This is a genomic window from Pseudomonas azotoformans, assembly GCF_900103345.1.
GTDB lineage: Bacteria > Pseudomonadota > Gammaproteobacteria > Pseudomonadales > Pseudomonadaceae > Aquipseudomonas > Aquipseudomonas azotoformans.
In genome coordinates this window covers 4,211,587-4,325,201 of sequence record NZ_LT629702.1, presented here as the reverse complement: position 1 = coordinate 4,325,201, position 113,615 = coordinate 4,211,587, and the positions used below count along the sequence as shown (strand labels likewise).

The window sequence follows — 113,615 nt, the reverse complement described above, 5'->3', positions numbered from 1 at the left end:
CTGGTACGCAGCAAGCTGAAAGTGGGCGGCATCCTGCACATGGCCACCGACTGGGAGCCGTATGCGGAATACATGCTGGAAGTGATGAACGTCGCCCCTGGCTACCGCAACCTGGCTGAAGATGGCAAATGCGTGCCACGCCCGGCCGAGCGTCCGATCACCAAGTTCGAGCGTCGTGGCGAGCGGCTGGGGCATGGGGTGTGGGATCTGAAGTTCGAGAAGCTGGCGTAACTCGCCATTAGCTTGAAATGCAATTCAATGTGGGAGGGGGCTTGCCCCCGATTGCAGTGGGTCAGCTACAGATAAGCTGACTGATCCACCGCTATCGGGGGCAAGCCCCCTCCCACATTCTGCTTTGTGTTGGGTTTCCGGTCAGCGGCGGTCTGCGATTACGCCGATCAACACCAGTACCACGATCAACACCGGCGCCAGGCTGTAGTTATTGAACTGGCTCAACCCCCGCACAATCCACGGCGTGGCATAAATCAACGCCGCACCGCTGCCGATCATGCACACCAGCGCCATCAACGGCACGCGCAACGCCCCGGCGATGCTGCCCAGTCGCGCTTCGACCCAGCCTTTGATATCGGCGCCAAACAGCACCAGCAGGCAGCCCACCAGGGCCAGGGAGATTTCCGACAGGTTGCTGCGGCTCCAGCGGGATACGGTGGCGAGCAGGTCGAGTACCAAATCCATTCGATTTCCTTAAGAGCGTCAGCTCAAAAACTTCTGCAACAGATCATTGAGAAAGAGTTGCCCGCGGTCGGTCGCCGCCAGGCGTGACGGTTCGACCTGCATTAAGCCACTTTGTTCTGCCTCGCGGCGGCCTTCATCGAGGCTCGCCAGGTCGAGGCCGGTACGTTCGGCGTAGAGCCTGGACTCGACGCCTTCGGTGAGGCGCAGGGCGTTCATCAGGAACTCGAATGGCAGCTCTTCGTTGGTCAGTTCCTTCGCGCCGGCCTGGAAGCTTTTGGCCGGGTTGAGGTAGTCCTTCGGTGCCCGTGTCTTCCAGGTGCGCACGATGCGCCCGTCCGGATGGCTGAGCTTGCCGTGGGCGCCGGCGCCGATGCCGATAAAGTCACCGAAGCTCCAGTAATTGAGGTTATGCCGCGCCGGGCGACCCGGTTGGGCATAGGCGGACACTTCATATTGCGCGTAACCGTGCTCGGCGAGCAGCGCCTGGCCGGCTTCCTGGATATCCCACAGGGTGTCGTCTTCCGGCAGCGCAGGCGGCTGGTTCCAGAATACGGTGTTGGGTTCCAGGGTCAGCTGGTACCAGGACAAGTGCGTCGGCTTCAGCGCGATGGCCTGGCGCAGGTCGCTCAAGGCGTCGTCCAGGGACTGATCGGGCAGCCCGTGCATCAAGTCCAGGTTGAAGTTATCAAAGCCAGCCTGGCGCGCCATGCCGGCGGCGCGTATGGCTTCGTCGCCATTGTGGATACGGCCCAGGGCCTCAAGCTTTGCCTGCTGGAAGCTCTGGATGCCGATGGACAGGCGATTGATCCCCAGCTTGCGATAGGCCACGAACTTTTCTTGCTCGAACGTCCCGGGGTTGGCTTCCAGGGTGATCTCGATATCGCCGGCAAACGGGATGCGTGCTTGCACACCCTTGAGCAAACGGCCCAACGCCGGGGCGCTGAACAGGCTCGGCGTGCCGCCGCCGAAGAAGATCGAACTGAGTTCGCGGCCATACGCGGCGTGCAGGTCCTGATCGAGATCTGCCAGCAGCGCGTCCACATACTCTTCTTCCGGCAGCACTTTACTGGCGGTGTGGGAGTTGAAGTCGCAATAAGGGCATTTGCGCACGCACCACGGGATGTGGATGTACAGCGCCAGGGGCGGCAGCACAGGCAAGGCCGCCCGAGGTGTTTGCGCGCCGCCGTGGATCAGCGGCTGCGCAGAGGTGTTCTGGGTCATTTCAGGCTCAGGCGTTGGCGCAGCAAATCCATTGCGCGAGCACGGTGGCTGATCTGGTTCTTGTCGGCCGGGCTCAGTTCGGCGCTGGAGACATTGCGCTCCGGCACCCAGAACAGCGGGTCATAGCCAAACCCATGCTCGCCGCTGGCGGCATGCAGGATGCGCCCGTGCCACAAGCCTTCGCAGAGGATCGGCAGCGGGTCATCGGCATGGCGTACCAAGGCCAGCACGCAGACGAACTGTGCGCCGCGTTCGGCGTCCGGTACGTCCTTGAGCGCGTCCAGCAGCTTGGCGTTGTTGGCTGCATCGCCTTTGCCGTCGGCGTAGCGTGCCGAATAGATGCCAGGCGCGCCGCCGAGGAAGTCCACCGCCAGCCCCGAGTCATCCGCCAGCGCCGGCAAACCGGAGATACGTGCGGCGTTGCGCGCCTTGAGGATAGCGTTCTCGACGAACGACAGGCCGGTCTCTTCCGGCTCCACCTGGCTGAACTCGCCGATGGAGCGCAACTGCACAGAGTCACCGAGCATGGCTTGCAGTTCTTTGAGTTTGCCGGCGTTATGGCTGGCCAGTACGAGTTGGGTAAGGTTCATTATTCCGCCGGAAACAGTTCCTGGTTGAACTGGAAGCTATGGGCTTTGCCACCGGTTTCAACGTTGATGGTAAACGTCTTGTATTCGCGCTGCGTCACGGAGTAGGGCGCCAGGTAATTGATGCCGCCTTTCTCGTTGATCTGCTTGAAGGTGAGGACTTCGCTCTTGCCGCCCAAGTCCTTGATGGTGCCGGTCACTTGCGCGGCCACCGGGGTCACGCCCTTGATCACGGTTACGTTGATCAGGCCCTTCTCCTTGCTGCGCACCACGCCGACGGCCTGGGCGGTTTCCGGTTGCAGGAAGCTGGAGGTGAAGGTGTTGTAGTGGACGGTGATATCGCCGAAGTCTTTCTTGCGGTTAGCGTCTATAGCGTCCGCGGCCATGGCGTTGGCGCCCAGGCAGGCGGTCAATAGAAAAATAGCCAAACGACTCATGAGCGTCCCTCTTGAAGATGATTAGACGGCAATCTTGTGGTCCGTCAGGCCAGGACTGCTGACCCGGTAGATACCGATTTCGCCCAACAGGTTGGGCCACAGTTTACTCGCCCAGCCGTGGCGATGCTGTTGATCGACGGCAAGACGGTTGATCACCTTGGCTTCACGCTCGCCACACAGGGCTTCGAAGTCTTCGAAAGTGCAGAAGTGGATGTTCGGCGTGTTGTACCAGGTGTACGGCAGGAAGTCCGACACCGGCATGCGGCCCTTGGTGGCCAGGTACCAGCGGCAGCGCCAGTGCCCGAAGTTGGGGAACGTGATGATGCACTGGCGGCCTACACGCAGCATTTCGTCGAGGATGCGGTCCGGGTAGTGCACCGCCTGCAGGGCCTGGGTCATCACCACGATGTCGAAGCTGTTGCTGGCAAAGTTGCCCAGGCCCTTGTCCAGGTCCTGCTCGATCACGTTGATGCCCTTGGCCACGCACTGGGCAATGTTGTCCGGGTCGTTTTCCAGGCCATAGCCGGTGACTTGCTTGTTGTCGCGCAGCCAGCTCAGCAGTTCGCCATCGCCGCAGCCCAGGTCGAGCACGCGGCTGCCGGCGGGGATCCAGTCTTGGATGATTTCCAGGTCGGCTCTCATGGCGTTCTCACACAGTAATCCGGTTCATGTAATTGCCGAACGCCTGCAAGTAACGCGGGATCGGGATCAGGAAGGCGTCGTGGCCTTGCGGTGCATCGATCTCCAGGTAGCAGACGTCTTTGCGTGCCGCCATCAGCGCGTCCACCAGCTCACGGGAGCGGGCCGGCGAGAAGCGCCAGTCGGTGGTGAACGACATCACGCAGAACTTGGCCGTGGCGCCTTCGAAGGTTTTCGCCAGGTCGTCGTCGTGGTTGGCGGCCGGGTCGAAGTAGTCCAGCGCCTTGGTCATCAGCAGGTAGGTGTTGGCGTCGAAACGCCCCGAGAACTCTTCGCCCTGGTAGCGCAGGTAGCTTTCCACCTGGAACTCGACGCTGTGGAAGTCGTAGTTGAGCTTCTCGCTCTTGAGGCCACGGCCGAATTTCTCGCCCATGGAGTCATCGGACAGGTAGGTGATATGCCCGACCATCCGCGCCAGCATCAGGCCGCGCTTGGGGATCACGCCGGCTTCCTGGAACGAACCACCGTGGAACTCCGGGTCGGTGAGGATGGCCTGGCGCGCCACTTCGTTGAAGGCGATGTTCTGCGCCGACAGCTTGGGGGCCGAGGCGATTGCCAGGCAGTGGCGCACGCGGTCCGGGTAGGTGATGGTCCATTGCAGCGCCTGCATGCCGCCCAGGCTGCCGCCGATCACCGCAGCCCACTGGCTGATGCCCAGCAGGTCGGCCAGGCGCGCCTGGCTGTGCACCCAGTCTTCTACGGTGAGCACCGGGAAGTCGGCGCCGAACGGTTTGCCGGTTTCCGGGTTGAGGCTGCTGGGGCCGGTTGAGCCGTTGCAGCCGCCGAGGTTGTTCAGGCTGACCACAAAGAACTTGTTGGTGTCGATGGGCTTGCCGGGGCCGATGCAACTGTCCCACCAGCCGGGCTTGCGCTCGTCGACCGAATGGAAACCGGCCGCGTGATGATGGCCGGACAGGGCGTGGCAGATCAGCACGGCGTTGCTTGCCGTGGCGTTCAGTTGGCCGTAGGTTTCATAGATCAGGTCGTAGGCGGGCAGCGACCGGCCGCAGGCCAGGGCCAGCGGTTCGCTGAAGTGCGCCACTTGGGGCACGACCAGTCCAACAGAATCGGGGGGAAAGGCAGCTGGCATCGACCCTGCTCTCGTTTAAATGAGGCGTAAGTCTAAAGAGCGGGAACCCCAGCGGCAAGCAAAGGCCTGCACGGATTGAATTCAGTGTGCAGTTTGAAAATGTGGGAGCGGGCTTGCTCGCGAAGGCGGTGTGTCAGTCACCTTGTGGATCGACTGAACCACCGCCTTCGCGAGCAAGCCCGCTCCCACATTTGATCCGCGTCAGATCAGCAGACGCAGAATCTCCGGCATCCCGGTCATGGCCGCCAGGTTGTTGATCACCAGCATGTCCAGCAACTTGAGCACCATGAACGCCAGGATCGGCGAAATGTCCAGGCCGCCCAGGTTCGGCAGCAGGCGGCGGAATGGCGCCAGGGCCGGCTCGCAGATCTGGTTCACCAGCTCGGCGCCAGGGTTGTGGCTACCGGGGGCGACCCAGGACAGGATCACACTGATGATCAGGGCGAAGAAGAAAATCTTCAGGAACAGCGCGGTCACGCCGATGATGGCCCAGATCAGCAATTGTACGAAATTGCCGGTGGTGCCGTAGGTCAGCAGCAGGGTCAGCGCCATCAAGGCCAACTGCACCAGGATCGCCAGTACCAGCGACGACATGTCCAGGCCGAACAGGCTCGGGATGATCCGGCGCAACGGCTTGAGCAGCGGCTGGGTGGCCTTGACGATGAACTGGCACAGCGGGTTGTAGAAGTTCGCGCGCACCAGTTGCAGCACGAAGCGCATCAGGACGATCAGCAGGTACAGGCTGCCGAGGGTTTGCAGCACGTAGACGGCTGCGGTGTTCAAACCAATCATGTTGGCTCCTTATTTGCCCAGTTGTTCGGCGAGTTCTGCCGAGCGGTGCGCAGCGGCACCCAATGCTTTTTCCACCAGGGCTTCAAAACCCCCGGCCTGGAACGACTCGATGGCCGCCTGTGTGGTGCCGCCCGGCGAGGTCACGCGGCGGCGCAACTCGGCTGCGTCCACATCGCTGGACACCGCCATGCGCGCGGCGCCCAGGGCGGTCTGCTCGGACAGCTGCTTGGCGATGTCCTGGGGCAGACCCAGCTTCACGCCGGCGGCGGTCATGGCTTCGATCAGCAGGAAGAAATACGCCGGCCCGCTGCCGGATACGGCGGTGACCGCGTCCAGTTGCTGTTCCTGCTCCAGCCACAGGGCGAGGCCCACGGCGGACAGCAGCTCTTGCGCCTGGTCGCGTTGTTCGGCGCTCACTTGGGCGGTGGCGTACAAGCCACTCACGCCCTGACTGACCAGGGCTGGCGTGTTGGGCATGCAGCGCACGATCGGCTGGGCGCCCAGCCAGTTATTCATGCTGGCACAGGTAATGCCGGCCGCAATCGACACCACCAGCTGCTGCGGCTGCAGGCTCGGGCGCAGGCTTTCGCACACCGCCTTCATGGCTTGGGGCTTCACTGCCAGCACGATCACATCAACGCCCTGGATGGCCTCGGCGTTGTCGGCAAAGGTTTCAATGCCGTGCTCGGCGCTGACGCGGGCACGGGTGTCGGCGCCCGGGTCGCTGGCGCGGATCTGCGCGGCGTCCAGGCCCTTGGCCCGCAGGCCACCGATCAGGCTGGCCGCCATGTTACCGGCGCCGATAAAGGCTATACGCGTGTTGCTCATGACAGGTCCTTACTCAGGTGGAAGTCAGCCATTTCATGGCTGGCCGTAGTCGCGGGCGCCGAACAGGGCGGTACCGATCCGCACCCAGGTAGCGCCTTGGGCGATGGCCGACTCAAGGTCGTGGCTCATGCCCATGGAAAGTGTGTCCAGCGTCAGGTTCAGACTGGCTTGCAGCTCGCGCACGGTGGCGAAGGCTGCATCTTGCGCGGCGCGCTCTTCGGTCGGTTCGGGGATTGCCATCAGGCCACGCAGCTTCAGGCGCGGCAGGGCGTTGATGGCGTTGGCCAGGGCTGGCAGGTCGGCGGGTGTACAGCCGGACTTGCTGGCTTCGCCACTGACGTTGACCTGGATGCAGATGTTCAGCGGTGGCAGGTCGGCCGGGCGTTGTTCGGACAGGCGTTGTGCAATTTTGAGGCGGTCCACGGAATGCACCCAGGCGAAGTTCTCGGCGATAGCGCGCGTCTTGTTCGATTGAATGGGGCCGATGAAGTGCCAACTCAAGGGCAGGTCGGTTAATTCGGCCTGTTTGCCCAGGGCTTCCTGCAAATAGTTTTCGCCAAAGTCGTGCATCCCGGCCGCGTAGGCCTCGCGCACGGCTTGCGCGGGTTTGGTCTTGCTCACGGCCAGCAGGTGGATGCTGCTTGCGTCACGTTGCACGGCCTCGGCTGCGGCGCGGATGCGCTGGCTAACCTGGCCGATGTTGTCTGCTATCGTCGACATTCAAGATGCGCCCGTGGATATGGAGTCCGCGGCATTCTACTGGAAATGGAAAGCCCTATGGATATCACTGAATTACTCACGGCCAGCGTGCGCCGTGGCGCCTCCGACCTGCATTTGTCCGCCGGCCTGGCGCCGATGCTGCGGGTGGATGGCGAGGTCTGGCCGCTGGATGGGCCGGTGCTTTCACCCCCGCAAGTGGCGGACTTGTTGAGCCCATTGCTCAATCAGCACCAACAAAAGGATTTCGAAACATCTCTTGAAACGGATTTTGCCTTCGATCTGCCCGGTGTCGCGCGGTTCCGCGCCAATGTGTTCCGGCAGGATCGTGGCATGGGCGCGGTGTTTCGCACCATTCCATCCGAGGTCCAGAGCCTGGAGCGTCTCGGCCTGGGGGAAATATTCCAGCGTATTGCCCTACTGCCGCGCGGACTGGTGCTGGTGACCGGCCCCACCGGCTCGGGCAAGTCCACCACCCTGGCGGCGATGATCGATTTTCTCAATCAGCATCGACGCCAGCACATTCTCACCCTTGAAGACCCCATCGAATTTATCCACAGGCCCAGAACCGCGTTGATCAACCAGCGTCAGGTGCACCGCGACACTCACAGTTTTTCCACCGCCCTGCGCTCGGCGCTGCGAGAAGACCCCGACGTGATCCTGGTGGGCGAACTGCGCGACCTGGAAACCATCCGCCTGGCCCTGACGGCGGCTGAGACCGGGCACCTGGTGTTCGGCACCGTGCACACCTCGTCGGCGGCAAAGACCGTGGATCGGCTGGTGGACGTGTTTCCGGCGGGGGAAAAGGCCATGGTCCGCTCGATGCTGTCGGAGTCGTTGCAGGCGGTGGTGTCCCAGGTGCTGGTGAGGAAGATCGGCGGCGGGCGCGTGGCGGCCCATGAAATCATGCTGGGCACGCCGGCTATTCGCAATCTGATCCGTGAGGACAAGGTGGCGCAGATGGTCTCGGCCATACAGACCGGTGGGGCGTTGGGGATGAAGACGCTGGATATGAGCTTGAGGGCGTTGGTCGGGGAGGGGGTGATCAGTCGGGAAGAGGCGCGGGAGAAGGCGAGGGTGCCGACAGAACTGTAGGAGCGAGCTTGCTCGCGAAAACTCATCGGCACCGCGTTCATTCTGAATGCCCGCGTCATCGTTAACGTTCTTCGCGAGCAAGCTCGCTCCTACAGTGGATCGATTAGCGCTGGACGACCCGCAGGTTGTTCTGCTCTTTAGGCAACACCCGCTTGGCAATCACGTAGTTCTTATCCCAGAACGGCTTTTTCAGCGTGTCGATGCTGACCGCTTTGCCACGGCGCGGTGCGTGGATGAAGCGGTCGTTGCCCAGGTAGATGGCAACGTGGTTCACCTGGCGGCTCTTCAGTTTGAAGAACAGCAGGTCACCCGGTTTCAGGTCCTTGCGATCAACCTTCTGCCCGTGGCCGGCGGCCATGGCGTTGGAAGTGCGCGGCAAATCCACGGCGGCGACGTCGTTGAACGCGTATTTCACCAAACCACTGCAGTCGAACCCTTTACTTGGGCTGCTGCCGCCCCAACGATAAGGAGTACCGAGCACGTTGACGGCGCGGCTGAGCACGGTGCTGCTCTGCTTGGTGTTGACGCCTACCAGGCCGGCCGTTGCCTTACCGTGGGCCTTGCTCAGTTGAGTCGGGCGGTTGACGGTCAGCTTGACCGACTTGGCGGTGCTTGGCGTGCTGTGGACTTTAGGGGTGAAACCGTTAACGTTGGGAAGTCGTTGCTCACGATTGGTGGCGTGGGCGGCCAGTGGCATTAATAGGCAAATGGTTAGCCATGTCTTGAAAAATGGTCGCATTAGGCGTGGCTCTTATGGGTTTGCGCGCAACTTTATAACAGCTTTTTGTGTCGTTCTCAGGCCGTTTGTCGACTGAACCTTGACGTCAAAATCAGGAAAAACGCGACGATTCGCCGCAATTGTCCTACACAAGTCAGGTGGCATAAGGCTTTCAGGGCAGGGAAGATACCATTTGCCGTACGTCGGGCGCCCGTAAAAAAGTCACAAAGAAAATGAAAAAATTTATCTATCGAGGCAAAAGAGGTACGCGATGAACACCTATCAGCAGATTGGCGAGCAACAAGACACCCACAGCAAGGTGATCGGTTACCTGCTGTGGATTTTCGGTTTTACCGGAGCGCATCGCTTCTATTACGGCAAACCGGTGACCGGCACGATCTGGTTTTTCACCTTTGGCTTGCTGGGTATCGGCTGGCTGATCGACCTGTTCCTGATCCCGGCCATGGACCGTGAAGCGGACCTGCGGTTTACCGCCGGGCCTATCGAATACAACGTGGCCTGGATTCTGCTGGCGTTTCTCGGGGTGTTTGGCGTGCACCGCATGTACCAGGGCAAATGGATCACCGGACTGATCTACCTGCTGACCGGCGGTTTGTTCCTGGTGGGGGTGCTGTATGACTTCTGGACGTTGAACACGCAGATATCGATCCGCAATGCGGAGCGCAATGCCGGACGGTAAATGAACTGTAGGAGCGAGCTTGCTCGCGAAGAACGTTAACGATAACGCAGCGCTATCAGGTAGCCCGCGTTGCCTATTCGTTCTTCGCGAGCAAGCTCGCTCCTACAGTTTTGACTGCGTCAGGCTTGGTAGGTGATGCGTCCATCCACCAGGGTGTAACGCACCGTCGCAGGCAGGCTATGGCCGATGAACGGGCAATTTTCACCCTTGGACAGCCAGTGTTCCCCGGCAACCGTGGAGCTGGCCGGGTCGAACAGCACCAGATCCGCCGCCGAACCCACCGCCAACTTGCCCGCCGGCAGACGCAGGGCCTCGGCTGGGCCGCTGCTCAGGCGTGCCAACAATGTCGGCAAGTCCAGCAACCCATCCTCAACCAGCGTCATCGCCAGCGGCAGCAACAGTTCGACACTACTGATGCCCGGCTCTGTCGCACCAAACGGTGCCAGCTTGGCATCCCGTTCATGGGGCTGGTGATGGCTGGAAATCGCCGAGACCACACCGGATTTCACCGCTGCGCGCAAACCGTCGCGGTCAGCCAGGGTGCGCAGGGGCGGTTGCACGTGGTACAGGCTGGAGAAGTCGATCAGCGCTTCGTCCGTCAGGATCAACTGGTACAACGCCACATCCGCCGTCACCGGCAAGCCACGAGCCTGGGCCTGGGCGATCAGGGCCACGCCCCGCGCACTGGTCAACTGGCTGAAGTGCGCGCGCACGCCGCTCTGTTCCACCAGCAGCAGGTCACGGGCCAGAGCCACGGTCTCGGCGGTTTCCGGGATGCCCGGGAGGCCGAGGAAGCTGGCCACGGCGCCTTCATGGGCCAGGCCGCCTTCGGCCAGGTCGCGGTCCTGGGAATGGAAGATCACCGTCAGGTCGAAAGTGGCCGCGTACTCCAGGGCGCGTAACAGCGTGCGGGTGCTGCGAAAGCTTTCCAGGCCATTGCCAAAGGCTACGCAACCGGCGTCGCGCAAGGCGATCAGCTCGGCGAGTTGTTCGCCTTCCAGGCCCTTGCTCAGTGCACCGATAGGGAACACTTTGCAGTTGCCGGCTTCACGGGCGCGGTCGAGGATCAGCTCGGTCACGGCCGAGGTGTCCAGCACCGGCTTGGTGTGCGGTGGGCAGCACAGGCTAGTCACGCCACCAGCGGCGGCGGCGCGGGTTTCGCTGGTGATGTTGCCCTTGCGGCTGTAACCCGGCTCACGCAGGGCGACGTTCAGGTCGACCAGGCCAGGCGCGGCCACCAGGCCTTTGGCGTCGATGGTCTCGCTGGCGTTGAAGCCTGCGGGCGCGGCGCCAATGGCAATGATCTTGCCGGCTTCCAGATGCAGATCGGTAACTTGATCCAGGCCACTGGCCGGATCGATGACGCGGGCGCCGAGGATGCTGAGCTTCACTGGGCGTTCTCCTGCTCGAATTGACGTTGCGCGGTTTGCCCGCTCATGGCCATGGACAGCACGGCCATGCGTACGGCGATGCCGTAGGTCACCTGGTTGAGGATCACCGACTGCGGACCGTCGGCCACCGCCGACTCAATCTCCACGCCACGGTTGATCGGGCCCGGGTGCATCACGATGGCATCCGGCTTGGCGCCGGCCAGGCGTGCGGTGGTCAGGCCGAACAGGCGGAAGAACTCGCCTTCACTCGGCAGCAGGCCACCGTTCATGCGCTCGCGTTGCAGGCGCAGCATGATCACCACGTCCACGTCCTTCAGGCCTGCGGCCATGTCGGTGTAGACCTTCACGCCGTACTGTTCGATACCGATGGGCAGCAGGGTTTTTGGCGCGATCACACGGATGTCCGGGCAACCCAGGGCTTTGAGGGCCAGCATGTTCGAGCGCGCAACCCGCGAATGCAGGATGTCGCCGACGATAGCCACCGAGAGGTTTTCAAAGCTGCCCTTGTGCCGACGGATGGTGAGCATGTCGAGCATGCCCTGGGTCGGGTGGGCGTGGCGGCCGTCGCCGCCGTTGATGATCGCCACCTGCGGGCACACATGCTCGGCGATGAAGTGTGCGGCACCGGAGTCGCCGTGACGTACCACGAACATGTCGGCGGCCATGGCTTCCAGGTTGCGCAGGGTGTCGAGCAGGGTTTCGCCCTTGCTCGCCGACGAGGTGGACACGTTCAGCGTGATCACGTCGGCCGACAGCCGCTGGGCCGCCAGTTCGAAGGTGGTGCGGGTGCGGGTGGAGTTCTCGAAGAACACGTTGCAGATGGTCTTGCCGCGCAACAGCGGGACCTTCTTCACCGCCCGGCCACCGACTTCGAGGAACGAGTCGGCGGTGTCGAGGATTTCGGTGAGCAGTTCGCGGGGCAAACCGTCGAGGGACAAGAAGTGTTGCAACTGGCCCTGAGCATTGAGCTGCAGCGGGCGCTTGGCATCTAGAGGCGTCATCGCGGGGACTCTTTACAAGGCGGTTTAAAGGGCGAGGTCTTGCAGTTCGAGTGCGAGCGGCGTGGGACCGAGCAATTTTACCCGTTGATGGGCTTCAAGCGACAGGGTGGCGCCGACCACATCCGGGCTGATCGGCAGTTCGCCGGCGTCCAGGTCCAGCAGGCACACCAGGGTTACGCTGGCTGGGCGGCCGTAGTCGAACAGTTCGTTCATGGCGGCGCGGATGGTGCGACCGCTCATCAGTACATCGTCAATCAGCACCAGGTGCTGGCCTTCAATCTCGAACGGCAGGGCCGACGGGCGCACTTGCGGGTGCAGGCCGTTCTGGCTGAAGTCGTCGCGGTAGAAGGACACGTCCAGGGTGCCCAGGGGCGAATCGTTGCCCAGTGCTTCCAGCAGCGCCTGGGCCACCCACACACCGCCGGTGCGAATGCCAATGAAGCGTGGCTCGCTGATATTGCGGTGCTGCAGATGGGCCGTGAGGCTTGTCGCCATCTGGCTGATCAGTTCGGTGGGGTTCGGCAGGCTCATGGGGGCTCCTTCTAGGCCTCGCGCAGGCAAGGACCGGGCTCAAACGTAAAAGACACTGTAGGAGCGAGCTTGCTCGCGAAGAACTCACAGGCACCGCGTGCAGTCTGGGTGCGCGCGTAATCGTTGACGTTTTTCGCGAGCAAGCTCGCTCCTACAAAAGCAATGCGGCAAGTCAGGATGTAAATAAAGCGGTGTTTTCATCCAGCCAACCCTGCAACAGCAAAGCGGCGGCGATGGCGTCTACCGGGTTGTCGCGGTAGCTGCCCTTTTGTCCGCCACGGTCACGGCGCTCGCCCTTGGCTTCAAAGGTGGTGAGGCGTTCGTCGTGGGTATAGAAGGGCAGGTTGTAGCGACCATTGAGGCGGCGGGCGAATTTTTCGGCGCGCAGGCACATGTCGCTGGGGGTGCCATCCATGTTCAGGGGCAGCCCGACCACGACCGCGTCGGGCTTCCACTCCTTGATGAGGGCCTCGACCTGGTTCCAGTCCGGCACGCCATTCTGGGCTTTCAAGGTGCACAGCTCGCGGGCCTGGCCGGTGATCACCTGGCCGACCGCTACGCCGATCTGTTTGGTGCCGTAGTCAAAACCGAGGATCAGACGCAAAGCCATCAAGCGTGCCCCGCCTGGCTGGTCAGCAGGTTGAGGTTGATCCCGAGTGTCGCCGCAGCCGCGTCCAGACGCAGTTCGCTGGCGGTGTTGAACAGGATGTCGGCGTCGAACGGGCAGGTCAGCCAGGCATTGCTGGCGAGTTCTGCCTCCAGTTGGCCGGCTTCCCAACCCGCGTAACCGAGGGTGATCACGCTTTGCTCAGGGCCCATGCCGTCGGCGATGGCGAACAACACGTCCTGGGAAGTGGACAACGATACGCCGTCCAGATCGACCGTGGCCTGGAACTTCGGCCCGGTGGGGTGCAGCACGAAGCCGCGATCGGTCTGCACCGGCCCACCAATATAGATCGGCACGCCCTGGCAACGAGCCGGCGGGTCGATCTCGGGGCGCAGTTGCTCAAGGATATCCGCCAGGTTCAGCGCTTGCGGGCGGTTGATGACCAACCCCATGGCACCCTTGGCGGTATGCTCGACGATGTAGGTCAAGGTTTGCGCAAAGTTCGGGTCGGCCATATGGGGCATGGCGATCAGGAAGTGGTGCTTGAGGTAGGTCGGGCTGACATTTTTCATGTCCGCTAGTGTGGCGGGGGAGGGGCGAACTGACAAGCTGGGAGTGATCGCTGTCTGCTTTTCTGTAGGAGCGAGCTTGCTCGCGAAAAACTCCCGGACACCGCTGGCTCCCTGAAGCGCTGCGTTATCGTTGGCAACTTTCGCGAGCAAGCTCGCTCCTACAGAAGATGAGCCGTTAGTTGCTCGACAGCCGATCGCCCTTGGCAAACTTCCAGGTGCGGATGATTTCCAGGCGGTCGACGTCGTTCAAGTCGCCGCTGAACGGTGCAAAGGGCGCGGCCAGGCGCACGATACGCTGGGCGGCCTGGTCCAGCAGTGGCTGGCCGGACGATTCCAGTACCTGCACTTCATACAATGTGCCGTCGCGGTTGATTGACACTAATAGACGCAAATTCCCGTAAATCTGCTGGCGTCGGGCTTCCTCCGGGTAATTGAGGTTGCCGATACGCTCGACCTTCTTGCGCCATTCGTCCTTATACCAGGCGCCTTTGTCACGCATGGTCGAGGCGGCATTCAGCCGGTAGATGCGCGGGCGCTTGGCGTACAGCTGCTGTTCGTTGGCCAGTTCGGCTTCGAGGCTGGAAATTTCGTCGGACAGGGTCGAGCTGTCGAAAGTCGGCGCCGGTTTTACGGGCTCGGGCGTGGGTTCGGTCTTGGTTTTTTCGCGCTGGGCCGGGGCTTTCTGCGGTTTGGGGGCGATGGTGGTCAGGGCGGGCTTGGGGGCGGCCTGCTTGACCTCAGGCTTGGGCGCCGGTGGCGGGGTGACTTTGTTGACCTTGTTGTCCTGGAACGGCGCCACTTCGGTGGTCTTGGGCACGGCTTTCTTGTCGAGGGTGCCGCTGCCCTGCTGGTTGTCCTGGGCGAGAAAGTCGGCCTTTTCGGGCTTCTTTTCGCTCTTGAACGTGGCGAGGGTGATTTCCAGGGTCTGGGTGATTTGCTTGGGTTCGACCATGGTGAAACCCACGCCGAGGATCAGGGCCAAGTGAATCAACGCGGCCAGGAACAGGGTAAATCCGAGCCGATCAGCCGGGCGCACGCCGCTGTGGGAGAGTTCTGGGGGCAGTTCGGACGGGAGTGTCATGACAAAAAAACCAACATCGCGCGTTTCACAGGTGGGGCATGATAGCGCAATGTTGGTGCGTGTCCGGCTGTTCTATATCACTTGGCTTGCAGCTTGCGCTCAATGGCGGCCATCAACATTTCGCCGATGTTCGTGCCAAATGCGTTATCGATCTCGCGAATGCAGGTGGGGCTGGTGACGTTGATTTCGGTGAGGTTCTCACCGATGACGTCCAGTCCCACGAACAGCAGGCCTTTTTCGCGCAGGGTCGGGCCAACCTGGGCGGCAATCCAACGGTCCTTGTCCGACAGAGGGCGGGCTTCGCCCCGACCACCGGCCGCCAGGTTGCCACGGGTCTCGCCGGCGGCCGGGATGCGCGCCAGGCAGTAATCCACCGGCTCGCCGTCGATCATCAGGATGCGCTTGTCGCCGTCCTTGATCGCCGGCAGGTAGGCCTGGCCCATGATCTGCTGGGTGCCCAGGGCGGTCAGGGTCTCCAGGATCACCGACAGGTTCGGGTCGCCGGCGCGGTGACGGAAGATCGAGGTGCCGCCCATGCCGTCCAGCGGCTTGAGGATCACGTCACCGTGCTTGGCAGCGAACTCGCGCAGCACGTCGGCGCGGCGGCTGACCACGGTCGGCGGTGTGCACTGCGGGAAGAGGGTGGCGAACAGCTTTTCATTGCAGTCGCGCAGGCTCTGCGGCTTGTTGACGATCAGCACACCGGCGCGCTCGGCCTGCTCCAGCAGGTAGGTGGAGTAGACGAACTCCATGTCGAACGGCGGGTCCTTGCGCATCAGGATCACGTCCAGGTCGCTCAGCGGGCTGTCGATTTCGTCTTGCAGCTCGAACCACTTCTGCGGGTTGGCAAACACCTGCAGCGGGCGCATGCGTGCGCGGGCCTCGCCGTCACCCTGGTAAAGATCGCGCTGTTCCATATAGAACAACGTCCAGCCGCGGGCCTGGGCGGCCAGGAGCATGGCCAGCGAGCTGTCCTTTTTATAGGAAATGCTGGCGATAGGGTCCATGACAATGCCGACGCGAACGCTCATGGGGGATTTCCTCTAGCAAATTGGGGCGCATAAAAGTGGCGTCAGAGTGGCGCTGTGGCTGTTGTGGGTCAAGGAAAAACCACCCGGCCGGTTGCTCGATAGATTGCGTCCGGAGACTGTGCTAAAAAGACTGCCACGGCGTAGCAGCCCTTGAATTCCAAGGCTTGCGGCGCTCATCCTGTGCAACATCAGGCAGTACACACCGAAAACCGATTCGCTGTGGCGATGGCAGAGCAGATATGGAACAGCATTCCAACGCCTTGAGAGTGATGGTGATCGACGATTCGAAGACGATCCGCCGCACCGCCGAGACCTTGTTGAAGAACACGGGGTGCGATGTCATCACGGCCATCGACGGTTTCGACGCCCTGGCCCGGATCGTGGATCATCACCCGCACATTATTTTTGTCGACATCATGATGCCGCGCCTGGATGGCTATCAGACCTGCGCGCTGGTGAAGAACAACCCGGCGTTCAAGTCGATCCCGGTGATCATGCTGTCGTCCAAGGACGGCTTGTTCGACAAGGCCAAGGGGCGCATCGTGGGTGTCGATCAGTTTTTGACCAAGCCTTTCAGCAAGGAAGAACTGCTGGGCGCAATCAAGGCCTATGTGCCAGGGTTCGCCGCAGTAGAACAAGCACACTGACGCCGCCTCACAAGGGCTGGCGTCCACCTATGTAGTGGGGAAAACCATGGCACGTGTTCTGATCGTCGACGATTCGCCGACCGAAATGTACAAACTGACCGGCATGCTGGAAAAGCATGGTCACCAGGTCCTCAAGGCCGAAAACGGTGCGGACGGCGTGGCCCTGGCCCGCCAGGAAAAGCCCGACGCCGTGCTGATGGACATCGTGATGCCGGGCCTCAACGGCTTCCAGGCCACCCGCCAGCTGTCCAAGGAGCCGGAAACCAACGGTATCCCGATCATCATCATCACCACCAAGGACCAGGAAACCGACAAGATCTGGGGCGCGCGCCAGGGCGCCAAGGACTACCTGACCAAGCCGGTGGATGAAGAAACCCTGATCGCCACCCTGAACAAGGTGCTGGCCGGCTGACGGGTCGCCATCATGACCGAGTCGCAAACCGCCTTTGAGCTGTTGTTGGACATCGACCGACGCTGCCGCCTTCTGGCCGCCGACCTGCCGTCCCAGGAAGCCCGCCTGCAACGCTGGAGCGGGATCGGTTTTCGCCTGGGGCAGCATTGGTATGTGGCGCCCATGGGCGAAGTCGCCGAAGTCCTGCATGAGCCGCGCTGTACTTTAATGCCCGGGGTCAAGGCCTGGGTCAAGGGAGTGGCTAACCTGCGTGGGCGCTTGTTGCCGGTGATGGACCTGGGCGGGTTCCTCGGCCTGGAGCTGTCCAAGGCGCGCAAACAGCGGCGCGTATTGGTGGTGGAATTCAACGATTTGTTTGTCGGGCTGCTGGTGGACGAGGTGGTGGGGATGCAGCATTTCGCACAAGACGCACTGCTGGCGAGTGCCGCTCCCGGTGCGCCGTTTATCCAGGGCCAGTTCGATGGCGACCAGCAATGGCAGGTCTTCAGCCCCTTCGCCCTGGCCCAGGCCCCAGGCTTCATGGATGTTGCCGCATGACCACCGTTACCCCGCCAAAACCCCAGGCCGCGTCGCGCAGCCGTTCCCAGATCGTCGTGCTGTTCATTGCACTGATCGTGTTCATCATGTTGCTGTTCGCCAACTTTGCCTACCTCAACACCCAGTCCACCTATGACAAACAGTACATCGGCCACGCCGGTGAGTTGCGCGTGCTGTCCCAGCGCATTGCCAAGAATGCTACCGAAGCCGCCGCCGGCAAGGCCGCAGCGTTCAAGTTGCTGGGCGATGCACGCAACGACTTCGCCCAGCGTTGGGGCTACCTGAAAAAAGGTGACCCGCAAACTGGCCTGCCGGCTGCGCCCAGTGCAGTACGCGCCGAAATGCGTGCGGTGCAGACCGACTGGGAAGCGCTGCTGAAAAATACCGACGCGATCCTCGCCAGCGAACAGACCGTGCTGTCCTTGCACCAGGTTGCGGCGACCCTGGCCGAAACCGTTCCGCAATTGCAGGTGGAGTCGGAAAAGGTCGTCGACATCCTCCTGCAACGCGGCGCCCCAGCCAGCCAGGTCGCCCTGGCCCAGCGCCAGTCGTTGCTGGCCGAGCGCATCCTGGGGGCGGTGAACACCGTGCTGGCCGGCGACGAAACCGCCGTTCAGGCCGCCGACGCCTTTGGCCGCGATGCCAACCGTTTCGGCCAGGTGCTCAACGGCATGCTCCAGGGCAACCCCGGCCTGCGCATCACCCAGGTTGAAGACCGCGACGCCCGCGCGCGTCTGGCGGAAATCGCCGAGCTGTTCGAGTTTGTCTCGGGCTCGGTCGATGAAATTCTCGAAACCTCGCCGCAACTGTTCCAGGTGCGCGCCTCGGCGAGCAACATCTTCAACCTGTCGCAAACCCTGCTCGATGAAGCTTCGCACCTGGCCACCGGTTTCGAAAACCTGGCCGGCGGGCGCAGCTTCGACACCATCGGCGGCTATGTGCTGGGCCTGCTGGCGCTGACCTCGATCATCCTGATCGGCCTGGTGATGGTGCGCGAGACCAACCGCCAACTGCATGAAACCGCCGAGAAGAACGAGCGCAACCAGAACGCGATCATGCGCCTGCTGGATGAAATCGAAGACTTGGCCGACGGCGACCTCACCGTGACGGCCTCGGTGACCGAAGACTTTACCGGCACCATCGCGGACTCTATCAACTACTCCGTCGACCAGTTGCGCGACCTGGTTGCCACCATCAACCTCACCGCCGGGCAAGTCGCCGGTGCGGTGCAGGACACCCAGGCCACCGCCATGCACCTGGCCCAGGCGTCGGAGCACCAGGCCCAGCAGATCGCCGAGGCGTCAACGGCGATCAATCAGATGGCCCAGTCCATCGACCAGGTATCGGCCAACGCCGCCGAATCGTCGGCGGTGGCGGAGCGCTCGGTGGAAATTGCCAACAAAGGCAACGAGGTGGTGCACAACACCATCCACGGCATGGACAACATCCGCGAACAGATCCAGGACACCGCCAAGCGCATCAAGCGCCTGGGCGAGTCGTCCCAGGAGATTGGCGACATCGTCAGCCTGATCGACGACATTGCCGACCAGACCAACATCCTCGCCCTCAACGCCGCGATCCAGGCGAGCATGGCCGGGGATGCCGGACGCGGCTTTGCAGTGGTGGCCGATGAAGTGCAGCGCCTGGCCGAGCGCTCGTCGGCGGCGACCCGGCAGATTGAAACGCTGGTGCGGGCGATCCAGGCCGACACCAACGAAGCAGTCATTTCCATGGAGCAGACCACCACCGAAGTGGTGCGCGGCGCACGCCTGGCCCAGGATGCCGGGGTGGCGCTGGAAGAGATCGAGGGCGTGTCGAAAACCCTGGCGGCGCTGATCCAGAGCATTTCCAACGCGGCGCAGGAGCAGACGAGTTCGGCGGGGCAGATCTCCCTGACCATGAACGTGATCCAGCAGATCACCACCCAGACCTCGTCGGGCTCCACGGCCACCGCGGAAAGCATCGGCAACCTGGCGAAAATGGCCAGCCAGCTGCGCCGGTCGGTGTCGGGGTTCACCTTGCCGCCGCCAAAGCAGGTCGACGATTGAAATGCAGTACAAATGTGGGAGGGGGCTTGCCCCCGATAGCAGTGGGTCAGTCACCCAATCTTTGACTGATGCACCGCCATCGGGGGCAAGCCCCCTCCCACATTTGATCTCTATTTGTCTTGAGATCTTGCACCACCAGCAACCCATGAATTCTAAGCGGAGCAGTTATGGTTGATCGGCACGACTACGTGGCCCTCGAATGGGTCAAGGGCGACATTGCCGAAACCCTGAAACAGGCCCGTTCGGCGCTCGATGCCTACGTCGAAACCTCCGACGGCGATGCCATCGGCGAGTGCCTGGCGTGTGTCCATCAAGTACACGGCGCCCTGCAAATGGTCGAGTTCTATGGCGCGGCCCTGCTGGCCGAAGAAATCGAAGCACTGGCCCTGTCGCTGCAAGCCGACCGCGTGAGCCAGCGCGACGAAAGCATCCGCCTGCTGCAACAGGCCCTCAACCAATTGCCGCTGTACCTGGACCGTGTGCACAGCGCCCGCCGCGACCTGCCGCTGGTGGTGTTGCCATTGCTCAACGACCTGCGCAGCGCGCGCGGCGAAAGCCTGCTGTCGGAGACCAGCCTGTTCAGCCCGCAGCTGCTGACGATAGCCCCGTTGCCCGACGAAGCCCTGGCCCAACGCGCCGTGCCCGACCTGAAAGAGCAACTGCGCCAGTGGCACCAACTCCTGCAACAGGCCTTGGCCGGGTTGCTGCGCGAAGACCACGGCCCCAGCAACCTGGAAGACATGGCGCGGGTGTTCGCGCGCCTCGAAGCCCTGTGCCAGGGCGCGCCGTTGTTGCCGCTGTGGCAAGTCACCTCGGCGCTGGTCGAAGGCATGCTCACCGGTGTGATCGCCAACAGCCCGGCCCTGCGCAGCCTGCTCAAGGCCAGCGATAAACAGCTCAAGCGTCTGCTGGCCCAGGGCATCGGCGGGATCAACCAGGCGGCGCCGGATGAACTGCTCAAGAGCCTGTTGTTTTACGTGGCCAAGGTCACTAGGCCGACGCCGCGTATGCAGAGCCTCAAGGAACGCTACGGCCTGGATGAAGCCCTGCCCGACAGCGCGCTGGTCGACGCCGAACGCGCGCGCCTGGCCGGGCCGGACCGCAATGCGATGGGGTCGGTACTCGGTGCCTTGTGCGAAGAACTGGTACGGGTCAAGGAGCGCCTCGACTTGTTCGTGCGCAGCGACCGTCAGCACACCAGCGACCTGGATGCACTGCTCGCACCGCTGCGGCAGATCGCCGACACCCTGGCGGTGCTGGGCTTCGGCCAGCCGCGCAAAGTCATCATCGATCAACTCGCGGTGGTACTGAGCCTGGCGCAGGGCCAACGCGAGCCCAACGACGCGGTGCTGATGGATGTCGCCGGCGCCTTGCTCTACGTCGAAGCCACGCTGGCCGGCATGGTCGGCACTGTCGAGCCGGAAAGCCGCGAAGAAAGCCGCTTGCCCACCACCGACCTGACCCAGATTCACCAATTGGTGATTCGCGAGTCCTGCCAGTGCCTCAAGCAAGCCAAGGAACTGGTGATCGACTGCATCGAAGCCGATTGGGACCGTCAGCGCCTGGAGTCCCTGCCCGAGCTGCTGAGCCAGGTGCGCGGTGCCCTGGCGATGATCCCTTTGCCTCGCGCAGCGAGCCTGATGCGCGGGTGCACGGATTACGTCGACGAACAGTTGATGGGCAGCGATGCGCCACCGTCCGAGAGGCAACTGGCGCACTTCGCTGACGTGATCAGCAGCCTGGAGTACTACCTGGAGCGCATGCTGCAGGACCCGGATGCGGCCGGAGAACGTGTGCTGGAGCTGGCGACCCAAGGCCTGGCCGCACTGGGCTACTTGCCTGCCGAGAAACCCTGGCGCCAGGCGTTGGTTGCACCGGATGGCGCACTGCCGGCCGAACTCGCGCCGAGCCAATCCCAGTTCGACGCCCTGGCCAGTCCGACGTCGCGCCTCAACCCGCCGGCCCTGCAACGCCCCGGCAGCCTGTTGCCGCCGCCCGCCGACGAGGAGCCCATCGACGACGAACTGCGCGAAGTCTTCCTCGAAGAAACCGATGAAGTCCTCGAAGTGCTGCACCGCTACCTGCCCAACAGCGCGGACAAAACCGCCCAGGGCGAAATGCGCCGCGCTTTCCACACCCTCAAGGGCAGCGGCCGCATGGTGCGCGCCCTGGTCTTGGCCGAGCTGGCCTGGGCCATGGAAAACCTGCTCAACCGTGTGCTGGAACGCAGCGTAAGCCTGGGCCCCGAGGTGCAGCAGGTATTGGACGAAGCGGTGGCCCTGCTGCCGGAATTGATTGCTGACTTTGCCACCGACGACCAGCGCCAACGCGATGAAGTCGACGCCCTGGCTGCCCGCGCCCACGCCTTGGCCAGTGGCACACCTGCGCCGGCCGCCGAACCCCATGATCCGATGTTGCTGGAGATCTTCCGCAACGAAGCCCAGAGCCACCTGGACAGCCTCAACCACTTCCTGCAGCAGGCCGCCGAGCATGTGCCGCTGCAAGTCAGCGATGAGCTGCAACGCGCCCTGCACACCCTCAAGGGCAGCGCCTACATGGCCGGCGTGCTGCCCATCGCCGAGCTGGCGCGCCCGCTGGACCACCTGACCCGCGAATACAAGGCGCACCGCCTGCCGCTGGATCTGGACGAAGTGGAGTTGCTGCTGGAGGCCGAGGGCCTGTTCCAACGTGGGCTGCGCGACCTGGACAGTGACCCCTTGGCGTCGATCAACGGTGCAGAGGATCTGATCAACCGCACGCGAAGCCTGCTGGATCAGCAGCTTGAAGCGCTGCTCGACGTGCGCATCAAGCGCGATCCGCAGTTGATCGCCAACTTTCTGGCCCAAGGCATGGACATCCTGCTCGACGCCGAAAGCCTGCTGCGCCGCTGGCAACAGCACCCCGGCGAGCGCCAGGAGCTGACTGCACTGCTGGATGAACTGACCACCCTGGGCGAAGGCGCGCATGTCGCGGATCTGCACGCCATCGACGAACTCTGCGAAGCCCTTCTCGACCTCTATGGCGCGGTGGAGGAGAGCAGTCTGGCCGTGAGCGAGCGGTTTTTCCACGAGGCCGAACAGGCCCATGAAGCGTTGATCAGCATGCTCGACCAACTGGCCGCCGGCCAGGAAATCAGCCCGGCGCCGGCCCGTGTCGACGCCTTGCGCGAGCTGCTGGATGAAGCCCTCGACCCATCCGCCACAGGCCTGATCAGAAGCGATGGCAGCCGCACCCTGAGTATTTCCGAACTGGGCGCCGCCACACAGCAGTTGGATCACCAAACGGCGATGGACGACGAGATCGTCGAGATCTTCCTCGAAGAAGCCGTGGACATCCTCGACAGCGCCGGGCAGTCGCTCAAACGTTGGTTGCTGGAGCCCGACAACGCCGCGCCGCTGTCGTCGTTGCAACGTGATTTGCACACCCTCAAGGGCGGTGCGCGCATGGCTGAAATCGAGCCGATTGGCGACCTGGCTCATGAGTTGGAATGCCTGTACGAAGGACTGGTGGACCGCCGCTACAATTATTCCACTGAGCTCTCCCAGGTACTGATGGCCAGCCATGAGCATCTGGCCTTGCAGCTTGAAGAATTGCAGCACCACCGCCCTTTGAGTGACAGCGCCGAGTTGATCGCCAGGGCACGAGCATTGCGCCAAGGCAACGCGCCTGCCGCACCGGCCATGGCGCCGGCGGCATCGGGCGCCGACCCTGAGCTTCTGGATATCTTCCTCGAAGAAGCGGCCGACATTCTCGACAGTTCCAGTGCCGCGCTGTCGCGCTGGCAGGCCGAGCCCGGCAACCGCCAGGAAGTGGAAACCCTGCTGCGCGACCTTCATACCCTCAAGGGCGGCGCGCGCATGGTCGAGATCGCACCTATTGGCGACCTGGCCCACGAACTGGAGTTTCTCTACGAAGGCCTGTCTGCCGGCTTGCTTGCGCCGTCGCCTGAGTTGTTCGCCTTGCTCCAGGGCTGCCACGACCGTTTGGCGCAGATGATCGACGCCGTGGCGGACGGCTTGCCGGTCGGCTCGGTGGACAAGCTCATCGAGCGCATCAAAAGCCTGGTGCACCCAAGCCAAGAGGCAGTGACGCCGGTGGCGTTGCCGGCTGGCAAGGCGGAGGCCGTGGTGGACCCGGCTGCCGACATGGTGAAGATCTCCGCTGAACTGCTCGACGACCTGGTCAACCTGGCCGGTGAAACTTCGATCTTCCGTGGCCGCATCGAGCAGCAAGTCAACGACGCCCGTATCGCCCTGACGGAAGTGGAAACGACGATTGAGCGCATGCGCGACCAACTGCGCCGTCTCGACACCGAAACCCAGGGCCGCATCCTCAGCCGCCAGCAGGCCGAGGCCGAGCGCCTGGGCTACGAAGAGTTCGACCCGCTGGAGATGGACCGCCATTCACAGTTGCAGCAACTGTCCCGTGCGCTGTCCGAATCGGCCTCCGACCTGCTCGACCTCAAGGACACCCTGGAGCGCCGCAACGAGGACGCCCATGGCCTGCTGCAGCAACAGGCGCGCATCAATACCGAGTTGCAGGAAGGCCTGATGCGCACGCGCATGGTGCCGTTCGAGCGCATGCTGCCGCGCCTCAAGCGCATCGTGCGCCAGGTGGCGGGTGAGCTGGGCAAGGACGTGGAATTCATCGTCGGCAACGCCGAAGGCGAGATGGATCGCAACGTGCTGGAGCGCATGGCGGCGCCGCTGGAACACATGTTGCGCAATGCCGTTGACCACGGCCTGGAGTCTCGCGATGCACGGCTGCTGGCCGGTAAGCCTGAGAAAGGCCGCATCACCCTGGACCTGACCCACGAAGGCGGCGACATCGTCTTCGACATGCGCGACGACGGCGCCGGCGTGCCGCTGGAAGCCGTGCGGCGCAAGGCGATCAAGCGTGGCCTGCTCGCACCCAATCAAGAGATGAGCGACCGCGACGTGTTGCAGTTCATCCTGCAGCCGGGCTTCTCCACCGCTGAAAAGATCACGCAGATTTCCGGGCGCGGCGTGGGCATGGACGTGGTGCATGAAGAAGTGCGCCAGCTTGGTGGCTCGATGGTCATTGATTCGACCCCGGGCGAGGGTGTGCATTTCCGCATTCGTTTGCCGTTCACCGTGTCGGTCAACCGGGCGCTGATGGTGCAGTGCGCGGACGACCAATACGCGATCCCGCTCAACACCATCGAAGGCCTGGTGCGGGTACTGCCCCATGAGCTGGCCGGGCATTACCAGCAAGACCCGCCGTGTTATGAATACGCCGGCCAGCGTTACGAACTGTTCTACCTGGGCGACCTGCTGCACACCGTCAGCCGCCCGAAACTGCTGGGCCAGTATCAGCCGGTGCCGGTACTGCTGGTGCAGTGCAATGAGCGGCATGTGGCCATCCATGTGGACGCCATGGCCGGTACGCGGGAGATCGTGGTCAAGGGCCTGGGGCCGCAGTTTGCCGGCGTGCAGGGCTTGTCCGGCGCGACAATCCTGGGCGATGGTCGTGTGGTGTTGATCATCGACTTGCTGGCGCATATCCGTGCGCGGCAGCCGGCATTGCCGGCTCAGTCGGTGGATGCGCCACTGATCCTCAACGACCCGCTGAAAAAACGCCCGTTGCTGGTGCTGGTGGTGGACGACTCAGTCACCGTGCGCAAAGTCACCAGCCGCCTGCTGGAGCGCAACGGCATGAACGTGCTCACCGCCAAGGATGGCATCGACGCCCTCGCGGTGCTTGAAGAACACACCCCGGACCTGATGCTGCTCGACATCGAAATGCCGCGCATGGACGGCTTCGAAGTGGCGACCCAGGTGCGCAACGACCCCCGGCTGATGCGCCTGCCGATCATCATGATCACCTCGCGCACCGGCCAGAAACACCGCGACCGCGCCATGGCCATCGGCGTCAACGACTACCTGGGCAAGCCGTACCAGGAATCGGTGCTGCTCGAAAGCATCGCCTACTGGAGCAAGTCCCATGCTTGACCACCGCACCAGCCAACTCACCGGCCTGCTGCTGCCCCTGGCCGACCGCCACCTGGTGCTGCCCAACGTCGCCATCGCCGAGTTGATCGACTTCCAGCGCGGCGAACCGGCCAGCGATGCACCGCCGTGGTACCTGCGGCAAGTGACCTGGCGCGACCGGCAAATCCCGCTGATCAGCTTTGAAGCTGTCTGCGGCGAAGCGAGTGTGACCGGCGAACGTTCGCGAATCGTGGTGTTGAATGCATTGGGTGGGCGACCGACGTTGAAGTTTATTGCGCTGGTGATCCAGGGCATTCCGCGTTCGTACAAGCTCGACAGTGAGTTGAGCTATGTGGACGTGCCGCTGTGCCCGCTGGAACTGGCGGCGGTGCAGGTGGGCGAGCATGTGGCGAAGGTGCCGGATTTGATGGGGCTGGAAGCACTGCTGGTAGAGTCCGGCCTGGCCTGACAGTGGCCCACTGTAGGAGCGAGCTTGCTCGCGAAAAACGCCAACGATAACGCAGCGCTCCTTTTAACCAGCGGTGCCTGACGGTTCTTCGCGAGCAAGCTCGCTCCTACAGGAACAGGCTCAATCAATCCGCGCAAACCGCTCAATCACCGGCTGCTCCCGATGCTCGGCCTGCCACAAGTCGTAGGCACTCTGCATCGACAGCCATAACTGCCCAGTGCTCACACCTGCCCGCTCAAGCCGCACCGCCAAGTCAGGACTGACAGGCGCACGCCCATGCAAAATCCTCGAAAACGTCTCACGGGCGAATCCCAGGCGCCGGGCCATTTCGGTGATGGTGATGTCCAGGGCAGGGATTACATCTTCAAGCAGGATTTCACCTGGGTGAGGTGGGTTGTGCTGGGGCACATTGCGCTTCGTGCTTGGGCTCATGATGTTCGCTCGTGGTGGATCGGACGAAAATGCTAGAGAGACGGGTTCCGAGCAACAACCTGAAAGCCTTGTCAGGATCGGATGTAATTGCTGTAGGCGACTTCTGCGTTTGGATTTGAAGTCGTGCTGAATCACTCCTTGGGCAACGACACCTCCATCTACGGTGTGCGAGATAGTAGTCATGGCGTTGTGATTGATCGATGCTGCTCGTGGGGCCAGGCGATACTCAATGTGGCGAGCGGGGCAAGCCCGCTCGCCACAGGATGTGCATTGCCTTTAGTGTTGTGGTGAGCGCTAGGATTTTTCCTGCAAGATGTTGGGCTGTGCATGAACTTGTCGGGCGCGGACAGCGCGCCTAGTCTTCGCCCCGTCATCGCAAAAAACGGTGACACGGACGTGCAAGTCCGGTTACATGTCGGCGCACAAACGCCCATAGCCATTCAACGGGCGTTTTTTATGCCTGCTGTACTCGTTATGGCGGCTGTGCGTGGGAGATCCCTCGGGGTCTGCCGGGGTCCGATATGCCCGGTCTTGCACACCTGCGCACAGCTGCCACCTTAATTCGCGTGCAAGCGGAAGAGGGCAGTCTCCATCACATATCGGAGTTGTAGATCATGATCAAACCCACCCCCAATCCGCCCCTCTTCACCGTAAACCCTCACCAAGACACCGAAACCCTGCTGGTCAACGCCAGCGAAACCCTGTCTTCCCTCAACGCACTCACTTGCAACCTCGCCTTCGACCTGGACACCCCCCAGCGCGCAATCATGCTCGGCATCCAGCAAATGGCGGAGTTGGGGCAGTTGCTGGTAGATCGGGCCTTGGAGCAAGTCAGCCCGGCGACTGCCTCTTGAAGCGGTCCCAAATAGGGACTGATCGTTCCCTATTTGGGACCGCTACTTAACAGGCACCCCTGAACACGTGTGGCGAGCGGGGCAAGCCCGCTGGCCACAGAGGCATACCTTGCCGCGCTGCAATTGCTCGCTCCATCGTAAAGATCCTCACCCCACTGCCGATAGCCAAGGGAGTTTTTCGACAGAAGTATCGACGCAATGTGGCTTTTGGATGGGTTTGCCTGGCTGTACGACCTCAACCGTTTTACCGGCACGCTTCTGATGTGGTTTGGGGTGCTGGTGCTCACGGCAGCGGTGACCATGAACGTGCAGTCCAACCGTGGAAAGCTGTGGGGGTTCATGATTACCACCGCAGGCGCGGTGTTTATCCTGGTGTACCTGGAAAGCCTCAAGCTGGTCGGTGCCGATAAGGCTATCAAAGGCGTAGTGAGCAACTTTGTGGTCATGACCCTGGGCGGTCTTGGCTCGGGTCTGCTGGCGGTGGCGATATCCAAAGGGCCGACCCCGGAAGAAGACAAACAGGCCCGAGGGTTTATCCGTGATCGTCTGCTGGATGCGCTTGAATACGCCTTCGTGTACGTCGCGATTTGCGCGTTCACCGTGTTTGCGGTGTGCTTGCCACTCAACCTGCTGGGCTGGCCGCCCGTCGACGAACATGACCTGCTGAGCCTGCTGATGGTGTGCCTGGGTGCACTGCTGGGTTACGCGATAGCCTCCCGCTCCAGTCGCTTGAGAAACTGGGAGCAACTGGGCGGCTGCGCGCTGGTGGCGCTGCTCCTGCTGCTGTTGCCGGTTTACGCACAGGCACTATCAGGCTTGTGGGAGTGGAGTTGGGCGGCTGTGTTGGGGCTGCACGGTTTTGCCGCGTTGGCGTTGTTCAGGACGGTATGGTTCCACCGCACCGAATGGCACCGCACCTGAACGCCCGTGTTCATTCAGCCATCATTAACCCAGGCGTAACAGTCCAACGCCCAGCTTGATTGATGGCCCCCTCAATCACTCCTAAGGTAAGCCCCACGACAGCAAACCCGTGGAGCGACCATGACAACAACAATAACCCCCGACTCACGCTGGACGCGGCGGCGCGACGAGAAGCAGCGGCGGCTCGGGCTGGTCAAACAATACGCAGACGGCGCGGTGCTGCCCAGCGACAGGATCGTCGAGGCGCTTGAGGCGCTGATCCTCCCCGGCGACCGCGTGGTGCTGGAAGGCAACAACCAGAAACAGGCTGATTTCCTCTCGCGCTCCCTGGCCAAGGCCGACCCGGCCAAGCTCCACGATTTGCACATGATCATGCCCAGTGTCGGCCGCTCCGAGCACTTGGACCTGTTTGAAAAAGGCATCGCGCGCAAGCTCGATTTCTCCTTCGCCGGCACCCAATCCCTGCGCATCAGCCAGTTGCTCGAAGACGGCCTGCTGGAAATCGGCGCGATCCACACCTACATCGAACTCTATGCGCGGCTGGTGGTGGACCTGATCCCCAACGTGGTGCTTTCCGCCGGGTTCATGGCCGACCGCGCCGGCAATATCTACACCGGCGCCAGCACCGAAGACACCCCGGCGCTGATCGAGCCCGCCGCGTTCAGCGACGGCATCGTGATCGTGCAGGTCAACCAGTTGGTGGATGACGTGACCGACTTGCCTCGCGTCGACATCCCCGCCAGTTGGGTGGATTTTGTGGTGGTGGCCGACAAGCCGTTCTATATCGAACCACTGTTCACCCGTGACCCGCGCCACATCAAGCCGGTGCATGTGCTGATGGCGATGATGGCGATCCGTGGCATCTACGAAAAACACAACGTGCAGTCCCTCAACCACGGCATCGGCTTCAACACCGCCGCCATCGAGTTGATCCTGCCGACCTACGGCGAATCCCTCGGCCTCAAGGGCAAGATCTGCCGCAACTGGACGCTCAATCCGCACCCCACGCTGATCCCCGCCATCGAAAGCGGCTGGGTGGAAAGCGTGCATTGCTTCGGCACCGAGCTGGGCATGGAGAACTACATCGCTGCACGCCCGGACGTGTTTTTCACCGGGCGCGACGGCTCTATGCGTTCCAACCGCATGTTCTGTCAGCTCGCCGGCCAATACGCGGTGGACTTGTTTATCGGCGCCACCCTGCAGGTCGACGGCGACGGCCATTCCTCCACCGTGACACGCGGTCGCCTCGCCGGATTTGGCGGCGCGCCGAACATGGGCCATGACCCGCGCGGTCGCCGTCACGGTACGCCAGCCTGGCTGGATATGCGCCACGACGATGCCCCGGAAGCGCTGCTGGAACGCGGCAAAAAACTCGTGGTGCAAATGGTCGAGACCTTCCAGGAAGGCGGCAAGCCCACCTTCGTCGACACCCTCGACGCCGTCGAGGTCGCACGCAAAAGCGGCATGGCCCTGGCGCCGATCATGATCTACGGCGATGACGTCACCCACCTGCTCACCGAAGAAGGCATCGCCTACCTGTACAAGGCGCGTTCCCTCGAAGAGCGCCAGGCGATGATCGCCGCCGTCGCAGGCGTCACCGCCATCGGCATGCGCCACAACCCCAAGGACACTGCACGCATGCGCCGCGAAGGCTTGATCGCCTTGCCCGAAGACCTGGGGATTCGCCGCACCGACGCCACCCGTGAGCTGTTGGCCGCCAAGAGCGTGGCCGACCTGGTGGACTGGTCCGGCGGCCTGTACAACCCGCCCGCCAAGTTCAGGAGCTGGTAAATGCGCGCCCTCAAACTGCATGAACTCAGCCTTGCGGATCAACTGGCCGACATGGCCGTCGATGCGCTGATCGATGAAGCCGACCTGTCGCCCAAACCGGCCCTGGTGGACCGGCGCGGCAACGGCGCCCACAGCGATTTACACCTTGGCCTGATGCACGCCTCGGCGCTGTCGCTATGGCCGATGTTCAAGGAAATGGCCGAGGCGGCGATTGAAATCGGTGAAATCGGCTTGCCCCTGCGCGAAGCCCTCGGACGTCTTGGCCGCGAAGGTGAGCACGCGATGCTCATCACCACCAACGGTGTGAACACCCATCGCGGCGCAATCTGGGCCCTCGGCTTGCTCACCGCCGCCGCCGCGCTGGAACCACGTGCCGTGACGCTGACTGCCGCCAAACTGGCCCTGCTCAACGACCGCTTCGCTCCGCAACCCCTGAGCCATGGCGCGCAGGTTGCCCAACGCTACGGCGCACGCGGTGCCCGTGAAGAAGCGCAGCTCGGCTTCCCCTCGGTGGTGCAACGAGGCCTGCCGCAACTGCGCAAAAGCCGCCTGCAGCATGCCGGCGAACAGAACGCCCGCCTGGATGCCTTGCTCGCGATCATGACCGAGCTGGCCGACACCTGCGTGCTCTACCGCGCCGGCACCGAGGGCCTTCAAGCCATGCAGCACGGTGCCCAAGCGGTGCTCGACGCTGGCGGCAGCGCAACCCTGGCCGGTCGTCGCCAACTGCATGAGCTGGACCAGCAACTGCTGGCCCTGAATGCCTCCCCCGGCGGCGCCGCCGACCTGTTGGCCGCCTGCCTGTTTATCGACCGCCTCGACGGAGCGTTGTGATGGAAACCTTATCCTTTGAATTTCCCGCCGGGCAGCCGCCAAAAGGCCGTGCGCTGGTGGGCTGCGTTGGCTCGGGCGACCTGGAAGTGCTGCTGGAACCGGGCACGCCGGGCACCCTGACCATCCAGGTGCAGACCTCGGTGAACGGTGCCGAACAACGCTGGCAGCATCTGTTCGAGCGGATCTTCCAGGAGCAGACCCCGCCGGCGTTGAAGATTGATATCCACGATTTTGGCGCCACCCCCGGCGTGGTGCGCTTGCGCCTGGAGCAGGGTTTCGAGGAGGTCGGCCATGACTGACTTACTCGCCAAACACAGCTTCGTTGAACTGGGCGCTCGTCAGCGCGCCAAGGCCTTGCTGGACGCCGGCTCCTACCGCGAATTGATCGACCCGTTTCAGCGCGTGATGTCGCCGTGGCTGAGCCGCCAGGGCGTGGTGCCCCAGGCCGATGACGGTGTGGTGATCGCCAAGGGCAGCATCGGCGGAAAACCGGTGGTGATTGCCGCCATCGAGGGTAACTTCCAGGGCGGCAGCCTTGGCGAGGTGGGCGGCGCGAAAATCGCCGGCGCTCTGGAGCTGGCGGCCGAAGACAATCGCAAAGGCATTCCCACTCGTGCGGTGTTGCTGCTGGAAACCGGTGGCGTGCGCTTGCAGGAAGCCAACCTGGGCCTGGCGGCCATCGCGGATATCCACGCCGCGATCGTCGACCTGCGCCAGTACCAGCCGGTGATCGGCGTGGTGGCGGGCAGCGTGGGGTGCTTTGGCGGCATGTCCATTGCGGCCGGGTTGTGCAGTTACCTAGTCGTCACCCGCGAAGCCCGCCTTGGCTTGAATGGCCCGCAAGTGATCGAACAAGAAGCGGGGCTTGAAGAGTACGACTCCCGCGACCGGCCCTTCATCTGGAGCCTCACCGGCGGCGAGCAGCGCTTCAACAGCGGCTTGGCCGACCGTTATGTAGCGGACGATGTGGCCGAGATTCAACAGACCGTCAGCGCATTGCTGCAACAGGGCCTGCCCACCCAACAACGCAGCCGCCAATCCGAATACTACCTGGCGCGCCTGGCCGAACTGGATGCTACGCCGCAGATCGACCCGGCGACGGTGCGCGCGCTGTTTCAAGGAGAACGCTCATGAGAGGTTTGCAGTGGTTCAACGCATTGAGCGCCGGCGCGACAGCTGTTGAAGGTTTGCCGAACTCCCTGAAAGTGGCCGACGGCCTGCTGGGCGAGCAAGCCGTACGCTTTATCGCCGTGGTCACCGACGCGCAAAACCGCTTCCCCCGCGCACGCAATGGCGAAGTCGGTTTGCTCGAAGGTTGGGGGTTGGCGAAGGCTGTCGATGAAGCCATCGCCCGTGGCGACAAACGCCCGATCATTGCCATTGTCGACGTGCCCAGCCAAGCCTATGGCCGGCGCGAAGAAGCCCTTGGCATCCACCAGGCGCTGGCTGCCGCCGCCGACAGCTATGCCCGCGCCCGACTGGCCGGGCACCCGGTGATCGCGTTGCTGGTGGGCAAGGCCATGTCCGGTGCGTTCCTCGCCCACGGTTACCAGGCCAACCGCCTGATCGCCCTGCGCGATCCCGGCGTGATGGTGCACGCCATGGGCAAGGCCTCGGCGGCGCGGGTGACCCTGCGCAGCGTCGAGGAGCTGGAAGCCCTGGCCGCCAGCGTGCCGCCGATGGCCTATGACATCGACAGCTATGCCAGCCTCGGCCTGTTGTGGGAGACCTTGACGGTCAGCCAGATCGAACAGCCCACGGCGCAGGACGTTGCGCGGGTCAACGACTGCCTGGTGAGTGCGATCAAGGATGTCGGCACGCCTGATTTGAGCAGCCGCCTCGGTGCGACCAACCGCGCCGCTTCCAGCCATGTGCGCCAGCTGTTGCGGGAGCAATGGTGAACGCCCACGACCTGCTCTGGGGCATGACCCCGGCGCACCTGCCCGCTGACGCGCCGGGGTGGGCGAAGGATGCGGTTGGCACGGTAGTCGTGCGTCGCGCCATCGTCGCGCCGGGCTTTGTCGCGGTGGGTGTGCGTGGGCGTTTGCGCGAGCAGCGGTTTGCCGCGTTGATGCCGATGGCAGCCGTACAGCGGCGGGTCGCGCCGGAAGCGTTGCGCGATGTGGTGTCGACAAGGGATCTACCGGCATTGCAGGCCCTCGATCAACTGCGGCCGGTGCTGGCGCCATTGAGTTGGGGCGTCACCGGCAGCGCTGGTTTTGAGTTGGCCACCGGGATTGAAGCACTGCATGCCCAGAGCGACCTGGACCTGATTCTGCGCACACCCGAGCCGCTGGATCGCAACGATGCACGCGACCTGCTGGCCACCTTGGACAACGCCGCGTGCGCTGTGGATATGCAATTGCAGACACCTTTCGGTGCCGTCGCCTTGCGTGAATGGGCCGGTCCATCACGGCGGGTGCTGTTGAAAACCGCCAACGGTGCGCATTTGGTCATTGATCCCTGGCAGGCCTTGGCATGAGCAGCCTTCTGGTGTTCCCAGGGCAGGGCGCCCAACGCCCCGGCATGCTCCAGGCGTTGCCGGCTGATGTGTTGGAACAGGCCAGCGATGCCTTGGGTGAAGACGTGCGCAACTTGGATTCTGCTGAAGCCCTGGCCAATACCCGCGCTGTACAACTCTGCCTGCTGATCGCAGGCGTCGCCCACGCCCGCCTGCTGCAACACACGCCGGACTACGTCGCAGGCCTGTCCATTGGTGCCTACGCGGCGGCGGTGATTGCCGGCGCGATGGACTTCAGCGATGCAATCAAGCTGGTCAGCCTGCGCGGCGAGCTGATGCAGAACGCTTATCCACAGGGCTACGGCATGACTGCGCTGATAGGCCCACAGTTATCCACCGTCGAAACCTTACTAGCCGAAATCTGCAGCCCTGAAACCCCGGTGTATCTGGCCAATATCAATGCTGATAACCAGACCGTGATCGCCGGCAGCGACCAGGCCATGAAACTGGTCGCCGACCGCATCAAGGGCAACGGCATTGCCAAGCGCCTGGCCGTCAGCGTGCCATCCCATTGCGCATTGTTGGACCAACCGGCCCAGGCCCTGGCCCAAGCCTTCGGTCCGCTCAAGGCGCCGCGCATCACCTACCTGAGCAGCACCCGCGCACGGCCGATTCACAACCCCGCGCAATTGCGCGACGACCTGGCCTTCAACATGTGCCGCGTCGTCGACTGGCGCGGCACCGTGCAAAGCGCCTACGAGCGCGGTGTGCGCCTGCAAATCGAACTGCCACCGGGCGCAGTGCTCACCGGCCTGTCACGGCGGGTGTTTGAGCAAGGCACGGTGATCGCCTGTGAAGGCGCACGCCTGGACACCCTGCAGGCCCTGCTGCAAGAGGAGGACCGCCGCCACCGATAAAGCACTGCCCAAGGCTTTCGAAGCACAAAAACAACAATTTCGATCGAGCACTTTGAGGACAACAACAATGATTATCTACGGTGTGGCGTTTCTGGCGCTTTGCACGTTGGCCGGCCTGTTTGTCGGTGAACTGCTGGGTAAATGGATGGGTATCCCGGCCAACGTCGGTGGCGTGGGGATTGCCATGTTGCTGTTGATCGGCCTGGGCAGTTACCTGGGCAAGCGAGGGCTGTTTACGGGCAAGTCGGAGCAAGGCGTGAGCTTCTGGGCCGCGATCTACATTCCGATTGTGGTGGCCATGGCCGCCCAGCAGAACGTGTATGGCGCCATCAGTGGCGGGCCAATGGCGATTCTCGCCGGGACACTGGCGGTGGTGCTGGGCTTTGCCTTGGTGCCGGTGCTGGTGCGCATCGGCAATCGCGAGCCGAGCGCGGTTGTTCCCACCAAAGAAGCCGGGTGATCGCCATGTACGAATCGATGATGAAAGTGATCACCGGCTACGGCCTGATCAGTGGGTTTGCAGTAATCGGCCTGACCATGTGGGTTTCCTACTGGATCTCCGACACCTTCACCAAGGGTCGCCTGCACGGTTCGGCGATTGCCATCCTGTTGGGGCTGGTACTGTCTTACGTCGGCGGTGCGTTTACCGGTGGTTCGAAAGGCGTGGTGGATATTCCGTTGTTGTCGGGCATCGGCCTGTTGGGCGGGGCGATGCTGCGTGACTTTGCCATTGTCGCGACGGCTTTTGGCGTGAGTGTCGATGAGCTCAAGCGCGCGGGCTATGTCGGGGTACTCGCGTTGTTTGTCGGCGTGGGCTCATCCTTCGTCGCCGGCGTCGGCGTGGCCATGGCCTTCGGCTACACCGATGCGGTGAGCCTCACCACCATTGGTGCGGGGGCCGTGACCTACATTGTCGGTCCGGTCACCGGTGCGGCGATTGGCGCGAGTTCCGAAGTGATGGCGCTGTCCATCGCCGCCGGGTTGATCAAGGCGATCCTGGTGATGGTGATGACCCCCTTCGTGGCGCCCCTGATTGGTCTGAACAACCCGCGCAGCGCGGTGATCTTCGGCGGCTTGATGGGCACCTCCAGCGGCGTGGCCGGCGGGCTGGCGGCCACCGATCCGAAACTGGTGCCGTATGGCTGCCTGACCGCAGCGTTTTATACGGCGTTGGGTTGTTTGCTAGGGCCTTCGCTGCTGTTTCTACTCATGCGCGGCCTGGTCGGCTAGTCGCTGCGGTTTGCGTACATCCGACACTCCGCCAGCAACGCGAGCAGGTTCGGGTCACGCTCTTTGGCCTTTAGGAACACCACCCCAATATGCTGCTGCAACCGATACCTGGGTTGCAGCGGTATGAGCTTCACGCGGTTCTCATACACCGCCGCAATCCGTCCCGGCAGCAGCGCATAACCCACGCCTGAGCTGACCATGCTCAGCAGCGTGAAGATGTCATTGACCTGCATCGCCACCTTCGGCGCGAACCCCGCCTGCTTGAACACACGATTGCCGTCCTGATGCGTGGCGAAGCCTTGGGTGAGGGTGATGAAGGTTGCGTCGCGCACGTCGGCGAGGTCGATTTGCTGTTCGCGGTCGAAGGGCGAGTCGGCCGGGGTGGCGAGGAAGATGTCGTCGGAAAACAGCGCAATCTGCTCGCAGTCCGGGTCGTTGGCGTGCTCGTCGAGGGAGATGAGGATCGCGTCCACTTCCATGTTCTTGAGCTTGTAGAGCAGGTCGAAGTTGGAGCCCAGGATCAGGTCGATATTGAGTTCGCTGCGGCGGATCTTCAGGCCCATGATCAATTGGGGCACGGTCTTCACCGTCAGCGAATACAGCGAGCCGAGCTTGAAGCGTTCGGCGGAGAAGCCGGCGGCTTCGCGGGTCAGGCGTACGCTGTCGACCACGTCGGCCACCAGCTTCTGTGCGCGCTCTTCCAATACGTAGGCGCTTTCCAGAGGGGTGAGGTTGCGCCCCTCGTGTTTGAACAGCGGGCAGCGCAGGGCGTTTTCCAGGGAGTGGATGGCGCGGTGCACGCTGACGTTGCTGGTTTGCAGCTCGGCGGCGGCGCGGGCCAGGTTGCCGGTGCGCATGAACGCCAGGAAGATCTCCAGTTTCTTGAGAGTGAATTCTTCGTCGATCAGCATGGCCGTGGCTCTTGTTCGAATGCCGTCGATTGTGCCCGCAAAAACCTTCGGCGTCGCCGGAACGTCATAAGCCGCTTGCACTCTTATGCGCAAGGCTGGACGCTTGCCAGCCAGTCCTAACGGTTACAGGAGGTCAGCGGCACATGTACCACGGGGAACGATTCAACGCCTGGAGCCATTTGCTCGGTGCTGTCGCGGCGTGTATTGGCGCCGTGTGGATGTTGGTGGTGGCGAGTCTGGACGGCAGCCCCTGGAAGATCGTCAGCGTGGCGATCTATGGTTTTACCTTGATGGTGCTGTACAGCGCGTCCACCGTGTACCACAGCGTGCAGGGGCGCAGAAAAGAGATCATGCAGAAGGTCGATCACTTTTCGATCTACCTGTTGATCGCCGGCAGCTACACGCCGTTTTGCCTGGTGACCCTGCGCGGGCCATGGGGCTGGACGCTGTTCGGGATTGTGTGGGGGTTGGCGGTGATCGGGATTTTGCAGGAGATCAAGCCGCGCTCCGAGGCGCGCATCCTGTCGATCGTGATCTATGCGGTGATGGGCTGGATCGTGCTGGTGGCGGTCAAGCCGTTGCTGGCAGCATTGGGCACGGCCGGGTTTATCTGGCTGGCCTCGGGCGGGGTGTTGTACACCGTCGGCATCATCTTTTTTGCCTTGGAGGATCGCCTGCGGCATTCCCATGGGATCTGGCATTTGTTTGTGATCGGCGGGAGTTTGCTGCACTTCGTCGCGATCATGCGTTACGTTTTATAGACAGCCCTTTCAAGGCCTTTAGGTAGAACAGGCGATAAGTACCCTGTGGCGAGCGGGCTTGTCCCGCGTTGGGCTGCGAAGCAGCCCCAAAACCAGCGTCTGAAGCGTGCCTGACTCACCGCATTGCTCTTTCCAGGGTCGCTTCGCAACCCAACGCGGGACAAGCCCGCTCGCCACAGTTGCAGTGTTAGCCCTTGATGGCGTGGTATCAGCCAGATAGGGTCGGTTTTTTTCAAAGACCTTGAAAGGGCTGCGTTTTATAGACGCCCCAGAAGTTCTCTTGCCTGGTCGCCAAAAATCTGTAGCAGATTGGCCAACATATGCGGCGGCGGTTCGTCGGCGCGGGTCAGGGCGTACAGGGTGATCGGCAGCGGCGGTGTGAGGGGGCGGATGCAGGTGGTGGCCGTTGACGCACCCAGCGCGGTGAACGGATCGATCACCGTCAAACCGGCGCCGGATTCCACCATGGCGCGAGCCAGGGAATAGGTTTGCACCGAGATCGTTACCCTGGGCAGTGGGTCGACGTTTTCCAGGTAGCTGTCGAGTTTCGCCGCCAGCGGGTCGGCGCTGGAGAGGCCGATCAGCGGTGCGCCCGCCAGGTCAGCCAACGGCAAGGGCTTGCTCAGTTCGGCTGGCGGCCAATAGCCTTTGGACGCCAAGGCCACCAACACGCCGTTGGCCAGCACCTGCGTGGTCAACCCCGGATGGCCGGAAAAATTGAGCGTCAGCGCCAGGTCAATCTCACGCATCAACAGCTTCTGCACCAGCTCGCGGCTATGGTCGCTGGACAGCTCGCAGGCTATGTCCGGGTAATCGCGTTTCCACTCCAGAATCGCCGGCGGCAGCAGCGACAGCGCCAGTGCCGGGATCGCGCCGATGCGCACACTCTGGCCCGGTGCGCGGCGCAAGCTCTTGGCCAGGCGCCGCACGCCTTGCAGGCTTTCGGTGACTTTTTCCACTTCGCGTTCCAGCGCCAGGGCTTCCGGCGTGGGTTGCAGTTTGCCGCGCACTCTTAAAAAAAGCGGAAAACCCAGCTGCAATTCGGCGTGCTGCAACACCTTGGTCACCGCTGGTTGCGACACATGCAGCAACTGCGCGGCAGCGCTGACGGAGCCGGTCTGGCGGATGGCCTGGAAGATTTCGATATGACGCAGGCGCATGGCAAGTCCATAACCTTTGTTTATAGGTGGTCCATCTTTATTCATTGTCGGTGCCCTGTCACCTGCCCCTAGGCTTGAGGCCTCTTGATTGAACGGCGGGTGGCGGGGATGGTGTGCATCATCGGCGGTGGGGTGATCGGCTTGGCCAGCGCGTATGCGTTGGTGCGTGCGGGCCATGAAGTGACGGTGATCGAGGCTCGCGACAGCTTGGGCAGCGAAACCAGCTTCGCCAACGGCGGGCAACTGTCCTATCGCTATGTCGCGCCGCTGGCGGATGCCGGAGTGCCGCTGCAAGCCATCGGCTGGTTGCTGCGCGGTGACTCGCCTTTGAAGCTGCGTCCCCGTCTGGACCCCCAGCAATGGCGCTGGATGGCATCGTTTCTCGGCGCCTGCCGTGGCTCGGTGAATAAACGCAATGCCGCGCACTTGTTGCGCCTGGCAACCCTGAGCCAGACCACCTTGCAGCAATGGCGCGAAGACGATCACCTGGACGGTTTCGACTGGCGCCGTAACGGCAAGCTGGTGACCTTTCGCACTCCCGGCTCCTTTGACCAGGCCCGCAGTAAAGTCACCGATATCCTGCAACAGCAGGTGTTGTCGGCCGACGACTGCGCACGCCTGGAACCTGCATTGGCCGGAGGTGGTTTTGTGGGGGGGATCTATACGCCGAACGAGGAAGTCGCCGATTGTCATGCCTTCTGCCAGCGCTTGGCGGCGCGGCTTGAAGCGTCGGGGCGCTGTCGCTTTTTGCTGGGGCGCAAGGTCACCGGCCTTCGCCATGCTGGCGGTGCGGTGCACAGCATCGAGTTGGGTGATGAGGTGATGCCGGTTGATCAATTGGTGCTGGCGGCCGGTTACCGCAGCGCCGAATTGGGCGTGTCGTTGCCGCTGTATCCGCTCAAGGGCTACAGCCTCAGCGTGCCGATTGGCGCGCAGCACCAGGCGCCGAACGTCAGCATCACCGACTACGACCGCAAGATCGTCTACGCGCGGATCGGCGAGCAACTGCGGGTGGCTGCCATGGTGGATATTGTCGGCTTCGATGCCGACCTCGAACCCAAGCGCCTGGCCTTGATGAAGCGCCAGGCGCTGGAGACTTTCCCTATGGCCGGCGACTATGCCCACGCGGTGGAATGGGCGGGCATGCGCCCGGCGACCCCCACCGGCGTGCCGCTGATTGGTACCAGTGTCTATCGCAACCTTTGGTTGAACCTGGGTCACGGCGCCCTGGGTTTTACCCTGGCCTGCGGCAGCGGCCGGTTGCTGGCCGAATTGATCGACCAGCGCCCCCCTTCCATTGATATGCAGGGCCTGACGCCCCGCGCCGCATGAGGATGCACCCATGACTATCACCCGAATCAGCAGCAACGACCGGCTTTCTGGCGCCGCAACCTACAAGGACTTGGTGTTTCTGTCGGGCCAGGTGCCGGGCGACGGCCAGGACGTGGCCACACAAACCCAGGAAGTGCTGGCCAAGATCGATGCGCTGCTGGCCCAGACGGGCAGTGACAAGGACCACCTGCTCAACGCGACGATTTACCTCAAAGACATTGGCGAAGGTTTTGCACCGATGAACGAGGTCTGGTCCGCCTGGCTGTCGCCGGGCATGGCGCCGACACGCACCACCCTGCAAGCGCAATTGGCGCGGCCGAGTGTGCTGGTGGAAATCAGCGTGATTGCTGTACGTAAACAACCTTGAAGACCAACGGAGAATAACAATGAAAAAGATCCTGTTGACCGGCTGTACCCTGGGGCTTTTGTTTAGCGCGCAGACTTACGCAAACGAGGCCCCGCTGAACGGCGCGCTGGCCAAGATCGCCAATGCCAAGTCCATCACGCTGGGTTATCGCGATGCATCGGTGCCGTTTTCCTATGTGGGGGATCACAGCGGCAAACCCATGGGCTATTCGGTGGAGCTGGCCGGCAAGATTGTCGAGCGCATCCAGCAGAAAACCGGGGTGGCCAACCTGAATGTGAAGTACAACCTGGTGACCTCCCAGACCCGCATCCCGCTGGTGCAGAACGGCACAGTCGACCTGGAATGCGGTTCCACCGGGGTGACGGCTGAGCGGCAGAAGCAGGTGGCGTTTTCTTACGGATTTATCTACGTGAAGGGCCAACTGCTGACGGCGAAGGACAGCGGTATCAACGGCTTTGCCGACCTTGCCGGCAAGAATGTGGTGACCACCGCCGGCACCACCAATGAGCGCTTCCTGAAAAGCTATAACGCCGAGCACAAAGCCAGTATGTTCGTGATCAGCGCCAAGGACCACGGCGAGGCGTTCAAGATGCTCGAAACCGGCCGCGCGGCGGCGTTCTACATGGATGATGCGTTGCTTTACGGTGAGCGCGCCAAGGCCAAGGACCCGCACAAGTGGGTGGTGGTCGGTAAGGAGCAATCGCGGGAAATCTACAGCTGCATGCTGCGTAAAGACGACCCGCAGTTTCTGGCAGTGGTCAACGAGACCCTCGGCGAGCTGTACAGCAGCGGCGAGATCAACGGGATTTACCAGCGCTGGTTCGAACAGCCAATCCCGCCCAAGGGCTTGAACCTGGAGTTCCCGATGACCAGCGAGTTGAAGGCGATCATTGCCAAGCCGGTGAGTGATCCGGTGGAATAATGGCTTGGTAACCCAATCCAAATGTGGGAGGGGGCAAGCCCCTCCCACATTTTAGAAATCACCCCACAGTTGTTGAGCGATTGCCAACGCAACGACTGGCGCTGTTTCAGTACGCAACACCCGCGGCCCCAGGCGTGCGGCGTGGTAACCAGCGACCTGGGCTGCCGCGACTTCGCTGTCGGTCAGCCCACCCTCAGGCCCGATCAAAAACGCCAGGCTCGCAGGCTTGGCATGGCTGACCATTGGCTCCGCCACCGGGTGCAGCACCAGCTTCAAATCCGCCTCGGTCTGCTTCAACCAGTCCGCCAGCAACAGCGGTGGGTGGATCACCGGCACCGTCGAACGCCCGCACTGCTCGCAAGCGCTGATCGCCACCTGGCGCCAGTGCAGCAGGCGTTTGTCGGCACGTTCATCTTTGAGGCGCACTTCGCAGCGCTCGCTGAAAATCGGTGTGATGGCGTTGACGCCCAGTTCGGTGGCTTTCTGGATCGCCCAGTCCATGCGCTCACCCCGGGACAGGCCCTGGCCGAGGTGGATATGCAGCGGTGATTCGGCCTGGCCTGCGAAGCACTCGGTCAGTTGCACAGTGACGCGTTTTTTGCCGACCTCCAGCAACGTGCCCAGGAACTCCTGGCCGGAGCCGTCGAACAATTGCACGGCATCGCCTTCGCCCATGCGCAGCACACGACTGATGTAGTGCGCCTGGGCTTCGGGCAATTCGTGATCGCCGATGCTCAGCGGGGTGTCGGTGAAAAAGCGGGACAGTCTCATTTCTGTTCTCTGGAAAAGGTTTCTGTAGGAGCGGGCTTGCTCGCGAAAAATGTACATCCGACGCAGCGACGCGCCTGGAATACCTTCGCGAGCAAGCTCGCTCCTACAAGGATTGCCGTGTTCAACCGGGATCGCGGAAGCCTGGGTGGAAGTCCTTCGGCACGGCCACGCTGACCTTGCTGTTGGTGGCGATATCGATGCCTTCGCTGGCGACTTCAGCGAGGAAGTCGATCTGCTCCGGGGTAATCACATAGGGCGGCAGGAAATACACCACACTGCCCAATGGCCGCAACAGCGCACCGCGTTCCAGCGCGTGCTCGAATACTTTCAAACCTCGGCGCTCCTGCCACGGGTAGGCGGTCTTGGTGGCTTTGTCCTGGACCATCTCGATGGCCAGCACCATGCCGGTCTGGCGCACTTCCGAGACGTGCGGGTGGTCCACCAGGTGTGCAGTGGCGGTGGCCATGCGCTGGGCCAGGGCCTTGTTGTTCTCGATGACGTTGTCTTCTTCAAAGATATCCAGCGTCGCCAGTGCCGCCGCACACGCCAGCGGGTTGCCGGTGTAGCTGTGGGAATGCAGGAAGGCGCGCAGGGTGGGGTAGTCGTCGTAGAACGCGCTGTACACGTCTTCGGTGGTGACCACGGCGGCCAGTGGCAGGTAGCCGCCGGTGAGTGCCTTGGACAGGCACAGGAAGTCCGGGCGGATGCCGGCTTGCTCACAGGCGAACATGCTGCCGGTACGGCCGAAACCGACGGCGATTTCGTCGTGGATCAGGTGCACGCCGTAGCGGTCGCAGGCTTCGCGCAGCAACTTGAGGTACACCGGGTGGTACATGCGCATGCCGCCGGCGCCCTGGATCAGCGGTTCGATAATCACAGCGGCGACGGTATCGTGGTGCTCGGCGAGGGTCTGTTCCATCACCTGGGCCATCGTGCGCGAGTGGTCTTCCCAGCTCATGCCCTCGGGGCGCAGGTAGCAGTCCGGGCTTGGCACTTTGATGGTGTCGAGCAACAGCGCCTTGTAGGTCTCGGTAAACAGCGGCACGTCACCCACTGACATCGCAGCGATGGTTTCGCCGTGGTAGCTGTTGGTGAGGGTGACGAAGCGCTTCTTGTTCGGCAGGCCGCGGTTGAGCCAATAGTGGAAGCTCATTTTCAGCGCGACTTCGATGCACGACGAACCGTTATCGGCATAGAAGCAGCGGGTCAGGCCTTCGGGCGTCATCGCCACCAGACGTTCGGACAACTCGATCACCGGCTGGTGGCTGAAACCGGCGAGGATCACGTGTTCGAGCTGATCGACCTGGTCCTTGATGCGCTGGTTGATGCGCGGGTTGGCGTGGCCGAACACGTTGACCCACCAGGAGCTGACGGCGTCGAGGTAGCGCTTGCCTTCGAAGTCTTCGAGCCACACGCCTTCACCGCGCTTGATCGGGATCAGCGGCAGTTGCTGGTGGTCTTTCATCTGGGTGCAGGGATGCCACAGCACCGCAAGGTCGCGTTGCATCCACTGGTTGTTCAAGCCCATCGGTGATCTCCTCGAAGCGGTCCTGCGGCTGGCGCAGGTGAAACAATCGCGCAAGCCTATGCAATGGGCGGCTGTGTCACAAGCCATTACCGGTGAATTCGCGGTAAACACAGGACGGTCTGTCACGTTTCTTCTGGATAGTCCTTAATCCATTGTTAATTTACGCTTCATACTCTCAAGATCGTATTTCTCGATATTTCAAAGCGAAATTTTCCGCTTTAATTCGATAGGTAAATCGCTAGTCTTGGGCACAGCTCTTACGGGATTAAGTACATGCAGTTACGCAATTCACCGGCCCGCTATGGCTGGGTCAGCATGGTTTTGCACTGGGGCGTGGCCTTGGTGGTGTTTGGCTTGTTCGCCCTTGGGTTGTGGATGGTCGGCCTCGACTACTACAGCGCCTGGCGCAAAGAAGCGCCGGACCTGCACAAGAGCATTGGCATCACGCTGTTCGCCATCATGCTGGTACGTATTGTCTGGCGCCTGGTGAGCCCGCCGCCGCCACCGCTGGCCAGTTACAGCCGCATGACCCGTATCGGCGCGGCCTTTGGTCACGCGTTCCTTTATCTCGGGCTGTTTGCCGTGATGATCGCCGGTTACCTGATTTCCACTGCAGACGGTGTCGGTATCCCGGTGTTTGGTCTGTTTGAGATTCCTGCTGTGGTTTCCGGGCTACCGGACCAGGCAGATAACGCGGGCTTGGTGCACCTGTACCTGGCCTGGGTGCTGGTGGTCTTCGCCGGCTTGCACGGCGTGGCTGCGTTGAAACACCACTTTATCGATCGTGATGCGACCCTCACGCGAATGCTGGGGCGCAAAGCCTGATGTTCAACCTCGACTCACAAGGAATAGAAAGCATGTTGAAAAAGACCCTCGCTGCTCTGGCAATCGGTACTGCCCTGCTGTCCGCAGGCCAGGTGATGGCTGCTGACTACAAGATCGACAAAGAAGGCCAGCACGCCTTCATCGACTGGAAAATCAGCCACCTGGGCTACAGCTACATTCACGGTACCTTCAAGGATTGGGACGGTACCTTCAGCTGGGATGCCGCCAAGCCAGAAGCCAGCAAAATCGCGGTCGACGTGAAGACCGCAAGCCTGTGGTCCAACCACGCAGAACGTGACAAGCACATCGCCAGCAAAGACTTCCTGGACGTTGCCAAGTTTGCCGATGCCAAGTTCGTGTCCACCGCAGTCAAGCCAACTGGCGCGAAAACTGCTGATGTGACTGGCGACCTGACCTTCCACGGCGTGACCAAACCGGTGACCTTCAAGGCCACCTTCAACGGTGAAGGCAAAGACCCATGGGGCGGCGAGCGTGCTGGCTTCAACGCCACCACCACCGTCAACCTGAACGACTTCGGCATCAAGGGCCCAGGCCCGTCCTCGCAGACCGTGGACCTGGACATCTCGCTGGAAGGTGTCAAGCAGAAGTAATTTCTGCCTGCACAAAAAAAGCCCCGCATCGAAAGATGCGGGGCTTTTTCATGGGGCTATAAAACTCAGCGATTGCGCGTCAGCAGCGCTGGCTTTTCACCACGAGGGCGGCCTGGCAGTTGATCCAACTGCTCGGGTGTCGGGAAGCGATCTGCCTTCGACTCCTTGTGGATGATCTTCGGCGCCGGGCCACCGCGCGGGTTCTGCACGGCTGGTTCGGACAAGCGAGGCTGGTCGTCACGGGCCGGGCGGCGGTTGTTGCTGCGCGAATCTTCGCGGCGGGCCTGACCGTCACGGGGTGCGCCATTGCGCGGGCCGTTGCGCTTGGCAGGCGGCGTACCGGTGGTGCCGCCGCTGCTGTTGCGTGGGCCATTCTGACGACCGCCCTGTGGCTGGCCGCCACGTGGAGCGCCTGCACCCGCGCCCTGTGCCGGAGCACCTGGGCGACGGCCACGGCCTTGGGCCGGTTTGGCCTGGGGCACGTAGTCGACGCGGTTGCCGAAGTTATCCACATCGTCATCCAGGAACTCGTCCGGAGCACGGTCGGCAGCGGCGCGTGGCGGCTGACTCGGCTGGCGCTGTTCGCGCGCCGGGGTGCCTTCGCGGGGCTTCTGCTCACGGGCCGGGCGTTCGCCACGACCGCTGGTGGCGGATTTTTCCTTGCCCTTGTCTTTGCCCTTGTCGCGACGACCACCGCCACCCCCGCCGCCGTTCGGGCCATCGCCCTTGGGACCGCGTGGGTTGCGTGGGTTGCGCACGTCCGGACGCTCGCGCGCTTCTGGCTTCTCGGCCTCCACGGCGCTGGCATCGAAGCCCATCAGGTCGCCATCGGCGATTTTCTGCTTGGTCATGCGCTCGATGCTTTTCAGCAGTTTTTCTTCGTCCGGCGCGACCAGGGAGATGGCCTCGCCCGAACGACCGGCACGGCCGGTACGGCCGATACGGTGTACGTAGTCTTCATCAACGTTCGGCAGCTCGAAGTTGACCACGTGCGGCAGTTGGTCGATATCCAGGCCGCGGGCGGCGATATCGGTGGCCACCAGGATGCGCACCGAGCCGGCCTTGAAGTCGGCCAGGGCCTTGGTGCGCGCGTTCTGGCTCTTGTTGCCGTGGATGGCGACGGCGGTGAGGCCGTGCTTGTCCAGGTACTCGGCCAGGCGGTTGGCGCCGTGCTTGGTGCGGGTGAACACCAGCACCTGTTCCCAGGCGCCTGCGGTGATCAGGTGGGCCAGCAGCGCACGCTTGTGGCTGGCAGCCAGGCGGAAGACGCGTTGCTCGATACGCTCGACCGTGGTGTTCGGCGGCGTGACTTCGATGCGCTCCGGGTTGTGCAGCAGCTTGCCAGCCAGGGCGGTGATGTCCTGGGAGAACGTGGCCGAGAACAGCAGGTTCTGACGTTTGGCCGGCAGGCGGGCGAGGACCTTTTTCACGTCATGGACAAAGCCCATGTCGAGCATGCGGTCGGCTTCGTCCAGCACGAGGATTTCCACGTGGGACAGGTCGACGCTGCCTTGGCCGCACAGGTCGAGCAAACGACCGGGGCAGGCCACCAGCACGTCTACGCCGCGGGACATGGCCTGAACCTGTGGGTTCATGCCGACGCCGCCGAAGATGCAGGCGCTGACGAACTTCAGGTCGCGGGCATACAGCTTGAAGCTGTCATGCACTTGGGCGGCGAGTTCGCGGGTTGGGGTCAGGACCAGTACGCGCGGTTGGCGCGGGCCGTGACGCTGGGATTTGTCCGGGTGACCGTTGGGGAACAACCGCTCCAGAATCGGGAGGGCGAAACCGCCGGTTTTACCAGTACCTGTCTGAGCCGCAACCATCAGGTCGCGACCTTGCAACACGGCGGGAATGGCCCGCTGTTGCACCGGAGTAGGCTCGGTATAGCCCGCTGCCTCGATGGCGCGGACTAAAGCCTCGGAGAGACCGAGGGAAGCAAAGGACATGAGTAATCCTGTTTTAGTTAGGGCTTGGCCCAAAGGGATAATCTTGCCGGGCGTGAATGGCGCTTAGGGGAGCGCAACCCCGTCCGGTCCTGCTGCGTCTGGCGGGCACTCCACCGGCTCGCGCGGGCTGAAAGCTGCGCTGTAGCGGGGTTGGGTGCCTTTTTCAAGACCTCAGCGGCCGGGCGTGAGCCTGGCGGAAAGGCCGGAGTATAACAGAGCAATCACGGCGCGCTGCTTTCCTGCTGCTCAACGGTGCGTTCAGAGGCCGTAATCGCTTGGATTCCACCATATTTGGCACTCAAGGCGCTATAGGCCGGCTCTTGCTTGAAGCGTTTGAGTTCGGCGGCAAAGCGCTGTACCAGGAGGTCCATGCCCGCGCCGCGGCGCACCGCGAGGAACTGCGGCTGGCGGCTGACCACGGCCGGTGCCTGGCTCACCTTGCCCTCCAGGCCCAGCGCCTTGATCACATGCTGGCCTACGCGACGGTCGGTGATCACCAGGTCGATGCGTCCCAACATCAATTTGCCGAAGTTGGCCTCATGGCTCGGTGCCGGTTCGCGGTTGAACAGAGTGGAGTTGCTGAACGCTGCGCCGTACAGATAGCCCGGCGATGTGCCGACGGTCAGACCACGCAGGTCTTCGAGGCTTTGCACGGGGTGGGGGCGCTCATTGGCGTAGAACAGCGTGAACTCCACTTCCGACAGCGGCTCGCTGGGGTACAGCAGCAAGGCGTCGCGTTCATGGCTGTGGAAAATATCCAGCGCCCCATCGGCATGGCCTTGGTCGAGCATGGCCAGGCAGCGCTTCCAGGGCAGGAACTGCCATTCCACCTCCACGCCCAGGCGCTGGAACACGATCACCGTGGCTTCATAGTCCAGCCCCCGCATGCTGCCCTGGTCCTCATACACGTAGGGTGCCCAAGGCTCGGTGACAATGCGCAGTTTCTCGCCATAAGCGGCGAGGCTCAGGCAAGCGAAGAGGGCAGCAGTCAACAACTTCAGAATGACGGGCATACCTGAGGTTACGACGCCCCCGCGCTAAAGAGAAGCTCTGGAACACGCATCTGCGGGCAGTGCTATTTTCCCTCTGAGGTCATGAGGTGTTCGTAGATGGCTGCGCGCCGTTCGCCGAGAATCAGGCGCACCAAGGGGTTGGCGAACCAGTGTTCCAACTGATGGGCGTCAACGGGGCATTTCTGGCGCTCCTCCTGATTCTGTCGCGCCTTGTCCCACCAAACCGGGCCACACGCCTGGTCGAACTCGTTTTCGTGCTCATAGCAGCCGTAGAGAATCTCGCGGATGAACTGTTGCTTGCGCTTGGGCAGGGCCAGGGTGATCAGCTTGTACATCAGGCGCTGCAAGCGCGGCGGGCGCGGCAGGTGTGCTGAAACCTTGCGGGTATCGGCCAGTGCCAGGGCACTGATCGGGTCGGCGGCATGCTTGATGATCCACGCCTTGACCTTGGCGCGGAACAGCTGCTTGCGGCTCCAGTAGTGGTGGATCAGGTCGGGACACTGGCGCACGTTGACCTTGCGGTACGCGGCAACCGACAGGCAGAACTCTTCCAGGGTGTAGGCGCCGTGGGCCAGCGGAAACAGTTCGTCCATCAACGCGATCGAATGATCCAGCAGGTGCGCGTCTTCTCGCGCCAGGCCCATGACGCCGGAATTGAGCAGCCACATATCGTTGTCGGCCAAGTCTTTTTGCATCAGGTACTGGGCCAGGGCTTCATACAGCACACTTTCACGGTTATCGCCGTATTTGGCGTGGAAGGCATTGCACAACAAGGTGCCGGGGGCGACGCGTTCAAACAGCGCCATGGGCGAGTCGTGAAAAAATGTGTCGGTGTCGATCAGCAGCGCCCGTTCTGCGGTTTCCAGCACGTGGCGCAACAGCACATGTTTGGTGCGGAAATGGTAGCCGTGGGGTTCGCTCCAGCGTTTGCGCGTGGCCTCGTCCAGTGTATGGACCTGCACCGGCAGGCCGATGTAGGGCGTCGGGTTGTCGCTGAACACCTGGATGTCCAGAGGCAAACCCTGCTCACCTCCCAGATGCGCCAGTGCGCTGGCGATACTGAATACGGCTTCCTGATGGTAGGTCTCGGCGCCGAATACCAGGTAGATCAGTTGCGGGCGAGGTGTCGGGGACGCTGTGTTCATGTACTGCTGGCTTCCATTCCGGGGATGTAGGGACAAAAAAAGCCCTCGTATGAACGAGGGCCTGGATACCGCTTGAACGACCTCAGCGCGGCAGCTTGAGGTTGTTCCAGATGGCCAGGCTTGGCTCAGCCTGGTTCAGGGTATAGAAGTGCAACCCTGGTGCGCCACCTTGCAACAATTCTTCACACATTGTGCTGATGACCTGTTCGCCGAACGCCTGGATGCTCTTGACGTCGTCGCCATAGGCTTCCAGCTGTTTGCGTACCCAGCGTGGGATCTCGGCGCCGCAGGCGTCGGAGAAACGGGCCAGCTTGCTGTAGTTGGTGATCGGCATGATGCCCGGCACGATCGGGATGTTCACGCCCATGGCTCGTACACGCTCGACGAAGTAGAAGTAGCTGTCGGCGTTGAAGAAGTACTGGGTGATCGCACTGTCGGCGCCGGCGTTGGCCTTGCGCACGAAATTCTGCAGATCGTCTTCGAAATTGCGCGCTTGTGGATGCATCTCCGGGTAAGCCGCGACTTCGATATGGAAGTGATCGCCGGTTTCTTCACGGATGAAGCTCACCAGGTCATTGGCGTAGCGCAGCTCTCCGCTGGCCATGCCCATGCCGGAGGGCAGGTCGCCACGCAGCGCGACAATGCGCTTGATGCCGGCAGCCTTGTATTGGGTCAGCAGGCCGCGCAGGTCGGCCTTGCTGTCGCCCACGCACGACAAGTGCGGAGCGGCGGGAACTTTGACTTGGCTTTCCAGTTGCAACACGGTGTTGATCGTGCGGTCACGGGTCGAGCCGCCAGCGCCGTAGGTGCAGGAGAAGAAGTCGGGGTTGTAGCTGGCCAACTGCGTGGCAGTCGCCATCAGTTTTTCATGCCCAGCATCGGTCTTGGTCGGGAAGAACTCGAAGCTGTAGCGACGGTCTTGGGACATGGTAATACCCTTTGAAACTCAGAATGCCGGAGTGTGTACACCGTCAATGTGGGAGCGGGCTTGCTCGCGAATGCGGTATGTCAGTGAAGAATAAGTTGACTGAAACACTGCATTCGCGAGCAAGTCGAATCGTCGCACCGCCGCTCCCACATAAAGCCCGCTCCCCTTTAGATAGAGAGCGGGCACAGGCTTATCAGTAGCGGTAAGCGTGCGGCTTGAACGGACCTTCGACGGTCACGCCGATGTAGTCGGCCTGGGTCTTGGTCAGTTGAGTCACCACGCCGCCGAAGCCGCGGACCATTTCCAGGGCCACTTCTTCGTCGAGTTTCTTCGGCAATACTTCCACGGTCAGGCGCTCGGCTTTCTGGGCAGGCGACAGGTCGGCGTACTTCTGGCCGAACAGGAAGATCTGGGCCAGTACCTGGTTGGCGAACGAGCCATCCATGATGCGGCTTGGGTGACCGGTGGCGTTGCCCAGGTTAACCAGGCGGCCTTCAGCCAGCAGGATCAGGTAGTCGTCGTTCTGTGGGTCGAAATCGCCCGCACCGGTACGGTGAACCTTGTGCACCTGAGGCTTCACTTCTTCCCATGCCCAGTGCTTGCGCATGAAAGCGGTGTCGATCTCGTTGTCGAAGTGACCGATGTTGCAGACCACTGCACGCTTTTTCAGAGCCTTGAGCATGTTCGCGTCGCAAACATTGACGTTGCCGGTGGTGGTCACGATCAGGTCGATCTTGCCCAGCAGGGCTTTGTCGATGCTCGCTTCGGTGCCGTCGTTCTGGCCGTCGATGAACGGTGAAACCACTTCGAAACCGTCCATGCAGGCTTGCATGGCGCAGATCGGGTCGACTTCGGAAACCTTGACGATCATGCCTTCCTGACGCAGGGACTGGGACGAACCCTTGCCCACGTCACCGTAGCCGATCACCAGGGCTTGCTTGCCCGACAGCAGGTGGTCGGTGCCGCGCTTGATCGCGTCGTTCAGGCTGTGACGGCAGCCGTATTTGTTGTCGTTCTTGCTCTTGGTCACCGAGTCGTTGACGTTGATGGCCGGGATTTTCAGCTCGCCCTTGGCCAGCATGTCCAGCAGGCGGTGTACACCGGTGGTGGTTTCTTCGGTCACGCCGTGGACGCGGTCCAGGATCTGCGGGTACTTCTTGTGCAGCAACTCGGTCAGGTCGCCACCGTCGTCGAGGATCATATTGGCATCCCAAGGCGCGCCATCTTTCAGGATGGTTTGCTCCAGGCACCACTCATACTCTTCTTCGGTCTCGCCTTTCCAGGCGAATACCGGGATACCGGCGGCAGCGATCGCGGCAGCGGCCTGGTCTTGAGTCGAGAAGATGTTGCAGGACGACCAGCGCACTTCGGCACCCAGGGCAACCAGGGTTTCGATCAGCACGGCAGTCTGGATGGTCATGTGGATGCAGCCGAGGATCTTCGCGCCTTTGAGCGGCTGCTCAGCGGCGTACTTGCGACGCAGGCCCATCAGGGCAGGCATTTCGGATTCGGCGATGAAGGTTTCGCGACGGCCCCAGGCAGCGAGGGACATGTCGGCGACTTTGTAGTCGTTGAAATCTGCAGGCGTGTTGACAGCGCTCATGAAGAGCCTCCATTCGTAGTGTGCGAATGGGCGCCGTTGTGCGTTTAGTATCAGGCCAGGTGGTACCTGTCCGGACAACGCCCCATCCGAGCCTGACAGGTTGAACCTGCTGCAGCGCCCCTCGGACAGGTGGCGGGAGAACGGTATCAGCCGAAGATGACCGTTTTGAAGCGGGGGCGATTATAGCCGTGTGCGCCAGACTTCCCAAGCCTTTCCGTCGGCCATATGAAGATCGCTCATGGGGTTGATAGGCAATCGCGCGTAGAGCTTGGGGCGGGCGTCTGCCATGATGTTGCCCATCATTCGGCAACACGCTTTGGAGTGAACATGAACTTCCACACCCGCAAATGGGTAAAACCCGAAGACCTCAACCCCAACGGCACCCTGTTCGGCGGCAGCCTGCTGCGCTGGATCGACGAAGAAGCAGCGATCTATGCCATTGTCCAACTGGGCAACCAGCGCGTTGTGACCAAGTACATTTCCGAAATCAACTTCGTCAGCGCCTCGCGTCAGGGCGACATCATCGAACTGGGCATCACTGCCACCGAGTTCGGTCGCACCTCCATCACCCTCACCTGTGAAGTGCGCAACAAGATCACCCGCAAAAGCATCCTCACCGTGGAAAAAATGGTTTTCGTCAACCTGGGTGAAGACGGTTTGCCGGCGCCCCACGGACGTACCGAGATCAAGTACGTGAAGGATCAGTTCAAGGAAGACAGTCTTCCCGAATAACTGTCTGAAGGTGTGATTTGCATTGCCAGATCATTCCGTGTGGATTTTCACGGGCTCTCGCGTCACTCAGGATGACATCCTGTAGAGAGTGCCGCTGATGAATATGAAAGTGTCCAGCCCACATGCCGCTGTGCAGTCTCAGCCGCGTGAAAATGTTGAAAGAAATGTAAAGACATCGCTGATCAAGAACGTAGGCGAGCGCAAGGTGAGCCTTGAGCTCTCCAGCGCTGGCCGGGTGGAAGTGGTCTTGTCACCGCCGCCGCTTACTCATCTGGTATTGAGTGGGGGTGGGGCCAAGGGCACTGCTTTCCCAGGCACGGTCCAGGCGCTTGAAAACCGTAAGGCGTTGGCGGGTGTCAAGGTGATTTCCGGCTCATCCGCCGGGGCTATTTCTGCAGCGTTGCTGGCCAGTGGCATGGATGCCAGGACCTTTGAAAACCTGTCGAACAGCCTCAACCTGCCTGAATTGCTGAACAGCAAGAATCCCTTGATTGCAAAACTGCAGAATGCCAGTGCTGAACTTGGAAAGTTGGCAGGGCGCTTGCCAGGTGCGGCCGGGAACATTGCGCAATTATTGTTCACCCTGGTGCCGCGCTTGCAAACCGAAGCGCAGCCCCTTGAAGACTTGATCGGCATTGAGGCGCGCACGTCGCTGCTGGCGAAGATTGCCGGGACCCGTCGCGAAGGCCGGCCTGGCGCAGTCATGAAGATTGCGGACCGGCTCAGTGCAGGGAACGGGCCGACGTTTCGCGACCTCGAGGTGTTGAGTCGCCACATTCCTGCGGTCAAGCAGCTCAACATCACGGGGGCCGGCATGTTCGATGGCCGACCGCAGTTGGTGGTGTTCAACGCCAGTACCACCCCGGACATGGACATTGCCAGGGCGGCTCATATATCCGGCTCATTGCCTGGGTTGTTTAAAAGCCCGAATGAGCAAGGCCATGCCTTTCAGGAGCACGCGGAGCAAACGGCATTCATGGACGGTGGGCTGCTGGTCAATACACCGTCTTCAGCGGTGATTGATCCGCCTTTTCCAGAAAGCCCCCTGAGCAAGACCGAGTCACTGGTCGTCAAGTTCGAGTCCGATAACCCGGAGCCTGCAAAGAGTGGCAGCGTTGGAAGTGGCGTGGTCGATACGAGCATTGGTGTCCCGCATGCGGCTGCCGAGGGGTATCAGGAAGACAAGCTCAAGACCCAGGCGGATCAAACCGTTACGTTACCGCTGAAGTCCGAAAAGGGCGATTTTCGCGGGATGCTGGGCGGCACGGTTAATTTCACCATGACCGACGCTCAGAAACAGCACCTGCAGGCGTCGGCGCGTACGGCGGTAGGCGCGCACTTGGAAAGGCGTGCAGAGTTACGTGAGCGCTACCCATTTCAGTCATTGGATGACGCTGTATTGGCGATGGACGATGAAATGCTGGCGAGCGTTGAGAATGACCTGAAAAAAGATCCCGCCACCAAGGATGTGCTGATGTTTCGCAAGAGCGCGCAGCAAGCGATGCAAGCGCTGGATGTCGCCATTACCGAGGCCAATCAGGCCAGTGAGAAACTGACGGTGACCCCCAAATTGGCGGCGGCGTTGCGTGACCTTGATGCACTGGCGCGGCGTCCTGAGTATGTCGAGTGGCTGGGCCGGCGTCTCAATGCAGCTGGCAAGCCTAATTTTCAGCAACTCCTGCAAGCGATGAGCAAGCAGTCACGTGGCAACACCGCGGCGATGTCGAAGGTCATGACGAGCGCGGTTGCGCAGATGAAAAGCCGCGATCTCGCGGTTAAAGCCGAAAATTTCACGCGGGAAGTCATTTACCCGTCGCTCTATCGTCCGGGTCAGCCAGCGGCCAACGTGGAACTGCTACGAGGTGCTGCACGTGATTTGGCGGATGCCAAGACGCCACAGGCGTTCAACAGCGTGCTCGACGGCATCGTCAAATACTACAAGGCGCGCAATAAACCCTGGAGTGTCCCGTTCCGCTCTAGCACTGTGGAAGCGGCCAAAGCCTGGCGCATCCCGGTTTAGTTGCCTGGCCACTGAACAGCCATCGTCGCGGCGTGTCGTAGCTACAGGCACCCCTTGGACTCTGAAGCATCATGGCCACCAACGCAGACGGCAAGACCCCCAACCTGTCGCAGGAAGAGCAACAGGATGTCGACAAGAACCAGCCGCCCCGCGCGGCGGTTTTGCATGAAATCATCCGCACCCAGGGCGATCAGGAACTGGAGCGCAGTGTCGCCGCCCTGTGGTGGTCGGCACTCGCCGCCGGGCTGACCATGGGCCTGTCGCTGATGGCCATGGGGTTGCTCAACTCCCGCCTGCCGGAGGGTGAAGCCTTCAAGGTAATTGCCAGCTTCGGTTACTGCGCAGGCTTCCTCGCGGTAATCCTCGCGCGCCAGCAATTGTTCACTGAAAACACCCTGACCGCCGTGTTGCCGGTGATGAGCAAGCCTACCCTGGGCAATGCCGGTCGCCTGTTGCGGTTATGGTCGGTGGTGCTGGTGGGCAACCTGTGCGGCACCTTGCTGGTGGCGTACGTGATGCTGCACTTGCCGATCTTCGATACCAGGACCGACATGGCCTTCCTTGAGATCGGGCGCAAGATCATGGAAAACGACCCCGGCCAGATGTTCGCCAAGGGCATCGTTTCCGGCTGGATGATCGCCACCATGGTGTGGATGATCCCGTCCATGGAGAGTGCCAAGATGTGGATCATCATCCTGATCACCTACCTCATGGCATTGGGCGACTTCACCCACATCGTTGTCGGCTCGGCGGAAGTGTCGTATCTGGTGTTTGCCGGCGAGTTGCCGTGGAAGGACTTCTGGCTGGTGTTCGCCGGGCCGACCCTGGCGGGCAATATCATTGGCGGCAGCTTTATCTTTGCACTGATCAGTCATGCGCAGATTCGCAGCGAAAGCAGCCTGCCGGGCAAAAAAGCTGCGGACCCGAGGCATCCGCAGCCGATCGACAAGGATCAGTGAGTGTCAGGCGTGGCCTGGGGCTCGTCCCGGGTTACGCGCTTGACCAGCTTGCCAATGCTCAACCCCTGCAACAGGATCGACGACAGCACCACGATGTAGGTGATGCTCAGCAGCAAATCGCGCTCCGGGCCCAGCGGCAGGGCCAAGGCCAGTGCCACTGAAACCCCGCCGCGCAAACCACCCCAGGTCAGGATGCGGATGGTCCCGCGTGGCACCGTACGCCAGCGGCGCAGCAACAGAATGGCCGGGGCCACCGTCAGCAGGCGCGACAGCAGGATCGCCACGGCCAGCAGGCTGGCGGCGAACACGTGCAGCCAGTTGAACGGCAACAGCAACAGTTCCATGCCGATCAGTGCAAACAGCAGGGCGTTGAGCATGTCGTCGAGCAGTTCCCAGAAGCCATCCAGGTAGCGACGAGTCATATCGTTCATGGCCAGCTTGCGCCCCAGGTTGCCGATGATCAGGCCGGCGACCACCATCGCGATCGGTGCCGAGACGTGCAACTCGGTGGCCATTGCCGAGCCTCCGATGACCAGTGCCAGGGTCAGCATCACTTCGATTTGGTGCTGCTCGATGCTTTTGATCATCAGGTAGACGAGGTAGCCGATCAGGCCGCCGAACACCACGCCGCCGATCGCCTCATGGGCAAACAGCATCGCCGTTGCACCAGCAGTGGGTGTTTCGCCCAGCTGCGCGATACCGAGCAACACGGTAAACACCACCACGGCCGTGCCGTCATTGAACAGCGATTCACCGACGATGGTGGTTTTCAGGGGTTTCGAGGCGTTGGCGGTGCGTAGTACGCCCAGTACCGCAATCGGATCGGTAGGCGAGATCAGCGCGCCGAACAGCAGGCAATAGAGGAAGCTGACATGCCAGCCAAACAAGGCAAAGATGTAATACGCCAGGCTGCCGATCACCACGGTGGCGATCAACACGCCAAAGGTCGCCAGCAGGCCGATGGGCCAGCGGTAGCTGCGCAGGTCGTTCAGGTTGACGTGCAAGGCGCCGGCGAACAGCAGGAACGAGAGCATCCAGTTCATCAGCAAATCACCGAAGTCGATCTGGCCGATCAGTTGCTGGATGCGTTCCTCAAGACCGGGGTAGCCGAGAAAACTCAAGCCTTGCAGGATCAGTGAAAACACCAGCGCCGTGACCATCACGCCGATGGTGGGTGGCAGGCCGATAAAGCGAAAGTTCACGTAGGTGAGCAGGGTGGTGAGGCAGATGAAGGCGGCGACAAGTTCAAGCATCCGGGGTCCTTGGAGAGTGGGAGGTGGATCATCAATGGGTGGATGGACCGCAACAGCAGCGCGATGTTGCAAGGCATTGCAGAAAACGCCAGCGAACCTTTGGCTGTGTCGTGGTTCATAGCGGATGAGTGCGATTTGGTATTTTTAGTGCTAAAACTCTAATCGCTGTTTAAAACTACAAAAAGGAACGTGTGATGACAGTCGCTTTCTGGTGTGTGTTGATCGCAATTTTTCTGCCTTACCTGTGCACGGGCGTGGCCAAGTTCAGCGGTGGCAAGTTCGGGCCACGGCAAAACCACGACCCCCGTGCTTTCCTGGACACCCTCGAAGGGTTTGCCAAGCGGGCTCACAGTGCACAACTCAACAGCTTTGAGGTGACGCCGGCGTTTGCGGCGGCGGTGATCATCGCGCACCTGGCAGGTACGGCCGAATTGGTGACCATCAATGTGCTGGCCGTGCTGTTTATCACCAGTCGCCTGCTGTACATCATCTGCTACCTGGCGGACTGGGCGATGCTGCGTTCGCTGGTGTGGTTTGTGGGGATGGCGTTGATTGCGAGTTTCTTCTTCGTTTCGATCTGACGGTTGAAGCAGATTCCTTGTGGGTGTGGGCTTTGCTGGTGAGCGTGCTTTTTGTGTTATGAGCGTGCTTGTTGTGGTGAGCGGGCTTGCCCCGCGTTGGGTGGCGAAGCCGCCCCAGAACCATACACCTCGGTGTGCCTGAAGAAATGTGGTGAGGCTGATGAGGGCTGCTGCGCAGCCCAACGCGGGGCAAGCCCGCTCACCACAACAGGCCAAGCCCGCCCACTAGCAAGGCTGCTCACCCCACTGAACCAAGTTGGACAGACCGCTTTCAGGTCCCGGCAGGTGCATCCGGCACCTGCGGCAATACTGCGCCCTTGGGCCACAACATCCATATCTGCCCTTGCTGTTTCATGTTGCCCGCCAATTCTCCCGCTGCCTCACCAGTGCCCCAGAACAGGTCCGCACGCACTTCGCCGGTGATTGCACCGCCGGTGTCCTGGGCGGCGACGGGCCTTGTGATGGGTGAGCCATCCGGTTTGGTAGTCGATAGCCACAACAGGCTGCCCAGCGGAATCACCTTGCGATCCACCGCCACGCTGTAGCCGGCCGTCAACGGCACGTTCAGCGAACCCCGCGGGCCTTCGTTACTGTCGGGGCGGGCGCTGAAGAAGACGTAGCTGGGGTTGCTCGCCAGCAGTTCCGGGATGCGCTGCGGGTTGGCCTTGGCCCAGGCGCTGATGGCGCCCATGGTCACCTCTTCTTTCTTCAACTGACCTTGCTCCACCAACCAGCGGCCGATGGGACGATAGGGGTAGCCATTCTGGTCGCCATAACCGACGCGCAGTTGGCGCCCTCCGGCCAGTTGGATCCGGCCTGAGCCCTGGATTTGCAGAAATTGCAGGTCCATCGGGTCAGTCAGCCATGCAATCGGTTTGGCTGTAGAGCCCTGGCCGTTGATGGCGCTGGCATCGTCGTAAGGTTTGAGCACACGGCCTTCCAGGCGACCGCGCAGGCGTTTGCCCTTGAGTTCGGGGTAGATGCTTTCCAGGTTAACGATGATCAGGTCGTCCGGTACGCCATATACCGGGACGTTGGCTTTGGCGGTCTTGGTCAGGCTGCCGGGGTAGACCGGTTCGTAGTAGCCGGTAATCAGACCGTTTGGGGTGTTGTCGGCCGAGCGCAGGCCGAACACGTCCAGGCGCTCCCTGAGAAACCCGCGCACGGCCGTGGCATCGGCTGGCACAGTGGTGGCGGCTGCGCAGGTTGTGCCCCATATAGGGTCGGCCTTGAGGCGTTGGCAGGCGCTGCGCCAGGATTCAAAACCGGCCAGCAAGTCGTTGTCGGACACTGCTGGTAACGCTTCCCACGGCGCGCTGACATAGGTCGCGACGGCGTGGGGCTTGGAAGTTTCATCTTTGGCTGTTTCTTTGCCCGCGTCGCAGCCGGCCAGCAGCGCGATCATCGGCAGAGCCCACGCCAGGCGGCGGCTCCAGGGTTTCAAGGTGACATTCATACAAGTACTTCCTGAAGCGATTGCCCACGCAACAGCGCCTTAGGGCAACCCTTATTATTAATAGGGCTATTGGTCTTTGAGGGCGGGGCGAGGATACTGGCCGCCGTTTCCCGTGACCTCGAAGCCACCATGACTTTTAAACGACTGACCGTTGTACTCCTGGCCTGCCTGACCCTTTGCGCCTGTGGCGGCGTTGATCCGAATTCGCCGCTGGGCCAGCGCAAGGCAATCTTCAAACAGATGCTCAAGACTGGTGAAGACCTGGGTGGCATGTTGCGTGGGCGCATCCCGTTCGACGGCGGCAAATTCGCCGAAGGTGCGGTCAAGCTGGACGCCTTGTCCCATGAGCCTTGGAAACATTTCCCAAGCGTGCGCGAAGAAGATCACACCAGCGCCAAGGACGATGTCTGGCAAAAACAGGCGCAATTCCAGCAGATGGCCCGTAACCTTGAGGCGGCCACCGGTGAATTGGTGACCGCCAGCCAGGTGCAGCCTTACAAGGCCAGCAACCTGGGGCTGGCGGTGCAGAAAGTCGAAGATGCCTGCAGCGCCTGCCATAAACAGTTCCGAGACCACTGACCGGTTTTACTGGTCGAGTTCTTCCACGGCGTCCTGCAGTTCTTTGCGGGACTCGGCGAGCTTATCCTTGCGCTTGTTGATCTTGTCCGCGTCGCCTTTCTTCATGGCCTTGTCGAGGTCGGCCTGACGGCGGCTGACTTCGTGCTTGGCGTCGAGCACCTTGTTCTCCCGTTCCTTCTTCAGGGAGGCGTCGGTGCAGTTGGCGGTGACTTCACTCAGGGCTTTTTCCAGGCCGGCTTGTTGCGCGCTGTTGCCGTGGGCCTTGGCTTGTTCGATCTGGGTACTGATGGCTTGGCGCTTGGCAGCGCAGCCGGTGAGTGGGGCGGCTTGTTCGGCGGCCAGCAACGGTGTGGTCATGAAGCTTGCGACGGTCAGCAAGGCAAAAGGGACTAGAAATTTCATGTGGGGCTCCAAAGTCGCGGTCTGATGGCGGGGAAAGGGCGGTTCAAAACCCATCTATCCCCGCCATGCGTAATGTTTCAGCCAAGGCTTGTATGTGTGGGTCGCGAAAAAAAGCGCTCAGTTGCGCTGCGCGACCCGGGCCGATGCCATCAATGTTCAGCCAGGCCTGGGTGTCTCTGGCAACCAGCGTCTGCCAGTTGCCCTCCAAGTTGTTACGTGCCGCAGGCGGTATACCCAGGGCCTTGAGCCATTGTGCAAAGGGTCGCTGCCGAGCGCTGTGAAGGCTTTCGAGCACGCGTGCGCGGCTGCGGTCACCGAAGCCCTCAATGTTAGCAAGCTCTGCCGCGTCCAGGGTTAACCAATCGAGAAAGCCTGCGATTAGACCGGCCTGGATCAATACGTTCCAGGTCTCGCGACCTATGTGCGGCAACGCGAGGCCCTGGTTGCCGCTGAGCCAGGTAAGGCGTGCCAGTAATTGTTCCTCGCAATCAGGGTCAAGCTGCCAGCAGCTCATCGCATGGAATTTCCCAGGGTTGGGCACTGGCAGGTCGGCCCTTGTGGTGCTGCGCAGGATCACCTCGTCCAACCGCGGGATCACCTGGCCTGTCAGGCTGATGGAAACCTGGTCGCCGGGCCGGATATCCAGCGTTTGCCAGCGTGCCAATGAGCCGACGCTCACTCGACTGATTTTTCGGTCGTCCAGCCGCACCGGCTCCAGTTCCAACATAGGGGTTATGCGCCCGGTGCGCCCGATCTTGAACTGCACGTTGCGCACCAGTGCCAGGGTTTTGGCCGCCGGGTACTTCCAGGCAACCGCCCAGTACGGCGCATTGACCTGCCAGCGTTCGGCGGGTGCGCGCTGCGCCTGGTGCAGCACCACGCCATCGCTGGCGAACGGCAATGGATGGTTGTACCAGTAGGTGCGCCAATGCGTGGCTTCGGTGATGTCTCGAATGGGGTGGCTGTAGCGCCGGCTATCGGTGAAGCCCAAGCGCTCCAGTGTGGCCAGGCGTTCGGTAAACGCTGACGGTCCTTTTGGCCAGGCCCAGACAAACAGGCCAATGCCTTTGGCGTCGGTGTTGCTCAGCTGTTTGCGGTTCATCAGCCCGGCCACTTTGCTGCGGGCGTTGAGCCCACCGTTTGCCGATTGCACATGGTCGTCGAGGCGCCAATAGAGTTCGCCTTGCAATACGAGATCAATGGGCTCGGGCAACTGCTGGATTATGCCGGGGATCTTGTATGCGGAGGCGGACCAGTCGTGGCCCCTTGCCCCGTCGCCGCGGCTGATGACTTGGCTCAGGCGCCCCTTGCGATACACCAGGGTCACCGCCACACCGTCCACCTTCGGTTGAATCCAGACATCCTCGCGAGTGGCCAGCCAGGCAGCGGCTGCCTGTTCATCCGGCAGTTTCTCCAGGCCTGTATGGGCAACGGGATGCGGACGGGTACCGCGTGCACTCGCCAGTGGGTTGTCCGGCGTCGCAATAGTGCCGGGGAAGCACTGGCGCCAGTGGGCCAGGCGCTGGCGGGCCTGGTCGTATAGTTCATCGCTGACAGGGGATTGGCCTAGCCGGTGGTAGCTGTCATCCCACTGGCGCAACTGTTCGGCCAGGGTGCTGACCTGTGCCCGAGCTTCGACGGGGCAGTCTTCGGCCCATAGGCTGAGCGGTAAAATACTGAGTAAAAGGGCAATCGATAGACGCATCATGAGCATCCTTGCTCGAAAAGGGCGCCCAGCCTAAAGGAACCTGGCGGCCACAAAAAAGCCCCGACAGTGCGGGGCTTTTTACCGGGTGTTTCTGTTTACTTGAACAGGCCGCCCAGGGCTTTCACAGCGTCGGGTTTATCAGCCTTGGCTTCCTGTGTCTGCTGCTTGGCGTCGGCTTTGGCCTGCGCTTCGGAAAGTTTGTCACAACCTTTGTTGATCTGGTCCTGTGCGGCTTTGAAGGCCTTCACTTTCAAAGTGTCCTTCTGGGCTTCGGCTGCATCAATCTTGGTTTGCAGGTCGGCGGCTTGCTTCTGGCAGTCGCCCGAATTGCCACCACCCAGTTGCGAGCTCAGGGCGCCGCTCAGTGCGCTCAGGTCGGCGGCATGCGCCGGCAGGGTGAACAGGCTGAGCAGAAGGGCGGCGGGGGCGAGCGTGGAGATGCGCATGAAAAACCTCAATGTTCGATTGCCTGCACGCTTGGGAATCCCGGGCTGGCGCAGGGCAATATCCAAATAAGGTGAGAGGCCCGGGAGGGCGCGGATTCTAGAGGGCCATCATTGGGCCTGCAAGCTTTGGATCCAAAAAGCGTGAAGACCGTCGCGCAAAATGCCGTGCAATAAAAAGCCCCGCCGAGTGAACCCGGCGGGGCTTTTGTGCACCTTGAGCGATTACAGGCCGGCGGCGATACGCAGGTCGTTGGCGCGGTCGGTTTTTTCCCAGGTGAAGGTGGTGAAGGTGTCGTCGCCGACAGTCTTCTGCGCAGGGGTGCGACCGAAGTGGCCGTAGGCTGCGGTTTCCTGATACATCGGGTGCAGCAGGTCGAGCATGGTGGTGATCGCGTAGGGGCGCAGGTCGAAGATCTCACGCACCAGCTTGACGATCTTGTCATCGCTGATCTTGCCGGTGCCGAAGGTATTCAGCGAGATGGACGTAGGCTGGGCCACGCCGATAGCGTAGGACACCTGGATCTCGCAACGCTCGGCCAGGCCGGCCGCGACGATATTCTTCGCCACGTAACGACCAGCGTAGGCCGCCGAACGGTCAACCTTGGACGGGTCTTTACCCGAGAATGCGCCGCCGCCGTGACGGGCCATGCCGCCGTAGCTGTCGACGATGATCTTGCGACCGGTCAGGCCGCAGTCGCCCACCGGGCCACCGATGATGAACTGGCCAGTCGGGTTGATGTGGAACTGGGTGTCCTTGCTCAGCAGCTCGGCCGGCAGCACGTGCTTGACGATCAGCTCCATCACACCTTCGCGCAGGTCGGCGTAGGACACGTCCGGGTTGTGCTGGGTCGACAGTACAACGGCGTCGATACCCACGACTTTGCCGCCTTCATAACGGCAAGTCACCTGGGACTTGGCGTCCGGGCGCAGCCACGGCAGCAGGCCGGATTTGCGGGCTTCGGCCTGGCGCTGCACAAGCTGGTGCGAGAAGGTGATCGGTGCTGGCATCAGCACGTCGGTTTCGTTGCTGGCGTAGCCGAACATAAGGCCCTGGTCGCCGGCGCCCTGGTCTTCCGGCTTGGCGCGGTCGACACCCTGGTTGATGTCGGGGGACTGCTTGCCGATGATGTTCATCACGCCGCAGGTCGCGCCGTCGAAGCCGACGTCGGAGCTGTTGTAGCCGATGTCGGTGATCACATCACGAACCAGTTTCTCGAGGTCAACCCAGGCGGTGGTGGTCACTTCGCCAGCGATGATCGCTACGCCGGTTTTCACCAGGGTCTCGCACGCCACGCGGGCGAACTTGTCTTCAGCAATGATGGCGTCCAGCACCGCATCAGAAATCTGGTCGGCGATTTTGTCCGGATGCCCTTCAGACACGGACTCGGAGGTGAAAAGGGAGTATTCGCTCATCTCGATGTTTTCCTGATATTTACCGATGGTGAGTGTCGCCAGCCGGCCGCTGAAAATGGCGGACCTGGATCTGGAAACCGTTACGTAAACCTACATAGAGGCTTTCCCCGGGAACGAGTCCCGCAGCGGTGGCCCAACGGGCCAGATCATCCTGTTCAAAACCCAACCAGAGATCACCGCAGGCCTCCCTGGCCCAATTCTGGTTGTGGCTGCATAAATCCGTAACCAATAGGCTACCGCCGGGGTGCAGCAGCCCGGCCATTTGCTTGAGGGCATCGGCGGGGGCGGCGAAATGGTGCAAGACCATGTTCAGTACCACGCAGTCGGCCTTGATTATCGTGCTGCTCAGTGCGTCGGCCAGTTGCAGTTGGACATTGCCCAGCGACTCGCGCTGGCAGAGCTGGCGTGCCAGTTCGAGCATCGCCGGGCTGTTATCGAGCGCCGTGACCTGATGAAAGCGCCGCGCCAGTTCTGGCAGAAAACCGCCATCGCCCGGGCCGACTTCCAGCGCCGTGGCTTCAGCACTGAAGCTCAGCTTATCCAGCAGCGCCAGTACGCTGTCGCGGTACTGGGGCAAGCCTGCAATCAGGTCCTGCTGAGCACGAAACTTCTCTGCAACCCGTGCGAAAAAGTCTTGGCTCGCGGCAGCGCGTTGCCCATGCACTTCGCCGATGCGCGACTGCACGTCGGCCGGCAGGCTCAGATTGTCCACCTCTTCTAACAGTGCGGCGTGCAGCTTGCCGCCGAGCAGTTCTGTGTGGGGAAGGGCGCGACGGTAGAAAATTGCATTGCCTTCGCGGCGGGTGGCCACCAGGTCGGCCTGTGCCAGTACCTTCAAGTGGTGGCTCATGCCGGACTGGCCGATGGCGAAGATCTGCGCCATTTCCAGTACGCCAAAGGAGTCGTTGGCCAGTGCGCGCAGTACGTTCAGACGCAACGGGTCGCCAGCGGCCTTGCACAAGGCTGCCAGGTCATCGCCGTCGTCGGCGCGTAATGAGGACATGGGTAGATTCATAAGGCCAGCAGTCTAGTGACGGGTGGAATGCACCGCAAGGTCAATATCAAAAAGTTTTGATATTGGTCGATAAGTGGCGGTTATAAGCAGCCGCTATAACCTTTGGACGAACCAGTGACCGGTTTCTGCAACGCAATGCCGCCCAAAGCACAGGAAAAACACCTCCAAGTGACTATCTGTCATTGCCCAGAGGCGGTGGCTGAGGGAAAATGCCGGTCCTTTTTTCCGTTTCATTTATGCAAACCCCAGGAGATCAGCGATGCCCAGCCGTCGTGAGCGTGCCAACGCCATTCGTGCCCTCAGCATGGATGCCGTGCAAAAAGCCAACAGCGGCCATCCCGGTGCCCCGATGGGCATGGCGGATATCGCCGAGGTACTTTGGCGTGACTACCTGAAACACAACCCGAGCAACCCGTCCTTTGCCGACCGTGACCGCTTCGTGCTGTCCAACGGCCACGGCTCGATGCTGATCTACTCGCTGCTGCACCTGACCGGCTATGACGTCACCATCGATGACCTGAAAAGCTTCCGCCAGCTGCACAGCCGCACCCCGGGCCACCCGGAATTCGGCTACACCCCAGGCGTCGAGACCACCACCGGTCCCCTGGGCCAAGGCCTGGCCAACGCCGTAGGCTTCGCGCTGGCTGAAAAAGTCCTGGGCGCGCAATTCAACCGCCCTGGCCACGACATCGTCGATCACCACACCTATGTGTTCCTGGGTGATGGCTGCATGATGGAAGGCATTTCCCACGAAGTTGCTTCCCTGGCCGGCACCCTGGGCCTGGGCAAGCTGATTGCCTTCTACGACGACAACGGCATCTCCATCGACGGCGAAGTCGAAGGCTGGTTCACCGATGACACCCCGAAGCGTTTTGAAGCCTACAACTGGCAGGTGATCCGCAACGTCGACGGTCATGACCCGGAAGAGATCAAGACCGCCATCGACACCGCTCGCAAGAGCGCGCAGCCGACCCTTATCTGCTGCAAGACCACCATCGGCTTCGGTTCGCCGAACAAGCAAGGCAAAGAAGACTGCCACGGCGCCCCGCTGGGTGACGCGGAAATTGCCCTGACCCGTGAAGCGTTGAAGTGGAACCACGGCCCGTTCGAAATCCCGGCCGACATCTACGCCGAGTGGAGCGCCAAGGAAAAGGGCCTGGCCACCGAAGCCGAGTGGGACCAGCGCTTCGCTGCCTACTCCGCCGAATTCCCTGAGTTGGCCAACGAACTGGTACGCCGTCTCGCCGGTGACCTGCCTGCCGACTTCTCGGAAAAAGCCTCGGCCTACATCGCCGAAGTCGCGGCTAAAGGCGAGACCATCGCCAGCCGTAAAGCCAGCCAGAACACCCTGAACGCCTTTGGCCCGCTGCTGCCTGAGATCCTCGGCGGTTCGGCCGACCTGGCCGGTTCCAACCTGACCCTGTGGAAAGGCTGCAAAGGTGTCTCGGCTGAAGACGCCAGCGGCAACTACATGTACTACGGCGTGCGTGAGTTCGGCATGAGTGCCATCATGAACGGCGTATCCCTGCATGGCGGCCTGGTGCCTTACGGCGCGACCTTCCTGATGTTCATGGAATACGCCCGCAACGCCGTACGCATGGCTGCGCTGATGAAAAAGCGCGTGATCCACGTGTACACCCACGACTCCATCGGCCTGGGCGAGGACGGCCCGACGCACCAGCCGGTCGAGCAACTGACCAGCCTGCGTACCACGCCGAACCTGGATTGCTGGCGCCCAGCCGACGCGGTGGAATCCGCCGTGGCCTGGAAGCACGCCATCGAGCGCAAGGACGGCCCTTCGGCGCTGATCTTCTCGCGTCAGAACCTGCAGCACCAGGTGCGTACCGACGCGCAGATCGCCGACATCAGCCGTGGTGGCTACGTGCTCAAGGACTGCATCGGCGAGCCGGAGCTGATCCTGATCTCCACCGGTTCCGAAGTGGGCCTGACCGTCCAGGCGTACGACAAGCTGACTGCCCAAGGCCGCAATGTACGTGTGGTGTCCATGCCATGCACCAGCGTGTTCGAAGCCCAGGACGCCGGCTACAAGCAATCGGTGCTGCCGTTGCAGGTCAGCGCGCGTATCGCCATCGAAGCGGCTCACGCCGACTACTGGTACAAGTACGTGGGCCTGGAAGGCCGTGTAATCGGCATGACCACCTACGGTGAGTCGGCGCCGGCGCCAGCGTTGTTCGAAGAGTTCGGTTTCACCCTGGAAAACATCCTGGGCCAGGCTGAAGAGCTGCTGGAAGACTAAGTCAGTCTGCGTTGTCTGTACTGGCGCCATCGCGGGCAAGCCCGCTCCCACATTTGGATCGCGGTCTAATGTGGGAGCGGGCTTGCCCGCGATGGCGATGGTGCTTTCAACACCGAACTACCCTTGATCGAGAACCCCATGCCTCAACCGCGTCCCTACAAAGTTGCTCTCAACGGCTACGGCCGCATTGGTCGTTGCGTCTTGCGTGCTCTGTTCGAGCGAGGGGCGGCGGCCGGGTTTGAAATTGTTGCGATCAACGATCTGGCCGACATGGCCAGCATTGAATACCTGACACGCTTTGACTCCACCCACGGCCGGTTCCCCGGCGAAGTGCGGGTCGAGGGCGATTGTCTGCACATTAATGGCAGCTGCGTGCAAGTGTTGCGCAGTGCCACCCCCGAAGGCATCGACTGGAAGGCATTGGGCGTCGACCTGGTGCTGGAGTGTTCCGGTGTCTACCACACCCGTGCCGATGGCCAGCGTTTCCTCGACGCCGGCGCGCCGCGTGTGCTGTTTTCCCAGCCGATGGCCAGCGAGGCGGATGTCGACGCCACCATCGTCTACGGCATCAACCAGGATTGCCTGACCGGTGCTGAACGGCTGGTGTCCAACGCCTCCTGTACCACCAACTGCAGTGTGCCGCTGTTGCGCCTCCTGGATCAGGCGATCGGTCTGGACTATGTGTCGATCACCACGATTCACTCGGCGATGAACGACCAGCCGGTAATCGACGCCTATCACCACGAAGACCTGCGTCGTACGCGTTCGGCGTTCCAGTCAGTGATTCCGGTGTCCACCGGCCTGGCCCGGGGTATCGAGCGTCTGCTGCCGGAACTTGCCGGGCGAATCCAGGCCAAAGCCGTACGGGTGCCGACGGTGAATGTGTCCTGCCTGGATATCACCATGCAGACCGTGAGCGACACCGATGCAACGGAGGTCAACCGGGTCCTGCGCGACGCCGCCACCAGCGGCCCGCTCAAAGGTTTGCTGGCCTACACCGAATTGCCCCACGCCAGCTGCGATTTCAACCATGACCCGCATTCGGCGATTGTCGATGCCAGCCAGACCCGCGTTTCCGGCCCGAGGCTGGTGAACATCCTGGCCTGGTTCGACAACGAATGGGGTTTTGCCAACCGAATGCTGGATGTTGCGGAACATTATCTGCACATCGCCTCTAAACAACCTCATCAACAGTAATTCAGGAACTGCGACCCATGACCGTGTTGAAGATGACCGACCTCGATCTGCAAGGTAAGCGCGTGCTGATCCGCGAAGACCTCAACGTCCCCGTCAAGGACGGTGTTGTCACCAGCGATGCGCGAATCCTGGCTTCGCTGCCGACCATCAAGCTGGCCCTGGAAAAAGGTGCGGCCGTGATGGTCTGCTCCCACCTGGGTCGTCCGACCGAAGGTGAGTTCTCCGCCGAAAACAGCCTCAAGCCTGTGGCCGACTACCTGAGCGAGGCCCTGGGCCGCGACGTGCCATTGGTCGCTGATTACCTGGGTGGTGTCGAGGTGAAAGCCGGTGACATCGTGCTGTTCGAGAACGTGCGCTTCAACAAAGGCGAGAAAAAGAACAGCGACGAACTGGCCCAGCAATACGCGGCGCTGTGCGACGTGTTCGTGATGGACGCCTTCGGCACCGCCCACCGAGCCGAAGGCTCCACCCACGGCGTGGCCAAGTTCGCCAAGGTTGCGGCAGCTGGCCCGTTGCTGGCGGCTGAACTGGATGCACTGGGCAAGGCCCTGGGCGCGCCGGCACAACCGATGGCCGCCATCGTGGCCGGTTCCAAGGTGTCGACCAAGCTGGACGTGCTCAACAGCCTGAGCCAGATCTGCAACCAGCTGATCGTCGGCGGCGGCATTGCCAACACCTTCCTGGCGGCTGCCGGTCACCCGGTAGGCAAATCCCTGTACGAGCCGGACCTGCTCGACACCGCCCGTGCCATCGCCGCCAAAGTCAGCGTGCCGCTGCCGGTGGACGTGGTTGTGGCCAAGGAATTCGCCGAAAGCGCCGAAGCCACCGTCAAGCTGATCGCTGACGTGGCCGCCGACGACATGATCCTGGATATCGGCCCGCAAACCGCGGCCAACTTTGCAGAACTGCTGAAAGCCTCCCAGACCATCCTGTGGAACGGCCCAGTCGGTGTGTTCGAATTCGACCAGTTCGGCAACGGCACCAAAGTGCTGGCCAAGGCCATCGCCGAAAGCTCGGCCTTCTCCATCGCTGGCGGCGGCGACACCCTGGCGGCCATCGATAAATATGGCGTTGCTGACCAGATCTCCTACATTTCTACCGGTGGCGGTGCGTTCCTCGAGTTCGTCGAGGGCAAGGTGCTGCCGGCCGTCGAAGTGCTGGAAACCCGAGCCAAAGGCTGAGGCTCGTGATCCGGAAAAGGAGTATTCCCATGATCAAGTCGTTGGCATTGGTGATCGCAGCGGGCCTGTTGGCCGGCTGCGGCAGCACGACGAACGCGAAGTCTGCGGCAGATGAACCTGCCCCCGGGCAGAAAAAGAGCTGCTACCAGGCCGACTGGCAAGCCGAGACCATGCCGGTGATCAACAAGCGCATCGGCAACGAACGGTTGGAGAAATACGACTCCGCGCCCAACGGTCAGGAACAGGGTTGCCCTTGACGGGTCTGATCAACTAACCGACTGCAGCGGCGGCCCTCGGGTCGCCCTGTGAGGATTGGCAATGAAAGGCGTTTTCGCCCTGGCAGCCCTGGCCTTGTTGGCCGGCTGCAGCAGCATGGACATGTTCAACAGCAAGGCCGAAACGGCCGACAAGTGGACCACCTGGACCTGCGACAGCAAGGCCGAGGTCAACTGGCGCTTTGCCAACCCGGCTAAATCCGAGGTGGATGTACGCCTCGGCGGTTCCGACCAGGTCTACCGCCTCAAGCAGGAGGTTGCCGCCTCGGGCGTGCTGTATGCCAACGACCAATTGGCGTTTCACACAAAAGGTGAGGAAGGCCTGGTTTACTGGGTCGCCACCGATGATTTGATCGGGCGCGGCTGCAAAGCTCAATAGAAACACCAGGGTCTTGAAATTGATGAGATCCAAATGTGGGAGGGGGCTTGCCCCCGATAGCAGTCTGTCAGTGATGAGTCTTTTGACTGATCCACCGCGATCGGGGGCAAGCCCCCTCCCACATTAGATTCGGTTCCAAATTGGGTTCTGAGTCAGCAATAACGATTCAGCAGGCCAGGCATGCAAACCCTGACCGGCAATAACTTGAATAGCAGCCGCCGCTACGGCAGGCTTGCACGATTAACGACCCTCGACCGGGAGAGACAACACAATGGCACTTATCAGCATGCGTCAAATGCTGGACCACGCAGCCGAGTTCGGCTACGGCGTCCCAGCCTTTAACGTCAACAACCTTGAGCAGATGCGCGCCATCATGGAAGCCGCTGACAAGACCGACTCCCCCGTGATCGTCCAGGCTTCGGCTGGTGCCCGCAAATACGCGGGTGCGCCGTTCCTGCGCCACTTGATCCTCGCCGCGATCGAAGAATTCCCGCACATCCCGGTGTGCATGCACCAGGACCACGGCACCAGCCCTGATGTGTGCCAGCGTTCCATCCAACTGGGCTTCAGCTCGGTGATGATGGACGGCTCCCTCGGCGAAGACGGCAAGACCCCGACCGACTACGAATACAACGTACGCGTCACCCAGCAAACCGTAGCCATGGCCCACGCCTGTGGTGTTTCGGTTGAAGGCGAACTGGGCTGCCTGGGTTCCCTGGAAACCGGCATGGCCGGCGAAGAAGACGGCATCGGTGCCGAAGGCGTGCTGGATCACAGCCAGATGCTGACCGACCCGGAAGAAGCCGCCGACTTCGTGAAAAAGACCCAAGTCGACGCCCTGGCCATCGCCATCGGCACCAGCCACGGCGCCTACAAGTTCACCAAGCCGCCTACCGGCGACGTGCTGGCCATCGACCGCATCAAGGAAATCCACAAGCGCATCCCTAACACCCACCTGGTGATGCACGGTTCTTCCTCGGTGCCGCAAGAATGGCTGGCGATCATCAACCAGTACGGCGGCGACATCAAAGAAACCTACGGCGTGCCGGTTGAAGAAATCGTCGAAGGCATCAAGTACGGCGTGCGCAAGGTCAACATCGACACCGACCTGCGTTTGGCATCCACCGGTGCAATGCGTCGCCTGATGGCCACCAACCCGAGCGAATTCGACCCGCGTAAATTCTTTGGCGCCACCGTGACGGCGATGCGTGATGTGTGTATTGCACGTTATGAAGCGTTTGGTACTGCGGGTAATGCGTCGAAGATCAAGCCGATCTCGTTGGAAGCGATGTACCAGCGGTATCTGAAAGGTGAGTTGAACGCTAAGGTTAACTAAGCCAATAGCGCCAAAAAAACCCGCAGAAATGCGGGTTTTTTTATAGCTGTAAAATATGTGTTTAAGGACAGTGAGCAGTTATTTGTCGTGGGTAACGCAATAGTTTGTCAGGTATTGGATAAGCCACCTGGGTACTTACTATAGTTATACCACTGTGAATCTCAGATTCTGTCCTATCTCCGTATATGTTTGAGATGCATTTTCAAGCTCCCAGTAAACGTCATAGACTCCTGAGTTTGGAAGGTAGCATTGTATTTCTTTCTCAAAGTGTTCGCGTTTATTGTTGATATAAGATTGTAGCAGCGCAGCAGTAAGCGTTATTTGTTCCAGAAGCATAGTAGGAAGACCTGCGGACGGCACAGGGTAGCAATAATAAGTCAGCACATCGCCTATCCTGGTGTTGTTGCTCAGTAAGTGCGACAAGACGAGATACCTGAAGGGCCTGGTGACAACTGGCATGTTTTGGGGCGGCGTCGCAAAAGAACCCGGTGGGGTGGCATTGTATATTTTTGGTTGCGACCCGGGGCCAAACCCCGAGACGGCAGGTTGGTTAATGGTGGCTAGCGTTGGCATGTGTTTAACTCCTGAACGGTTCATGAGTTGGACGCACATGATTTTATGAGGTATGCCCTAGTAGGCGCACTGCAAGAAATAGTAATTTTTATGCTGTTTTGCTATAGCGGTAAGACGATCTTAGGAGTTCGTTATATTCAAGCAATCATTCCCCTGCCGTAGCGGGGGATGATTGAAATAACCTTACTCGTGATCAATATCCAACTTGGCAAACGTCACCCGCGCCCCTTCCTTGCTGTTGCCACTGTTGTCCTGCACATACGCCCCGGCCTTGAAGTACAACGGCTTGGCGCCCCACGCCGCGCCAATGCGTTCGTTCCACTCGCCATCCGCGGCATACACACTGAGCAGCCCGGCTTTGTTGAGGTTGATCACATAGGTAAAGCTCTTCTCCAGCGGCACATTGGAGGCAACAATGATCGTGCGCCCTTCATCCTCGTCCGGGCGCATGCGCACTTTGGCGACGATGTTGCCGGTCTGGGTCTTTTCCTTGAACTGATATTCCAGCTTGATCAGCGGTTTCTGGCTGTCATAGGCGTGGATTTGCCCGATCACGATTTTGCCGGAGGACGGCACTTGGTTGACGGCCAGGGTGGCACGCAGGAAGTTGTCTGCATCCGGATAGGTCCAGTTGCGCAGGCGCCCGTCGGCGTAGGTCTCGCGCAGTTCGCTGCGCGGGTAAATGGCGTTTTCGGTACGGGTGCCGGTGACCGGGGTCCAGAATTGGACGTTGCTGCCTTCGGCCTGGAAATATTGGTCGTTGAAGCCGCTCATCAATCTCGGGGTTTCGATGGTCGCGGGCGGAGAGCCGACAGGGATGCTGAGGTTCCAGGTGGATAGGTCGATCATGGCGTAGGCCTTTTTACAGAGGGGTGTAGGCTATGGCCCTTGGGCCAGACAGGTTCTTTATAGGTGGTGTTAACCATCTTGTTAAATCATTGCTGGCGATTTATTGGCGCCAAAGGAATGCCAAAAAGCCATGTTTCCCATGGTTCGTGGCTTGTAGCGGTTGACCGTTAGTCGGCTTCCTGAACTTTGGCGCAATGATGGCACTGAGGTTACTTCTGCTTTTTCAGAACCGGGGCTAGAGTGAGGCCTCAGTGTTTGTCCGGGTTTTCTGTCAGAAATGACCGGAGTAGTCCTAAGGAAGAGACGTAGCATGGAATGCGCTCCACACCACGGCGATGGTCGTTCGGTTCTACTTGTGGTCGATGACTACCCGGAAAACCTGCTCAGCATGCGTGCGCTGTTACAGCGTGAAGACTGGCATGTGGTGACCGCCGCGTCCGGTGTGGAAGCCCTCGAATTATTGCTCAAACACGAAGTCGACCTGGTGCTGCTGGACGTGAAGATGCCCGGCATGGACGGCTTTGAGGTGGCGCGCCTGATGCGCGGCAGCCAGCGCACGCGCATGACACCGATCATTTTCCTCACGGCCCATGCCCAGTCACCCGCGGCAGTGCTCGAAGGTTATGCCAGTGGCGCCATCGACTACCTGTTCAAACCGTTCGACCCGCATATCCTCAAACCCAAGGTCCAGGCGTTGCTGGAACATCAGCGCAATCGCCGGGCCTTGCAGCGCCTGAGTCATGAGTTGGAGTCCGCACGGGCGTTCAATGCCTCGGTGTTGGACAACGCCGCCGAAGGCATCCTGGTGGTGGGCGAGGGCAGCGTGATCGAGTATGCCAACCCGGCCATTTCGCGGCTACTGAACGCCACCCTGGCGGAGTTGCAAGGCGAGAGTTTCCTGAGCTTCCTGCAAAAACCCCATGTGCCGGCTTGGCTGGGGTTCGAGATGTTCCTCGCTTACCGCCAGGGCCAGACTTGGCGCTTGCACGATGCGATCCTGCGGACCAGCCGCGGCCAGCAGGTGCCGGTGGCGTTGTCGTGCGCGCCGCTGCCGGCCGAACAGAAGGCCATGGTAGTGACCGTGCTGGACATGTCTGAAGTGCGTCACCTGCATCAACAATTGGAGTTCCAGGCGGTCACCGACCCGCTGACCGGGCTGTTGAACCGGCGCGGGTTTTACCAGGCGGCGGAAAACATTTTGCTGCGCAGCGAGCGCAACGAACAGTCTCTGGTGCTGCTGTACCTGGACCTTGACGGCTTCAAGCGGGTCAATGATTCCCTCGGCCATGACGCCGGCGACCGCGTGCTGCGCTGGGTATCGGAGCAGTTGCAGGGCTGCCTGCGTTCCTATGACATTCTGGGGCGCATGGGCGGCGATGAGTTCACCGCGTTGCTGGAGCTGGAGTTCCCCGAGCAGGCGGCGAAAATTGCAGAAAAACTGATCGAACGGGTATCTATCTGCCAGCAAGTTGAAGGTTTGGATGTGATGCTCGGTGTCAGTATCGGTATCGCCACCTTCCCGGATTGCGGCTCGGACGTTAACGGTCTGTTGCGCGCGGCAGACATCGCCATGTACGAAGCCAAGCGCGCAGGCCGTCAGCAATATCGCTATTACGACCAGGAAATGAATGGCCGCGCCCGTTCGCGCCTGATGCTGGAAGACAGCGTGCGCACGGCGATTCAAAACAAGGAGTTCACCCTGGTGTACCAGCCGCAGGTGGCGTTGGCGGATGGGCGTGTGCGCGGTGTGGAAGCGCTATTGCGCTGGCAGCACCCGAGTGTCGGCGATGTGCCGCCCGGTCTGTTTCTGCCATTGCTGGAAGAGGCCCGGCTGATCAGCCAGCTCAGCACCTGGATTTACCAACAAGTCGGCGCCCAACTCCAGGCCTGGCACGCCGGCTTCGACGATGAACTGGTGCTCAGCGTGAGCCTGAGCAGCAACCAGTTCAACATGCCCAACCTGGCGAACCAGCTGCAGCAGGTCCTCGAACGACATGGGTTGCCGGGGCGGCAACTGGAGGTGGAAATCAGTGAAGACTGCCTGATGAGCAACCTTGAAGAGTCGGTCAAGCAGCTCAAGTTGCTGCGCCAGATCGGCGTGCGCACCGCCCTGGATGACTTTGGCTTGGGCAATTGTTCCCTGGCGCACCTGCGCGACCTGGCGTTCGACACCCTCAAGCTCGACCCGCAATTGGTCGCTCGCCTGCCGGGCTCGGCGCGAGATGAGGTGATGGCGCGCAGCATTATCGAGCTGTGCGGGCATTTTGATGTAGTGGTGGTGGCTGAGGGGGTGGAAACCCAGGAGCAGGCCCAATGGCTGAAGGCCAATGGCTGCCCGTTCATTCAGGGGCCGATGGCGGCGCAACCGCTGATGGCCGAGGAAGTGAGCGACTGGTGCCACGCTCGCCAACGCTGAATTCGTTACACTGGCGGCCATCCGAACCCTGTTGCAGAGCCCATGACCGCGCTGAAATACCTCCAGGCCTATCCCGCCGCCCTCCAGGAGCAAGTGCGCCAACTGATCGCCAAGGACCAGTTGGGTGCCTACCTGGAGCAACGTTACCCCGAACGCCACACCGTGCAGAGCGACAAGGCCCTTTACGCCTACGCGCTGGCCTTGAAGCAGGAACACCTGCGCAATGCGCCGGCCATCGACAAGGTGCTGTTCGATAATCGCCTGGACCTGACCCACCGCGCCCTCGGCCTGCACACCACCATCTCGCGGGTGCAGGGCGGCAATCTGAAGTCGAAGAAAGAGATCCGCATTGCTGCGCTGTTCAAGGAGGCCGCGCCGCAGTTCCTGCGCATGATCGTGGTGCACGAACTGGCGCACTTCAAGGAATCGGACCACAACAAGGCGTTCTACAAACTCTGCGAGTACATGATGCCGGGCTACCATCAGGTGGAATTCGACCTGCGGGTGTACCTCACGTACCGCGACTTGCTGGGCAAACCCTGACCGCACAAGGCAACCGACCATGGATGTGAGCAAGACCAAGAGCAGCTTCTACCGCCGCCTGTACGTGGCCTACCTGATCGACAGCGGCCAGGCCAGCAGCGTCCCGGCCCTGACCGACGCCACCGGCATGCCCCGGCGCACGGCGCAGGACACGATTGCGGCATTGGCCGATCTGGATATTGTGTGTGAGTTCGAGCAGGAAGACGGTGCCCGCAACCATGCCGGGCACTATCGGATTCGCAGCTGGGGCGCGATTGATCGGCGTTGGATCGAGGCGAACCTCGGCCAGATCAAGCAGGTGCTGGGCTACCCCTGATCCTTTCGCATGCCGATGTGTGGAATATCATCCTCAAGGTATTCCTCACCCGCCACCACAAACCCATACCGCCCGTAATACCCCTGCAAATGCGCCTGGGCTGACAGGAACATCGGTGTCTCGGGCCAGATATCGGCAATCTGCTTGAGCGTCTCTTCCATCATCTGATGTCCCAGCCCGGTGCCGCGCGCCACCGGCGCAACGATCACGCGGCCGATCACCACGTCGCCGCCCTGGGATTCCGGGTCCAGCAGGCGCAGGTAAGCCACCAGTTGATCATCCTGCCACGCCATCAGGTGGTGGGTGTCGCCCGACAAATCCTGCCCATCGAGATCCTGGTACACACATTTCTGCTCGACAACAAACACCTCGTTGCGCAAGCGCAGGATCGCGTAAAGCTGCTCCTTGCCCAGGTCATCGTGGTGTTTGCACACCCATTCAACGGTCATGGCGAGTTCTCTTATCAATGTCTGTTGCGGATAGTAAGCGCAGCGGGCAACGCTGTCTAAATCAACTATTTTTGTGAGTGAAATCAATTTGCCATCATTGAGTGCGTTCGGCGCCGGTTTCTTTGTGTAATCTGAGCTACTGTTAGAACCTCGGGCCGCGCCTGAGCCAAGGCCACCGCCTGCCTGCCAAGGACTTTGAGCATGCCGCGATTCTCTCGTGCCGTTGCTTTGATTGGAGTGTTGCTGCTGGCCCAGCCGGCATTCGCGCAGCGTCTGCGGCTGGTGGCGGATGCCTGGCCACCCTTTACCGATGCCACCTTGATCAATGGCGGGCTGGCCACCGACATCGTCAGTACTGCCCTGGCCCGTGCGGGTTACGCCAGTGACTTCGAGCAGGTGCCCTGGGCCCGTGCGCTGATGGGGGTGGGCGACGGCCGTTATGACGTGCTGATCAACGCCTGGTACGACGATGCCCGTACGAAACTGGGCCAATTCTCGGGTGAATACCTGCTCAACCGTGTGCGCTTTATCAAGCGCCGCGACGATCCCATCGAATTCCAGAACCTTGCGCAGTTGCACGACTATCCCATCGCCGTGGTGCGTGGCTATGCCTATTCGGCGGCGTTCGATGGGGATGCGCAGTTGCAGAAAGTCCCGGTGCACAACTTCGCCATGGCCGTGCGCATGCTGGCGGCGCAGCGGGTGCGGTTGACGGTGGAGGATGAGTACGTGGCGCGCTATTACCTGTCGCGTGAATCGGCACGGGTGCGCAATGCGGTGGAGTTTTTGCCCCAGCCGCTGAGTGAAAACAGCCTGCACATCCTGGTCAGCCTGAAGAACCCGGAGCATGAGCAGATCGTAGCCGGGTTTGATCGGGAGATTGCCAAGATGAAGGCCGACGGCAGCTATGAGCGGTTGATGAAGGCCCATGGCATGTAGTGCCTGTGCGGACCTCATCGGGGGCAAGCCCCCTCCCACCTGTTGACTGTGTTCACAAATCAAAACTGTGGGAGGAGGCTTGCCTCCGATAGCGGCCTAGGCCGCGCTGGTGTCTTTGATCAGATGCGCCGCCAACGTGCGCAACGGCCCCAGTTGCCGGCAAATCAACGCCAACTGCGTCTGCACCAACCGCTGCCCTTCATCGATCTCATCCGGCATCTGTTCCAGGTCCGCCGCCAGCGCCTCCTCGGCATCGCTCTGAATCGCAATCGGCTGCTTGTTGGCCAAGCCCGTGGCGATTTCATCGATGCTCGCCGCCAGGGTGTTGCCGGCGCCATCGATCAGATGCTCACGCACCTCGGCTGGCAATTGGGTTTCACGGTGAGCGCCCAGCCCTGACAAATAACTGAGCAAGGTGTGCGACAACACCAGGAACCGAAAGCCCACGTCCGCTTCCTTACGGAAATGCCCCGGCTCCATCAGCATGTTCGCCAGGGTGGTGGACAGCGCCGCATCGGCGTTGTGCGCATTGCGCCGCGCCAGGCGGTAGGCCAGGTCGTCACTCTTGCCGGCGGCGTACTGCTGCATGATCTGGCGCAGGTAGATACTGTTGCAGGTCAGGGTGTTGGCCAGCACTTTGTTCAAGCGGCGGCCTTGCCAGTCCGGCAGGAACAGGAACACCGCGAGGCCGGCGATCAGGCTGCCGAGCAAGGTATCGAACAGACGTGGCAGGAACAGCCCGTAGCCATCGCCGACCTGGTTGAAGCAGAACAACACCATCAGCGTGATCGCGGCGGTGGCCAGGGTGTAGCGGGTGGTGCGGTTGATAAAGAACACCAGGCCGGCGGCGATGGCGAACATCGATTGCACCAGGGGGCTTGGGAACAGGTCGAACAACGCCCAGGCCACGGTCAGGCCGATGGCCGTACCGATGATGCGCTGGCCGAGCTTGCGCCGCGTGGCGCCATAGTTCGGCTGGCACACGAAGAGCGTGGTGAGGATGATCCAGTAGCCTTGGGACGCGTGGATCGCATGCAGCATGCCGTAGCCGACGGTCAACGCCAGCGACAGGCGCAGCGCATGGCGGAACAACAGCGACGTCGGCGTCATCTGCGTGCGCAGGCGCGTCCACATTTCCTTGAGGTTGCGCGGGGCGCGGTCCAGCAGGTTGCTGTCGGTGGCGTCCGCCAGGCTGTCGGGGTTGCTGGCGTCGCCGAGCAGGCGGTCCAGGGTCGACAGGTTGGCCGCCAGGGCGCGCAACGAACGCAGCAGGCCGCGCCAGGCTGGGTTGCTCTGGATGCGCAGGTGCTCCAAGGACGCGTTGAGGTCGCCCAGGGCTTCGGCGAAGCTGTCGTCATAGATGAACGGCTGGCGCATCTGGATCGACTCGGCCAGGGTCTGGCAGGCCTTGCCTTGCTGGCGCAATAGGCGCTGGCAACGGAAGAGTACATCGCTGTGGAAGAAGGCCTCGGCCAGGGCGTTGTAGGGATAGTGCGACGAGCTGGCACGTTCGTGGATGTCCTGGGCCAGGAAATACAGCTTCAGGTAGCGACTGACTTTCGAACCGGGGCGACCATTACCCACGCGATGCAGGATGATTTCCTTCGCGGCATTGAGCGCCGCCACCACCCGACCATTTTGCTGCGCCAGTTCCAGGCGGCGTGCTTCCACGTCCAGCTGGCGGATCGGCTCGAACAACGACGACTTGAGCTTGAGATAACGCCCCAGTTCGCGGAACAACCGCGCCAGGCTCTGCTGCACCGGCTGGTTGGAAAATAGCGCCTGCCACAGCACCGACAGCGCGCCATACCAGGCTGCACCGGCCACCAACAGCAGCGGCTCGTGCCAGAAATCGCTGACGGCGCCGCCGCGCTGGTCCACGCCGATCATGGTGTAAACCGACAGAATCAACGTTGCCGAAGCAATCGCCCCATAGCGCTCGCCCAAGGCACCGAGCATGGTCAGGCAGAAGGTGGCCAAAGCCAGGGAGGCCGCGAAGATCAAGGGATAGGGGAACAGCAACTCCACCGACAGGGCAGCGATGCTGAAACACACCAGCGTTACTGCCAGGGCGTTGAGGCGGCCTTGCCAACTGTCATCGGTCTCGGCCAGGGCGCTGGCGATAATCCCCAGGAACAACGGGATCAGCAGTGTCATTTCATCCTGGTACCAGCACAGCGCCATGCTGCCGGTGAGGGCGATGAATACCCGAATGCTATAGCTGAATTTATCCAGTGCCCACAGGCGCCGCAGGGACTGCTTGAACGAGGTCGATGACATGAAGGCTGGAGTCTTCCGGGACGATGCCGCTAAATTGAGCTATCAAGGACGCCACGGCAAGGGTGGTGATCACATCGGGCAGGAAAATTTATTCCATGTGGGAGGGGGCTTGCCCCCGATAGCAATCTATCAGTTACCAATGTGCTGACTGACACACTGCTATCGGGGGCAAGCCCCCTCCCACATTGGTACTCAGTACATTCTGCGGTCAGGCGTATTGTGCGGCCGCGTAACCGGACGCCCACGCCCACTGGAAGTTGAACCCGCCCAGGTGACCGGTCACATCCAGCACTTCGCCGATAAAGTAGAGCCCTGGGCTTTTCAGTGATTCCATGGTCTTGGACGACACTTCCCGCGTGTCCACGCCCCCCAGCGTGACTTCGGCCGTGCGATAACCCTCGGTGCCCGCCGGCACCAACTGCCAGCTGCCGAGTTTTTGTGCGATGTCGGCAATTTCGGCATGGGTGTACTGCTTCATCGGCTTGGATGCGAACCACGTCTCGGCCAGCAGGTTGGCCATCTTCTTGGTGAAGATCTCGCCCAGCAGGGTTTTCAATTCGCTGTTGGGGCGCTCGGCTTGTTGCTGTTGCAGCCAGGTGTGAGCGTCGTGGTCGGGTAGCAGGTTGATTTCCACCGTGTCGCCGGATTCCCAGTAAGAAGAAATCTGCAGAATCGCCGGCCCGCTGAGGCCGCGGTGGGTAAACAGGAGGTTCTCGCGAAAGCTCTGGCCGTTGCAGCTCACCAGGCAATCCACCGACGTCCCCGACAACTCGCCACACAAATCCTTGAGCTGGTCGGTGATGGTGAACGGCACCAGCCCGGCGCGGGTCGGCAGCAGTTCGTGGCCGAACTGTCTGGCCACCTGGTAACCAAAACCGGTCGCGCCCAGGGTCGGGATCGACAGGCCGCCGGTGGCGATCACCAGGGATTCACAGCGCAACTCACCCAAGGTGGTCTGCAACTGATAGCCGCTGTCCAGCTTGGCAATCTCCTGGACCGACGTATCCAAGTGCATGCTTACGCCGACCTGAATGCACTCATCGAGCAGCATGCCGAGGATGTCGCTGGATTTGTTATCGCAGAACAGCTGGCCGAGTTTCTTCTCGTGGTAGGGCACACCGTGCTTGGCCACCAGCGCGATGAAATCCCACTGGGTGTAGCGGGCCAGGGCGGACTTGCAGAAGTGCGCATTGTGCGACAGGAAGTTGGCCGGCTCGGTGTACATGTTGGTGAAGTTGCAGCGGCCACCACCGGACATCAGGATCTTCTTGCCGGCCTTGTTCGCATGGTCGATCAACATCACCTTGCGCCCACGTCCGGCGGCGGTCAGCGCGCACATCAAGCCTGCGGCGCCGGCGCCAATGATCACAACTTCGGTCGAGCGCAAAACGGTGTCCTCTTACATGAATCGATCAGATCGTTCCCACGCTCTGCGTGGGAATGCCGCAATGGACGCTCTGCGTCCGCTTGGTGACGCGGTGCGTCACGGGATGCGTTCCCACGCGGAGCGTGGGAACGATCAGGGTCAGAGGATTCGAACGCGCAACGAACGGCCCTTGATCTTGCCGTCATTCAAACGCTGCAAGGCCTGCTTGGCGATCCCGCGCTCCACGGCCACGAAGGCCTGGAAGTCAAAGATCGCGATCTTGCCGACCTGGGCGCCGGGAATACCGGCTTCACCGGTCAGCGCGCCGAGGATGTCGCCTGGGCGAACCTTGTCTTTACGCCCGGCGGCGATGCACAGGGTGCTCATCTGCGGCAGCAATGGACCACCGCTTTGTGGCTTGAGGTTGTCCAGTTGGTCCCAGTTCAGCGGCGACTTCTGCAACTGCTCGATGGCCTGGGCGCGATGCGCTTCGGACGGGGCGACCAGGCTGATGGCGATGCCGGTCTCACCGGCACGGCCGGTACGGCCAACGCGGTGGATGTGGATTTCCGAATCGCGGGCCAGTTCGACGTTGATCACCATGTCCAGCGAGTCGATGTCCAGGCCACGGGCAGCCACGTCGGTGGCCACCAGCACCGAGGTGCTGCGGTTGGCGAACATCGCCAGCACCTGGTCGCGGTCGCGCTGTTCCAGGTCGCCATGCAGGCCAACGGCGGAAATGCCCTTGGACGTCAGGTGATCCACGGTTTCCTGCACTTGCTGCTTGGTGAAGCAGAACGCTACACAGGACGCCGGACGGAAATGCGCCAGCACCTTGGTCACCGCGTCCATGCGTTCTTCCGGCGAGATTTCGTAGAAACGCTGCTCGATCTGGTCGTCGGAGTGGAAGGCTTCGGCTTTCACCTGCTGCGGCGCGCGCATGAACTTCGAGGCCAACTGCTTGATGCTCACCGGGTAGGTGGCCGAGAACAGCAGGGTCTGGCGGCGTGGCGGGGTCTTGCTGATGATGTCTTCGATGGCGTCGTAGAAGCCCATGTCGAGCATGCGGTCGGCTTCGTCGAGGATCAGCGTGTTCAGGCCGTCCAGCACCAGCGAACCTTTGCGCAGGTGCTGCTGGATACGGCCCGGCGTGCCGACGATGACGTGGGCGCCGTGTTCCAGGGAGGCGATCTGCGGGCCGAGGGACACGCCACCGCACAGGGTCAGTACCTTGATGTTGTCTTCGGCACGGGCCAGGCGACGGATTTCCTTGGCGACTTGGTCGGCCAGCTCACGGGTCGGGCACATCACCAGGGCCTGGCAGCCGAAGTAGCGTGGGTTGATCGGGTTCAACAGGCCGATGCCGAAGGCGGCGGTCTTGCCGCTGCCGGTCTTGGCCTGGGCAATCAGGTCCAGCCCCTTGAGGATCACCGGCAAGCTTTGCGCCTGGATCTGCGTCATCTCGACATAACCCAGCGAGTCGAGGTTAGCCAGCATGGCGGCGGACAGGGGCAAAGTATTAAAAGCGGTGGCGATGGTAGTCACGGGACTGGCTCTGCAAAACAAAATGTCGCGCAGTGTACCAGTCCCGTGGGAATTTCCCTGCAAGTTCTAGACGAGAAGCCTGTTAATGCTCGATGTCGTGCTCGCGGCTGACTACTCGTTTGCCGTCTGTTGGCGACAATTGCAGGAAGATCGCCGCTGCCAGCATGGCCATGATGCCCACGGTGAGGAAGGTCAGTTGGAACGCGCCGAGTACGCTTTCCACCCCGTCGTTACCGGTTTCAGCGGTAAAGCCGCCAAGCAGCGCACCGGCACAGGCCACGCCGAGGCTGAGGGACAACTGCGCCACCACCGACAGCAAACTGTTGCCGCTGCTGGCCTGAGCGTCGTCGAGGTCGATCAGGGTGACGGTGTTCATCGCGGTAAATTGCAGGGAATTGATCGCCCCCAGCACCGCCAGCATGCACAACAGCAGCGGGTAGGGCGTGTGCTCGCTGACCAGGCCCATGCTCGCCAGCATGATGCCCAGCGCCAGGGTGTTGCCGGTGAGCACGATGCGGTAGCCCAGGCGTTCGATCAGCGTACGCGCGACCGACTTGGCAAACATCGCCGCCGCCGCCAGGGGCAACATGCTCATCCCTGCTTCGGACGGTGAGTAACCCAGCGCGACCTGCAACAGCAGTGGCACCAGGAATGGCAACGCGCCGCTGCCCAAGCGTGCAAACAGGTTGCCGAGGATGCCCACGGCGAAGGTGCGGGTCTTGAACAGCACCGGCGAAAACAGCGGGTTGTCGATATGCCCGGCGCGCAGCCAGTACGCCGCCAGGCACGCCAGCCCGCCGAACAGCAGCAACATCACCCGCAGGTGCGGCAGGTGCAGTTCGCCCAGGCCTTCCATGGCGATGGTGATCAACACCATTGCCGCGCCAAACAAGAGAAACCCGACGCCATCAAAGCGCGTGCGTTCGCTGCCGCGCAGATCGGGGATGAGTTTCCACACGGCGTAACAGCCGACCATACCCACCGGCAGGTTGATCAGGAAGATCCAGTGCCAGGTCAGGTATTGCACCATCCAGCCACCCATGGTCGGGCCGAGTAGCGGGCCGAGCAGGCCGGGAATGGTAATGAAGCCCATGATGCGCACCAGTTCGGAGCGGGGGTAAGCACGCAGCACCACCAAGCGGCCGACCGGCAACATCAGCGCGCCGCCCAGGCCCTGGATCACCCGGGCGCCCACCAGCATGGTCAGGCTGCTGGACAAGGCGCACAGCAGCGAACCGATGCTGAATAGCATGATCGCGCCAAAGAAGATTTTCTTGGTGCCGAAGCGGTCGGCGATCCAGCCCGAAGCCGGGATCAGCAAGGCAACGGTGAGCATGTAGGCGATCACCACCCCTTGCATGCGCAGCGGGTTTTCCGCGAGGTCCCGGGCCATGGCCGGCAATGCGGTGTTGAGGATCGTCCCGTCCAGCGACTGCATGAAGAAGGCAATCGCGACCACCCAGGGGAGCCAGCGGGCGGTCTTGGCATCGAGCGGGACGCGATTGGGCATAGAGAACCTTTTTGTTAGCTGGCTATGTGTTGGCGATTATGCGCCAACCCTCGGGCTTTTTCCCACCAGGAAATCCAGCAGTTCACGGTGCACTGCGGTGGCGGCTTCGTTGGATTCGAGGTCGAGCAAGTGGCCGGTGTGCTCGGCCACGGCAAAGCTGCTGCGCCCCACGTACTGCTTGAACAATTGCGCCTCGGCGGCGGGGGTGTATTCGTCGAGCGCGCCGTTGAGGAAGTGCACCGGTGTTTCAATCTGCTTGAGTGCCGGCAGGTAATTGCCGTCGCCCAAGCCCAGCACCTGGTGGATATGAAAACGCGCCTGGCGGTATTCGGTGGTGGCCATGCTCGACAGGTGCCGGTGATTGTTGCGCTTGAGCCGGGGCGAGAGGTATTTGCCCACGGTCTCGTTAAGCAGGTGACCAACGGCCGACTTGTCGTCCGCTTCGATCAATACCCGCACACGCTCCACATAGTCGAGCATGGCCTGGTTGAGGTTGGGCGCCAGGGCCATCACCACCGAGCTTTCGATGGAGGGCGGGTTATGGGCAAGGGTCAGCAACGTCGAGATGCCGCCCCAGGAGGCCGACACCAGGTGGTTGACCTGGAAGCGCTCCACCAGGGCACGCAGCATGTGCACCTCGTCGTCCTTGGTGACCAGGTCCAGGTCGGTGTTGTGTTCGCGGGAATAGCCGGAGAACGGCAGGTCGAACAGCAGCACATTGAAATGCTCGGCCAGGCATTTGCTGGTGCGGGCGAATGAGCGCGTGGTGGACAGCGCGCCGTTGACCATCAGGACGGTCTTTTTTTCCGAATCGTTCCCTAGCTGCTCAACATGAACGTTGTAGTGCTTGAACAGCTTTTCTATGACAAAACTTCCATGGTTCATGTCAACGCTCCAGCTTGCCCTTCCCGGGCAAGGTCATGCTCTCGTGGGTGGGGTGGCGGGGTGCCACTAACCCTTATAACGAGGTTTTTTGCAGGCGACAACAGGCTGCCCGTGCAGGAGGGGAAGACAAGAATTAACCGTAGGAAGGGGCGAAACAGAGATGTCTGAACTCAGCACAACTCAATGTGGGAGGGGGCTTGCCCCCGATTGCAGCGTGTCAGCTGATGAATACTTGGCTGATACACCGCTATCGGGAGCAAGCCCCCTCCCACAGGGGAACTGCTGTGTTTAGAGGGTGAGGGTCAGGCGTTTGACCAAGGCGCCCGGCAACAGATTGGAGGCGGTGTTGCGCTGGCTGTAAGTACTGGCCGAGAGCAGTAATTCCCGCTCAGCGGTCAGGGCTTCCAACTGCGAGCCGAGCAGGTTGTAGACGCTGTCATCAAAGCGCATGGTGCTGACCGGGGCCTTGATCTCGCCGTCTTCCACCCAGAACGTGGCGAAGCGTGTCATGCCGGTCAGGCGCGCCGCCGGCAGGTCGGAGTAGTTCAAATACCACAGGTTGCTGATGTACAGCCCGGTGCCCAATTGCTTGAGGATATCGGCCTGGGCCAGGTTGCCGGCGGCCATCTGCAAGGCACTGGGGGATTCGTCGCTGCTGGCGCCGTTGGTGCTCAGGCCATATTCGGCGGCGCTGCGCGAGTTGATCAACTGGCCTGCGCCTTTGCCCGCGTTGATCAACGTGACGTCGCCGCGCGGGTAGCCTTCGGTGGAGAACGCCTGGCTCAGGGAGCCGCTGATCTGTTCGTCGACGGTCACCAGCGGGCTCAGGGACTGTTCACCGGCATACAGCTTTTGCAGCGAACTGCCTTTGCTGGCGATGGCCTGGGCGGAAAAACCACCCCAGGTGATGAGGCTGATGATTTCTTCCAGCGCCGCCGGGGCGAGGTAGGCGCGGTACTGCCCGGGTGCCAGCTTATGCAGCGGGCGGCCGAGGAATTCCAGTTGCTCGCGGGCTTGCTGGAAGCGCGCGGCGAACTCGGCGCTGTCCCAGGTGTGCCCGGCGTAGCTGGCCTTGACCGCTTCGCCATTGGCGTGGAACAGGCTGAAATCGAAGTTGAAGCTGTTGGCGCGGTGCCAGCCGAACGCGCCGTCCGAGCTGGCAAAGCCACGGCTGATCGGGCCAGCGGCGTAGAAACCGACCAGGTCAACACCTTCAGCAGCCTGGCTGATGTCTTCCAACACCCGGGCCAGGTCCGGCAGCGGTCGCGTTTGTTCGTTGTTGCTTTGCCAGGCGTTGTGGTTCAGCAGCAGGTACGGGTCCTTGGGTAGCAACGGCAAGGTGTCGCGCAGTTGTTGCAGGCCGTCGGCCAAACGTTGGCGGTCCAGTTCCGCTGCGCCGGACAAGGTGATGCCCAGGTCGGCATGGCGGCCATTGTTGATCAGTTTCAGGGTTAGGCTGGCTTGTTGCACCTGGCCGGCCTGGCGTACCTTGGCGTGGTTGAAGCGCACGAACTCGGACGCTTCATCGGCATAGCCCAGGTGGAATTGTTCGTTGTCGGTGATGGCCTGCTTGAGCCACTCCACCAGTGCCTTGAAGTTGTTCATCAGGCATCTCCCCCGAATACATCGACATTGCTGAATACACAGGCCGGCGACGCATGGCCGACACGAATCACCTGGTTGGGTTCGCCTTTGCCGCAGTTGGGCGTGCCCAGCACCTTGAACGTACTGGCATCGCCGACGGCGCTGAGATTGCGCCAGAAGTTCGCGGAAATGGCCCGGTAGTTGGGGTTTTTCACCACGCCTTTCAACTCGCCATTTTCGATCAGTTGGCCCCATTCGCAGCCGAACTGGAATTTATTGCGCGCATCGTCGATGGACCACGAGCGGTTGGTCGACATCAGGATGCCGTTTTCGATACCGCCGATCAGTTGCGCGAGGCTCTTGTCGCCCGCTTCGATATTCAAGTTGGCCATGCGGTCGATGGGCGCGCGGTTCCAACTGCTGGCCCGGCTGTTGGCCACGCCTTGCATGCCGGAACGGAATTGCGACAGCGCTCCACCGAGGGGTTTGAGCAGCAGCCCCTCACGGATCAGGAATTGTTTGCTGGCTTGGGTGCCTTCGTCGTCATGACCGTAGCTGGCGAGCTGCTCGGGAATGTCCGGATCGAAGGTCACGTTCAGCAGCGGTGAGCCGTATTGCAGGTGACCGAAGTCGCTGGCCTTCACAAAACTGGTGCCGGCGTAATTGCGCTCGTCGCCGAGGATGCGGTCCAGTTCCAGAGGGTGGCCGATGGATTCGTGGATCTGCAGGATCATCTGGTCGGGCATCAACAGCAGGTCACGGGGCCCCGTGGGCGTGTTCGGCGCGGCCAGCAGTTGCAGGGCCTCGTCGGCGATGCGTGGCGCGGCACCGACCAGGCCGAAGCGGCTGATTACGTCGAACCCGCCTTGCTGGCCGAAGTTGCTGCCGCCGAGGGTGCGGGTCTGGCTGTCATCACCGTCGTAGGCGGTGACGTTGACGCCGGGGAATACAAAGCGCTGGGCCTGGCGCAACTCGGCACCGGCACTGTTAAGGTAGATCTGCTCGACGTGGGTCAGGCCCAGGCTGACTTCCCAGCTCACCAGGCGCTCGTCTTTGGGCACGGCAGCAGATTCAGCGCCGAGCAATTGGTAGCAGTCGCTCAAGGAAGGGAAGGCTTGCGCAAGGTCGGGTGACAGGTAATCCGCGACGTCACTGGAGACGGGCTGGTCGCGCAGGTCGAGCAAGGCGTGGGGCTTGATCAGGCGGGCTTGCTGTTCGGCACGTTCAAGGGCGGCTTGCAGGCCGGCGAGGGAAATATCGTTGGTCGCGGCGTAGGCTTCCACACCGTTGAGACGCACGGTGAGCATGGCGCCTTCGTCATGGCTCAGGTGCGGTGGTTCGGCGACGTTCTTGCGAACGGCCAGGTAGTGGCCGGATTCGCGTACGTAGCGCAGCGAGAAGAATTCCGCGGTGGTGCGCAGGGCACTGAAGTGTTTTTTGAGTGTGGCGTGGTGGTCGAACATGGGGCCTTCCTTGTGGGCGGCTCGTCGCGGGCAGGCAGACAGAGTAGCTGATCAAGGAGGGTTTTTGCAGTGACTGGTCGGGCCTCTTCGGGGGCAAGCCCCCTCCCACATTTGACTGCATTCACCTATCTAAATATGTGAACACGGTCAGTGTGGGAGCGGGCTTGCTCGCGAAGGGGACGACGCGGTGTTTCAGTTACTGCGCAATTTCACGCAGTGGCTTGCCACGCACCGGCGCGTCGCCTGCCACGTAGTAGTCGGCGGTGCTGCGCGGCAATGGCTGGCGGCCACGGATCTTGTCGGCAATTTTCTCGGCGATCATGATCGTTGGCGCGTTCAGGTTGCCGGTGGTGATGATCGGCATGATCGACGCATCGACCACACGCAGACCCTGCATGCCATGCACGCGGCCTTCGCCATCGACGACAGCCATCTCGTCGGTGCCCATCTTGCACGAGCAGGACGGGTGGAACGCGGTTTCGGCGTGCTCGCGGATGAACTTGTCCAGTTGCTCATCGGTTTGCACGTCGATGCCCGGGCTGATTTCGCGGCCACGGTACGGGTCCAGCGCCGGCTGCTGCATGATTTCACGGGTCAGGCGGATGCCATCGCGGAATTCCTGCCAGTCCTGCTCGGTGGCCATGTAGTTGAAGAGGATGCTCGGATAGTCCCGAGGGTTCTTCGACTTCAACTGGATGCGGCCACGGCTTGGCGAACGCATGGAGCCCATGTGCGCCTGGAAGCCGTGCTCTTTTACACCGTTGCTGCCGTTGTAGTTAATCGCCACCGGCAGGAAGTGGTACTGGATGTTCGGCCATTCGAACTCTTCCCGGGTGCGGATAAACCCGCCCGCTTCGAACTGGTTGCTGGCGCCGATGCCAGTGCCGTTGAACAGCCACTCGGCACCAATGGCCGGTTGGTTGTACCAGAGCAGCGATGGGTACAGCGACACCGGTTGGGTGCAGGCGTATTGCAGGTACAGCTCAAGGTGATCCTGCAGGTTTTCGCCGACGCCTGGCAGGTCGTGGACCACCGGGATGTCGAGGCTTTCAAGCAGTTTGGCCGGGCCGACACCGGAGCGTTGCAGCAATTGCGGCGAAGCGATTGCGCCGCTGCACACCAGCACTTCCTTGCGGGCGCGGGCTTCGACGCGCTCTTCGGCGGCGCCGATCAGGTAACGCACGCCAACGGCACGCTTGCCTTCGAACAACACTTTGTCGGTGAGGGCGTGGGTGACGATGGTCAGGGTCGAACGCTTCTTGGCGGTGTCCAGGTAACCGCGCGCGGTACTGGCGCGACGGCCGTTCGGCGTGACGGTACGGTCCATCGGGCCGAAGCCTTCCTGCTGGTAGCCGTTCAAGTCTTCGGTGCGCGGGTAACCGGCCTGCACGCCGGCTTCGACCATGGCGTGGAACAGCGGGTTGTTGCCGGCCTTGGGCGTGGTCACGCTGACCGGGCCATCGCCGCCGTGCCAGTCGTTGGGGCCGATGTCGCGGGTTTCGGCTTTGCGGAAATACGGCAGGCAGTCGAGGTAGGTCCAGTCTTCCAGGCCTGGCAGCTTCGACCAATTGTCGTAGTCCATGGCGTTGCCACGGATGTAGCACATGCCGTTGATCAGCGAGGAACCGCCCAGGCCCTTGCCGCGCCCGCATTCCATGCGGCGGCCGTCCATGTGCGGCTCTGGATCGGTCTCGTAGGCCCAGTTGTAGCGGCGGCCTTGCAGTGGGAAGGCCAGGGCGGCTGGCATCTGGGTACGGAAGTCGAAACGGTAGTCCGGGCCGCCGGCTTCCAGCAGCAGGACGGTGACGCCTTCGTCTTCGGTCAGACGGGTCGCCAGGGTGTTACCGGCGGAGCCGGCACCCACAATGATGTAGTCGTATTCTTGGGACATTGGATGCACCCTCTTTGATGTGTGGTCAGGTCGGGCCACATCGGGGGCAAGCCCCCTCCCACATTTGATCGGGTTTACACAGTCAAAGGTGGGAGGGGGCTTGCCCCCGATGGCGGCCTCACAGGCAATACAAGTCTCGGGATTTAGAACACCGAGGCGTAGTCGCCCAGCTCAACCTGTACCGATTTGATGCGGGTGAAGTTGTTCAGCGAGCTGATGCCGTTCTCACGGCCCACACCCGATTGCTTGTAGCCGCCGACCGGCATCTTCGCGTCGGATTCGCCCCAGGCGTTGATCCAGCAGATACCCGCTTCCAATTGGTGAATCACGCGGTGAGCGCGGTTCAGGTCTTTGGTCACCAGGCCAGCGGCCAGGCCGAAGTCGGTGTCGTTGGCGCGACGGATCACTTCTTCTTCGGTCTCGTAAGTGAGGATGCTCATCACTGGGCCGAAGATTTCTTCGCGGACGATGGTCATCTCGTCGGTGCAGTCGGTGAACACGGTTGGGGCAACAAAGGCGCCTTTGGCGAAGTCGCCGTCGGTCAGGCGGTCGCCGCCGCACAGTACGCGTGCGCCTTCTTCCTTACCTTTGGCGATGTAGCCCAGCACGCTTTCCATGTGGGCGAAGCTGACCAGCGGGCCGAAGTTGGTGGTGTCGTCCTGCGGGTTGCCGACGCGGATGCGCGCAACACGCTCGACGATCTTGGCTTCGAACGCGGCTTGCAGGTGCTTGGGTACGAACACGCGAGTGCCGTTGGTGCAGACTTGGCCGGAGCTGTAGAAGTTGGCCATCATCGCGATGTCGGCGGCGCGATCCAGGTCGGCGTCTTCGAACACGATCAGCGGCGACTTGCCGCCCAGTTCCATGGTCACTTCTTTCAGCGAAGAGCTGGAAGCGCTGGCCATGACTTTCTTGCCGGTGTCGGTGCCGCCGGTGAACGAGACTTTCTCGATGCGCGGGTGCTCGGTCAGCCAGGTGCCGACTTCACGACCGCTGCCGGTCAGCACGTTGAACACGCCCGCCGGAACGCCGGCTTCGGTGTAGATCTCAGCCAGTTTCAGGGTAGTCAGCGAAGTGACTTCGCTGGGCTTGAAGATCATCGCGTTGCCGGCAGCCAGGGCCGGTGCGGATTTCCACAGGGCGATCTGGATCGGGTAGTTCCACGCGCCGATACCGGCGACCACGCCCAGCGGCTCGCGGCGGGTGTAGACGAACGAGGTGTCGCGCAGCGGGATCTGCTCGCCTTCGATGGCTGGCACCAGGCCTGCGTAGTATTCCAGCACGTCGGCGCCGGTGACGATGTCGACGTATTGGGTTTCGGAGAAGGCTTTACCGGTGTCCAGGGTTTCCAGGGCGGCCAGCTCGTCGTTGCGCTCGCGCAGGATGTCGACGGCACGACGCAGGATGCGCGAGCGCTCCATGGCGGTCATTGCGGCCCAGATTTTCTGGCCTTTTTCGGCGCTGACCACAGCACGTTCAACGTCTTCTTTCGTCGCGCGTTGCACTTGGGCGAGAACTTCACCGTTAGCCGGGTTGATGGCTTCGAAGGTGGCATCGCTGCCAGCGTCGCTGTAGCCGCCGTCAATGTAGAGTTTTTGCAGGTCGAAACGGGCCATAAAGTCCTCGCAAGTGCATAAGTGGTTGGCGTTACCCGCCGTCGGTGGGCCATGAAGGTGTGGCAACACTGAGCGGCAGACGTTCAGGGGTTGAGCGGTTTATGTGTGCTCTAACTCACCTGCTTGGCCAATTGGAAATCCATATATTCGTAAGCGATCCGTTGCGCCTGCGCCGTGTCGAAAGCGTCTCCCGACAGGGCGCCGCGCAACCACAAACCGTCGATCAGGGCCGCCAGGCCGCGGGCTGCTTTGCGTGCGTGCGGCAGCGGCAGCACTCGGCGGAACTGGCAGCACAGGTTGGAATACAGACGTTGATCGTTGATCCGCTGCAACCTGTGCAATGACGGGTGGTGCATGCTGGTGGCCCAGAAGGCCAGCCAGGTTTTCATTGCCGGTCCGTTGACCTGGCTGGCGTCGAAGTTGCCCTCGATGATCACCTGAAGGTGCGCCCGTGGGCTGTCGTCCGTCAGCGCCTGTCGGCGTTCGTGGACGTTGTCGATCAGCGCGTTCATCAAGTAGCGCATCGTCGCTGCAATAAGGCCGTTCTTGTCCTTGAAGTAGTGACTGATGATGCCGTTCGAGACGCCGGCCAAACGAGCGATCAGCGCAATGCTGGCATCTCCCATTCCGACCTGATCGATGGCCGTCAACGTGGCTTCGATCAACTGCTGGCGGCGTATGGGTTGCATACCGACCTTGGGCATGTAGCACCTCTCCTTAGGCCTGCCGTGGGCGATAAACGTCCGTCGGCTTGATGGCCAGTCTATTTTGTTTTGATTGAACGTTCAATCAACAAAGAATAAGATCTGCGACAAATGGTCGCTGCCTACAGATATTCCCTACCTGGGAGCCGCGACATCTGACACCTGCAAAAATCCTTGAAACAGGCCGTATCAGGGCCTGTACACCGCTTCGGCGGGGTTCAGGAATTTTCGGGGTGTCTTTATAACACCCGTCCGTCGACTGCCGAAAAATCGATGTCCCGGGATAACCGTTGCCTTGTGTTTCTCTCTCGCACTGCCCGGAGCATCTGCGCCATGAGTTCTGCCTCTCTTATAAAAACCCCACCGGAAAAGGTGCGGGTCAACGGTTGGGTGTTTTACACCTCCACCGCGCTGATTCTGTTGTTGACCGCCATTCTGATCATCGCCCCGCAGGAGGCCGGGCGCATGCTCGGTGTTGCCCAGGCGTGGCTGTCGAAAAGCTTCGGCTGGTACTACATGGTGGTCATCGCCGCCTACCTGGTGTTTGTGGTGGGCCTGGCGTTTTCGTCCTACGGCAAGTTGAAACTGGGCAGCAAGGACGATACCCCGGACTTCAGCTACGGCGCCTGGGCCGGCATGTTGTTCTCGTCGGGCATCGGCATCTCGCTGCTGTACTTCGGCGCCTCGGAGCCGCTGGATCACTACTTCAACCCGCCCGAAGGCGCAGCCGCCAGCAACGGCGCCGCCCGCCAGGCACTGCAACTGACCTTCCTGCACTGGGGCCTGCATGGCTGGGCGATCTATGCCCTGGTCGGCCTGGCCGTGGCGTACTTCGCGTATCGGCATAACCAGCCGCTGGCCCTGCGTTCGGCGCTGTACCCGCTGGTGGGTGAGCGTTGGGTGAAAGGCGCGGCCGGCCATGCGGTAGACGGTTTCGGCATGTTCGTGACCCTGCTGGGCCTGGTGACGAACCTGGGGATCGGTTCGATGCAGGTGTCGTCCGGGTTGGAAAACCTGTTCGGCATGCAGCACAGCAACACCAACCTGTTGATCGTGATCATCGTGATGAGCACCGTGGCGACCATCGCCGCCGTGTCGGGCGTGGAGAACGGCATTCGCCGCCTGTCCAACCTCAACATCGTGCTGTTCAGCGGCCTGTTGATTTTCGTGCTGTTGTTCGGCCCGACCCTGCATTTGCTCAATGGCCTGGTGCAGAACACCGGGGACTACCTCAACGGCATCATCCTGAAAACCTTCGACCTGTACGTGTACGAAGGCGACGCCGACAAGACCGAACGCTGGATGGGCCTGTGGACCCTGTTCTACTGGGCGTGGTGGATTTCCTGGGCGCCATTCGTGGGCATGTTCATTGCGCGGATTTCCCGTGGTCGCACGGTGCGTGAACTGGTAGCTGGCGTGTTGCTGATCCCGTTGGGCTTTACCCTGGCGTGGCTGTCGATCTTCGGTAACTCGGCCCTGGACCTGGTGCTGAACCACGGTGCGGTGGAGTTGGGCAAGACCGCACTGGAACAGCCTTCCATGGCCATCTACCAGTTGCTGGAGCATTACCCGGCATCGAAAATCGTCATCGGCGTGTCGATCTTTGTCGGCTTCGTGCTGTTCCTGACCCCGGCGGATTCCGGCGCGGTGATGATGGCCAACCTGTCCTGCAAAGGCGGCAACGTGGATGAAGATGCGCCGCACTGGCTGCGGATCTTCTGGTCGGCGGTGATCACCCTGGTGACCATCGGCCTCTTGTTCGCCGGCAACTTCGAAGCCATGCAAACCATGGTGGTGCTGGCGGGGCTGCCGTTCTCGGTGGTGCTGATCTTCTTTATGTTTGGCTTGCACAAGGCGATGCGCCAGGACGTGGCCATCGAACAGGAGCAGGCGCAATTGGCCGAGCGGGGTCGCCGTGGTTTCAGCGAGCGTCTGACGGCGCTGGACCTGCAACCGAGCCAAGGCACTGTGCAGCGTTTCATGGACAAGCATGTGACACCGGCGTTGGAAGAAGCGGCGACGGCCTTGCGTGATCAGGGCTTGGAAGTGCAGACCTTGCTCGGCAAGTCCAAGCGCTGCATCGGTGTACGCATCGAGATGGAAGAGGGCAACCCGTTTGTGTATGAAGTGAGCCTGGATGCCTACTCGTCGGCGCCGAGTGACCTGCCCGAAGAAGAGCGCACTCGCTACTACCGTGCCGAGGTGTACCTGCACAACGGACCTCAGGAATACGACCTGATGGGCTTCACCCAGGAACAGATCACCCGGGACGTGCTCGATCAGTTTGAAAGCCATCGGCAGCTCCTTGGCCGGGTCTATAGCTGATAGTTGAGCTGGGCGGTGTTCTTCCTGACACCGCTTTTCCTGTAGGAGCGAGCTTGCTCGCGAAGAACGAATAGGCGACACGGGCTGCCAGATAGCGCTGCGTTATCGTTGACGTTCTTCGCGAGCAAGCTCGCTCCTACAGTGATGCTGGCAACTCAGCCCAGGTTCTTGCCCAGCAGGGCGTGGTACAGCTCACTGTCCCCCAGAATCCCCACCACCTGGTTGTTGTCATGCAACACCAGTTTGTTCCCGGTGTGATAACGGATCTGCAACGCGTCGCGCATGCCGATGTTCGAGTCCACCAGCGTCGGCAACCGCCCCAAACCTTCCACCGCTTGCCCCGGTGCCCAGTTCTGCAGGTTCATCACCGCGCCATTCTGGCGGGCGCCCTGGATGGTGTTGCCTTCGGCCAGGTCCAGCCACGAGTCGCCGCCCGGGTCCAGGCATACCGAACCGTTGACGCGCTTGCAGTTGTCCAGGGTGCGCATCAGGCTGCGGCCGCACAGTACGTTCAGCGGGTTGGTGTGGGCGACGAAGGTCCGCACATAGTCGTCCGCCGGGTTCAGCACGATCTCTTCCGGCACGCTGTACTGGATGATCTTGCCGTCTTTCATGATCGCGATGCGGCTGCCCAGCTTGAGCGCTTCATCGAGGTCGTGGCTCACGAACACGATGGTCTTGCTCAGCTTGCGTTGCAGTTCCAGCAACTCGTCCTGCAGCCCTTGCCGGATCAGCGGGTCGAGGGCGGAGAAGGGTTCGTCCATCAGCAGGATATCGGCGTCCATCGCCAGCGCTCGGGCCAGGCCGACGCGCTGCTGCATGCCGCCGGAGAGTTCGTCCGGCTTCTTGTTGCGCCACTGGGTCAGACCCACCAGCTCGAGTTTCTCATCCACCAGTTTGCGGCGGTCTTTCTCCGGGCGGCCCTGCATCTCGAGGCCGAAGCTGATGTTTTCGCGCACCGTCAGCCAAGGCATCAGGGCGAACTTCTGGAACACCATGGCGATGCGCTTGGTGCGCATCATTTTCAGCTCGGCGGGGGTGCAGGACGCGATGTCGATCTGGCGACCTTCATGCTCCACGAACAGCTGGCCCCGGCTCACGGTGTTGAGGCCGTTGATGCAACGCAACAGGCTCGACTTGCCGGAACCCGACAGGCCCATCAGCACGCAGATTTCGCCTTTCTCGATATCCAGGCTGGCTTTTTCCACGCCGACAATCTGCCCGGTCTTTTTCAGGATCTCGTTACGGCTCATGCCCTGGTCCAGCAGCTTGAGCGCTTCGCGTGGGTCTTTGGAGAAGATCACGTCGACTTTGTCGAATCGGATAATGCTCATGCATCACCCCCTACTTTAGCGTCGGGTTGTTTGCAGATGCGGTCGAGCATGATGGCCAGCAAGACAATTGCCAGGCCGGCTTCAAAGCCCAGGGCGATGTCTGCGGTGTTGAGTGCGTTGACCACCGGTTTGCCGAGGCCGTCGGCGCCCACCAGGGCCGCGATCACCACCATCGACAGCGACAGCATGATGCATTGGGTAATGCCGGCGGCAATGCTCGGCATGGCGTGGGGCAGTTCGATGCGCGAGAGCAGCTGACGGCGCGAGCAGCCAAAGGCCTTGCCGGCGTCCATCAACTCTTGCGGTACATCACGGATACCCAGGTAGGTCAGGCGGATCGGCGCGGCAATCGCGAACACCACCGTGGAAATCAGCCCGGGCACCACACCCAGCCCGAAGAGGGTCAGGGTAGGGATGAGGTAGACGAAGGTCGGTACGGTCTGCATCAGATCGAGTACCGGCCGCATCATGGTGTAGAACAACGGCTTGTGCGCGGCAACAATGCCCAGCGGCACGCCGATGACCACGCAGACCAGGGTGGCGAACAGCACTTGCGCCAGGGTCTCCATGGTTTCCTGCCAGTAACCCAGGTTGAGGATCAGCAGGAAGGAGGCGATGACAAAAACAGTCAGTCCCCATTTACGTTGGATAAAGTGAGCCAGCAGCGCAATCAGACCGATCAATGCCAGCGGATTGAACCAGGTCAGCGCAAACGTCACGCCGTGGATCATCGTTTCCAGTGTCGATGCGATTGCGTCGAAATAGTTGGCGCCATGTTGGGTCAACCATTCGACGAAGGCAGCGATGTACTGGCCTAGTGGGATTTTCTGTTCAGTCAGCATGGTAGTGAATGTCCACATGCGAAGAGGGAAAACATCCCGGGGCAGCGCACCGCCCCGGGGTCAGCGGCATTACTTGGAGAGGTAAGCTTTCACGGCGTCCAGGCCAGGTTTGCCATCAACGGTGGTGACGCCGGCGAGCCAGGTGTCGAGTACTTGCGGGTTCTTCTTCAGCCAGGCTTTCGCCGCGGCGTCGGGTTTCATCTTGTCGTCCAGGACATTACCCATCAGGGTGCTTTCCATGTTCAGGGTGAACACCAGGTTTTTCAGCAACTGGCCCACGTTGCTGCATTCCTCGGTGTAGCCCTTGCGGGTGTTGGTGTAGATGGTGGCCTGGCCGTAGTTGGGGCCGAAGGAATCATCACCCCCGGTCAGGTACTTCATCTTGAAGCGGGTGTTCATCGGGTGCGGTTCCCAGCCGAGGAACACGATGGCCTGGTCGCGCTTGGTGGCGCGTTCAACCTGGGAGAGCATGCCGGCTTCGCTGGATTCGACGACTTTGAAACCGGCGGTTTTCAGGCCGAAGGCGTCTTTGTCGATCAGCGTCTGGATGGTGCGGTTGCCGTCGTTGCCCGGCTCGATGCCGTAGATCTTGCCGCCCAGCTCATCCTTGAATTTGGCGATATCGGCGAAGTCCTTCAGGCCTTTGTTGTACAGCGCTTCCGGGACCGCCAGGGTGTACTTGGCGTTCTCCAGGTTGGCACGCACGGTCTCCACGGTGCCGGCATCACGGTACTGCTTGATGTCGTTTTCCATGGTCGGCATCCAGTTGCCGAGGAAGATGTCCATGTTCTTGCCGTCGGCCAGGGACTTGTAGGTCACCGGCACCGAAATCATCGTGGTGCGCGGCTTGTAGCCCAGGCCCTTGAGGATTTCGCTGGTGGTGGCGGTGGTGACGGTGATATCGGTCCAGCCGACATCGGAGAAGTTGACGGTCTGGCATTGTGCCGGTTCTGCAGCGTGCGCCACGACTGGCAGACTCAGCATGGCGGCCAACAACAACGAGGGTGAAGCTTTCATGGGGCTAGACTCCTGTGTTTTTTCTGGCGGCCTTCGCCGCGCTTTATAAGTGTTGCGTTTAGAGCGTGCGACCACAGCTCTGGCACGGCGCCTTGCAAACGAGTCGAGACTGATCATGTACCAGTGAAAATCTGACGCCTACAGGGGGCGTCGTATCCAGTACAGGGAGGGTCGTATCCAGTGTCGGTGACGTCGCTTACAGGTTTTTCCCAAGGCAAAACTGCAGTTTTTGCCCATCTGCACCGCTAAAAACGGCCAAAACCGGTGATCGCACAGACGCGGCGCTGGTGAGCATGGGTGCGTCGGTGTGAGACGCCGTGACGGCGAACAAAAGCTTGATGATGCCGCCATCTGGGCGATCTGAGCGTAGCAGCTCCTTGGTGTCCGGCCTGTTCACCTGCGGAGTTCCACGTTAATGGCTATCAGTGTTTTCGACCTGTTCAAGATCGGCATCGGGCCTTCGAGTTCGCACACCGTCGGCCCCATGCGCGCCGCGGCGTTGTTCGTTCAAGGCTTGCGTGAACGTGAACTGTTGGAGCAAGTGCGGCGCGTCGAAGTTCAGCTCTACGGCTCCTTGTCCGCCACCGGCATCGGCCACGGCAGCGATACCGCGACCATCATGGGCCTGATGGGCGAATGGCCTGACGCTATCGATCCGTCGCAAATCGGCCTGCGCATTCACACCCTGCGCGAGACCGACACCTTGCTGCTGGACGGGCGCCTGCCAGTGCCCTTCGTCTGGGCGCGGGACATGCGCCTGCTCGACGAAAACCTGCCGTTCCACCCCAACGCCATGACGCTGGTGGTGTCTGGTGATGACGGCGAGCTGCACCGCGACACCTACTACTCGGTGGGCGGCGGTTTCGTGGTGGATGAGGCCCAGGCGCAAAGCGGCGTGGCCGACATGGACCGCACCGAGTTGCCTTACGATTTCTCCAGCGCGGTGGAGCTGTTGCAGCTGTGCAAGACCCACAACCTGCGCGTGGCCGAGTTGATGATGGCCAACGAGAAGGTCTGGCGCTCTGAAGATGAAATCCGCAGCGGCCTGATGAAGCTCTGGCGCGCCATGCAGGATTGCGTTGAGCAAGGCCTCAAGCACGAAGGCATCCTGCCCGGCGGCCTCAACGTGCGTCGGCGTGCCGCCAAGCTGCACCGCAGCCTGCAGGAGTTGAACAAGCCGAATGTGATCGGTTCGACCCTGAGTGCCATGGAATGGGTCAACCTGTTCGCCCTGGCGGTGAACGAAGAAAACGCCGCCGGTGGACGCATGGTCACGGCACCCACCAACGGCGCGGCTGGGATCATCCCGGCGGTGCTGCACTACTTCATGAAGTTCAGCGAGGAAGTCACCGAAGCCAATGTGGTCGACTACCTGCTCGGTGCGGCGGCGGTGGGCATTCTGTGCAAGAAGAACGCCTCGATCTCCGGCGCCGAAGTCGGCTGCCAGGGTGAAGTCGGTTCTGCCTGCGCCATGGCCGCCGCCGGGCTGGCCGAGATCCTCGGCGCCACGCCGGAACAACTGTGCAACGCCGCCGAGATCGGCCTGGAACACAACCTGGGCCTGACCTGCGACCCGGTGGGTGGGCTGGTACAGGTGCCGTGCATCGAGCGCAACGCAATTGCGGCGGTGAAAGCGATCAACGCGGCGCAAATGGCGCTGCGCGGCGACGGCCAGCACTTTATCTCCCTGGACCGGGTGATCCGCACCATGCGCGATACCGGGGCGGACATGCATGACAAGTACAAAGAGACCTCCCGGGGTGGGTTGGCGGTCAGCGCCGTAGAATGTTAAGACCGCGTCGCCTGTATTCGCGAGCAAGCCCGCTCCCACATTTGATCGAGTTCCAACATGAGAACGCGGTCAAGTGTGGGAGCGGGCTTGCTCGCGAATACGGTAGTCCAGACAACACTGCGCATAAAGTGAACACCCGGATCCAAAAGCGCCACCTTTTAGCGCGTCGCAAATAGATAAGTAGCTTGCGAACGATTTCCGACCTGATCACCGGTCTCCCGCGCGTTGGGTGACAGACTTCTCCCACGCCCGCAAAGCGCCTTCCCACAAGTGCTACCGATCTGCTCACACACCTTGCCCGGGCATGTTCCTACGGCCAATTCCAGCCATAACCATACTTGCGGCGCGGGCTTGTTTAGACGCGTCATGAGGTCGTTTTTAGGAGTTATTGGACGGCCATTCAAATTTAGGCATGGCATTTGCTCTATCAATTCAAAGCCTCTCTCCTCGCCGGATGAAGAGCGCAATAACAAGAGCCTCGCCTGAGGCCATCACCCGCTTTGTGTGAGGAGATACCGCGATGACGTCGTTCAACTCCGGGGCCCAACCCCAGAACCGTGCGCCTCAATCCATCGGCTTTTTGCTGCTGGACAATTTCACGCTGATTTCCCTGGCCTCCGCAGTCGAACCGCTGCGCATGGCCAACCAGCTCTCCGGCCGCGAGCTGTATCGCTGGACGACCTTGAGTGTCGACGGAAACCAGGTGTGGGCCAGCGACGGTCTGCAAATCACTCCCGATGCTTCCATGCACAAAGCCCCGGCCCTGGACACCGTGATCGTGTGCGGCGGCGTGGGTATCCAGCGTACCGTGACCCGTGAGCATGTGTCGTGGCTGCAAAGCCAGGCACGCCAATCGCGCCGCTTGGGCGCGGTATGCACAGGCAGTTGGGCCCTGGCTTGTGCCGGTCTGCTCGACGGTTTTGATTGCAGCGTGCACTGGGAATGCCTGGCCTCTATGCAGGAAGCCTTCCCCCGCGTGGCCATGAGCACGCGCCTGTTCACCCTCGACCGTAACCGCTTCACCAGCTCCGGCGGCACCGCGCCGCTGGACATGATGCTGCACCTGATCAGCCGCGATCACGGTCGCGAACTGTCGGCCGCCATCTCCGAGATGTTTGTGTACGAGCGCATCCGCAACGAGCAAGACCACCAGCGCGTGCCGCTCAAGCACATGCTCGGCACCAACCAGCCGAAGCTGCAGGAAATCGTGGCGTTGATGGAAGCCAACCTGGAAGAGCCGATCGACCTGGATGAACTGGCGGTGTACGTCGCCGTCTCCCGTCGCCAGTTGGAGCGGTTGTTCCAGAAGTACCTGCACTGCTCGCCGTCGCGTTACTACCTCAAGCTGCGCCTGATCCGTGCACGGCAGCTGCTCAAGCAAACGCCGATGTCGATCATCGAAGTGGCGTCGGTGTGCGGGTTTGTGTCCACGCCGCATTTTTCCAAGTGCTACCGCGAATACTTCGGCATTCCGCCACGGGATGAGCGCGTGGGGTCCAACACTACCCAGCAAGTGGCGATGATGCCGATTCCGCAGGCGCTGGTGTTGTCACCGTTGTCGGGGCCGATGTCGGCGTTGAGTCAGGCGCGCAACGAGTCGACGTTTGCCAGCGTGCGGCTCTAGACCGAGGTGTCTGTATCGGGGGCAAGCCCCCTCCCACATTTGGATGGGTGAACACAGTCAAAGGTGGGAGGGGGCTTGCCCCCGATAGCAATTGATCAGGCGCGGGAGTTCTGCTTGAACTGCACCAGTGCCGGCAACAACTGCTTATCGATCGCCTGACGCACGGCCGGCAAGATCGTCGCACTGCCAGTGTACATCTGCTCCACCATGCCCTTGAGCGCCTTGGCCCGCGCCTCGCTCAAACCACGCACTGCGCACTCGCAGGCCTGCTCGGCGGTGGCGCCGCTGGAGACTTCGAAACCCAGCGAGCGCAGTTGGCCCAGCAGGTCATCCTGGTCAATCAAATCCGCATGCATCATGACGTTTATCCTGGTGAGGTGAACGAGGTCTGACTGGGATTCTGGTAGCCACCCAAAGGTGCGGCAAGCGCAGATTGCACGAATGCCTCAGATGGCTATGAACATGTCGTTTTCGGGCCATTTACCGGAGGCGGTAATGGGCACACTGAGAACCAGCAAACAGCTTGAAGGTTTGGTCACCCTCGGGATGTCACGCTCACACAAGGCCCTCTGCCTCGATCCAGTCACGGCTGGGTCGGGGCTTTTTTGTGGGAGCGGGCTTGCTCGCGAAAGGCGCGCTACGGTCTACCGTTGCAACACCAAAATGCGCGAGAGCAACTCATCCCTATCGATATAACACCCTTGAAAATGCCGAGCCCGGAAGCCGGGTCAAAAGCATGACGCGCATGCAAGGTGCGGCGGTTATCGAAGCACCACAGCTCACCGGGGTTCAGGCGCTGTACCACGCGAAAGCGAGCTTCCCGCGTCATCGCGATAAAGCGCCGATACGCGCGATACAGCAACGGCATCTGGTCCTCACTGGTATCAAATGGCCCGCGTAGAAAGTTGGCCATGCGGATCTCCGCGATATCGCCCAAGGCATCCAGCGCAATGATCGGCGCCAACTGGCGGTAGTCGCTGTGACGGTCCTTGTTGCGAAACTCCACCGGGATGTCGCACAGCGCCAGGAACGCTTCGGGGTCTTCGGTACGCAGGGCGCAGGCGATGGCAAACCCATCGGCAAAAATACTTTCGCCACCGTCGGCATCGTTCACCAGGCAATGCAAAAACTGCAGGCCCGGTTGCAGCTCCCGCGTGGGCAAGTCACTGTGCAACGGCAGGTTGAAGGCGGTGTAGGCATTGCTGTCGGCATCGGCCTTGGATTGCACGTTGAACAGCACGCCGAAGTTGCTCTCGCGGATGAATGAAATGCGCTTGGCGACCAGCGCCAGGGCGCCGGGCTCGGTGGGCACGCCGCGGATTTGGGTGAGGCCGCAGTCACGTAGCGCCAGCAGCCACTGCAACAATGCGTGGGGGTCTTGCATGACCGCTGAATAGTCGAACACCGGCAGTTGGAAGCGGCTGTCCCACAGCTGGGGTTTGGGCTTCGCCGCCCAGCGTTCGGCGCGGGACTCATCGTCGTAGGCATGCGCCCGCAGCCAGCCGGGGTCGTACTGGCTGCGGTGGCCGCCGCTCCATTGCACGCTCAACAAGCCTTGATCGATGCGTGCGTCGACAGCGCTGAGGTGCTCGTCCACATCGACAATCTCGAGCACCTGCTCGCGGGTCACGCTGTACACGCATTCCGCGCAGGGGCAGTTGTCCCGCAGCCACTGATGATGAAACGGGCTGACCCGCCCATCGGCCCATTGCACACGAATCTGATCATTTAGCACCTGCACCTGCGCAAGGTCGCAGATCTTCGGGTAGGTACGGAAATCGGCAACAGCGGCGGTGGTTTGCATGGTGGCTCCTTATTGTTTTTTGGGTGGCAGCCCAATCACTCGGCCGAGCAGGGCAGGGCGCGGCAGGTCAGCCTGCTCGGCGCTGATGGCAGTGAGTCTTTCCAGTGTGGGCTCGGTGAACGGCGCTGCGTGCGGACCGGCCAGGTCCACGTGCAACAGCATCTGTTCGTTGCCCGCCAGTTCCTTCTCATCCCCCACCAGGTGCAGGCTGTGATAGAGGTGCAGGCGCTTGGCGTCATGGGCGATCAGCTGGGTATGCACCTCCACGTCGGCGCCGAGTTTCACCTCGTGCAGGTAGTTGAGGTGCAACTCCAGGGTGAACAGCGAATGGCCACTGGCTTCGCGGTTTTCACTGTCCAGCCCGAGGGTGTCCATCAGCGCGTCGGTGGCGTAGCTGAAGATCAGCAGGTAGAACGCGTCGCGCAGGTGGCCGTTGTAGTCCACCCAGTCGGGGTGGACCTGGGTGGTGTAGGTGGTGAGTGCGGGCATGTCGGGGTTTCCGTTATTCAGCGAAGGTCATGCCGTGCTTGGCCTTGGTGGTTTTCACCGCTTCCAGCACCGCCAGCAGGCAATCATCACGATAGCGCTCCAGCGCTGAAATGCTGTGTGTACCCAACTGGTCGCTGGTGCCGTCGACCACATCATCGATCAGCTTGTCGGTCAGTTCCGGCGCCGGCAGGTAGGTCCACGGCAATTGCAGTGCCGGGCCGAACTGCGCCATGAAGTGCCGCATGCCGGCATCGCCGCCCGCCAGGGTGTAGGTGAGGAACGTGCCCATGAACGACCAGCGCAGGCCAGCGCCGAAGCGAATTGCATCGTCGATTTCACCGGTGGTAGCGACGCCGTCATTGACCAAGTGAAGTGCTTCACGCCACAGCGCTTCCAGCAGGCGGTCGGCGATAAAACCAGGCACTTCCTTGCGCACATGCAGCGGGCGCATGCCGAGGGATTCATACACCTTGATCGCAGCCTGGATGGCTTCTGGCGCGGTGTTCTTGCCGCCGACGACCTCCACCAGCGGCAACAGGTAAACCGGGTTGAACGGATGGCCGACCACACAGCGTTCCGGGTGGGTCGATCCTTCGTAGAACTCACTCGGCAACAGGCCCGAGGTGCTTGAACCGATCAACGCATTCGGCTTGGCTGCTGCGCTGATCTTGCTGTGCAGGTCGAGCTTCAGCTCCAGGCGTTCGGGGGCGCTTTCCTGGATGAAGTCGGCGTCTTTCACACACGCTTCGATGGTCGCGACGAAGCGCAGGCGGTCTTGCGAGGCACCCGGCGCCAGCCCTTGTTTCTCCAGGGCGCCCCAGGCGTTGGCGACGCGCTTGCGCAGTGCGGCTTCGGCACCGGGCGCCGGGTCCCAGGCGACCACATCCAGGCCATGGGCCAGGGCGCGGGACACCCAGCCGCTGCCGATGACACCGCTGCCGAGGGCGGCGAAGGTTTTGATTTCGGTGATAAAGCTCATGGCAAATTCCTATGGATTTCGGTGGTCCAGTGTGGGAGGGGGCTTGCCCCCGATAGCGGTGTGTCAGTCGATACATTCGGTACTGATGCACCGTAATCGGGGGCAAGCCCCCTCCCACATTTTTTGATTAGCGGCGTTTGGTGAGGCCCATTTTTATGCGTCCTTCGGCGGGGGTCATGACCCGTGCGCCGAGGCGGCTGAGGATTTCACTGGCGCGTTCCACCAACTGGCCGTTGGTCGCAAGCACACCCTTGTCCAGCCACAGGTTGTCTTCCAGGCCGACCCGCACGTTGCCGCCCAGCAGCACCGCTTGCGCCGCCATCGGCATTTGCATGCGGCCGATGCCGAAGCCGGCCCACACGGCGTCGGCGGGCAGGTTGTCGACCATGGCTTTCATGGTGGTGGTGTCAGCCGGTGCGCCCCATGGGATACCCAGGCACAGTTGGAACAGCGGGTTGTCGAGCAGGCCTTCCTTGATCATCTGCTTGGCGAACCACAGGTGACCGGTGTCGAAGATTTCCAGCTCGGCCTTTACGCCCAGCTCCTGGATGCGTTTGGCGCCCGCCCGCAGTTGTGCCGGGGTGGACACGTAAATGGTGTCGCCATCGCCGAAGTTCAGGGTGCCGCAGTCCAGGGTGCAGATTTCCGGCAGCAGTTCTTCGACGTGGGCCAGGCGGGTCAGCGGGCCGACCAGGTCGGTGTTGGGGCCGAACTCCATCGGGTTCTCGCCGCCACCGATCTCCAGGTCGCCGCCCATGCCGGCGGTGAGGTTGACGATGATGTCGATGTCGGCCTCGCGGATACGCTCCATCACTTCGCGGTACAGGGCGACGTCGCGGCTGAACTTGCCGGTTTGCGGGTCACGCACATGGCAATGCACCACGGTGGCGCCGGCCTTGGCGGCTTCCACCGCAGCGGCGGCGATTTGCTTGGGGGTGACCGGCACGTGTGGGCTTTTGCTGGTCGTGTCGCCAGCACCGGTGAGTGCGCAGGTGATGATGACGTCGTGGTTCATGAGGCAGGTTCCTTACAGACGGGCGTAGTGATGCCGTGCGCAGCCGGGAATGGCTGCGACACGGTGATTCGAATCAGGTTATTTGCTGGTCAGTTGCAGGTTGGCCGCCGCCGGCTTGCCGTCGAAGGTGGTCACGCCTTCCAGCCAGCGGGCCTGGTCTTGCGGGTGATCCTTGAGCCACTGTTTGGCGGACTCGATGGCGTCCTTGTGATCCAGCAGCGGCTGCATCATCCGGCTCTCGTCGGCGGCGGTGAAGGTCAGGTTGGTCAGCAGTTTGTGCACGTTGGGGCACTGTTCGGCGTAGTTCGGTGCAGTGACGCTCCACACGGTGGCCATGCCTTCGTTCGGCCCCAGGGCGTCGTCGCTGCCGGTGAGGTAGGTCATGGCGACGTTGACGTTCATCGGGTGCGGCGCCCAGCCGAAGAACACCACGGCTTCCTTGCGGCGCACGGCGCGGTCGACGGCGGCGAGCATGCCGGCTTCACTGGACTCGACCAGCTGGAATTTGCCCAGGCCGAACTGGTTCTTGGCGATCATCGCCTTGATCTGGGTGTTGGCGCCTGAGCCTGGCTCGATGCCGTAGATTTTGCCGCCCAGCTCTTTCTCGAACTTGGCGATGTCGGCGAAGGTTTTCAGGCCCTTGTCTGCCAGGTAGGTGGGCACGGCAAGGGTGGCGCGGGCGTCTTCCAGGCTGGGCTTGTCGAGTACCTTGACTTGCTTGGCGTCGACAAACGGCGTGATGGTCTGGGTCATCAGCGGGTTCCAGTAGCCCAGGAACAGGTCCAGGCGCTGGTCGCGGATGCCGGCGAAGATGATTTGCTGGGAGGCGCTGGTCTGTTTGGTCTTGTAGCCGAGGCCGTCGAGCAACACTTGGGTCATGGCGCTGGTGGCGATTACGTCGGTCCAGTTCACCACGCCCATGCGCACGTTCTGGCAGGATGCCGCGTCGGCAGCCAGTACGTTTGTGCTCAAGATGGCGCTGGCGCTGAGTGCGAGCACGCAGCGGCTGATCAGTCGGTTCATGGTGGATCCCTCGGCAGGTCGTTATTGTGGGGTCCGGCGTCTTTGTGCGCCGTGGGATCAAATTACGCAGCTTGAGGGCCGACAAAACGCACGGCGGCGACCAGCTCTTGCACTGCAGCGACCTGTGCTCTTGAATGGTTCGTTGAACTGGCGTATCACAGTGAGCACGCTGCCCGTCCGACGAGAGCGCCACCATGTCCCAGGATTTCTACTTTCTGCTGATGCCGGGCTTTTCGGCCATCGGCTTTATCTCTGCGCTGGAGCCGCTGCGAGTAGCCAACCGCTTTCGTGGCGAGCTATACCGCTGGCACGTGCTGAGCGCCGATGGCGGCGCGGTATTGGCGAGCAATGGGATGTCGGTCAACGCCGACGCTGCGCTGGAACCGTTGAAAAAGGGCGCGACGTTATTGGTGGTGGCGGGCTTCGAGCCGCTGCAGTTCGCCACGCCTGCGCTGGAGCACTGGCTGCGTCGCCTCGATCACGATGGCGTGACCCTCGGCGCCATCGACACCGGCGCCTGCGTCCTCGCCGAAGCCGGGCTGCTCGACGGCCACCGCCTCACCCTGCACTGGGAGGCCATCGACGCGTTCAAGGAATCCTATCCGCACCTGACCGTCACCCAGGAGCTGTTCGAGATCGACCGCCGCCGCATCACCTGCGCCGGTGGCACCGCGTCCATCGACCTGATGCTCGACCTGATCGCCCAAGCCCACGGCCCCGAGCTGGCGATCCAGGTCTCCGAACAATTCGTGCTCGGCCGCATCCGCCCACGCAAAGACCACCAGCGCATGCAGATCGCCACGCGCTACGGCATCAACAACAAGAAACTGGTGCAGGTGATCGGCGAGATGGAGCAGCACACCGAGCCGCCATTGAGCACATTGGCCCTGGCCGAGGCGATCAAAGTGACGCGCCGCCAGTTGGAGCGCCTGTTTCGCCTGCATTTGAACGACACGCCGAGCAACTTCTACCTCGGCCTGCGCCTGGAGAAAGCCCGACAGTTGCTGCGCCAGAGCGACCTGAGTGTGCTGGAAGTGAGCATTGCATGCGGGTTTGAGTCGCCGTCGTATTTCACCCGCAGTTATCGGGCAAGGTTTGCGAAATGTCCGAGGGAGGACCGGCGACGGGAGGTGGTTTGACGGGCAATTATAGTCAATTATACTCATGACTATAATTTATAGTTGTTTTCATAATCGAGTATAAAACCATGTCCAAGCACAGCGGCTTTGTATTCCGCCGTCCCGCGCTGGCAAGCAGCATCGCCGACGGCCTGGTGGGGGTGGGTATCCAGGATTTCACCTCTGGCCTGTTTCTCGCGGCGCCACGCCGAACAGGCAAAAGTACCTTTCTACGTGAAGACCTGATCCCGGAGTGCCAGCTTCGAGGCTGGCTGGCCGTGTATGTCGACCTGTGGGCGGACAAAGAGAAAGATCCGGCAGACTTGATTGCCAGTGCAATTGCCGCCGCGCTGGTGCCTTATGAAAAGGGCATCCGCAAGTTGGCCAAGAACATTGGCATCGAAAAACTGAGCTTTCTGCGCACGCTGTCCTGGGACTTCAGCAAGCCTCAATTGCCCGTCGGCGCGACGTTGACCCAGGCCTTGGAGTTGCTCCATCACGCGGCGGAAAAACCCGTGGTCCTGGTGATTGACGAAGCGCAGCACGCGTTGACCAGCGATTCAGGCATCAATGCGATGTTTGCGCTGAAGGCCGCCCGGGATCAGCTCAACCAAGGGCGTGACGAGGACGGCAGCGGTTTGCATCTGGTGTTCACCGGCTCCAATCGCGACAAGCTGGCCCATTTGGTTCTGGGCAAAAGCCAGCCATTCTTCGGCTCCAGCATCACGCCGTTTCCGCTGCTGGGTAAGGCGTTTACACAAGCCTACACCGCGCACCTCAATGCGCACTTGGCGAAAACCAACCAATTCAGCGCGGACGATATTGATGAGGCTTTTGAGCTGGTTGGCCGTCGCCCCGAGATGCTGCGTACCATCATTGGAGAAGTGGCGCTGGAGTTGGGCGAGGCGAGCAATTTGGGTCAACTGCTGCACAGCCGCGCCGAACTGTTGCGCGCCGGCGTGTGGACCGAATTCGAAAGCGCCTGGAACAACCTCACCATCCCCCAGCGCGCCGTTCTGGAAGTGATGGTGGAGCGCTCGCAAAACAACGAACCCTTCGCGCCGTTCACCGACAGCACCCTAACGGCGGTCAGCAAGGCGCTGGAGGACATGGGCAGCGACGTGGTGCCGGGCACCCAGACGATTCAGGCCTGTATCGATGCCCTGCGCGACAAGGAGCTGGTATGGAAGTCGAGTCGGGGGGGGTATGCCCTGGAGGACAAGACCTTCGGCGATTGGCTGCGCAACAAGCGCTGACATGTGGGAGGGGGCTTGCCCCCGATGACAGGCTGTCAGTTGATACAACGTTGGCTGACCCACCGCTATCGGGGGCAAGCCCCCTCCCACAGTAAATTGATGATGTGGCTTATTTCTTCAGCAGGGCAGCGCACGCTGCTTTGTACGCTTCATGCTGGTACTTGTTCAGCGTCGCCGGCAGTTCGAAGTTGTGCTTCTTGTTCTGCGCATTGATGGTCTGCGGTGACAGCAGCGTCACCTCAACCCCCTCCAGCAACTGAAATACCCCTTCAATCTTGAACGTGGTCGGGCCGCCGGCGAATTCACCTTTCTTGCTGCGCTTCTTGATCGCGATCCGCTCGATGGCGTTTTCCTGCACAAATGCCTTCACTTGAACGGCGAAGGCTTTGACGTTGGCGGCTTCATCGTCGTCTTCCAGGGCGATCTTCTTGGTCGCCAGGGCGGCATGGGTCAGCGCCTGATTGTCCAGGGAAGCGACAGCGATGATGGCTTCGCTGCCTTTGATTTCGATGCCGCAGGTTTTCATGGTTTGGCCTTGAGGGACGTGAGATGGCGCAGATGGTCGCGCACCTTTCGAGGAGGGTCAAAGGTGTCGCAGACCAGAGCAAACTCATAAAAATATAAAAGATATTATATTGTCTCTTATTGGAGATAATACCGATTATTGGCTAACCTGTTGTCCATTATTTAATATGTTTATTCAACGCCTGCTACACTTGCTAACACTCACTTGAGGTCGAACTATGGCTCTTACTCATATTCTCTACGCCCCCGGCGAGATTGCTTTGCAGATCGCAGGGAATGCCAAGGCGCTGCGGCTGAGCAAGAACCTTTCTCGCCGAGCCCTGGCAGCCCAGTCGGGGGTGGCCGAGTCCACGCTCAAGCGCTTTGAAACGACCGGCAAGATTTCCCTTGATGCCTTGCTGCTGATCGCGATGAGCCTGGGGCTCGGGGCGCAAATGGCGAATCTGTTCAGTGCGCCGCCGCCGATCAGTCTTCAGGAATTGAAAGGTCAAACCAGGCTTCGAGGACGTCGATGAAAACAGTCTCGGCACTGCACGTCATGTTGCAAGGTTCACACGTCGGTGAGCTGGTGGATGCGCCCGGCAGGGGGATTTATTTTTCGTATGATCCGAGTTGGCTGGCGAGCGGCTTCAACTTGGCGCCGCTGTACATGGACTTCTCTGCTACGCCTCAGTTGGCAGCCGACCCGATGCTGTTCGGTGGCCTGCCGGGAGCGTTCAGCGATTCGTTGCCCGATGGCTGGGGGCTGTTGCTGATGGACCGGTTTTTTCGCATGGAACTGGGGATTGAACGGCGTGCAATCCGCCCATTGGACCGGCTGGCCTATATGGGCAATCGGGGCATGGGGGCGCTGGAGTACAGGCCGATGTTCGAGAAGGATCCAGAGCAAGGCGAGCTGGACCTGGCGTCCCTTTACCAGGCTTCGCAAAACGTGTTGTCTGGGGAAACGCATGAGGTGATCGAGTCATTGCGCCTGGCGGGCGGCTCTCCCGGTGGTGCGCGGCCAAAAGCGGTGATTGGGCTTTCGGCCGACAAGACGCAGGCCATCTCTTCATTTGGTGATATGCCTGAAGGCTATGAACACTGGTTGATCAAGTTCCGCAGCCAGGACGAGCATCGCGACAGTGGCGCTATTGAACAAGTCTACGCCACGGTCGCGCGTAACGCGGGGGTCGAGGTTGCGGATTCAAGCCTGCTCGAGGTGCAGACGGATAGCGGCGTAGAGCGTTGCTTCAGCACCCGACGCTTTGACCGCACTCGCCACGCAAAGCGTCATATGCTGACCAGCGCGGCGATCCTGTATGCCGATTTCCGCATGCCCAGCCTTGACTACGGCGACCTGTTGCGCCTGACCTTCGCCATCACCAAAAACGCTGGCGATGTGCAGAAAATGGCTCGGCTGATGGTCTTCAATGCGTTGGCTCACAATCGTGACGATCACGCCAAAAACTTTTCGTTCTTCGGCTCTTCGGCTGGCTGGCAGATGGCGCCAGCCTATGACCTGACGTTTGCCACTACCAGCGGTCGTGGGAATGAGCACACCTGTGCTTTTGCAGGTGCAGGCCAGCCATCACGCCAGGCGATCAAGAAAGTCTGCGCGCCCTTCAGCTTTCTCGAGCCCGATCTTTACATCGAGCAGACGATGGAGGCCTTATCGCAGTGGGGCCAGCATTGCGCGGACCTCAATATCGACAAGACTCAGCGTGATCATCTGCAAATGGCCTTCAACTCAATATGGAAGGCCTTTTAACCGTCACTCTTGCCCAATCGACTCCAAAAACTCCGACCGCTCATCACTCATCCGCGCCAGGCAGTCATTCTGTGCAATCGCATAGGCCTTGGTGCCGGTCACCGCCGGGAAGGTGTCCACGGCGCAATCGGCGTCACGCAATTTTTCCCACTTCTGCTGTGCATCCTTCAGACGAGCGGTAATGTCCGCCAGCTTGGTCTTGTCGCTGCCGTAGGTCGACGCCATGCGTTCGAGCAGGCCTTGATAGTTGTCTTTGAGCAGTTGTTCAGCGGTGGTTTTGTTATAGGTGGCGCATTCCAGGGTTTGCTTGTCGTTTTCGATGCCGTCGCACGGCGTGCTGTCGGTGTCTTCAGCCGCGTGGACGCCGGTTGCGATGAGTGCCAAAGCCAGGAAAATCGATTTCATTGCGCCGTCTCATATCAGGTAATGCCCGAATTCTGGCTCAAGCGTAAGACAAAGAACAGCCGCCAGTCAGACCTCTCTTAACAGCCTTTGTCGCGGATTGACGCTTTCGGCAATTCCCCTGTCGTTTTTGCACCCGGCTCTGTCGGCCCCTGGGCATATGCTGGCCCCAAAGCGCCGGCAGACGATTCGGCGCATGAATCGCCAATAAGGGGACGCCTGATGAGCCCAGCCGAATTGCACGCCGACAGCATCGTTATCGACGGGCTGATTATTGCCAAGTGGAACCGCGACCTGTTCGAGGACATGCGCAAAGGGGGCCTCACCGCCGCCAACTGCACAGTGTCGGTGTGGGAAGGGTTCCAGGCCACCATCAACAATATCGTGGCCAGCCAGACCCTGATCCGTGAGAACAGCGATCTGGTGATTCCGGTGAAGACCACCGCGGACATCCGTAAAGCCAAGGAACAGGGCAAGACCGGCATCATCTTCGGCTTCCAGAACGCCCATGCGTTTGAAGACCAGTTGGGCTACGTCGAGATCTTCAAGCAGCTCGGCGTCGGCGTGGTGCAGATGTGCTACAACACCCAGAACCTGGTCGGCACCGGTTGCTACGAGCGTGATGGCGGCCTGTCGGGCTTCGGGCGTGAGATCGTCGCCGAGATGAACCGCGTCGGCATCATGTGCGACCTGTCCCACGTGGGCTCCAAGACGTCCGAAGAAGTCATCCTCGAATCGAAAAAGCCAGTGTGCTACTCCCACTGCCTGCCGTCCGGCCTTAAAGAACACCCGCGCAACAAGTCCGATGAAGAGCTGAAGTTCATCGCCGACCACGGTGGTTTTGTCGGTGTGACCATGTTCGCGCCGTTCCTGGCCAAGGGCATCGATTCGACCATCGACGATTACGCCGAAGCCATCGAATACACCATGAATATCGTCGGCGAAGACGCCATCGGCATCGGCACCGACTTCACCCAGGGCCATGGCCAGGATTTCTTCGAAATGCTGACCCATGACAAGGGCTATGCGCGCCGCCTGACCAGCTTCGGCAAGATCATCAACCCGCTGGGCATCCGCACCGTGGGCGAGTTCCCCAACCTCACCGAGACCCTGCTCAAGCGCGGCCACCCTGAGCGTGTGGTGCGCAAGATCATGGGCGAGAACTGGGTCAATGTCCTCAAGGACGTCTGGGGCGAATAAGCCACCGCATTTTTCCCCCGGCCGTTCGCGTCGGGGGCACTACACAAGAATTTTCTGGAGTTAAGTTTCCATGGCCAAGATCGCCCCGCAATTGCCTATCGAAGTCGACAGCGAAACCGGTGTCTGGACCTCCGACGCCCTGCCGATGCTGTACGTGCCGCGCCATTTCTTCGTCAACAACCACATGGGCATCGAAGAAGTACTGGGCGCCGAGGCCTACGCCGAGATCCTCTACAAGGCCGGCTACAAGTCCGCCTGGCACTGGTGTGAAAAAGAAGCCGAATGCCACGGCCTGGAAGGCGTTGCGGTGTTCGAACACTACATGAAGCGCCTGTCACAACGCGGCTGGGGCCTGTTCAAGATCCAGGACATCGACCTCGACAAAGGCACCGCCAGCGTCAAGCTTGAACACTCGGCATTTGTCTACGTGTACGGCAAGGTCGGGCGCAAGGTCGACTACATGTTCACTGGCTGGTTTGCCGGCGCGATGGACCAGATTCTTGAGGCCCGTGGCAGCAAGATCCGCACTGTCGCCGAACAAGTCTACGGAGGCTCCGAAGAGGGCCACGATGATGGCCTGTTCACCGTCAAGCCGTTGTAAGCCGAGGACCGTGCCATGGCTTTCGAAGCAATGTTCCAGCCGATCCAGATCGGCAAACTGACCATCCGCAACCGCGTGCTCAGTACCGCCCACGCCGAGGTGTATGCCACCGACGGCGGGATGACCACTGACCGCTATGTGAAGTACTACGAAGAGAAAGCCAAGGGCGGTATCGGCCTGGCAATCTGCGGCGGTTCCTCGGTGGTGGCCATCGACAGCCCGCAGGAATGGTGGAGTTCGGTGAACCTGTCCACCGACCGCATCATCCCGCACTTCCAGAACCTGGCCGACGCCATGCACAAGCATGGCGCCAAGATCATGATCCAGATTACCCACATGGGCCGTCGCTCGCGTTGGGACGGTTTCAACTGGCCGACGCTGATGTCGCCGTCCGGCGTGCGTGAGCCGGTGCACCGCGCCACCTGCAAGACCATCGAGCCGGAAGAAATCTGGCGCGTGATCGGCAACTACGCCCAGGCCGCACGCCGTGCCAAGGCCGGTGGCCTGGACGGGGTGGAACTGTCCGCCGTGCACCAGCACATGATCGACCAGTTCTGGAGCCCGCGGGTCAACAAGCGTACCGATGAATGGGGCGGCACTTTCGAAGGCCGCATGAAGTTCGGCCTGGAAGTGCTGAAGGCCGTGCGTGCCGAGGTCGGTGATGACTTCTGCGTGGGCATGCGCCTGTGCGGTGACGAGTTCCACCCGGACGGTTTGTCCCACGAGGACATGAAGCAGATCGCCAAGTATTACGACGACACCGGCATGCTCGATTTCATCGGCGTGGTGGGTTCGGGTTGCGATACCCACAACACCCTGGCCAACGTGATCCCGAACATGAGTTATCCACCGGAGCCGTTTTTGCACCTGGCCGCCGGTATCAAGGAAGTGGTCAAGGTGCCGGTGCTGCACGCGCAGAACATCAAGGACCCGAACCAGGCCACGCGCATCCTGGAAGGCGGTTATGTGGACATGGTCGGCATGACCCGCGCCCACATCGCTGACCCGCACCTGATCGCCAAGATCAAGATGGGCCAGATCGACCAGATCAAGCAGTGCGTCGGCGCCAACTACTGCATCGACCGCCAGTACCAGGGCCTGGACGTACTGTGCATCCAGAACGCCGCGACCTCCCGTGAATACATGGGCGTGCCGCATATCATCGAGAAGTCCACCGGGCCGAAACGCAAAGTGGTGGTGGTGGGTGCCGGCCCGGCCGGGATGGAAGCGGCACGGGTGGCCGCCGAGCGTGGCCACGACGTGACCCTGCTGGAGAA

General features: G+C 61.5%; 107 protein-coding genes, 1 pseudogene and 1 riboswitch (2 of these 109 only partly in view). Of the genes and pseudogenes, 51 read left to right on the top strand and 57 right to left on the bottom strand.

The window, feature by feature from the left end; all coding sequences use genetic code 11:
• Positions 1–231 carry the 3' end of a tRNA (guanosine(46)-N7)-methyltransferase TrmB gene (gene trmB, locus BLR69_RS19670; protein WP_058426548.1) on the top strand. Its footprint begins 495 nt before the window's first position, so 231 of the gene's 726 nt are visible here — the last part of the coding sequence; its start codon lies off the left edge, out of view; the stop codon is at positions 229–231.
• 141 nt (positions 232–372) lie between these two features.
• On the opposite strand, the gene BLR69_RS19665 is transcribed toward trmB, so the two are convergent.
• The 9 genes from BLR69_RS19665 to BLR69_RS19625 form a co-directional block, all read right to left on the bottom strand.
• On the bottom strand, positions 373–696 hold the full coding sequence (locus BLR69_RS19665) for a DUF3392 domain-containing protein (RefSeq protein ID WP_071494481.1): 324 nt from the start codon (positions 694–696) through the stop codon (positions 373–375).
• An 18-nt stretch (positions 697–714) separates the two neighbouring features.
• Positions 715–1,917 (bottom strand): radical SAM family heme chaperone HemW, encoded by a 1,203-nt coding sequence (gene hemW, locus BLR69_RS19660; protein WP_071494480.1) that lies wholly within the window; start codon positions 1,915–1,917, stop codon positions 715–717.
• Positions 1,914–2,510 (bottom strand): RdgB/HAM1 family non-canonical purine NTP pyrophosphatase, encoded by a 597-nt coding sequence (gene rdgB, locus BLR69_RS19655; RefSeq protein WP_025859581.1) that lies wholly within the window; start codon positions 2,508–2,510, stop codon positions 1,914–1,916. The genes hemW and rdgB overlap by 4 nt, the downstream gene beginning before the upstream one ends.
• Positions 2,507–2,941, bottom strand: a complete 435-nt coding sequence (locus BLR69_RS19650) for a DUF4426 domain-containing protein (RefSeq protein WP_071494479.1) — start codon at positions 2,939–2,941, stop codon at positions 2,507–2,509. Before BLR69_RS19650 ends, rdgB begins: the two co-directional genes overlap by 4 nt.
• Positions 2,942–2,962: 21 nt before the next feature.
• Complete coding sequence (gene metW / locus BLR69_RS19645) at positions 2,963–3,583, bottom strand: methionine biosynthesis protein MetW (protein WP_016972957.1); 621 nt, start codon at positions 3,581–3,583, stop codon at positions 2,963–2,965.
• 7 nt (positions 3,584–3,590) lie between these two features.
• On the bottom strand, positions 3,591–4,730 hold the full coding sequence (gene metX, locus BLR69_RS19640) for a homoserine O-succinyltransferase MetX (protein WP_071494478.1): 1,140 nt from the start codon (positions 4,728–4,730) through the stop codon (positions 3,591–3,593).
• A 201-nt stretch (positions 4,731–4,931) separates the two neighbouring features.
• Complete coding sequence (locus BLR69_RS19635; protein ID WP_025859579.1) at positions 4,932–5,522, bottom strand: YggT family protein; 591 nt, start codon at positions 5,520–5,522, stop codon at positions 4,932–4,934.
• 9 nt (positions 5,523–5,531) lie between these two features.
• The gene (gene proC, locus BLR69_RS19630; protein ID WP_071494477.1) at positions 5,532–6,350 is read right to left on the bottom strand and encodes a pyrroline-5-carboxylate reductase; all 819 of its coding nucleotides are present in this window, start codon (positions 6,348–6,350) and stop codon (positions 5,532–5,534) included.
• 33 nt (positions 6,351–6,383) lie between these two features.
• Complete coding sequence (locus BLR69_RS19625) at positions 6,384–7,070, bottom strand: YggS family pyridoxal phosphate-dependent enzyme (protein ID WP_071494476.1); 687 nt, start codon at positions 7,068–7,070, stop codon at positions 6,384–6,386.
• Between the two features lie 57 nt (positions 7,071–7,127).
• Between BLR69_RS19625 and BLR69_RS19620 the strand changes: the two genes are divergently transcribed.
• Positions 7,128–8,162 (top strand): type IV pilus twitching motility protein PilT, encoded by a 1,035-nt coding sequence (locus BLR69_RS19620; RefSeq protein WP_071494475.1) that lies wholly within the window; start codon positions 7,128–7,130, stop codon positions 8,160–8,162.
• Positions 8,163–8,265: 103 nt separating this feature from the next.
• Here BLR69_RS19620 and BLR69_RS19615 read toward each other — a convergent pair whose 3' ends face one another.
• Complete coding sequence (locus BLR69_RS19615; protein WP_058426558.1) at positions 8,266–8,901, bottom strand: C40 family peptidase; 636 nt, start codon at positions 8,899–8,901, stop codon at positions 8,266–8,268.
• 268 nt (positions 8,902–9,169) lie between these two features.
• Here BLR69_RS19615 and BLR69_RS19610 point away from each other — a divergent pair, with 268 nt between their 5' ends.
• Positions 9,170–9,580 (top strand): NINE protein, encoded by a 411-nt coding sequence (locus BLR69_RS19610; RefSeq protein WP_166794296.1) that lies wholly within the window; start codon positions 9,170–9,172, stop codon positions 9,578–9,580.
• 119 nt (positions 9,581–9,699) lie between these two features.
• On the opposite strand, the gene BLR69_RS19605 is transcribed toward BLR69_RS19610, so the two are convergent.
• From BLR69_RS19605 to gshB, 7 genes are all read right to left on the bottom strand, one after another.
• Positions 9,700–10,971 carry a dihydroorotase gene (locus BLR69_RS19605; RefSeq protein ID WP_071494473.1) on the bottom strand — a complete coding sequence of 424 codons (1,272 nt, stop codon included), beginning with the start codon at positions 10,969–10,971 and terminating at the stop codon, positions 9,700–9,702.
• The gene (locus tag BLR69_RS19600; protein ID WP_071494472.1) at positions 10,968–11,972 is read right to left on the bottom strand and encodes an aspartate carbamoyltransferase catalytic subunit; all 1,005 of its coding nucleotides are present in this window, start codon (positions 11,970–11,972) and stop codon (positions 10,968–10,970) included. Before BLR69_RS19600 ends, BLR69_RS19605 begins: the two co-directional genes overlap by 4 nt.
• Before the next feature lie 24 nt (positions 11,973–11,996).
• Entirely contained in the window at positions 11,997–12,503 is a 507-nt protein-coding gene (gene pyrR / locus BLR69_RS19595; RefSeq protein ID WP_071494471.1) for a bifunctional pyr operon transcriptional regulator/uracil phosphoribosyltransferase PyrR, read from the bottom strand.
• Positions 12,504–12,675: 172 nt separating this feature from the next.
• A complete protein-coding gene (ruvX, locus tag BLR69_RS19590; RefSeq protein ID WP_025857710.1) occupies positions 12,676–13,113 on the bottom strand; it encodes a Holliday junction resolvase RuvX in 438 nt (145 codons plus the stop codon).
• A complete protein-coding gene (locus tag BLR69_RS19585; protein ID WP_071494470.1) occupies positions 13,113–13,682 on the bottom strand; it encodes a YqgE/AlgH family protein in 570 nt (189 codons plus the stop codon). The genes ruvX and BLR69_RS19585 overlap by 1 nt, the downstream gene beginning before the upstream one ends.
• A gap of 175 nt (positions 13,683–13,857) precedes the next feature.
• A complete protein-coding gene (locus BLR69_RS19580) occupies positions 13,858–14,763 on the bottom strand; it encodes an energy transducer TonB (RefSeq protein ID WP_071494469.1) in 906 nt (301 codons plus the stop codon).
• Positions 14,764–14,840: 77 nt separating this feature from the next.
• Positions 14,841–15,794, bottom strand: coding sequence for a glutathione synthase (gene gshB, locus BLR69_RS19575; RefSeq protein WP_071494468.1), 954 nt, complete (start codon positions 15,792–15,794; stop codon positions 14,841–14,843).
• 239 nt (positions 15,795–16,033) lie between these two features.
• On the opposite strand from gshB, the gene pilG reads away from it, so the two are divergent.
• The 6 genes from pilG (at position 16,034) to BLR69_RS19545 (ending at position 25,858) form a co-directional block, all read left to right on the top strand.
• Positions 16,034–16,441 carry a twitching motility response regulator PilG gene (gene pilG, locus BLR69_RS19570; RefSeq protein ID WP_071494467.1) on the top strand — a complete coding sequence of 136 codons (408 nt, stop codon included), beginning with the start codon at positions 16,034–16,036 and terminating at the stop codon, positions 16,439–16,441.
• A 46-nt stretch (positions 16,442–16,487) separates the two neighbouring features.
• On the top strand, positions 16,488–16,853 hold the full coding sequence (pilH, locus tag BLR69_RS19565) for a twitching motility response regulator PilH (protein WP_014720320.1): 366 nt from the start codon (positions 16,488–16,490) through the stop codon (positions 16,851–16,853).
• Between the two features lie 12 nt (positions 16,854–16,865).
• Positions 16,866–17,390 (top strand): chemotaxis protein CheW, encoded by a 525-nt coding sequence (locus BLR69_RS19560; RefSeq protein WP_071494466.1) that lies wholly within the window; start codon positions 16,866–16,868, stop codon positions 17,388–17,390.
• Complete coding sequence (locus tag BLR69_RS19555) at positions 17,387–19,438, top strand: methyl-accepting chemotaxis protein (RefSeq protein ID WP_071494465.1); 2,052 nt, start codon at positions 17,387–17,389, stop codon at positions 19,436–19,438. The genes BLR69_RS19560 and BLR69_RS19555 overlap by 4 nt, the downstream gene beginning before the upstream one ends.
• A 167-nt stretch (positions 19,439–19,605) precedes the next feature.
• Positions 19,606–25,410 (top strand): Hpt domain-containing protein, encoded by a 5,805-nt coding sequence (locus BLR69_RS19550; protein ID WP_071494464.1) that lies wholly within the window; start codon positions 19,606–19,608, stop codon positions 25,408–25,410.
• On the top strand, positions 25,403–25,858 hold the full coding sequence (locus BLR69_RS19545) for a chemotaxis protein CheW (protein ID WP_010207210.1): 456 nt from the start codon (positions 25,403–25,405) through the stop codon (positions 25,856–25,858). Before BLR69_RS19550 ends, BLR69_RS19545 begins: the two co-directional genes overlap by 8 nt.
• Positions 25,859–25,978: 120 nt before the next feature.
• Here BLR69_RS19545 and BLR69_RS19540 read toward each other — a convergent pair whose 3' ends face one another.
• Complete coding sequence (locus tag BLR69_RS19540; RefSeq protein ID WP_134434899.1) at positions 25,979–26,266, bottom strand: HigA family addiction module antitoxin; 288 nt, start codon at positions 26,264–26,266, stop codon at positions 25,979–25,981.
• Positions 26,267–26,904: 638 nt separating this feature from the next.
• On the opposite strand from BLR69_RS19540, the gene BLR69_RS19535 reads away from it, so the two are divergent.
• From BLR69_RS19535 to madM, 11 genes are all read left to right on the top strand, one after another.
• On the top strand, positions 26,905–27,144 hold the full coding sequence (locus tag BLR69_RS19535) for a DUF6124 family protein (protein ID WP_071494462.1): 240 nt from the start codon (positions 26,905–26,907) through the stop codon (positions 27,142–27,144).
• Positions 27,145–27,342: 198 nt separating this feature from the next.
• Positions 27,343–28,065, top strand: a complete 723-nt coding sequence (locus BLR69_RS19530; RefSeq protein ID WP_071494461.1) for a hypothetical protein — start codon at positions 27,343–27,345, stop codon at positions 28,063–28,065.
• Positions 28,066–28,185: 120 nt separating this feature from the next.
• On the top strand, positions 28,186–29,856 hold the full coding sequence (gene mdcA, locus BLR69_RS19525) for a malonate decarboxylase subunit alpha (protein WP_071494460.1): 1,671 nt from the start codon (positions 28,186–28,188) through the stop codon (positions 29,854–29,856).
• On the top strand, positions 29,857–30,690 hold the full coding sequence (locus BLR69_RS19520; RefSeq protein WP_071494459.1) for a triphosphoribosyl-dephospho-CoA synthase: 834 nt from the start codon (positions 29,857–29,859) through the stop codon (positions 30,688–30,690). It abuts the gene before it with no gap.
• Positions 30,690–30,989, top strand: a complete 300-nt coding sequence (locus BLR69_RS19515; RefSeq protein WP_049711127.1) for a malonate decarboxylase subunit delta — start codon at positions 30,690–30,692, stop codon at positions 30,987–30,989. The genes BLR69_RS19520 and BLR69_RS19515 overlap by 1 nt, the downstream gene beginning before the upstream one ends.
• On the top strand, positions 30,982–31,824 hold the full coding sequence (locus BLR69_RS19510) for a biotin-independent malonate decarboxylase subunit beta (RefSeq protein ID WP_071494458.1): 843 nt from the start codon (positions 30,982–30,984) through the stop codon (positions 31,822–31,824). The genes BLR69_RS19515 and BLR69_RS19510 overlap by 8 nt, the downstream gene beginning before the upstream one ends.
• The gene (gene mdcE / locus BLR69_RS19505; protein ID WP_071494457.1) at positions 31,821–32,591 is read left to right on the top strand and encodes a biotin-independent malonate decarboxylase subunit gamma; all 771 of its coding nucleotides are present in this window, start codon (positions 31,821–31,823) and stop codon (positions 32,589–32,591) included. The genes BLR69_RS19510 and mdcE overlap by 4 nt, the downstream gene beginning before the upstream one ends.
• Positions 32,585–33,172, top strand: a complete 588-nt coding sequence (locus BLR69_RS19500) for a malonate decarboxylase holo-ACP synthase (protein ID WP_071494456.1) — start codon at positions 32,585–32,587, stop codon at positions 33,170–33,172. Before mdcE ends, BLR69_RS19500 begins: the two co-directional genes overlap by 7 nt.
• The gene (mdcH, locus tag BLR69_RS19495) at positions 33,169–34,068 is read left to right on the top strand and encodes a malonate decarboxylase subunit epsilon (RefSeq protein WP_071494455.1); all 900 of its coding nucleotides are present in this window, start codon (positions 33,169–33,171) and stop codon (positions 34,066–34,068) included. The genes BLR69_RS19500 and mdcH overlap by 4 nt, the downstream gene beginning before the upstream one ends.
• Positions 34,069–34,135: 67 nt before the next feature.
• Positions 34,136–34,528 carry a malonate transporter subunit MadL gene (gene madL / locus BLR69_RS19490; RefSeq protein ID WP_025857690.1) on the top strand — a complete coding sequence of 131 codons (393 nt, stop codon included), beginning with the start codon at positions 34,136–34,138 and terminating at the stop codon, positions 34,526–34,528.
• 5 nt (positions 34,529–34,533) lie between these two features.
• Positions 34,534–35,298: a malonate transporter subunit MadM gene (gene madM, locus BLR69_RS19485; RefSeq protein WP_026067508.1), complete on the top strand. Its 765-nt coding sequence runs from the start codon at positions 34,534–34,536 to the stop codon at positions 35,296–35,298.
• Here madM and BLR69_RS19480 read toward each other — a convergent pair.
• Positions 35,295–36,209, bottom strand: a complete 915-nt coding sequence (locus BLR69_RS19480; protein ID WP_071494454.1) for a LysR family transcriptional regulator — start codon at positions 36,207–36,209, stop codon at positions 35,295–35,297. The two genes, madM and BLR69_RS19480, sit on opposite strands and share 4 nt — an antisense overlap.
• Before the next feature lie 143 nt (positions 36,210–36,352).
• Here BLR69_RS19480 and trhA point away from each other — a divergent pair, with 143 nt between their 5' ends.
• On the top strand, positions 36,353–36,970 hold the full coding sequence (gene trhA / locus BLR69_RS19475; protein ID WP_071494453.1) for a PAQR family membrane homeostasis protein TrhA: 618 nt from the start codon (positions 36,353–36,355) through the stop codon (positions 36,968–36,970).
• A gap of 257 nt (positions 36,971–37,227) precedes the next feature.
• On the opposite strand, the gene BLR69_RS19470 is transcribed toward trhA, so the two are convergent.
• Positions 37,228–38,130, bottom strand: a complete 903-nt coding sequence (locus tag BLR69_RS19470) for a LysR family transcriptional regulator (protein ID WP_071494452.1) — start codon at positions 38,128–38,130, stop codon at positions 37,228–37,230.
• Positions 38,131–38,229: 99 nt separating this feature from the next.
• Between BLR69_RS19470 and BLR69_RS19465 the strand changes: the two genes are divergently transcribed.
• From BLR69_RS19465 to BLR69_RS19455, 3 genes are read left to right on the top strand one after another with little or no spacing between them, the layout of a single operon-like run.
• The gene (locus tag BLR69_RS19465; protein WP_071494451.1) at positions 38,230–39,462 is read left to right on the top strand and encodes a D-amino acid dehydrogenase; all 1,233 of its coding nucleotides are present in this window, start codon (positions 38,230–38,232) and stop codon (positions 39,460–39,462) included.
• A gap of 10 nt (positions 39,463–39,472) precedes the next feature.
• The gene (locus BLR69_RS19460; protein WP_071494450.1) at positions 39,473–39,829 is read left to right on the top strand and encodes a RidA family protein; all 357 of its coding nucleotides are present in this window, start codon (positions 39,473–39,475) and stop codon (positions 39,827–39,829) included.
• A gap of 19 nt (positions 39,830–39,848) precedes the next feature.
• A complete protein-coding gene (locus tag BLR69_RS19455; RefSeq protein ID WP_071494449.1) occupies positions 39,849–40,751 on the top strand; it encodes a transporter substrate-binding domain-containing protein in 903 nt (300 codons plus the stop codon).
• Between the two features lie 51 nt (positions 40,752–40,802).
• Here BLR69_RS19455 and BLR69_RS19450 read toward each other — a convergent pair whose 3' ends face one another.
• Both BLR69_RS19450 and BLR69_RS19445 read right to left on the bottom strand, forming a co-directional pair.
• On the bottom strand, positions 40,803–41,522 hold the full coding sequence (locus BLR69_RS19450) for a 16S rRNA (uracil(1498)-N(3))-methyltransferase (protein WP_071494448.1): 720 nt from the start codon (positions 41,520–41,522) through the stop codon (positions 40,803–40,805).
• A gap of 121 nt (positions 41,523–41,643) precedes the next feature.
• Positions 41,644–43,050 (bottom strand): adenosylmethionine--8-amino-7-oxononanoate transaminase, encoded by a 1,407-nt coding sequence (locus BLR69_RS19445; protein ID WP_071494447.1) that lies wholly within the window; start codon positions 43,048–43,050, stop codon positions 41,644–41,646.
• 273 nt (positions 43,051–43,323) lie between these two features.
• Here BLR69_RS19445 and BLR69_RS19440 point away from each other — a divergent pair, with 273 nt between their 5' ends.
• Together BLR69_RS19440 and BLR69_RS19435 are read left to right on the top strand one after the other, a co-directional pair.
• Complete coding sequence (locus BLR69_RS19440; protein WP_058426590.1) at positions 43,324–43,875, top strand: cytochrome b; 552 nt, start codon at positions 43,324–43,326, stop codon at positions 43,873–43,875.
• A gap of 32 nt (positions 43,876–43,907) precedes the next feature.
• On the top strand, positions 43,908–44,486 hold the full coding sequence (locus BLR69_RS19435) for a YceI family protein (RefSeq protein WP_071494446.1): 579 nt from the start codon (positions 43,908–43,910) through the stop codon (positions 44,484–44,486).
• Positions 44,487–44,551: 65 nt separating this feature from the next.
• Here BLR69_RS19435 and BLR69_RS19430 read toward each other — a convergent pair whose 3' ends face one another.
• The 5 genes from BLR69_RS19430 to ahcY all read right to left on the bottom strand — a co-directional run bounded on the left by BLR69_RS19430 (position 44,552) and on the right by ahcY (position 51,124).
• A complete protein-coding gene (locus BLR69_RS19430) occupies positions 44,552–46,435 on the bottom strand; it encodes a DEAD/DEAH box helicase (RefSeq protein WP_058426591.1) in 1,884 nt (627 codons plus the stop codon).
• A gap of 221 nt (positions 46,436–46,656) precedes the next feature.
• Positions 46,657–47,448 (bottom strand): substrate-binding periplasmic protein, encoded by a 792-nt coding sequence (locus tag BLR69_RS19425; protein WP_071494445.1) that lies wholly within the window; start codon positions 47,446–47,448, stop codon positions 46,657–46,659.
• Between the two features lie 62 nt (positions 47,449–47,510).
• Positions 47,511–48,593 carry a hypothetical protein gene (locus BLR69_RS19420; RefSeq protein ID WP_071494444.1) on the bottom strand — a complete coding sequence of 361 codons (1,083 nt, stop codon included), beginning with the start codon at positions 48,591–48,593 and terminating at the stop codon, positions 47,511–47,513.
• Between the two features lie 82 nt (positions 48,594–48,675).
• Entirely contained in the window at positions 48,676–49,521 is an 846-nt protein-coding gene (metF, locus tag BLR69_RS19415) for a methylenetetrahydrofolate reductase [NAD(P)H] (protein ID WP_071494443.1), read from the bottom strand.
• Between the two features lie 193 nt (positions 49,522–49,714).
• Entirely contained in the window at positions 49,715–51,124 is a 1,410-nt protein-coding gene (gene ahcY, locus BLR69_RS19410; RefSeq protein ID WP_071494442.1) for an adenosylhomocysteinase, read from the bottom strand.
• A 21-nt stretch (positions 51,125–51,145) separates the two neighbouring features.
• Positions 51,146–51,253: riboswitch (S-adenosyl-L-homocysteine riboswitch) on the bottom strand.
• Positions 51,254–51,451: 198 nt separating this feature from the next.
• Here ahcY and BLR69_RS19405 point away from each other — a divergent pair.
• The 3 genes from BLR69_RS19405 (at position 51,452) to BLR69_RS19395 (ending at position 54,835) form a co-directional block, all read left to right on the top strand.
• Positions 51,452–51,856 carry an acyl-CoA thioesterase gene (locus tag BLR69_RS19405; RefSeq protein WP_025857673.1) on the top strand — a complete coding sequence of 135 codons (405 nt, stop codon included), beginning with the start codon at positions 51,452–51,454 and terminating at the stop codon, positions 51,854–51,856.
• Positions 51,857–51,959: 103 nt separating this feature from the next.
• On the top strand, positions 51,960–53,876 hold the full coding sequence (locus tag BLR69_RS19400) for a patatin-like phospholipase family protein (RefSeq protein WP_071494441.1): 1,917 nt from the start codon (positions 51,960–51,962) through the stop codon (positions 53,874–53,876).
• Between the two features lie 71 nt (positions 53,877–53,947).
• Entirely contained in the window at positions 53,948–54,835 is an 888-nt protein-coding gene (locus BLR69_RS19395) for a formate/nitrite transporter family protein (protein ID WP_071494440.1), read from the top strand.
• Here the strand turns inward: BLR69_RS19395 and BLR69_RS19390 are convergent.
• Complete coding sequence (locus BLR69_RS19390) at positions 54,829–56,088, bottom strand: cation:proton antiporter (protein ID WP_071494439.1); 1,260 nt, start codon at positions 56,086–56,088, stop codon at positions 54,829–54,831. The genes BLR69_RS19395 and BLR69_RS19390 overlap by 7 nt on opposite strands.
• Positions 56,089–56,282: 194 nt before the next feature.
• Here BLR69_RS19390 and BLR69_RS19385 point away from each other — a divergent pair, with 194 nt between their 5' ends.
• Positions 56,283–56,669: an MAPEG family protein gene (locus BLR69_RS19385; RefSeq protein ID WP_010207167.1), complete on the top strand. Its 387-nt coding sequence runs from the start codon at positions 56,283–56,285 to the stop codon at positions 56,667–56,669.
• A 271-nt stretch (positions 56,670–56,940) separates the two neighbouring features.
• Here BLR69_RS19385 and mltA read toward each other — a convergent pair whose 3' ends face one another.
• Positions 56,941–58,125: a murein transglycosylase A gene (mltA, locus tag BLR69_RS19380; protein WP_071494438.1), complete on the bottom strand. Its 1,185-nt coding sequence runs from the start codon at positions 58,123–58,125 to the stop codon at positions 56,941–56,943.
• 129 nt (positions 58,126–58,254) lie between these two features.
• Between mltA and BLR69_RS19375 the strand changes: the two genes are divergently transcribed.
• Positions 58,255–58,704, top strand: a complete 450-nt coding sequence (locus BLR69_RS19375) for a c-type cytochrome (protein WP_071494437.1) — start codon at positions 58,255–58,257, stop codon at positions 58,702–58,704.
• Between the two features lie 6 nt (positions 58,705–58,710).
• Here BLR69_RS19375 and BLR69_RS19370 read toward each other — a convergent pair whose 3' ends face one another.
• The 5 genes from BLR69_RS19370 to BLR69_RS19350 form a co-directional block, all read right to left on the bottom strand.
• Positions 58,711–59,106 (bottom strand): DUF1090 domain-containing protein, encoded by a 396-nt coding sequence (locus BLR69_RS19370; protein ID WP_071494436.1) that lies wholly within the window; start codon positions 59,104–59,106, stop codon positions 58,711–58,713.
• 43 nt (positions 59,107–59,149) lie between these two features.
• On the bottom strand, positions 59,150–60,814 hold the full coding sequence (ligB, locus tag BLR69_RS19365) for an NAD-dependent DNA ligase LigB (protein WP_071494435.1): 1,665 nt from the start codon (positions 60,812–60,814) through the stop codon (positions 59,150–59,152).
• Between the two features lie 95 nt (positions 60,815–60,909).
• On the bottom strand, positions 60,910–61,260 hold the full coding sequence (locus BLR69_RS19360; protein WP_071494434.1) for a DUF1090 family protein: 351 nt from the start codon (positions 61,258–61,260) through the stop codon (positions 60,910–60,912).
• Positions 61,261–61,482: 222 nt separating this feature from the next.
• A complete protein-coding gene (metK, locus tag BLR69_RS19355; protein WP_071494433.1) occupies positions 61,483–62,673 on the bottom strand; it encodes a methionine adenosyltransferase in 1,191 nt (396 codons plus the stop codon).
• A 19-nt stretch (positions 62,674–62,692) separates the two neighbouring features.
• The gene (locus tag BLR69_RS19350) at positions 62,693–63,688 is read right to left on the bottom strand and encodes an ArsR/SmtB family transcription factor (RefSeq protein ID WP_071494432.1); all 996 of its coding nucleotides are present in this window, start codon (positions 63,686–63,688) and stop codon (positions 62,693–62,695) included.
• Positions 63,689–63,947: 259 nt separating this feature from the next.
• Between BLR69_RS19350 and tkt the strand changes: the two genes are divergently transcribed.
• The 6 genes from tkt (at position 63,948) to fba (ending at position 70,313) form a co-directional block, all read left to right on the top strand.
• Complete coding sequence (gene tkt / locus BLR69_RS19345; RefSeq protein WP_071490328.1) at positions 63,948–65,945, top strand: transketolase; 1,998 nt, start codon at positions 63,948–63,950, stop codon at positions 65,943–65,945.
• Positions 65,946–66,083: 138 nt separating this feature from the next.
• The gene (epd, locus tag BLR69_RS19340) at positions 66,084–67,142 is read left to right on the top strand and encodes an erythrose-4-phosphate dehydrogenase (RefSeq protein WP_071494431.1); all 1,059 of its coding nucleotides are present in this window, start codon (positions 66,084–66,086) and stop codon (positions 67,140–67,142) included.
• A gap of 17 nt (positions 67,143–67,159) precedes the next feature.
• Positions 67,160–68,323, top strand: a complete 1,164-nt coding sequence (locus BLR69_RS19335; protein WP_071494430.1) for a phosphoglycerate kinase — start codon at positions 67,160–67,162, stop codon at positions 68,321–68,323.
• Between the two features lie 29 nt (positions 68,324–68,352).
• Positions 68,353–68,580, top strand: a complete 228-nt coding sequence (locus BLR69_RS19330) for a hypothetical protein (protein WP_071494429.1) — start codon at positions 68,353–68,355, stop codon at positions 68,578–68,580.
• 61 nt (positions 68,581–68,641) lie between these two features.
• A complete protein-coding gene (locus tag BLR69_RS19325) occupies positions 68,642–68,977 on the top strand; it encodes an MliC family protein (protein WP_071494428.1) in 336 nt (111 codons plus the stop codon).
• 271 nt (positions 68,978–69,248) lie between these two features.
• A complete protein-coding gene (gene fba, locus BLR69_RS19320; RefSeq protein WP_003177554.1) occupies positions 69,249–70,313 on the top strand; it encodes a class II fructose-bisphosphate aldolase in 1,065 nt (354 codons plus the stop codon).
• A 756-nt stretch (positions 70,314–71,069) separates the two neighbouring features.
• Here fba and BLR69_RS19315 read toward each other — a convergent pair.
• Positions 71,070–71,735, bottom strand: coding sequence for a polysaccharide lyase family 7 protein (locus tag BLR69_RS19315; RefSeq protein ID WP_071494427.1), 666 nt, complete (start codon positions 71,733–71,735; stop codon positions 71,070–71,072).
• A gap of 310 nt (positions 71,736–72,045) precedes the next feature.
• Between BLR69_RS19315 and BLR69_RS19310 the strand changes: the two genes are divergently transcribed.
• Genes BLR69_RS19310 through BLR69_RS19300 form a run of 3 tightly spaced genes read left to right on the top strand, consistent with a single transcriptional unit; the run spans position 72,046 to position 75,010 of the window.
• Positions 72,046–74,151 carry a putative bifunctional diguanylate cyclase/phosphodiesterase gene (locus BLR69_RS19310; RefSeq protein WP_071494426.1) on the top strand — a complete coding sequence of 702 codons (2,106 nt, stop codon included), beginning with the start codon at positions 72,046–72,048 and terminating at the stop codon, positions 74,149–74,151.
• A gap of 42 nt (positions 74,152–74,193) precedes the next feature.
• Positions 74,194–74,694: a M48 metallopeptidase family protein gene (locus tag BLR69_RS19305; RefSeq protein ID WP_071494425.1), complete on the top strand. Its 501-nt coding sequence runs from the start codon at positions 74,194–74,196 to the stop codon at positions 74,692–74,694.
• A 19-nt stretch (positions 74,695–74,713) separates the two neighbouring features.
• Positions 74,714–75,010 (top strand): winged helix-turn-helix domain-containing protein, encoded by a 297-nt coding sequence (locus BLR69_RS19300; protein ID WP_033898013.1) that lies wholly within the window; start codon positions 74,714–74,716, stop codon positions 75,008–75,010.
• On the opposite strand, the gene BLR69_RS19295 is transcribed toward BLR69_RS19300, so the two are convergent.
• Positions 75,001–75,459: a GNAT family N-acetyltransferase gene (locus BLR69_RS19295; RefSeq protein WP_071494424.1), complete on the bottom strand. Its 459-nt coding sequence runs from the start codon at positions 75,457–75,459 to the stop codon at positions 75,001–75,003. The two genes, BLR69_RS19300 and BLR69_RS19295, sit on opposite strands and share 10 nt — an antisense overlap.
• A gap of 201 nt (positions 75,460–75,660) precedes the next feature.
• Here BLR69_RS19295 and BLR69_RS19290 point away from each other — a divergent pair, with 201 nt between their 5' ends.
• Positions 75,661–76,398, top strand: a complete 738-nt coding sequence (locus tag BLR69_RS19290) for a substrate-binding periplasmic protein (protein ID WP_071494423.1) — start codon at positions 75,661–75,663, stop codon at positions 76,396–76,398.
• Between the two features lie 96 nt (positions 76,399–76,494).
• On the opposite strand, the gene yccS is transcribed toward BLR69_RS19290, so the two are convergent.
• The 10 genes from yccS to betI form a co-directional block, all read right to left on the bottom strand.
• Positions 76,495–78,678, bottom strand: a complete 2,184-nt coding sequence (yccS, locus tag BLR69_RS19285; protein ID WP_071494422.1) for a YccS family putative transporter — start codon at positions 78,676–78,678, stop codon at positions 76,495–76,497.
• Between the two features lie 208 nt (positions 78,679–78,886).
• Positions 78,887–80,065 carry a BaiN/RdsA family NAD(P)/FAD-dependent oxidoreductase gene (locus BLR69_RS19280; protein ID WP_071494421.1) on the bottom strand — a complete coding sequence of 393 codons (1,179 nt, stop codon included), beginning with the start codon at positions 80,063–80,065 and terminating at the stop codon, positions 78,887–78,889.
• 138 nt (positions 80,066–80,203) lie between these two features.
• Entirely contained in the window at positions 80,204–81,541 is a 1,338-nt protein-coding gene (gene dbpA / locus BLR69_RS19275; protein WP_231501119.1) for an ATP-dependent RNA helicase DbpA, read from the bottom strand.
• Between the two features lie 130 nt (positions 81,542–81,671).
• Positions 81,672–83,099, bottom strand: coding sequence for a multidrug transporter subunit MdtD (gene mdtD, locus BLR69_RS19270; protein WP_058426619.1), 1,428 nt, complete (start codon positions 83,097–83,099; stop codon positions 81,672–81,674).
• Positions 83,100–83,135: 36 nt separating this feature from the next.
• On the bottom strand, positions 83,136–83,984 hold the full coding sequence (locus tag BLR69_RS19265; RefSeq protein ID WP_071494420.1) for an alpha/beta fold hydrolase: 849 nt from the start codon (positions 83,982–83,984) through the stop codon (positions 83,136–83,138).
• 288 nt (positions 83,985–84,272) lie between these two features.
• Entirely contained in the window at positions 84,273–85,589 is a 1,317-nt protein-coding gene (locus tag BLR69_RS19260; RefSeq protein WP_071494419.1) for a TldD/PmbA family protein, read from the bottom strand.
• Positions 85,589–87,031: a TldD/PmbA family protein gene (locus BLR69_RS19255; RefSeq protein WP_071494418.1), complete on the bottom strand. Its 1,443-nt coding sequence runs from the start codon at positions 87,029–87,031 to the stop codon at positions 85,589–85,591. Before BLR69_RS19255 ends, BLR69_RS19260 begins: the two co-directional genes overlap by 1 nt.
• 196 nt (positions 87,032–87,227) lie before the next feature.
• A complete protein-coding gene (gene betA / locus BLR69_RS19250; protein WP_071494417.1) occupies positions 87,228–88,922 on the bottom strand; it encodes a choline dehydrogenase in 1,695 nt (564 codons plus the stop codon).
• Positions 88,923–89,065: 143 nt separating this feature from the next.
• Positions 89,066–90,538, bottom strand: coding sequence for a betaine-aldehyde dehydrogenase (gene betB, locus BLR69_RS19245; protein ID WP_071494416.1), 1,473 nt, complete (start codon positions 90,536–90,538; stop codon positions 89,066–89,068).
• A 110-nt stretch (positions 90,539–90,648) separates the two neighbouring features.
• On the bottom strand, positions 90,649–91,242 hold the full coding sequence (betI, locus tag BLR69_RS19240) for a transcriptional regulator BetI (protein ID WP_017735982.1): 594 nt from the start codon (positions 91,240–91,242) through the stop codon (positions 90,649–90,651).
• A gap of 390 nt (positions 91,243–91,632) precedes the next feature.
• Between betI and BLR69_RS19235 the strand changes: the two genes are divergently transcribed.
• The gene (locus tag BLR69_RS19235; protein ID WP_232000993.1) at positions 91,633–93,567 is read left to right on the top strand and encodes a BCCT family transporter; all 1,935 of its coding nucleotides are present in this window, start codon (positions 91,633–91,635) and stop codon (positions 93,565–93,567) included.
• 155 nt (positions 93,568–93,722) lie between these two features.
• On the opposite strand, the gene choV is transcribed toward BLR69_RS19235, so the two are convergent.
• From choV to BLR69_RS19220, 3 genes are all read right to left on the bottom strand, one after another.
• A complete protein-coding gene (gene choV, locus BLR69_RS19230) occupies positions 93,723–94,901 on the bottom strand; it encodes a choline ABC transporter ATP-binding protein (protein WP_071494415.1) in 1,179 nt (392 codons plus the stop codon).
• Positions 94,898–95,743, bottom strand: coding sequence for a choline ABC transporter permease subunit (gene choW / locus BLR69_RS19225; protein WP_016972877.1), 846 nt, complete (start codon positions 95,741–95,743; stop codon positions 94,898–94,900). The genes choV and choW overlap by 4 nt, the downstream gene beginning before the upstream one ends.
• A 69-nt stretch (positions 95,744–95,812) precedes the next feature.
• Entirely contained in the window at positions 95,813–96,760 is a 948-nt protein-coding gene (locus tag BLR69_RS19220) for a choline ABC transporter substrate-binding protein (protein WP_071494414.1), read from the bottom strand.
• A 415-nt stretch (positions 96,761–97,175) separates the two neighbouring features.
• Here BLR69_RS19220 and BLR69_RS19210 point away from each other — a divergent pair, with 415 nt between their 5' ends.
• Entirely contained in the window at positions 97,176–98,552 is a 1,377-nt protein-coding gene (locus BLR69_RS19210; RefSeq protein WP_071494412.1) for an L-serine ammonia-lyase, read from the top strand.
• Between the two features lie 520 nt (positions 98,553–99,072).
• On the top strand, positions 99,073–100,176 hold the full coding sequence (gene gbdR / locus BLR69_RS19205; protein ID WP_005792167.1) for a choline metabolism transcriptional regulator GbdR: 1,104 nt from the start codon (positions 99,073–99,075) through the stop codon (positions 100,174–100,176).
• Between the two features lie 95 nt (positions 100,177–100,271).
• On the opposite strand, the gene BLR69_RS19200 is transcribed toward gbdR, so the two are convergent.
• The 6 genes and pseudogenes from BLR69_RS19200 to BLR69_RS19175 all read right to left on the bottom strand — a co-directional run bounded on the left by BLR69_RS19200 (position 100,272) and on the right by BLR69_RS19175 (position 105,486).
• Positions 100,272–100,535: a hypothetical protein gene (locus tag BLR69_RS19200; RefSeq protein WP_071494411.1), complete on the bottom strand. Its 264-nt coding sequence runs from the start codon at positions 100,533–100,535 to the stop codon at positions 100,272–100,274.
• Positions 100,536–100,820: 285 nt separating this feature from the next.
• Positions 100,821–101,980, bottom strand: a pseudogene (locus BLR69_RS19195) (gamma-butyrobetaine dioxygenase).
• Between the two features lie 9 nt (positions 101,981–101,989).
• Positions 101,990–102,469, bottom strand: coding sequence for a thioesterase family protein (locus BLR69_RS19190; RefSeq protein WP_071494410.1), 480 nt, complete (start codon positions 102,467–102,469; stop codon positions 101,990–101,992).
• Positions 102,470–102,482: 13 nt separating this feature from the next.
• Entirely contained in the window at positions 102,483–103,448 is a 966-nt protein-coding gene (locus tag BLR69_RS19185; RefSeq protein ID WP_071494409.1) for an L-carnitine dehydrogenase, read from the bottom strand.
• 127 nt (positions 103,449–103,575) lie between these two features.
• Positions 103,576–104,463, bottom strand: coding sequence for a BKACE family enzyme (locus BLR69_RS19180; RefSeq protein WP_071494408.1), 888 nt, complete (start codon positions 104,461–104,463; stop codon positions 103,576–103,578).
• A gap of 78 nt (positions 104,464–104,541) precedes the next feature.
• Positions 104,542–105,486 (bottom strand): choline ABC transporter substrate-binding protein, encoded by a 945-nt coding sequence (locus BLR69_RS19175; RefSeq protein WP_028618234.1) that lies wholly within the window; start codon positions 105,484–105,486, stop codon positions 104,542–104,544.
• Positions 105,487–105,680: 194 nt separating this feature from the next.
• Between BLR69_RS19175 and BLR69_RS19170 the strand changes: the two genes are divergently transcribed.
• On the top strand, positions 105,681–106,625 hold the full coding sequence (locus BLR69_RS19170) for a GlxA family transcriptional regulator (protein ID WP_071494407.1): 945 nt from the start codon (positions 105,681–105,683) through the stop codon (positions 106,623–106,625).
• A 68-nt stretch (positions 106,626–106,693) separates the two neighbouring features.
• Positions 106,694–107,860: an AAA family ATPase gene (locus BLR69_RS19165; protein ID WP_071494406.1), complete on the top strand. Its 1,167-nt coding sequence runs from the start codon at positions 106,694–106,696 to the stop codon at positions 107,858–107,860.
• Positions 107,861–107,969: 109 nt separating this feature from the next.
• On the opposite strand, the gene BLR69_RS19160 is transcribed toward BLR69_RS19165, so the two are convergent.
• Entirely contained in the window at positions 107,970–108,386 is a 417-nt protein-coding gene (locus tag BLR69_RS19160; RefSeq protein ID WP_071494405.1) for a DUF3010 family protein, read from the bottom strand.
• 217 nt (positions 108,387–108,603) lie between these two features.
• On the opposite strand from BLR69_RS19160, the gene BLR69_RS19155 reads away from it, so the two are divergent.
• Positions 108,604–108,900: a helix-turn-helix domain-containing protein gene (locus BLR69_RS19155; RefSeq protein WP_071494404.1), complete on the top strand. Its 297-nt coding sequence runs from the start codon at positions 108,604–108,606 to the stop codon at positions 108,898–108,900.
• Positions 108,897–110,135: a type II toxin-antitoxin system HipA family toxin gene (locus tag BLR69_RS19150; RefSeq protein WP_071494403.1), complete on the top strand. Its 1,239-nt coding sequence runs from the start codon at positions 108,897–108,899 to the stop codon at positions 110,133–110,135. Before BLR69_RS19155 ends, BLR69_RS19150 begins: the two co-directional genes overlap by 4 nt.
• Positions 110,136–110,138: 3 nt before the next feature.
• Here BLR69_RS19150 and BLR69_RS19145 read toward each other — a convergent pair whose 3' ends face one another.
• Positions 110,139–110,540, bottom strand: a complete 402-nt coding sequence (locus BLR69_RS19145; RefSeq protein ID WP_071494402.1) for a lysozyme inhibitor LprI family protein — start codon at positions 110,538–110,540, stop codon at positions 110,139–110,141.
• A 219-nt stretch (positions 110,541–110,759) separates the two neighbouring features.
• Between BLR69_RS19145 and BLR69_RS19140 the strand changes: the two genes are divergently transcribed.
• The 3 genes from BLR69_RS19140 to dgcA form a co-directional block, all read left to right on the top strand.
• Complete coding sequence (locus BLR69_RS19140; RefSeq protein WP_010207105.1) at positions 110,760–111,737, top strand: dipeptidase; 978 nt, start codon at positions 110,760–110,762, stop codon at positions 111,735–111,737.
• A gap of 70 nt (positions 111,738–111,807) precedes the next feature.
• Positions 111,808–112,338 carry a DUF5943 domain-containing protein gene (locus tag BLR69_RS19135; RefSeq protein ID WP_008083165.1) on the top strand — a complete coding sequence of 177 codons (531 nt, stop codon included), beginning with the start codon at positions 111,808–111,810 and terminating at the stop codon, positions 112,336–112,338.
• Positions 112,339–112,353: 15 nt separating this feature from the next.
• On the top strand, positions 112,354–113,615 hold the 5' portion of the coding sequence (gene dgcA / locus BLR69_RS19130) for a dimethylglycine demethylation protein DgcA (RefSeq protein WP_071494401.1). 799 nt of this gene lie beyond the right edge of the window; only the first 1,262 of its 2,061 coding nucleotides appear in the window; it begins with the start codon at positions 112,354–112,356; the stop codon falls past the right edge of the window.

Coding starts and splice junctions, on each gene's coding strand:
- BLR69_RS19665 (WP_071494481.1), bottom strand. CDS start 696: ATGGATTTGGTACTCGACCTGCTCGCCACCGTATCCCGCTGGAGCCGC.
- hemW (WP_071494480.1), bottom strand. CDS start 1,917: ATGACCCAGAACACCTCTGCGCAGCCGCTGATCCACGGCGGCGCGCAA.
- BLR69_RS19650 (WP_071494479.1), bottom strand. CDS start 2,941: ATGAGTCGTTTGGCTATTTTTCTATTGACCGCCTGCCTGGGCGCCAAC.
- metW (WP_016972957.1), bottom strand. CDS start 3,583: ATGAGAGCCGACCTGGAAATCATCCAAGACTGGATCCCCGCCGGCAGC.
- metX (WP_071494478.1), bottom strand. CDS start 4,730: ATGCCAGCTGCCTTTCCCCCCGATTCTGTTGGACTGGTCGTGCCCCAA.
- BLR69_RS19635 (WP_025859579.1), bottom strand. CDS start 5,522: ATGATTGGTTTGAACACCGCAGCCGTCTACGTGCTGCAAACCCTCGGC.
- proC (WP_071494477.1), bottom strand. CDS start 6,350: ATGAGCAACACGCGTATAGCCTTTATCGGCGCCGGTAACATGGCGGCC.
- BLR69_RS19625 (WP_071494476.1), bottom strand. CDS start 7,070: ATGTCGACGATAGCAGACAACATCGGCCAGGTTAGCCAGCGCATCCGC.
- BLR69_RS19620 (WP_071494475.1), top strand. CDS start 7,128: ATGGATATCACTGAATTACTCACGGCCAGCGTGCGCCGTGGCGCCTCC.
- BLR69_RS19615 (WP_058426558.1), bottom strand. CDS start 8,901: ATGCGACCATTTTTCAAGACATGGCTAACCATTTGCCTATTAATGCCA.
- BLR69_RS19600 (WP_071494472.1), bottom strand. CDS start 11,972: ATGACGCCTCTAGATGCCAAGCGCCCGCTGCAGCTCAATGCTCAGGGC.
- pyrR (WP_071494471.1), bottom strand. CDS start 12,503: ATGAGCCTGCCGAACCCCACCGAACTGATCAGCCAGATGGCGACAAGC.
- ruvX (WP_025857710.1), bottom strand. CDS start 13,113: ATGGCTTTGCGTCTGATCCTCGGTTTTGACTACGGCACCAAACAGATC.
- BLR69_RS19585 (WP_071494470.1), bottom strand. CDS start 13,682: ATGAAAAATGTCAGCCCGACCTACCTCAAGCACCACTTCCTGATCGCC.
- BLR69_RS19580 (WP_071494469.1), bottom strand. CDS start 14,763: ATGACACTCCCGTCCGAACTGCCCCCAGAACTCTCCCACAGCGGCGTG.
- gshB (WP_071494468.1), bottom strand. CDS start 15,794: ATGAGCGTTCGCGTCGGCATTGTCATGGACCCTATCGCCAGCATTTCC.
- pilG (WP_071494467.1), top strand. CDS start 16,034: ATGGAACAGCATTCCAACGCCTTGAGAGTGATGGTGATCGACGATTCG.
- pilH (WP_014720320.1), top strand. CDS start 16,488: ATGGCACGTGTTCTGATCGTCGACGATTCGCCGACCGAAATGTACAAA.
- BLR69_RS19560 (WP_071494466.1), top strand. CDS start 16,866: ATGACCGAGTCGCAAACCGCCTTTGAGCTGTTGTTGGACATCGACCGA.
- BLR69_RS19555 (WP_071494465.1), top strand. CDS start 17,387: ATGACCACCGTTACCCCGCCAAAACCCCAGGCCGCGTCGCGCAGCCGT.
- BLR69_RS19550 (WP_071494464.1), top strand. CDS start 19,606: ATGGTTGATCGGCACGACTACGTGGCCCTCGAATGGGTCAAGGGCGAC.
- BLR69_RS19545 (WP_010207210.1), top strand. CDS start 25,403: ATGCTTGACCACCGCACCAGCCAACTCACCGGCCTGCTGCTGCCCCTG.
- BLR69_RS19535 (WP_071494462.1), top strand. CDS start 26,905: ATGATCAAACCCACCCCCAATCCGCCCCTCTTCACCGTAAACCCTCAC.
- BLR69_RS19530 (WP_071494461.1), top strand. CDS start 27,343: ATGTGGCTTTTGGATGGGTTTGCCTGGCTGTACGACCTCAACCGTTTT.
- mdcA (WP_071494460.1), top strand. CDS start 28,186: ATGACAACAACAATAACCCCCGACTCACGCTGGACGCGGCGGCGCGAC.
- BLR69_RS19520 (WP_071494459.1), top strand. CDS start 29,857: ATGCGCGCCCTCAAACTGCATGAACTCAGCCTTGCGGATCAACTGGCC.
- BLR69_RS19515 (WP_049711127.1), top strand. CDS start 30,690: ATGGAAACCTTATCCTTTGAATTTCCCGCCGGGCAGCCGCCAAAAGGC.
- BLR69_RS19510 (WP_071494458.1), top strand. CDS start 30,982: ATGACTGACTTACTCGCCAAACACAGCTTCGTTGAACTGGGCGCTCGT.
- mdcE (WP_071494457.1), top strand. CDS start 31,821: ATGAGAGGTTTGCAGTGGTTCAACGCATTGAGCGCCGGCGCGACAGCT.
- BLR69_RS19500 (WP_071494456.1), top strand. CDS start 32,585: ATGGTGAACGCCCACGACCTGCTCTGGGGCATGACCCCGGCGCACCTG.
- mdcH (WP_071494455.1), top strand. CDS start 33,169: ATGAGCAGCCTTCTGGTGTTCCCAGGGCAGGGCGCCCAACGCCCCGGC.
- madL (WP_025857690.1), top strand. CDS start 34,136: ATGATTATCTACGGTGTGGCGTTTCTGGCGCTTTGCACGTTGGCCGGC.
- madM (WP_026067508.1), top strand. CDS start 34,534: ATGTACGAATCGATGATGAAAGTGATCACCGGCTACGGCCTGATCAGT.
- BLR69_RS19480 (WP_071494454.1), bottom strand. CDS start 36,209: ATGCTGATCGACGAAGAATTCACTCTCAAGAAACTGGAGATCTTCCTG.
- trhA (WP_071494453.1), top strand. CDS start 36,353: ATGTACCACGGGGAACGATTCAACGCCTGGAGCCATTTGCTCGGTGCT.
- BLR69_RS19470 (WP_071494452.1), bottom strand. CDS start 38,130: ATGCGCCTGCGTCATATCGAAATCTTCCAGGCCATCCGCCAGACCGGC.
- BLR69_RS19460 (WP_071494450.1), top strand. CDS start 39,473: ATGACTATCACCCGAATCAGCAGCAACGACCGGCTTTCTGGCGCCGCA.
- BLR69_RS19455 (WP_071494449.1), top strand. CDS start 39,849: ATGAAAAAGATCCTGTTGACCGGCTGTACCCTGGGGCTTTTGTTTAGC.
- BLR69_RS19450 (WP_071494448.1), bottom strand. CDS start 41,522: ATGAGACTGTCCCGCTTTTTCACCGACACCCCGCTGAGCATCGGCGAT.
- BLR69_RS19445 (WP_071494447.1), bottom strand. CDS start 43,050: ATGGGCTTGAACAACCAGTGGATGCAACGCGACCTTGCGGTGCTGTGG.
- BLR69_RS19440 (WP_058426590.1), top strand. CDS start 43,324: ATGCAGTTACGCAATTCACCGGCCCGCTATGGCTGGGTCAGCATGGTT.
- BLR69_RS19435 (WP_071494446.1), top strand. CDS start 43,908: ATGTTGAAAAAGACCCTCGCTGCTCTGGCAATCGGTACTGCCCTGCTG.
- BLR69_RS19430 (WP_058426591.1), bottom strand. CDS start 46,435: ATGTCCTTTGCTTCCCTCGGTCTCTCCGAGGCTTTAGTCCGCGCCATC.
- BLR69_RS19425 (WP_071494445.1), bottom strand. CDS start 47,448: ATGCCCGTCATTCTGAAGTTGTTGACTGCTGCCCTCTTCGCTTGCCTG.
- BLR69_RS19420 (WP_071494444.1), bottom strand. CDS start 48,593: ATGAACACAGCGTCCCCGACACCTCGCCCGCAACTGATCTACCTGGTA.
- metF (WP_071494443.1), bottom strand. CDS start 49,521: ATGTCCCAAGACCGTCGCTACAGCTTCGAGTTCTTCCCGACCAAGACC.
- ahcY (WP_071494442.1), bottom strand. CDS start 51,124: ATGAGCGCTGTCAACACGCCTGCAGATTTCAACGACTACAAAGTCGCC.
- BLR69_RS19405 (WP_025857673.1), top strand. CDS start 51,452: ATGAACTTCCACACCCGCAAATGGGTAAAACCCGAAGACCTCAACCCC.
- BLR69_RS19400 (WP_071494441.1), top strand. CDS start 51,960: ATGAAAGTGTCCAGCCCACATGCCGCTGTGCAGTCTCAGCCGCGTGAA.
- BLR69_RS19395 (WP_071494440.1), top strand. CDS start 53,948: ATGGCCACCAACGCAGACGGCAAGACCCCCAACCTGTCGCAGGAAGAG.
- BLR69_RS19390 (WP_071494439.1), bottom strand. CDS start 56,088: ATGCTTGAACTTGTCGCCGCCTTCATCTGCCTCACCACCCTGCTCACC.
- BLR69_RS19385 (WP_010207167.1), top strand. CDS start 56,283: ATGACAGTCGCTTTCTGGTGTGTGTTGATCGCAATTTTTCTGCCTTAC.
- mltA (WP_071494438.1), bottom strand. CDS start 58,125: ATGAATGTCACCTTGAAACCCTGGAGCCGCCGCCTGGCGTGGGCTCTG.
- BLR69_RS19375 (WP_071494437.1), top strand. CDS start 58,255: ATGACTTTTAAACGACTGACCGTTGTACTCCTGGCCTGCCTGACCCTT.
- BLR69_RS19370 (WP_071494436.1), bottom strand. CDS start 59,106: ATGAAATTTCTAGTCCCTTTTGCCTTGCTGACCGTCGCAAGCTTCATG.
- ligB (WP_071494435.1), bottom strand. CDS start 60,814: ATGATGCGTCTATCGATTGCCCTTTTACTCAGTATTTTACCGCTCAGC.
- BLR69_RS19360 (WP_071494434.1), bottom strand. CDS start 61,260: ATGCGCATCTCCACGCTCGCCCCCGCCGCCCTTCTGCTCAGCCTGTTC.
- metK (WP_071494433.1), bottom strand. CDS start 62,673: ATGAGCGAATACTCCCTTTTCACCTCCGAGTCCGTGTCTGAAGGGCAT.
- BLR69_RS19350 (WP_071494432.1), bottom strand. CDS start 63,688: ATGAATCTACCCATGTCCTCATTACGCGCCGACGACGGCGATGACCTG.
- tkt (WP_071490328.1), top strand. CDS start 63,948: ATGCCCAGCCGTCGTGAGCGTGCCAACGCCATTCGTGCCCTCAGCATG.
- epd (WP_071494431.1), top strand. CDS start 66,084: ATGCCTCAACCGCGTCCCTACAAAGTTGCTCTCAACGGCTACGGCCGC.
- BLR69_RS19335 (WP_071494430.1), top strand. CDS start 67,160: ATGACCGTGTTGAAGATGACCGACCTCGATCTGCAAGGTAAGCGCGTG.
- BLR69_RS19330 (WP_071494429.1), top strand. CDS start 68,353: ATGATCAAGTCGTTGGCATTGGTGATCGCAGCGGGCCTGTTGGCCGGC.
- BLR69_RS19325 (WP_071494428.1), top strand. CDS start 68,642: ATGAAAGGCGTTTTCGCCCTGGCAGCCCTGGCCTTGTTGGCCGGCTGC.
- fba (WP_003177554.1), top strand. CDS start 69,249: ATGGCACTTATCAGCATGCGTCAAATGCTGGACCACGCAGCCGAGTTC.
- BLR69_RS19315 (WP_071494427.1), bottom strand. CDS start 71,735: ATGATCGACCTATCCACCTGGAACCTCAGCATCCCTGTCGGCTCTCCG.
- BLR69_RS19310 (WP_071494426.1), top strand. CDS start 72,046: ATGGAATGCGCTCCACACCACGGCGATGGTCGTTCGGTTCTACTTGTG.
- BLR69_RS19305 (WP_071494425.1), top strand. CDS start 74,194: ATGACCGCGCTGAAATACCTCCAGGCCTATCCCGCCGCCCTCCAGGAG.
- BLR69_RS19300 (WP_033898013.1), top strand. CDS start 74,714: ATGGATGTGAGCAAGACCAAGAGCAGCTTCTACCGCCGCCTGTACGTG.
- BLR69_RS19295 (WP_071494424.1), bottom strand. CDS start 75,459: ATGACCGTTGAATGGGTGTGCAAACACCACGATGACCTGGGCAAGGAG.
- BLR69_RS19290 (WP_071494423.1), top strand. CDS start 75,661: ATGCCGCGATTCTCTCGTGCCGTTGCTTTGATTGGAGTGTTGCTGCTG.
- yccS (WP_071494422.1), bottom strand. CDS start 78,678: ATGTCATCGACCTCGTTCAAGCAGTCCCTGCGGCGCCTGTGGGCACTG.
- dbpA (WP_231501119.1), bottom strand. CDS start 81,541: ATGCTGGCTAACCTCGACTCGCTGGGTTATGTCGAGATGACGCAGATC.
- mdtD (WP_058426619.1), bottom strand. CDS start 83,099: ATGCCCAATCGCGTCCCGCTCGATGCCAAGACCGCCCGCTGGCTCCCC.
- BLR69_RS19265 (WP_071494420.1), bottom strand. CDS start 83,984: ATGAACCATGGAAGTTTTGTCATAGAAAAGCTGTTCAAGCACTACAAC.
- BLR69_RS19260 (WP_071494419.1), bottom strand. CDS start 85,589: ATGAACAACTTCAAGGCACTGGTGGAGTGGCTCAAGCAGGCCATCACC.
- BLR69_RS19255 (WP_071494418.1), bottom strand. CDS start 87,031: ATGTTCGACCACCACGCCACACTCAAAAAACACTTCAGTGCCCTGCGC.
- betA (WP_071494417.1), bottom strand. CDS start 88,922: ATGTCCCAAGAATACGACTACATCATTGTGGGTGCCGGCTCCGCCGGT.
- betB (WP_071494416.1), bottom strand. CDS start 90,538: ATGGCCCGTTTCGACCTGCAAAAACTCTACATTGACGGCGGCTACAGC.
- betI (WP_017735982.1), bottom strand. CDS start 91,242: ATGCCCAAGGTCGGTATGCAACCCATACGCCGCCAGCAGTTGATCGAA.
- choV (WP_071494415.1), bottom strand. CDS start 94,901: ATGAGCATTATCCGATTCGACAAAGTCGACGTGATCTTCTCCAAAGAC.
- choW (WP_016972877.1), bottom strand. CDS start 95,743: ATGCTGACTGAACAGAAAATCCCACTAGGCCAGTACATCGCTGCCTTC.
- BLR69_RS19220 (WP_071494414.1), bottom strand. CDS start 96,760: ATGAAAGCTTCACCCTCGTTGTTGTTGGCCGCCATGCTGAGTCTGCCA.
- BLR69_RS19210 (WP_071494412.1), top strand. CDS start 97,176: ATGGCTATCAGTGTTTTCGACCTGTTCAAGATCGGCATCGGGCCTTCG.
- gbdR (WP_005792167.1), top strand. CDS start 99,073: ATGACGTCGTTCAACTCCGGGGCCCAACCCCAGAACCGTGCGCCTCAA.
- BLR69_RS19200 (WP_071494411.1), bottom strand. CDS start 100,535: ATGATGCATGCGGATTTGATTGACCAGGATGACCTGCTGGGCCAACTG.
- BLR69_RS19190 (WP_071494410.1), bottom strand. CDS start 102,469: ATGCCCGCACTCACCACCTACACCACCCAGGTCCACCCCGACTGGGTG.
- BLR69_RS19185 (WP_071494409.1), bottom strand. CDS start 103,448: ATGAGCTTTATCACCGAAATCAAAACCTTCGCCGCCCTCGGCAGCGGT.
- BLR69_RS19180 (WP_071494408.1), bottom strand. CDS start 104,463: ATGAACCACGACGTCATCATCACCTGCGCACTCACCGGTGCTGGCGAC.
- BLR69_RS19175 (WP_028618234.1), bottom strand. CDS start 105,486: ATGAACCGACTGATCAGCCGCTGCGTGCTCGCACTCAGCGCCAGCGCC.
- BLR69_RS19170 (WP_071494407.1), top strand. CDS start 105,681: ATGTCCCAGGATTTCTACTTTCTGCTGATGCCGGGCTTTTCGGCCATC.
- BLR69_RS19165 (WP_071494406.1), top strand. CDS start 106,694: ATGTCCAAGCACAGCGGCTTTGTATTCCGCCGTCCCGCGCTGGCAAGC.
- BLR69_RS19160 (WP_071494405.1), bottom strand. CDS start 108,386: ATGAAAACCTGCGGCATCGAAATCAAAGGCAGCGAAGCCATCATCGCT.
- BLR69_RS19155 (WP_071494404.1), top strand. CDS start 108,604: ATGGCTCTTACTCATATTCTCTACGCCCCCGGCGAGATTGCTTTGCAG.
- BLR69_RS19150 (WP_071494403.1), top strand. CDS start 108,897: ATGAAAACAGTCTCGGCACTGCACGTCATGTTGCAAGGTTCACACGTC.
- BLR69_RS19145 (WP_071494402.1), bottom strand. CDS start 110,540: ATGAAATCGATTTTCCTGGCTTTGGCACTCATCGCAACCGGCGTCCAC.
- BLR69_RS19140 (WP_010207105.1), top strand. CDS start 110,760: ATGAGCCCAGCCGAATTGCACGCCGACAGCATCGTTATCGACGGGCTG.
- BLR69_RS19135 (WP_008083165.1), top strand. CDS start 111,808: ATGGCCAAGATCGCCCCGCAATTGCCTATCGAAGTCGACAGCGAAACC.